This window comes from Mycobacterium sp. E802 (assembly GCF_001666875.1).
Classification (GTDB): Bacteria; Actinomycetota; Actinomycetes; order Mycobacteriales; family Mycobacteriaceae; genus Mycobacterium.
In genome coordinates, this window is record NZ_LZJD01000177.1 from 1 (window position 1) to 94,225 (window position 94,225).

Consider the following 94,225-nt stretch of genomic DNA (forward strand, 5'->3'; position numbering starts at 1 on the left):
CAATTCACCCGCGGCGCATCGGCCTCCAAAACAACCTGGACCGTGCCCCAGTCCAGAGCGCGCCAGCAACGGCGGCCCTCGCCCCGGTCATACCAGGGTGCCTTACGCGCGCAGCGCCCACAGCGTCGCGAGACACCGCTGCGCGGCCGTACCGCCACCACCACCCGCGTGATGTCGACAGCGTCAACCGCCTCGGACTCCTCGAACTCGACGCCCTCAATCACGGTGCGCTGGTCGACACCCAGCAGCGCACGAAATAACCTCACATTGCGCACGTCGTTGCTCCTCGGCTGGTTCCTGACCTTCGACAAGCCAGAAACCTAGAGCCGCAACGACGTGCGCCCACCTCAAATCAACAAACCACCCACGGAAACGTCACAAGAGCCCCAAAAATCTGACATTGCCGTGCAAGATAGGCGGCTGCTCAGACACCACCTCGTAACGCCAAGACAGCGACTCCGCGACTCGTTGAGTCCAGTCGCACAACAACTGAATCTTGGGGACCCCAAGCCGTTCGCCGCGTACCACATCGACGAGCACCGGCCCTGTGTCCGTTTTCAGCAGGTAGTCCGGGACGTGCGATCGACTACGCCCGTTCACAATGGCCGTTAACAGGAACGGCTGGGCCTTAATCTGCTGCACGGCGCGATCGAAGTCGGCCATTCGCGCCGCACTGAGCTCCAAGCGCGACTCGTAGATCACGTGATCGTTGTCCGTGACCGACCAGTACTTGCCCGAATAGTGCCTTTGCCCCTTGTACCAACGGAACGTCCGCCACGGCACCGCCTCAAACAGCGAAGCTACAGACACTCGTCGGGCGACCTGAGACACCGCTTGCCCGGCCGCGGGCCGGAACTCTACGACCGCGGAACCAACATCAACCTCAACATTGGCTGGCATCTCACAACCTGGCGCACACAGCACGGTGGTTCATTGCGCTGCTCCAGCATCCCACCGATGCAAGCCAGAAGCCAGGGGTTTTTGCAGTCCGACCGCCGCTTACGACATCGTGTGGCTTCCTGAATTGCAAAACGACGTCGACTTTTGCACCCGACACCGCAACTGACACCTCTTGCCCCATAACGCTACCCCGCGTAGCGTAACGACGCGTGACCCGGAGCTTCCACGTCGGCCAACCGTTCACCACGTCCGATGCCGAGATCGCGGCGGCATTGGAGCAGGTCAGCATCCCCACGCTGTTGCTCTCGCTCGTGCACATCACCGGTGATCCGCGCTTCATCCGCGAGTTCAAACAGGCCGGGCTGTTCCTCAACGAGGTCCAGGGCTTCATGAGCGAGGAGGACAAGGCCCGGGTCCGTGAAGTGGCGTTGCCGGTGATCGCCGACTACCGCGATCGTGGCTGTCCGGTCCCGGATCCCCTACCCACGGAACTGGTCCGCGAGATGCTGGACTGGGCGGCCTGTGAGCCGGTCGACGACGACAACGTGCCGCTGATGCTCGAAGAACTCGACCTCGAGGGCGTCGACCCGCGCCGGCCCAACATGCTCGACGACGCAGAAAATTTTCACGTCATCGTGATCGGCTGCGGAGAATCCGGCGTGTTGGCCGGGGTCCGGCTCAAGCAGGCCGGCATCGACTTCACGATCGTGGAAAAAAATGCCGGCCCGGGTGGGACCTGGTGGGAGAACAGCTATCCCGGCGCCCGTGTCGATGTGGCCAACCACTTCTATTGCTACAGCTTCGAACCCAGCAACCACTGGGACCACTTCTTCGCCGAGCAGCCCGAGCTACGTCAGTACTTCCAAGATGTGGTGGACCGCCACGAACTGGAACCGAACATTCGCTGGAACACCGAAGTCGTTTCGGCCACCTGGAACACCGACCACTGGGATGTCACGGTGCAATCGGCGACCGGAACCGAGACGCTGCACGCCAACGCCGTCATCACCGCCGTCGGCCAGCTCAACCGTCCGCAGATCCCGGACTTTCCCGGCGCGGAAACCTTTGCCGGACCGGCCTTTCACTCGGCGTCCTGGGACCACGAGGTTGACGTCACCGGCAAGCGGGTGGCCCTGATCGGGGCGGGCGCCAGCGGCTTCCAGATCGCCCCGGCCATCGCCGGCAAGGTCGCGCACCTTACGGTTTTTCAGCGCACCGCGCAGTGGATGTTTCCCAACCCGATGTATCACGAGCCCGTTGCCGACGGGGTGCGCTGGGCAATGGAACACCTTCCCTACTACGGCCGCTGGTACCGCTTCCTGCTGTTGTGGCCCGGAGCCGACAAGGGATTGGACGCAGCTCGGGTCGACCCCGCCTACGAGGACCAGAACAACGCGGTCAGCGAGATCAACGCCATCGCCCGCATCATGTTCACGGACTGGATCACCACCCAGGTCGGTGACGATGCCGAGCTGCTGGCCAAGGTGCTGCCCGATTACCCGGCCACCGGAAAGCGCACGTTGCAGGACAACGGCAGCTGGCTCGCCACCCTCAAACGCGACAACGTCGATCTGGTCCGCACCCCGATCGAACGCATCATCCCCACCGGCGTCGTCACCGCCGATGGACAGAGCTATGACGTCGATATCATCGTGTACGCCACGGGTTTTCGTGCCACCGAGGTGCTGTTTCCGATGACGATCACCGGGCGCGACGGGGTCGACCTGCATGACGTGTGGGGGCAGCGTCCGTACGCCTACCGCGGGATCACCGTGCCGGGCTTCCCGAACTTCTTCATGACCTACGGGCCCGGGACCCACCTGGCGCACGGCGGCAGCCTGATCCTCAACTCGGAACTGCAGATGCGCTACATCAACCAGTGCCTGGAACATCTCATCACCACGCGCGCCAAGTCCATGGAACCGCTACCCGAGCCGACGAAGGAATGGCACCAGCGCTCCCAAGAGCAGATCCGCCAAACCGTGTGGGCACACCCGTCGATCACACACTCCTATTTCAAGAACGCCGACGGTGAGATCCACACCGTCAGCCCGTGGCGGCTGAGCGAATACCGCTCTGCCATCAACGAACCCATCTGGTCCGACTTCACCGTAGAGGAGGCCTGATGCGCGCCGTGGTTGTCGATCACGCCGGCACGATCCACGTCGAGACCCGACCGGACCCGGTGCTGCCCGGCCCGGACGGCGTCATCGTCAAAGTGGAATCGACCGCCATCTGCGGTTCGGACCTGCACTTCCTCGAAGGCCACTACCCCATCGTCGAGCCGGTGTCACTGGGACACGAAGCCGTCGGCACCATCGTCGAAACCGGCTCGCAGGTAACCGGATTCACCACCGGTGACCGGGTTCTGGTGTCCTCGGTCGCCGGTTGCGGAAAATGCACGGGGTGTGCCACCCATGACCCGATCCGCTGCGTGCACGGGCCGCAGATCTTCGGCTCCGGTGCGCTCGGCGGCGCCCAGGCCGAACTGCTCGCCGTGCCCGCCGCTGACTTCCAACTCTTGGCCGTCCCCGACGGCATCACCACCGAGCAAGCCCTGCTGCTGACCGACAACCTGGCCACCGGTTGGGCGGCCGCCAGACGCGCCGACATCCCCGTCGGCGGTTCGGTGGCAATCGTCGGGCTGGGCGCGGTCGGCATGTGTGCGCTGCGGAGCGCGCTGACACTCGGGGCCGCACAGGTTTTCGCGGTAGACCCGGTGGAGACCAGGCGGGCCCGTGCGGAGAAGTGGGGTGCCGTGGGGATCGCCCCGCCCGCGGTGCAGGCGATCCGTGCGGCCACCGGAGGCGCCGGTGTCGATGCGGTGATCGACGCGGTCGGCTCCGACGCCTCCCTCAACGACTCGATCGAGGCGGTGCGTGCCGGCGGTACGGTCTCGATCGTCGGCGTGCACGATCTGCAGCCTTACCCGCTGCCGGCGCTGGCCTGTCTGATCCGCAGCCTGACCGTCCGGCTCACCACCGCGCCGGTGCAGCAGACCTGGCCGGAACTCGTCCCCCTGCTGCAGGCCGGCCGGATGGACGTCGCCGGCATCTTCACCGACACCCTGCCGCTCGACGACGCGGCCGAGGGCTACGCGGCCGCCATGTCCCGGTCCGGAGACCACCTCAAGATCCGACTCACGACGTAGCCCGCGTCACACTTTCGTTGATTTGGGAATGAATTCCGCATTGTGGGCACTTTCACGGGCACGTGTGCCCACCGAACCCGTTAACTGACTGCCCTCAGACCGCCTTCCCGGGTGACGCGTATCCGACGGACAGCGACGGGCGGCGCTGATGCGTCAAGGACCACTCGCCGGCCGCTACCCCGCCGCGGCCGCCATGGTCAGCCTGGCGCTGATCCCCTATCTGGCGCTCTCGGCCGCGGTGGAGCCGCTGGTGCCGGTCATCTCCTCCGAACTGCACATGACGGCCCAGGCGATGAGCCTGGGCTTCGGCTTGGGCAACGCGGCCTATGCGGTGGGCACGGTGCTGGCCGTCCAGTTCGCCCAGCACCTGCCTCAGCGCCGGATGCTGTTGGCGTATGCGGTCGTGCTGGTCCTCGGGTCGGTGTTGGCCGCATCGGCGCAGAACGGGGTCATGTTCGTCAGCGGTCACGTGCTGCAGGGGCTATCCACCAGCATGCTGCTGATCGCGGCGGCACCGTCGCTGACCATCGGCTTCCCGCGCGACAAGCTGCGCTACACCGCCGTGATCATGAACATGTGCGTGTTCGGAGCCGTCGCTCTGGGTCCGTTCATCGGTGGCCTGCAGGCCGAGGCGCAGGCGTGGCGGCCGTTGTTCTGGATCATCGCCGGCATCGCGGTGACGGCCCTGATCATGGCGGCCCTGACCTTCGAGGACGCCCCGCCGGCCGATCTCGACGCCCCGCGTGACCTCAAGGCCATCGGCCTGGCCTCGGTCGGCTGCGCTGCCGCCTTCATCGGTGCCGCACAACTCACCAGTCACGACATCACCGACCCGGCGGCCTGGGCACCGATGCTCGGCGGCCTGGCGCTGATCGTGATGCTGATGGTCTACCAGTTCCGGGCCCGCCGACCGCTGCTGACCATCCGCACCATGCTCACCAGTTCCATCCCGGTCGCCGGCGTGGGCGTCGCGCTGTTTGCGGCTGCCGCGTCGGTCGCGGCCACCGCGCTGACGGCCCAGGTCTTCATGCAGACCGACAGCCCGGTGCAGGTCGGGCTGCTGTATCTGCCCGAGCTCGCCGGCGCCGTCGTGATGGCCTTCGTGTTCGGATTCGTCATCACCCGCCGCGCGATGCACTACCTGCCACTGGTCGGCATGGGACTGCTGGCCGCCGGAATCCTGGTGTTCCTGCTCGCCCTGCCCGGCAACCGGCCGCTGGCTCTGCTCGGGGCGGCGCTGACCGGACTCGCGCTCGGAGCCACCGTGGCCCCGGCCCTGTTCGTCGCCGGGTTCTCACTACAGTCCAACAGCCTGCAGCGGGTCTTCGCGATCATCGAGTTGCTGCGTGCGGTGGCCGCCTTCATGGTGGCGCCGATCTTCGCGTATTTCGCCGCCAACGCTGCCGGTGGACTCACCGCGGGCGCCGTCGACGCACTGTGGATCGGATTCGGGTTGGCGGTCGGCGGCGCTGTTTTCGGCGTGGTCGTCTACGCGCTCAGCGGGGCGCGGCCGCAGCAACCTGACCTCGACACGTTCCTCGACGGCGAATCCCCGGCCTGGTATTCACCGCCACTGCTGGCCCGGCTCCGGCCCAATCTGCCTGCACCGGCCGTCCCCGAGCACGCACGCCCCTTAGTGACGCCGCCGCCCCGCGAAACCTCGGCGGGAGGTCCGGTGCTGCTTGCCTATGACGGTTCGGCCCGCGCCGGGTGCGCGATCGAGCAGGCCGCCGCCGAACTACCGGCCGGACGCGACGCACTCGTGGTCTGCGTGTGGCAGCCCGTCGACGTCGGGTTCACCCCAAGTGAGCCAACGCATTTCGACGCCGATCAGGCCACCGAGGTCCGTCGCGCCGCCGAGCAGACAGCCGCCCACGGCGCCTCGATCGCCGCTCGGGCCGGATTCTCGGCGCGCAGCGTGGCCGTCGAGGCCGCCCCCATCTGGAAGGGCATCGTCGCGACCGCCCGTGACCACAACGCGAGCCTCATCGTGGTCGGACCGCACCGGCGCAGCGGCTTGTTGGGCCATTTCGAAGGCAGTGTGGCCGGCGCCGTCGTCGCGCATGCCACCACACCGGTGCTGGTGGTCCCTGAGACGGCGGCCACGGTCTGTCCGTGAATTGAATCGGCACCTTCGGGCGTTCTCTCTAACGCATCCGCTTGGACGCGACACCCAGATGAGGGAGACCGCAGTGACCACCACCCAGACCGACAACGTCATATACACCGCTCAAACCCACACCACCGGTGGCCGACAGGGTGAGGCCTACAGCTCCGATGGCAACCTCGACATTCAGCTGACCCCGCCGGGCGGCAACGGCTCCGGCACCAATCCCGAGCAGTTGTTCGCGGCCGGCTGGTCGGCATGCTTCCTGAGCGCCATGGGCCTGACGGCAGGAAAGCACAACGTGAAGCTGCCCGCCGAGACTGCCGTGGACGCCGAGGTAGATCTGCTCAATGCCGACGGCGCGTTCTCACTGCGGGCGCGGCTGAACGTCACCATCCCCGGAATCGATCGCGAGACAGCCCAGGCGATCGCCGATGACGCACACCAGGTCTGCCCGTACTCGAAGGCGACCCGCGGCAACATCGACGTCACGATCAGCGTCGCCTGATATCCGGCCAACGGTATCCGAGTTCGATTCTCGCGGAGCACAATCGACACTCGGGTCGGCCACGGTCTTGTTCGGCGGTTTCACCACGGGGTAGCGGTTACCCTGGCTAAGTGCCGACAACTTGGTCACGGCGAGGATTTCTCACGGTCACCGCCACGATGGCGCTCGTCGCCGCCTGCAGCACGCAAAAGCCGGGCGAAGTCGCCAAAGACGGTTCGACGACCGTCCGTCACCTCTTCGGCGAGACCACCATCCCCGGCCCGCCGCAACGGGTGGTCAGTGCCGGGTTCACCGAACAGGACGACCTGCTGGCCCTCGGCGTCGTCCCGATCGCCACCACCGAGTGGTTCGGCGGCGAACCGTTCGCCGTGTGGCCCTGGGCGCAACCGAGACTCGGCGGCGCCCAACCCGCCGTGCTCGATCTGACCGACGGCATCCAGGTCGACAAGATCGCCAACCTCAAACCGGACCTCATCGTGGCCACCAACGCCGGCCTGGATGCCGACACCTACGCCAAGCTGTCCGAGATCGCGCCGACGATCGCGCAGTCCGGGCCGGACGCCTTCTTCGAACCGTGGCGTGATCAGGCCACCCTCATCGGGCAGGCGGTGTTCCAGAACGACGCGATGAGCGGGCTGATCGCCGGTGTGGACGACAAGTTCAAGGCCGTCGCTACCAACAACCCGCAGTTCACCGGAAAGAAAGCCCTGTTGTTGGGCGGCACGCTGTTCCGCGACAGCGTGCAGTCCCGAACCGGGTGGCGCACCGAATTTCTCACCCAGATGGGCTTTACCGTCCCCGAGACGCCCGACCTGATTGCGCGTGACGACATCGCCGCGGTGCTCGACGCCGCCGATGTGTTGATCTGGACCACCGAGAGCGACCAGGAGCGCGACGCCCTGTTAGCCGATCCGGTGATCGCCGGGCTCAAGGCAAGCACCCGCAATCGGCATGTCTTCACCCCCAAAGAACTGGCCGGGGCCATCGCGTTCGCCTCGCCGCTGTCCTACCCGTTGGTGGCCGACCAGCTACCGACCCTGCTGAACCAGACACTGGCCTGACAAAATGGCCCGGTGACCGACACCGGAGAACACGAGCACCGCGGCACCGCCATCGTCGGCTCGGCCTACTATCCGGTGCTCGTCGCCGTGTTCACGGCGCTGGTGATCATCTCCAACGTCACCGCCACCAAGGGCGTGGCCTTCGGCCCGATCATCGGCAACTGGTCGATCATCACCGACGGCGGCTTCATCGTCTTCCCGCTGACCTACGTGATCGGCGACGTGCTGTCCGAGGTGTACGGGTTCAAGGCCGCCCGCCGCGCCATCTTCCTCGGGTTCTCGATGAACGCGCTGGCCGCCTTGGCCTTCTGGGTGACCATCTATCTGCCTGCGGCGGACTTCTACACCAACCAGGAGCACTTCGAGAACGTCGTGCACGCCTACACCCAACTGATCGTGGCGGGGCTGGCCGGGTTCATCGTCGGGCAGACCATCAACGCCTGGGTGGTGGTCGCCATCAAAGAGCGGACCAAGGAGAAACACCTGTGGGCCCGCCTGGTCGGTTCCACATTCGCCGGGCAGCTCGGCGACACCCTGGTGTTCTGTGCCATCGCGGCCAGCGCGATCGGCATCAACACCTTCGGGGACTTCGTCACCTACGCCGCACTGGGCTGGATCTACAAGACCGCAATCGAGGTGATCATGCTGCCGATCACCTACCGCGTCATCGCCGTCATCAAGCGCCGAGAGCCGACATATCAGGCCGCCGTGTGAGGCTTCGGTAAGGCACCTCTGGCAAGGTTCACAGAGCCGGAGCATTCTTAGCTACCCGCGGGTAGCTTCAGGTCATGAGTGTGACATCAGAGGTGATGGACGCGGCGGGACCCAGCCTGGACCCAGGCACCGCCCGCGATTATGGCGATCAGGCTCTGCTGCTCGAGTTCAACAGCACTGCCGATGTTCTGGCCTGGACCGCGACGCTGTCGGCGGCCCAACTTCTCGGTGTGGTCGATATCGTGCCCGCCTCGCGCACGATCTTGATCAAACTGGCCGATCCGCGCTACCAGGCGCCCACCCGCCAACGGCTGAGCAAGCTGCGGCTGCAACCGGGCGCGGCTCCCGTCCGCCCGGCCGGCGGACGGGCGGACGTCACCATCGACGTGGTGTACGACGGTGACGACCTGCACGAGGTGGCGGCGATGACCGGGCTGACCCCGGCACAGGTCATCGCCGCCCACACCGGCAGTCCGTGGCAGGTCGGATTCATGGGCTTCGCACCGGGATTCGGCTACCTCGTCGGCGGTGACGAACGACTGCAGGTGCCGCGTCGCGCCGAGCCGCGCACCAGCGTGCCCGCCGGCGCGGTGGCGCTGGCCGGTGAGTTCAGCGGTATCTACCCGCGCCAGTCCCCCGGCGGCTGGCAATTGATCGGACGCACCGATGCGGTGCTGTTCGACGTTCATCGCGACCAACCCGCGCTGCTCACCCCGGGCACGTGGGTGCAGTTCCGGGCCATCGGCTAGCCGTCGAGGAGGACACCATGACCACATTGGAAGTGCTGCGGACCGGCCCACTGGCCCTCGTCGAAGACCTCGGCCGCCCCGGCCAGGCCCACCTCGGCGTCACCCGCTCGGGCGCCGCCGACCGCCGGGCGCACACCCTGGCCAACCGCCTGGTGGCCAATCCGGGTGAGCACGCCACCATCGAGGTGATGTTCGGCGGGTTCTCGGCCCGCGTGCGCGGCGGGGACGTGACGGTCGCCGTCACCGGCGCCGACACCGATCCGGCCGTCAACGGAATACCGTTCGGCACCAACAGCATTCACCACGTGCGTGAGGGCGAGGTGATCTCGCTCGGCGCCCCGCACTCCGGGCTGCGCAGCTACCTCGCGGTGCGCGGTGGCATCGCCGTCGAACCCGTTCTCGGCTCACGCAGCTATGACGTGATGTCGGCGATCGGACCGGCGCCGCTACGACCGGGCGACGTGCTGCCGGTCGGCGAGCACACCGCCGAACTTCCCGAGACCGATCAGGCCCCGGTCGCCGCCATCTCCGACGACGTGATCGAGCTGAACGTGGTGCCCGGCCCACGCGACGACTGGTTCGTCGACCCCGACGTCCTGATCCGCACCAACTGGCAGGTGACCACCCGCAGCGACCGGGTCGGGATGCGGCTGGTCGGTATGCCGCTGGACTACCGGTGGCCCGACCGTCAGCTCCCCAGCGAGGGCGCCACCCGCGGTGCAATCCAGATCCCGCCCAACGGTTTTCCGGTGATCCTCGGACCCGACCACCCCGTCACCGGCGGTTACCCGGTGATCGGCGTGGTGACCGACGACGACATCGACAAACTGGGTCAGATCCGTCCGGGGCAGACCGTGCGGTTGCACTGGTCGCACCCGCGCCGGCCGTTCGAGGGTTAGGTAGAGACACCGCCGCGTGGCGCTGGTAGAACTTGGGGTGTGCCCCTCCAGGATGTCAGTGCACCGCGCATCAGCGGCGGGATCCTGCACACCGCGCGGCTGGTCCACACCTCGGATCTCGATCACGAGACGCGCGAGGGCGCGCGCCGCATGGTCATCGAGGCCTTCGACGGCATGTTCACCGATGACGACTGGGAGCACGCCCTCGGCGGCATGCATGCCTTCATCTGTCACCACGGCGCTCTGATCGCGCATGCTGCCGTGGTGCAGCGGCGCCTGATCTACCGCGACACCGCGTTGCGCTGTGGGTACGTGGAAGCTGTGGCGGTGCGCGAGGATTGGCGCGGCCAGGGCCTGGCCACGGCCGTGATGGACGCCGTCGAGCAGGTCCTGCGCGGTGCCTATCAGATCGGCGCGCTGAGCTCGGGCGACTCGGCTCGGCACATGTATCTCTCCCGCGGCTGGCTACCCTGGCAGGGCCCGACCTCGGTGCTGCGGCCCACCGGCGTCACCCGCACCCCCGACGAAGACGATTCGGTGTTCGTGCTGCCGGTCGGTCTGCCCGCCGGCCTGGAGTTGGACACCTCCGCTGAGATCATCTGCGACTGGCGCGACGGCGACGTCTGGTAACCACCAGCGGGCACAGGCTCACATCGCCGTCCCGGCGTAGGTGAGCGGAATTTCACCACCGGGTCATTGCGGGCAGCGCCGGCGCAACAAACGCTTTCTAGCTTTGCGCCATGCCCACACTGCTGAAGTCGAATCGCATCACCAACTGGGATCCCGAGGACACCGAAGCCTGGGAGGCCGGTAACAAATTCATCGCTCGCCGCAATCTGATCTGGTCGGTGATCGCCGAACACGTCGGGTTCTCGATCTGGTCCATCTGGTCGGTGATGGTGCTGTTCATGCCCGAGGCCGTCTACGGCTTCACCGCCGGGGACAAGTTCCTGCTCGGCGCCACCGCCACCCTCGTCGGCGGCTGCCTACGCATCCCCTACACCCTGGCCACCGCCACCTTCGGCGGCCGCAACTGGACCGTCTTCTCCGCCTTCGTCCTGCTCATCCCCACTGTGGGAACGATGGTGCTGCTGGCCAATCCGGGCCTACCGCTGTGGCCCTATCTACTGTGCGCCGCGCTGGCCGGCTTCGGCGGCGGCAACTTCGCCTCCTCGATGACCAACATCAACGCCTTCTACCCCCAACGCCTCAAAGGCTGGGCACTCGGCCTCAACGCCGGCGGCGGCAACATCGGCGTCCCCGTCATCCAACTCGTCGGACTGCTCGTCATCGCCACCGCAGGCAACCGCTCCCCCTACTGGGTCTGCGCCATCTACCTCGTCGCACTGGCCATCGCCGGCATCGGCGCCGCCCTGTACATGGACAACCTCGAACAACACAAGATCGACCTGTCGGCGATGAAAGCGATTCTGACAGAACGGGATACCTGGGTCATCGCCCTGCTCTACATCGGCACCTTCGGCTCCTTCATCGGCTTCTCCTTCGCCTTCGGCCAGGTCCTGCAGATCAACTTCGCCGCCGGCGGTCAAAGCGCCGCACAAGCCTCGCTACACGCCGCCCAGATCGCCTTCATCGGTCCCCTGCTGGGCTCGGTGTCCCGCGTCTACGGCGGCAAGCTCGCCGACCGGATCGGCGGCGGCCGGGTCACCCTGACGACGTTCAGCGGCATGATCCTGGCCGCCGGGTCGCTCGTCGCGATCAGCGTGGTCGACGATCACTCCGCCGGCGCGGCCAACGGCCTGATGATGGTCGGCTACGTCATCGGATTCATCGCCCTGTTCCTGCTGAGCGGTCTGGGCAACGGCTCGGTGTACAAGATGATCCCGTCGATCTTCGAAGCCCGCAGCCACTCGCTCGATCTCAGCGAGGAGGACCGGCAGCGGTGGTCACTGTCGATGTCGGGCGCGCTGATCGGATTCGCCGGAGCCATCGGCGCACTCGGCGGTGTCGGCATCAACCTGGCCCTGCGCCAGTCCTACCTGTCCAGCGGGTCGGCGACCACGGCGTTCGTGATCTTCCTGACGTTCTACCTGCTGGCCTCGGCGGTCACCTGGCTGCGGTATGTGCGGCGGCCGATTGCGACGCAGGTCACCACGGTCCCCGCAGACCGACACGCCTCAGCAATGGCAGGTTAACACCTTGGAAACACCGCCTGCTTACACAGGACACATGAGTGATCCCGACTGGGCGCCGCTCACCGGTTTCCGGGTGGCGGTGACCTCCGCCCGCCGTGCCGACGAGCTCAGTGCGCTGTTGCGCCGGCGCGGCGCGACGGTGACCAGTGCCGCCGCGATCACCATGGTGCCCTTGCCCGACGACGACGAACTCCGCGCGCACACCGCGGCGCTGATCGAGGTGCCGCCCGACATCGTGGTGGCCACCACCGGCATCGGATTCCGCGGCTGGATGGCCGCCGCCGACGGCTGGGGGCTGGACGGCAACCTGGCCGACGCCCTGGCCACAGCGCGCATCGTGTCCCGCGGCCCCAAGGCCACCGGGGCGCTGCGGGCCGCAGGCCTGCCCGAGGAATGGTCACCGGAATCCGAATCCTCCCGAGAAGTCTTGCGCTACCTGATCGAGCAGGGGGTGGCGGGTCAACGCGTGGCCGTGCAGCTGCACGGGGCCACCGACGAGTGGGATCCGTTTCCCGAGTTTCTCGACGAGTTGCGGGCCGCCGGTGCCGAGGTGGTGCCGATCCGGGTCTACCGTTGGCACCCCGCACCCCGGGACGGCGAATTCGATCAGATGGTCACCGGGATTGCCGAGAAACGCTATGACGCAGTCAGTTTCACCTCGGCAATGGCAGTCGCCTCGGTGTTGATGCGGGCCACCGAGATGGGGCTGGCCGACCGGGTGGTGGCTGCGCTGCGCACCGATGTCCACGCGATGTGCGTCGGCCCCGTCACCGCTCGGCCCCTGGTCCGGCTCGGGATACCGTCCTCGGCACCGGAGCGGATGCGGTTGGGGGCCTTGGCCCGTCACATCACTGATGAACTGCCCCTGCTGCAGGCGCGGACGGTGCGCGTCGCCGGCCACACACTGGAGATCCGGGGCACCTGCGTGGTGGTGGACGGTGTGGTGAAATCGCTGTCCCCGGCCGCCATGGCGACCATCCGGGCCCTGGCCCACCGCCCGGGTGCGGTGGTCTCGCGGTTCGATCTGCTCAGCGCCCTGCCCGGCACCGGCACCGACACCCACGCCGTGGAGACCGCGGTGCTGCGGCTTCGAACCGCCTTGGGCGACAAGAACATCGTGTCCACCGTCGTCAAGCGGGGTTACCGACTGGCCGTGGACGAGCCCGAGATGGCCCGGGCGCGATGAGCCTCGTCCTGGTGGCGCACGGCACCCGCAAGCCGGGTGGCGTCGCGATGATCGGGGATCTGGCCGGGCAGGTGTCCGGCCTGCTGGGCCGGCCCGTGCACGTCTCGTTCGTCGACGTGGTGGGGCCGACCCCGAGCGAGGTGCTCGCCGAGCTGCCGACCGACGGCCCGGCCGTGGTGGTGCCGGCCTTCCTGGCCGCGGGCTATCACGTACGGGTCGACGTGCCCGCCCACGTGGCGGCCAGTGCACATCCGGCCGTCACCGTCACCGAACCACTGGGCCCGTGCCCGGGTACCGTGCGGGTTCTTGCCGACCGGCTCCGTGAGTCGGGTTGGCGTCCAGGTGATTCGGTGATCCTCGCGGCGGCAGGCACGTCAGACCGAAGTGCCCAGACAGATCTGCGGCGCACCGCCGCGCTGCTGTCAGCGGTGACCGGCGACCGCGTAGAACTGGCCTTCGCCGCCACCGGGGCGCCGAGCGTGGCCGAAGCTGTCGCCGCGCAGCGCCGCCGCGGCGATCGCCGCATAGCTGTGGCGTCCTACCTGCTGGCCGAGGGGCTTTTCCAGGACCGGCTGCGTGAATCCGGCGCTGACCTCGTCAGCGAACCACTCGGTACCCATCCGGGGCTGGTCCGGCTGATAGCGAACCGGTTCCGCCGTGCGGGCGTGCTGAGCCTGCCTGCCGCGGCGTGACCGGACCGACCGCGACACGAGCGGCGCGGCGAACACCGTCACCAACAGCACGGCACCGGCACCGGCGACCGAGAAGACCGCGGACCGTCGCACGTCGACCAACGCCGAACATTGCTCGACGTAATCGCTCGCCACGAATCCCGGACCAGCCAGCGTGTGTTGGTCCAGGTTGAGTCGATCCTGCTGGGCGGCGACGTCATAATTGGGGCTCGCACCGCTACCACACGGGATCGATTGACCGGTGCGATCCACGGCATCCAAACTCAGCGGCATGAACGCCGCGGCGAGTGCGCCCAGCATCGCTGCCGCCCCCACCAGATTCAACACCGAACGCGCGAACATCCCTTGTCAGCCCCTCTTGCGACGCTTCCCTGCCAGGGAGTGTAAACACACACAGCGAACTAATCTAGTTAGCCAAGATGATGCTGCCCACACTCTGACGAGTGGGTACCCATCGAGCAAAACTGGCAAACTTTCCCAGGAAAGTACCTCTGTCCAGCTGGTTCACCCAGTTAGCCTTCGCGGTCGGCGTTTGCCGACGGCAGACCGTGTCAGATGGGGGTCGAATACTCAGCTATCGTTATGCCGACCATCGGACTGTTGAGGGAAGTGCAGGTAAAAGTGCAGGTGGCAAGAACGCTGGACGCTGAGCGCCGAGACGGCGCACAGGGCCGTGCGACCCGCTGACCGGGTCCCGGCCGAACGTCTGCGTCAGCACCTGCTCACTGCCCTGGAACGCGCGTCACGGCCGATGACCACTGCCCAGCTACGGGACGACATCCATGAGCACCTTCGTGCACCGGTGGTGATCGAGGCGGTGTACCGCAACCTCACGGTGCTCGAACGCCGCGGCGACGTCCAACGCCACAAGCTCTCCGGACGCGACGCCCACTGGAGCCGGACCGTCGACGAGATCGATCAGGCCGCGATCTGAACAAACCCGCCCGGAGTGACCCGGGTGCGGTATACCGGGATCGCCACCGCGTCGTCGTCGAGGCAGCTGCCGTCGTCGAGTGCGAACGCCTGCTTCTTGATCGGTGACTGCACGGTGGCCCGTCCGCCACGATCGCCCACGATGCCGCGCGACAGCACCGCGGCACCGCTGAACGGATCGATGTTGCCCACTGCGTGCAACGATCCGTCGTCGAGGCGGAACAACGCCACCTGCGAGCCGTCGGGCAACAGGACCGCCACGCCGCGGCAGGGAATCAGGACGTCATATCGGCAGGCCGTGGTCCACGCCCACAGCATCGGCGCGTACCCGTCTTGGCGGTCGTCGAGCAATGTCATTTCGCCTCCTGAACAATCGACGGCATACCCAAGCTGGTGCTCCCCGCGTGCGCGGGGCTGGCCGGCACCTTCCGCCCGGCCCGCTCGGTGAAGGTGATGGTGGGATCGTCGACGTCGGGTGCGTTGACGAAGGACACGAAGCGCGAGAGCTTCTCCGGGTCGTCCAGCACGCCCTTCCACTCACAGGCGTAGCCCGAGACGTGACGCTCCATGGCCGCCTCGAATTCGGCGGCCAGGCCCAGCGAGTCGTGGCACACCACGTCGCGCAGGTGGTCGAGCCCGCCATCGAGAGCTTCCAGCCACGGGGCCGTGCGCTGCAACCGATCCGCGGTGCGGATGTAGAACATGAGGAATCGGTCGATGTAGCGGATCAAGGTCTCGTCGTCGAGGTCCCCGGCGAGCAACTGGGCGTGCCGCGGTGACATCCCGCCGTTGCCACAGACATAGAGGTTCCAGCCCTGTTCGGTGGCGATGATGCCGACGTCCTTGCTCTGTGCCTCTGCGCATTCGCGCGCACATCCCGAGACGGCCATCTTGATCTTGTGCGGTGCGCGCAGGCCCCGGTAGCGCTTTTCGATCTCGACGGCCATGTTCACCGAATCCTGTTGGCCGTAGCGGCACCACGTGCTACCGACACAACTCTTGACGGTGCGCAGCGATTTGCCGTAGGCGTGACCGGACTCCATGCCGCCCTCGACCAGGCGGGCCCAGATCTGCGGCAGTTGTTCCACCCTGGCGCCGAACATGTCGATCCGCTGACCGCCGGTGATCTTGGTGTAAAGATCGAAATCCCTGGCGATCTCGCCGATCAGGATCAACTGCTCGGGGGTGATCTCACCACCGGGTGACCGCGGCACCACCGAGTAGCTGCCGTTCTTCTGGATGTTGGCCAGAAAGTGGTCGTTGGAATCCTGCAGCGAGGCCTGTTCCCCGTCGAGGACGTGCTCGGAACTGGTGGAGGCCAGGATCGATGCCACGGTGGGTTTGCAGATGTCGCAACCCTTTCCGGTGCCGAACTTCTCGATCAGACCGGAGAAGGTACGGATCTCGGTGGCGCTGATGATCTCGAACAGCTCGGCCCGCGACTGGCTGAAGTGCTCACACAACGCCTTGGACTGCTCGACCCCCTCGGCCTCGAGCAGCTGCTTGATCAGCGGGACACAGGATCCGCAGGACGTACCGGCCAGGGTGCACTTCTTCAGGCTCGGTACATCGGTGCATCCCCCGCAGATGGCCTCCTTCAGAGCACCTTTGGTGACGTTGTTGCACGAACAGATCTGCGCGATATCGGGCAGTGCCCCGACCCCCAGGCCCGAGGCCTTGCCGTCCTGGGCGGGTGCGATCAACGACAGCGGATCACCGGGCAGTTCGCTGGCCACCATCGGCCGCAGCACGCCGTAGGCCGACGCATCGCCGACGAGGATGCCGCCGAGCAGCGTCTTGGCGTCATCGGAGAGGACGAGCTTGGCGTAGGTCTGCTTGACCGGATCGTTGACCACGACGTCGAGGCAGTTGGGCGTACGCCCTTGGGCGTCACCGAAACTGGCGACGTCGACCCCGAGCAGTTTGAGCTTGGTCGACATGTCCGCACCGGGAAACTCGGCTTCACCGCCGAGCAGCCGATCGGCCACCACCTCGGCGGTGGTGTAGCCGGGAGCCACCAGGCCGTAGCACCGACCCTCGATCGCCGCGACCTCACCGATGGCGTAGATGTCGGGATCACTTGTCACACAGGACAAATCCGTCATCACACCGCCACGTTGGGCGATGTCGAGACCCGCCTGACGGGCCAGTTCGTCGCGGGGACGCACGCCGGCCGCGAAGACCACCAGGCCGGCATCCAGCGTGCTGCCGTCATTGAGCGAGAGCCGCACCGAGTCATCGGTCTGGGATTTGCGCAGCGGCTTGTTCTTCTGCGTGGGGTGGATGCTCTCGGTGCCGACCCCGGTGTGCACCTCGATGCCCAGGCCGCGGATCATCCGGTTCAGCAGGGCGCCGCCGGCCGGGTCGAGCTGGGCCGCCATCAGATGCGGTGACATCTCCAGGACATGGGTGGTCAACCCGAAGGCGCGCAACGCGTTGGCGGCCTCCAAACCCAGCAGGCCGCCACCGATCACTACGCCGACCGGCGTCTTCGAATCGCGCGCGGCCAAGGCGCCGGCCCGGATCGCGTCGAGGTCGTCGAGCGTGCGGTAGACGTGGCAGTGCGGCAGGTCGTGGCCCGGCACCGGCGGCACGAACGCGTACGAGCCGGTGGCCAGGACCAACGCGTCGTAGTCGAAGGTCTCCCCGGTGACGGTGCGTACGGTCTTGGCCTCGCGGTCGATCTCGGCGACCGCGCATCCCAGACGCAGGTCCACCCGGTCGTCACCGGCGTAGTCGTTGCCGGGCAGGGCCAGTTGGGCCCGATCCCAGTGCTCGGTGTAGCCGGTCAGCCCGACCCGGTCATAGGCGGCGTCGGCTTCCTCGGACAGGACGGTGACCCGCCAGGTGCCTGCGGCGTCACGCGACCGCAGCGCCTCGACGAAGCGGTGGCCCACCATGCCGTGTCCGACGACCACGACGTTCTGTGTTGAGGACATACGGCGAGGTTAGGAACCTGACGTTGCCGAAATGTCGCGCCGTGTGAAGCGCCCGTCACGGTGTGCTCACGATGCCGGCGACGCACATGTGAGCTGAGCCCATGTGAGCTTGCGATGGCCCTTTCTAGCCCAGTTGCGCGTCCAGTGCCCGGCCGAGCACCCGGGCTCCCTCGCCGAAACGCTGCGGATCGGGACCGCTGTAGTTCAGCCGCAGGTACGGTCCCGACGGCTCGGCGGGAAACCATTCGTCACCCGGAGCCACCAGCACCGACTCGGCCTCGCAGGCCCGCGCCAAGTGTTGCAGGTTGACCGCATCGGGCAGCCGCAGCCACAGATGGAGCCCGCCGCGGGGCACCCGCTCCACCTGGGCGGACGGCGCATGCTCGGCCAGGGCGGCGACGAGCAGATCTCGGCGCGCTCGCAGTTGCTGCCGCAGGTCCTTCAGGTGGGTGCGCCAGGCCGGCTGCGAAACCACCTCGAGCGCGGCCGCTTGCAACACCGCACTTACGTACATCGACTCCGCGCCCCGGTCGGCCAGAAGGCGGTCGCGCGCCGGACCTCTGGCCACCAGTGCGCCCACCCGAATCGACGGCGACACACTCTTGGTCAGCGACCTCAGATAGATGACGTGGCCGGCCTCGTCGGAGGCCGCCACCGGCCGCGCGGTGCCCTCTATGGCGAAATCACGGGCCCAGTCGTCTTCGATCAGGAAGGCGCCGTGGCTGCGCACCACCTCGAGAACCTGCTCGGCGAGATCGGGACCCCATCGGGCGCCAGTCGGATTGGCGAAATTGGGTTGCGCATAGAACACCCGCGCCCCGGTCTCGGCGAAGGCGCGCGAAAGCTCCTCGGGTTCAGGGCCATTCGGTCCACTGGGCACCGGCACGAGCCGCACCCCGCACTGGGCCGCGGCCAAGATGGCTCCCCAATAGCTGGGCGACTCGATCAACATCGGCTGTCCGAACCCCACCAGGGCCCGGAAGATCGAACTCAGCCCGCTCTGACTGCCCGGTAGCACGATCACCTCGCGAGCGGTCGGCACACTCGCGTCGGCACCGAACGTCTCGGCCAGCTCCTGGGCGAACCACGCCTGCAGGCCGGGCCGCCCCGGCGACGGCGCCGGACTCAACGCCGCGTCGGTGCGGGCGACCCGCGCCAACGCTGTGCGCACCAGACGTCGTGGGAGCAGATCGGCGGCCGGATAGCCCGAGTGCAGGGCGATCACGTCGGGCGCCACACTGCGCAGCGGAGTGGACAACGCCGGAATCCGCGCCTGCGGCGACCTCAACGCCGCGGTCTGCCAGCCATAGTCGGGCAGCCGGGCGGTCCGCACCGAGCGCACGAAAGTGCCCACGCCGGTACGGCTTTCGACGAGTCCGAGGCCACGCAGGGTCCGCATGGCCTTGGCGACGGTGACCGGGCTGGCACCGTATTCGGCCACCAGGGCCCGGTTGGACGGCAGCCGGGCACCCGCCGGAGCGTTGGCGATCCACCGACGCAGACCGGAAACGATCCGCTCGGTGCTATCGTTATCCATGTTGAGACAGAGTAGCGCTACTCAGAATCACGCGACAGCGCTATCCCACTCGGGTTTGTGGTGGGGATTGCTGGGAGTGACGGCTTTCTCGTTCACCATCGTGTTCACCAAGGTCGCCACCGGCGGGCTGTCACCACTGTTCATCGGCGCCGGCCGCGCGGTCGTCGCCGCGGCGATCGCGGCCGCCGCCCTGGCGCTCACCCGCCAGTCGTTGCCGGCAAGGCGGCAATGGCTGCGGCTGGTTGTGGTGGCCGCCGGCGTGGTGGCCGGGTTTCCGCTGTTGACCTCGTACGCACTCACCGTGGTTCCGGCCAGCCACGGCGCCATCGTGGTCGCCCTGCTGCCTGCCGCCACCGCGGGGTGCGCGGTGTTGCGCGGCCACGAACGCCCACCGGTCGCCTTCTGGCAGATGGCCGCGGCCGGGGCACTGGCCGCCATCGCGTTCGCGATGGTGCACGGCTCGGGTTTCGGCCATCTGAGCTGGCCAGACCTGCTGCTGTTCGGCGCGGTGTTGGCGGCGGCCATCGGTTACGCCGAGGGCGGGCTGCTGGCACGGGAACTCGGCGCGTGGCAGACGGTGTCGTGGGCCCTGGTGGTCGCGGCGCCGGTGATGGTGGCATTGACGGCGCTGTCCGTGGTCCAACAACCGCCGCAGGCGACGCCGGTGCAGTGGGCGTCGTTCGGCTACCTGGCCGCGGTGAGCATGTATCTGGGGTTTTTCGCGTGGTACCGCGGGCTCGCGATCGGGCCGATGACCCAGGTGAGCCAGGTGCAGTTGATCCAACCGGTGCTCACCATCGCCTGGGCCGCGCTGTTGCTGCACGAGCGGTTGACGTGGTCGACCGTCCTGGGCGGCGCCGTGGTGATCGGATGCGCCGCCCTGGCCGTCCGCATCCGGCTGCGATGATTCGCCAACAGCGAACAGAGCGCGGGAACATGAGCGTGGCCGACTCAAGTTATGTGAGTAGCAGACCGGCGCGGTGCCGGTCCACGATCACAAGGAGACGGTCTCACATGAGCACTGCGACGAGGACTCCCGCCGTCTGGGCACGGCCCGGCTGGCAGAGCGACGGCTGGATTCGTGACTTCTTCGGACCCACCGTCATCACCGACACCCTGGCCCCGCGCATCCGCACCGACTGGGTCAAGGACTTCAGTCCGGCCGCCGAGGTCAGCAAGGACGGCGACGACGCTGTCGTGCGTCTTGAGCTGCCCGGGCTCAGCACCGACGCCGTGGCCAACGACGTCAACGTGGAGGTGGATCGCGGGCGGCTGGTGATCCACGGCGAACGCCGCGACGAGCGCGCGGAGAACGCCGGGGAGCGCACTGTCAGCGAGGTCCGCTACGGCTCGTTCCGCCGGACGTTCAAGTTGCCGAGCCACGTCACCGGCGATGCCGTCACGGCCTCTTACGACGCCGGAGTGCTGACGGTACGGGTCGCCGGCGTATACGCCGGCGCCGAGCCCCAGCGAATCGCCATCGAAAGCAAGTAGCACCGACATCGAAAGCCCGTGGAATCCCTTGGATTCCACGGGCTTTCCGGTGAATCAGATCTTTACCAGGAAATCCGAGCTGTAGACGTCGCTGCGGATGCGCCCCGGCGCCGGCGGCCCTTCGACGACCACCCACGCCTCGGTTGCACCGTCCATCGCCGGCCCGGAGACCGTGGTGGTCGCGGTGCCGCTGGCATCGGTGCGCAACAGACCGCCGGACACCCCGGGATCCCCGACACTGCAGGTGGCCACCGCCGAACGGGGCATCTGGATCAGCCGGACCCGGTAGTCGGTGCCCGGCCGAGCCGACTGAATGGTCACCTGCGCACTCACCTGCGAGCCATCCGAGCCGATGTGGGCGAATCCGTTGCCGCTGCCCGACCCCATCCCGTCGAGAAACAAGCCCTCGGCGAAATCACAGTTGCGGATGTGGTTCGACAGCGGCACCATCGTCGTCGCCGACGCCGGCGACGCTCCGATCCCACTCAGCACCACCACACCGATCCCAACCATGGCCATCGTGTGTCTTGCGCGCCACCTCATCGCCTGCATCCCGCCTGCTCGACGTAACCAGTGGGCCATTATTGGCACACGACGCGCGCCCAGGAGCAGCAGTTCGGCGAAATTCTCCGGCCAAGGCGGCGGATGTCAGCGCCAGCGCCTCAGTATCTCCTTGGCCCGCGCGCTCAGCGCCGCCTGCAGGAACGGTCCGAAGGTGATGCGGCCCACGCCGAGGGCGCTCAGCGCGGCGAGGTCGGCGGAATCGGGCGGAACCGTCACGCTGACCGGCAGCGGCACCGCAGACACGAAGCGCCCCAGTCCATCCGGGTCGGCCAAGCCGGCCGGGAACAGCGAATCGGCACCCGCCGCCGCGGACTCGGTCAGGCGGGCGATCGCCCGATCGACACGATCGCTCTCGTCGCCGTCCTTGCGCAGGAACAGGTCGGTACGCGCATTGATCACCACGTGCACGCCGGCGGCGTCGGCGGCCGCACGGAGCCGGCCCACCAACTCGGCGTGCTCGGCCGGGCTGCGCAACCGCTTGCCCTCCTTATGCACGGTGTCCTCGAGGTTGAACCCGACGGCCCCCACCTCGAGCAGACCCTCGATCAGCCGCTCCGGGGCTTCCCCGTAACCGGATTCGATGTCCACCGAGACCGGGACGTCGACCGCGGCGGTGATCTGACGCACCCGGGTCAGCAGATCGTCGAAGGACATCACCTCGCCGTCGGCCTTGCCGATCGAATCGGCCAGCGGGTGACTTCCCACGGTCAGCGCGGCGAACCCCTCGCCGACCGCCAGCCGGGCCGACCAGGCGTCCCAGACTGTGGGCAGCACAACGGGGTTGCCTGGCTGATGCAGCGCCAGCAGCGCCGCGGCCCGGTCTTGCAACGTGGTCTCACTCATCGGTTCCTCCAGGTGCTCGAACATGTCCTGACCGGCCGCGAAGCCGTCGGGCCCAACAGTACGGCCCCGGTTCGACCGTCACTTGGACGACGGGCAGCACGCCCTTTCGGACGTGATGTGCATCACGTCCGGATCGTGATGTGGCTAGCATTGGGTGTCGTACTGTGAGCCCTGACACCTTCAGCCCGAGGAGGTCACTTGTCCACCACCACCGAGTTCGCCGAACTTCACAATCTGATCGGCGATATGCGTCGCTGCGTCACCGCGCTGGCATCGAAATACGGGGATTCCCCGGCCATGCGCCGCGTGGTCAACGATGCCGAACGGATCCTCAATGACATCGAGCGGTTGGACATCGACGCCGAAGAGTTGGAGATGCGTCACGGCGTGACCCGCCAACAACCGGCCCGCGAGAAGATCGGCATCCCCGACACCCAATACGGAAGCGAGTTCTGGCAGGACGTCGCCGACGAGGGTCTCGGCGGATACCGCTGAGCTCACGGGGCGTTTGCCGCCCGCAACAACTGAACTGAAGAAAGGGAACCGTGAGCGCACCCACCGCTGACCGTCGCGCGACCGGGGTCTTCGCGCCCACCCGAGCACAGATCCCGCAACGCACCCTACGGACCGACCGGTGGTGGCAGGCACCACTATTGACCAACCTGGGGCTCGCGGCCTTCGTCATCTATGCGACGGTCCGGGCGTTCTGGGGCAGCGCGTACTGGGTGGCCGACTATCACTATCTGACGCCCTTCTATTCACCGTGCATCAGCACGGCGTGCGCGCCCGGCTCCAGCCATCTCGGGCAATGGGTCGGCGACCTGCCCTGGTTCATCCCGATGGCGTTCATCTCACTGCCGTTCCTGTTGGCCTTCCGGCTGACGTGTTACTACTACCGCAAGGCGTACTACCGGTCGGTGTGGCAGTCACCGACCGCCTGCGCAGTCGCCGAACCCCACGCGAAATACACCGGGGAGACCCGACTTCCGCTGATCCTGCAGAACGTCCACCGGTACTTCTTCTACGTCGCGGTACTGATCTCACTGCTCAACACCTACGACGCGATCGTCGCGTTCCACTCACCGTCCGGTTTCGGATTCGGCCTCGGCAACATCATTCTGGTCGGCAACGTCATCCTGCTGTGGATCTACACGGTGTCCTGCCACTCGTGCCGCCACGTCACCGGCGGCCGGCTCAAGCACTTCTCCAAACACCCTGTGCGCTATTGGATCTGGACACAGGTGAGCAAACTCAACACCCGCCATATGCAGTTTGCCTGGATCACGCTGGGCACCTTGGTTCTCACCGACTTCTACATCATGTTGGTGGCCAGCGGCACCATCTCCGATCTCAGGTTCATTGGCTGACTCGGCCAGCCGACTTTCTTTGGCCGACAAGTACGTACACGCAAGAAGGCGAGTGGGGATTTTCATGGGCGAGTTGGAACGGCACACTTACGACGTCGTCGTGATCGGTGCCGGCGGAGCCGGACTACGCGCGGTGATCGAGGCCCGCGAACGTGGCCTGCGGGTGGCCGTGGTGACGAAATCGTTGTTCGGCAAGGCGCACACCGTGATGGCCGAGGGTGGTTGCGCCGCGGCCATGCGCAACGTCAACACCAAGGACTCCTGGCAGGTGCACTTCGGTGACACCATGCGCGGCGGCAAGTTCCTCAACAACTGGCGGATGGCCGAACTGCACGCGCAGGAAGCACCGGACCGGGTGTGGGAACTGGAGAGCTATGGCGCGTTGTTCGACCGGACCAAGGACGGCCGGATCAGCCAGCGCAACTTCGGTGGACACACCTACCCGCGGCTGGCGCACGTCGGCGACCGCACCGGCCTGGAGATCATCCGCACCCTGCAGCAGAAGATCGTCTCGCTGCAGCAGGAGGACAAGGCCGAGCTCGGCGACTACGAGGCCCGGATCAAGGTCTTCCACGAGTGCTCGATCACCGAGCTGATCAAGGACGGTGACCGGATCGCGGGCGCCTTCGGGTACTACCGCGAGACCGGCAACTTCGTGCTGTTCGAGGCTCCCGCGATCGTGCTGGCCACCGGCGGTATCGGCAAGTCGTTCAAGGTGTCGTCGAACTCCTGGGAGTACACCGGTGACGGCCACGCCCTGGCACTGCGCGCCGGGTCCGGTCTGATCAACATGGAGTTCATCCAGTTCCACCCGACCGGCATGGTCTGGCCGCTGTCGGTGAAGGGCATCCTGGTCACCGAAGGTGTCCGCGGTGACGGTGGGGTGCTGAAGAACTCCGAGGGCAAGCGGTTCATGTTCGACTACATCCCCTCGGTGTTCAAGGGCCAGTACGCCGAGACCGAGGAAGAAGCCGACCAGTGGCTCAAGGACAACGACTCGGCACGCCGCACCCCTGACCTGCTCCCCCGCGACGAGGTGGCCCGCGCCATCAACTCCGAGGTCAAGGCGGGCCGCGGTTCGCCGCACGGCGGTGTCTACCTCGACATCGCCTCGCGCATGCCCACCGAGGAGATCAAGCGCCGTCTGCCCTCGATGTACCACCAGTTCATGGAACTGGCCGAAGTCGACATCACCAAGGACGAGATGGAAGTCGGCCCGACCTGTCACTACGTGATGGGTGGTATCGAGGTGGATCCGGACACCGGAGGCGCCGCCACCCTCGGGCTGTTCGCAGCAGGCGAGTGCTCGGGCGGCATGCACGGCTCGAATCGCCTTGGTGGCAACTCACTTTCGGATCTGCTGGTGTTCGGCCGGCGCGCCGGACTCGGTGCAGCCGACTATGTGCAGGCGCTGCCGGAGCGGCCCAAGGTGTCGGAGGCCGCGCTCATCGAGGCCACCGAACTCGCGCTGGCGCCGTTCGAAACTCACACGAACCCGGAGAATCCGTACACGCTGCACGCCGAACTGCAGCAGTGCATGAACGACCTGGTCGGCATCATCCGCAAGGCCGAAGAGATCGAGGAAGCGCTGACCAAGCTCGCCGAGCTGCGCACCCGCGTGCACAACGTCAGCGTCGAGGGCGGCCGCGTCTTCAACCCAGGCTGGCACCTGGCCATCGACATGCGCAACATGCTGCTGGTCAGCGAGTGCGTCGCCAAGGCCGCGCTGGCCCGCACCGAAAGCCGTGGCGGACACACCCGCGATGACCATCCGGAGATGGACGCGAACTGGCGCAACACTCTGCTGGTGTGCCGCGCGTCCGGCGACGACCAGGTGGTGCCGGACGTGACCGTGACGCCCGAGTCGCAGCTGCCCATGCGGGCGGACCTGCTGGCGACGTTCGAACTGTCCGAACTCGAAAAGTATTACACCGAGCAAGAACTGGCCGAACACCCCGATAGGAAGGGCTGAGCATGAGTGCGTATGACGCGAACCTGCGGGTGTGGCGCGGCGACGAAACCGGCGGCGAGCTTCACGACTACACCGTCGAGGTGAACGACGGTGAGGTGGTGCTCGACATCATCCACCGGTTGCAGGCCACCCAAACCCCGGACCTGGCGGTGCGGTGGAACTGCAAGGCAGGTAAGTGCGGATCCTGCTCGGCGGAGATCAACGGCCGCCCACGCCTGATGTGTATGACCCGGATGTCGACGTTCGACCCGTCCGAAACCGTCACCGTGACGCCACTGCGGACATTCCCGGTGATGCGCGACCTGGTGACTGACGTGTCGTTCAACTACGAAAAGGCGCGTCAGATCCCGTCGTTCACGCCACCTAAGGATCTGCAGCCCGGCGAGTACCGGATGCAACAGGAGGACGTGGGCCGCAGCCAGGAGTTCCGCAAGTGCATCGAGTGCTTCCTGTGCCAGAACGTCTGCCACGTGGTGCGTGACCACGAGGAGAACAAGCAGGCGTTCGCCGGCCCGCGGTTCCTCATGCGGATCGCCGAGCTGGACATGCATCCGCTCGACGTCGCCGACCGCCAGGAGATGGCCCAGGACGAGTTCGGGCTGGGCTACTGCAACATCACCAAATGTTGCACCGAGGTGTGCCCGGAGAACATCAAGATCACCGACAACGCGCTGATCCCGATGAAGGAGCGTGTGGCCGACCGCAAGTACGACCCGATTGTGTGGTTGGGCAACAAGCTTTTCCGGCACAAGTAGTCACCCCGAGCGTGCGTTCAGATCGCGATCCGGCACGAATTCGCGATCTGAACGCACCGTCGGGACAAAAATTTTGGTGTACCCGCGCCAGCCCGACCGTTGTTAGGCTCAATCGACATCACGCGCGCTTCGACGGGGGATACGCATGCAGTTGTCCGGGCCTCAGCTGTCCCACGAGGATCTCCAACGCGTCGGTGGGACGGTCCAGTACCTGCAAAACGCCCTGTCGGCGAAGATCGTCGGCCAGAAGACACTGCAGCAGTCCCTGCTGATCGGGCTCATCGCCTCCGGCCATGTCCTGCTGGAAAGCGTTCCCGGACTGGCCAAGACGACAGCGGCAAAGACCCTCGCCGAGAGCCTGTCCGCCCGGTTCCAACGCATTCAGTGCACGCCGGACCTGCTGCCCAGCGATATCACCGGCGGCCAGATCTGGGACCAGAAGAACGGAGAGTTCAAGGTCTCGTTCGGCCCGGTGCACGCCAACATCGTGCTGCTCGACGAGATCAACCGGTCCTCGGCGAAAACCCAGAGCGCGATGCTGGAAGCCATGGAGGAGCGGCAGACCACGATCGGCGGAACCGTCTACCCGCTGCCGAACCCGTTCCTGGTGCTCGCGACGCAGAACCCGATCGACCAAGAAGGCACGTACCAGCTGTCCGAAGCACAGATGGACCGCTTCATGCTGAAAGACATCCTCACCTACCCCTCCCCCGACGAGGAAGAGGAAGTCATCGCCCGGATCGCCGGCGGGGTCTTCGACAACCATCCGCAAGCCGGCAACGGCCAACTCGATACGCAGCGCGTGCTGTGGCTTCAGACCATGTTCAAGCGGGTGTTCATCGACCGGTCGATCGTCAAGTACGCCAGCTACATCGTGAACGCCACCCGCCACCCCAAGAATTACCTCGAACCGCAACTCGCCGACCTCATCCAGTTCGGCGCCAGCCCCCGGGCCACCATCGCCCTGTGCCGGGCGGCCTGCGCCCACGCACTACTGGAAGGCCGGCCCTACGCCGTGCCCGACGACGTCAAGGCGGTCGCAAAACGTGTTCTGCGACACCGCATCATCTTGAAATTCCAGGCCTCGGCTCAGGGCATCACCCCCGAGTATCTGATCGACGGCATCCTGCACCGCGTGCCGACGCCGTAACGAGCCACGATGGGGGACATTCTCAACCGGGTCCGCGCCCACCTCAACTTCGACCCTCGGGCCGTGGGGATGCGGCTGCGGTCACACCGGGTCCTGGAGGGCGGCCACACCTCGCTGCAGTTCGGCCGCTCCGACGATTTCGTCGACCTGCGCGAGTACGCCATCGGTGACGATGTCCGCGACATCGACTGGAAGGCCTCGGCCCGCAACACGCACCTGGTCGTCCGTCGCTACGTCGCGGAAAAAGCCCAGGAGTTCCTGCTGATCGCCGATACCGGCGCGAACCTGCTGGCCCACGCGCCCAGCGGGGAAAGCAAACGCGACCTGGCCATCCTCTCGCTCGGCGCGGTCGGTCTGGTGGCCTCTGCGCAGGCCGACAAGATCAGCCTGGTCTACGGCGACGACCGGGGCTCGTCGATCGAGCCCGGCAAGACCGGCGAGGACCATCTCGAACAGATGCTGACCCTGCTCAGCCACCTGCGCATCGAGGTGGGCAACCCGTCCAACATCGTGCGGCAGCTCGAGTTCGTCGCCGGGACCCTCGACAAGCGCTACGCCATCTACATCGTCTGCGATCAACCCGCTGTCACACCGGATCTCGTTGCGGCGGCGATGACGGTGCGGGGCCGCAACGAGATCCACTGGATCCTGATCGAGGACCTCGACATCCTCGGCCAGCCGCATGCTGCCGACGAAGTGCTCGACGTCGCCACCGGCCGGGCCTTGCTGACGCCGTCGGTCCTCGGCGCCAAAGTGCTGGACTCCTATCGCCGGGCGGAGGCGGCCCGGATGGCCGAATGGCAGTCCTTCATCGCGCAACTCGACAGCCCGTGTGTGCGGATCTCCTCCAGCGCCGACATCGGGCCGGCCCTGTCCGCACTGTCGGAGGGGCGGTCCTGATGCACGATGCGGTCGAGTTCCTGTTTCCACCGATGCCGTACTCGGTGTGGTGGGTGATCGGCGCCGCGCTGTTGGTGTTGCTCATCATCGGTTGGATCGTCGGGGTGATCGTGTGGACGCTGCCCATCGAGGTGCTCCGGAGAATTCCCGTCATCCGCGACATCAGCTACCGGGTGCTGCGCTTCAAATTCTCCCGGTCGCTGACCAGGATCGAACAGCTGCACCATGAGGGCCGGCTGTCCACGCGTGACGCCTTCCACGAGATCAGCCGGATCTTCCGCAATTTCATCAACTTTCGCACCGGTTTCCAAGCCCGGCGGATGACGGCGACGGATGTCGCGCACAGCCCGCTGGCCGGTCCCGCCCTCAACGTGCTGGCGATGACCTACACCGGCCAGTTCGACGAGGCCGATCCGCGGTCGGTACCCGGCGTCGTCGACGCGGCCCGGACGGCGGTGCTGACATGGGCGTGAAATGGCCCCTCCTGCTGCTGCCGATCGCCATCGCCATCGGGGTGGCGGTGTGGTACGCCATGCGGCGCACCCGCTTCGGCTGGCAGGGCGAATTGCCTTATCTGGCACGGTCATACCGGATCACGACCCTGCCCGAGTATCAACGTGCGCTGCGGCTGCACGAGCGTCTTTCCGTCGCGGCGCTGGTATTCGCGATCGTCGCAGTGTTCATGCTGATCGGTGCCACCCTGCGCCCGACCAAAACCTACGAACCGCAGCTGGCCGGGTCGGACACCCCGAATGTCGACATCATGTTGTGCTTCGGTCCGCTCTACAACATCGGCTTGACCGACAGCTCTGCCATATCCCAGCTGATGAACATCGTGAGCGAGAAAGTGGACGGCTTCGGCAATCAGCGCATCGGGATGACCAAGGAGTTCTATCGCAACTTCCCGGTCACCTCCGACCTGCCATGGGTGTCACAACGCCTCTCCGATATCGCCAAAGTCGCCGAGGCCGCGTCGGCCAAAGACAATCCCGCGGCGGCATTTTCGTCAGACAGCGAGCTGTACAACCGCTACGCCGACGCCAGGTCGTCGATCAACGACACGATCGCGATGTGCGCGATGGGTCTTCCCGCGGTCGGCTCGGACAACGGTCGCGGCCGGGTGATCCTCTACGTGGGCGGCACCAAGAGCTACTCCGACACCCCGCCCACGTACTCCGACGGCATGCTGGCCGAGATCGTCAAGGACACAAAGATCCAGGTGAACACGATCGTGCCCGGCACCCATCCCGGCGACTTCGTGACCAAGCTGGTCAAGCAATCCGGTGGCCGCCAATACCTGTACACCGAGGTGGGCGGCATCGTCGGCGACGACGCGACACCGCGGAAGATCGACAACCAGAAAGAGGAGCTGTCGAGCGCGATCGACAAGATCCTGTCGAACCCACCGCCGTCGGCACTCGATGAGCAGCGCGAGGAACAGAAGCATCCGTTCCGATGGGACGTGCCCGACCTGCTGCTGCAGATCGCGTTGATCGCGGCTGTCGGACTTGCCGCCGCACGGCTGGGGATGCGGCTGTGAAACTCAGTGTCGCCCCGGTGTTCCCGATCTGGCTCATCGTGCTGCTCGTGCTGGTGGCCGTCGGCCTGCGGGTGACGGCCGCCATCGTCACGGCCCGGCGCCGGGGCAGGATGCCCGTCGGCCGCGAATGGCTACGGCTCACGATGGCCGTGGTGGCCATCCTGAGCCTCGGCCTGGCCGCCACCCGCCTCGGCGACGAGTCCGACGCCGAACGCCCGCCTCGGCTGACCGCCACCGCCGAGGAATCCAACATCAACGTGTTCCTGGTGATCGACCGCTCGGCCGGCATGAATGCGAACGGCTTCGGCCGTTCGGCAGGAACCGCCTACGGCGACAGCGAAACCCGACTGGAGGGCGCGATGAGAGACGCCCAGGTGGTGCTGACCAAGTATCCCGACGCCCGCTTCGCGGTCATCTCCTACGCCGACACCGCGCGCGTCGACTGGCCGATCTCCCGCGACGAGTGGAGCCTGGCGCCGTTCCTGCAGAACGTCGAACCCTACGGCGAACGATCGACCGACGGCGTGGTGGAAACCGATGTGGCGGTAGCCAATTCGCTGCTCAAAGACCAACTCAATGCAGCCTCGCGCCGGTATCCGGGATCGGCGAACCTGGTCTTCATCTTCGGTGCGGGCAGTGACACCGACGACCCGGCATTCGACATCCCGTTGGCTCAGGTATCTGGCGGGGCGGTGTTCGGCTACGGGACCAACGACACCAAACCCCGCGTCTACGCCGGCAAGAACTATGACACCGTCGACGTGCCGCTCAACGAAGAAGCGTTGACCGCCGCGGCCGACAGTCTGGGACTTCCGTTCGAGAAACGTGAGAGCGGGCTGATCGACGCCGACGAGCTGCCCTCGGCCGTCCCGCAGGCCGTCCCGGCCGACCCGATCGTTCCCAAAGTCCCGCACCCGGACCGGATCGAGTTCTACTGGTTCTTCGCCGCGATCGCCGCAGCGCTGTTCGGCGTCGAACTGTACGGGCTGGCCGGCCACTGGCTGCGGCGCCGAAGGGGGACTCTACGGAAATGACGCAGACGCTCCCACCCACCGAGTCGAGCGCGGCACAGGCCACCGAACACAAGCCGGCCGCCGCCCGACCGAGCCGCCTGCAGTTGCGGCGCACGCTTCTGCTCTGGTCGACTCCCGTGCTGGTACTGCTGCTCCTGCTGGCGGTCAAGATCGCCAGCCTCGGCATCCTCGGCAACAAGCTGCCCGGTCAGTTCGCCGCCCGCGACGACGCGGCCATGCAGAACACGCTCGAGTGGATCGATGTCGGCAACATCGGCCGAGGCTTCCGGGAGAAGCACGCCCAAGGTGACCTGCTGATGCTGCGCGGCGACGTTCCCGGCGCCTTCGAGCAGTTCAAGGCCGCACACGAACAGGAACCGAAGGCGTGCCCGCCGCGTGGCAACTTCGCCCTGATCTCCGAGAAGTTGAGCGACAACGAACTCAAACAGGGCCATTTCACCAAGGCGCGGGAGATCCTCAGCCCCGCGGTGGACGCGGCCATCGGCGACACCGGTTGCTTCACGACGTTCCCCTCCGCGAGCCCCGACGTCCGCGCGTTCGTCGGCGAAACACCCGAGCGGCTGACCAACAAGCTGGCGGCGCTCAAAGGCGGAGCGCTGACGAAGACACCCGACGGCTACGACTACAAACGTGCGCCCGGCGGCGGAATCGACTTCACCGAATCGAAGACCGGCCCCTGCCCCTATCCCGATGACGAAGCCCGCATGAAGGACTGCATCACGATGAAGGACCGGGAGGTGGCACAGAAGACGGAAGCCGCGCGCCAGGCTCAGCAGCAACAAGAGCAGGCGCAGCAGCCCCCGCCGGATCCCAACCAGCCCGCGCCCGCCGATGCCCCGCCGCCGGCGCCGGCGCCAGGTCAAGGCCCAGGTCCGGGTCAGGCACCGGGCCCCGACGGACCCGTGGAATATCCCGATCACGTGGAGCTTCGTCCGGCCGACGGTCCGGGGTTCTGCGATCCGGACGGAACTCCGCTCGGCCATTTGACCGCCGCCATGTGCAGTACCGCAGGACCGCAGCCGTGACCGGGCCCAACGGGATGCCCGACCAGTGGTCATACTCGGCACCGCCAGGTGCGGCCCGCGCGCGGAAGCTGTCCCGCCGGACGATCGTCGTGGGCAGCGTGGGCGTCGCCGTCGTGGTGCTGTTGGCCGTCGCACTGGTGGCGTGGCTGGCCTGGCCGCGTACAGCGCCGATCGACCAAGCCGACGCACCGGACACGGACAGACCCCTGCTCAGCGACAAGCCGCCGACGATGATCCTCAACGCGATCGATTTCGATTCGCTGTATCCGCCGGGCTACACCGAATTCGACTACACGAAGATGGACCGCGGCACGGATTCGTCCTACGACCCCGACCGCAAGTACACGTTCTCGTCCGATCCCGCGGGCTGCACGTCCGACGACGACCCGATGTACAACGCCAAGTACGACTTCGGAAGTGACGACAAAGATCCGGAACGCTACAAGGACTCCCGGATCTCGCGCTTGATGTACCCCGTCGACGATCCGGGCGGAAACAAGGAAGACAGTCAGTCCTTCTCGCTGACGGTGTTCGTGTCGAAAGATCCGACCAGCCTCGACTTCAGCCGCCAGTGGTACGAGCGCTGCAAGGGCGCCAAGGTGACCACCGTCGTCAGCAAGAACGGTCAGGTCATCGAGACCAAGACGCGGACCCTGGACCATCTGGTGACGGCCGCGCCGGAATCGGCCGCCGACGACTCCTTCGCCCTGACGACGACCGAGACCGAGGAGTGCGATTACTACGGTCTGGTCCGGGGAATGATTGTGAATGTCACGTGCCCGCCAGCTCAGAAGGACGCCGGTGCGCAGTTGTTCCGCAAAGTGATCATCGGGCTGCAGGAGGTTTGAGCCGATCCTCGAATCGGCGGGTAGGCTCGCCGGAAAGCAGCCAATCAGCCGAAATCAGCATTGAAAGGCAGCTCCATGAGCATGGGACAGATCCACAGCGTCAACGAGATCCGCACCGCGATCCGGGAACTGTCGGCCCGGGCGGAGCTGGCCCGGAAAGAGGGCCGCCCCGCCGATGCCGGAGAGATCGAACAGCGCATCGCCAAGTACCGCGACGAGCTCGCCGCGCGGCCCTGACCCGAACCGGAAGCTCAGGCGCCGAGCTTGCGGAACGTGCTGCGGTGGAAGACGATCGGCGCCACCTCGGCGTTGACCGTGATGTCACTGACCCGCAGCACCACGATGGTGTGGTCGCCGGCGGGCACCAACTGCTCGATGGCACTCTCCAGCCACACGCTCGTGCCGTGGATGAACACCGCGCCGGACTCACGTGACTCGGTCTGAAGCCCGGCGAAGCGGTCCCCGGTCTTGGCGGCCAGGGCGCGTGCCGCGGCGTCATGGGACTCCCCGAGCACACTGATCCCCAGCGACGGAAGATCCTTCAGCTTGGGCCAGGTGGTCGACGAGTTCTGCACGCAGAACGACACCAGCGGCGGGTCCAGCGACACCGGTACGAAGGTGCTGGCGGCCAAGCCGACCAGGGTGCCCTCTACCTCGGCAGCGATCGCGATGACACCGGACGGGAAGTGGCCGAACGCTTCACGCAGCGACGTCGGGCTCAATTCTGTTGCACTCATAACACCTCCATCTTCACATGTGCCGACCCACACCGCCCAGGTCCGGGTGCGGCCAGCGGGACAACGTTGGCGGAGTAAGTTGGCGCCCATCATGTGGATCACGCTCCTGGTGATGGCCGCGGCAGTCAGCCTGGAGCCGTTTCGGATCGGTATGACGATCGTGATGCTCAACCGGCCGCGTCCGCTGCTGCAGTTGCTGGCCTTCCTGATCGGCGGATTCGCGATGGGCACCGCGGTCGGAGTGGTGGTGCTGTTCATCCTGCGGCCGGCACTGGGCTCGTCCCATTTCACGCTGCCCAGGGTTCAGCTCGCGGTGGGAGCGGCGGCGTTGCTGGCCGCGGCGGTCCTGGCCGCCGGCCGGCCCGCGAGGATGTTCACTCCGAAACCCGATCGGGAACCCGGGCAGCTCGTGACCCGCGCCAGGCAATTGTTGGGCGGTCATTCGCTGTGGACGGCGAGCGCCGCGGGCCTCGGCATCGCCCTACCGTCGGTCGACTATCTCGCCGCGCTCGCGCTCATCGTCGCCTCGGGTGCCGCGGCCGCCACCCAGGTCGGTGCGCTGCTGCTGTTCAACGTGGTGGCATTCGGGCTCGTCGAGATCCCGCTGATTTCCTACCTGCTGGCTCCCGAGCGGACCCGCGCCGCGCTGTCAGCCCTGCACGAATGGCTTCAGACGCAACGCCACCGCAAGGTGGCCGCGGTGGTCGCCACGGTCGGTTGTGTGCTGCTGGTCGCCGGCCTCATCGGCATGTAAACAAGCTCAGGCATCCAACCGGGCGAACTCGTCCTGCCGATACTGCTCCACGCAGGCCGCCCGTCGGATCTTGCCGCTCGTCGTCGTCGGTATCGACCCGGGCGGCACCAACACCAGGTCGCCGACGTTCAAGCCGTGCGCGTTCGATATCGCCGAGGTGACCTCACTCTTGAGCCCGGTGAGCCAATGCACCGCCTCCTCCCCGCGCTTCTTGAGCTCGATGACGGTGACGAGTTTCTCCGTGCTGTTCACCGGGACGGAGATGGCCGCCACCCGGCCGCCGGTGATCTGCTGGACGGTTGCCTCGATGTCCTCGGGATAGTGGTTGCGACCGCGGATGATCAGCAGGTCCTTGATGCGCCCGACGATGAACAGGTGGCCTTCGGAGACGAAACCCAGATCTCCGGTTTTCAGCCAGGGGCCCTCGACCGTGCCCGGGGTCGGGTCGACGAGAGTGGCGCCGAAGCACTGTTGCTCCTCGGCAGGCCGGCTCCAGTAACCGGACGCGACATTGTCGCCGTGCACCCAGATCTCGCCCACCACATCCGGCGGGCACTCGCGGTGGGTGTCGACGTCGACGATCCGCACGATCGGCGATTGCGGCAGCTCGTATTTGACGAGCGACGTGCCGGCCGACCGCGTCGACCGGCGGATGCGTCCCACCGACAGTTCGTCGGTGTCGAACGCCACCGCCCCCGAGGATTCGTTCCACGTGCCCGTCGCCACGAACACGGTAGCCTCGGCCATCCCGTACGACGGACGCAGCATCTCGTCACGAAAGTTGAAGTGCGCGAATCGATCTGAGAACCGTTCCAACGTGCCCGGCTCGACCCGCTCGGCGCCGTTGATGATGCCCAGTACCCCGCCGAGGTCCAGACCCGTCAGGTCGGCGTCCTTCGTCTTGCGGGCGGCGAGATCGAAGGCGAAGTTGGGGGCGGCCGAGAAGGTATTCGGGCTCGACGCCAACGCCCGCACCCATCGGGCCGGCTGCTCCAAGAAGGCGACCGGGCTCATCAGATCAGCGGGGAATCCGCTGAGGATCGGTGCGCAGACGCCCAGTACCAACCCCATGTCGTGATAGAAGGGCAACCACGACACGACCGTGGCCTCGGCGACAGACCGGCTGAGCACGTCGGTGAAGAAACCGCGCATCAACTGCTCGAAGTTCGCCTGCAGATTGCGATGCGAGATCATCACGCCGGTCGGCAGTCGGGTCGAGCCCGAGCTGTACTGCAGATACGCCGTCGTGGGGTACTCGACCGTGTCGGTTTCGATGTCGTCATCCGCACCCGCCGGAGCATCCAGATCCAGCAAGTCGACCTCGAGGATCTTGGGCGCCGTGTCCAACCGGGATTGATCGACGTAGTCACCGACGTCCTCGGCGACCGCGGAGGTGGTCAACACCACCGCGGGCCGGGTGTCGGTGAACACCGCGCTCACCCGGTCGTGGCTGGAGCCGCGATGCGGCAGCGGAAGCGGCACCGCGATGAGCCCGGCCTGCATCGAGCCGAGGAAGGCCAGGATGTATTCCAGGCCCTGTGGGGCCAGGATCACCGCGCGGTCCCCGACGGCGGCGCTGCGCCGGATCGTGCGGGCCACACTCATCGTTCGGCGGGACAGCTGCGACCACGTCACCGTCTCCGCGACCCCGGCCGGGTCGTCGGCGTACTCGGTGAAGGTGAAGGCAATGTCGTTGGGGCGCAAGCTGGCACGTCCGTGCAGCATCGAGAGGATGGTGGACTGGGGCAGGGGCGTCGGCGTCATATCACGTCCGTACTACTCGTGGAATCCGTCGGTGTCGGTGTCAGTGCCCGCCGAGCAACGACAGGGCACCGTTGGCAATCTCGGAAATGGGGTCGGTTTGTCCACCGAACGTGGCCTCGTTGGCCGGTGCGGTGACTTCTGCGGGGTCGAAGCCGTTCACCGGATCCACCGTGACGGGTGCGGTGGCCGGATCGTCGTTACGGGAATAGCCCGCGTCGACCCGGGGCTTGAGGATCGCGTCCAGCTTGTTGAGCGTGTCCTGGTCGTAGCCGAGGTATTTGAAGGGCAACACCAGTGGCAGGTGTTCTTCGGGGACGAGGTACGTCGTCGTCGTCGCACCCTTGGAGTTCACCGTCGTCCGAATGTTCTGCGGGGGAACGTTGCTCGGATTGGTGAAGGCGATCGCGGTGTGCCCGGTGGCCAGTCCGGCGATCGCGTTGATGACGCTCATCCAGTTGTCCGGCCGGTCCGGCCAGTCGGCGATGCTGTCGTAGGCCGAGATGAACTGATCGGTGTGGTACTGGCTTTCCACGGGGGCCGGTATCCGGTAATCCATGAACGGCACCACGCTGCCGACGGGAAAGTTCTGGGTCAGGAAGCTCTCGCCGAACGGATGCCTGGCGATCGGGTCACCGAACGTCGCGAAGGTCAGCTGATCCGGCGGCGGAGCGGTCGGGTCGTTGACGAGGCGGGCCTTCACGGCATTGAGCACGAGCGCGCCCTCGGACAATCCCATCGCGGTTCCGTGGCCACCGCTACGGATGGCCGCGTCGAGGTTTCCCTCGCCTTCGTCGACCGATTCACCGATGCTGGGCCCGTCGAGACCGATGCCGGGATAGATCTGCTCACCGATCGCACCGATCCCGGGGAAGAAGCGTTCCAGGGTGTGGCCCTGAACCTGGCCTGCCGGGTAGTCGACCTTCACCCGCTTCATGCCGGGGAACCAGTGCTCACCGGTCATCCGGATGTATTCGTCATACGGAATCCCCAGGACGTGGGCGCCGCCCAGGGCATAGGCGGTGCCCGGGTCGGCCGGCGCGGGAGCCGGTGGGCCACCGGGGGCCCGGGTATCGTCGGCGCTGGCCGACCCGACACCGAAACATCCTGTGACACCGGCAGTTACCAGAACCGTGATTCCAGCGATCAGCTTCTTCATCTCTGCCCCTGCCCGCATCGCTTCGTTTCGTAGTTTCCCATACATCGCCTCGGTGCGCTTCCCGCCGCCATCACGCGCCGGCCGCCGATCTACGCAGCGGCTTCGAGACCCCCGCGCGTGACGGCCACCAGTTCGCCCGCCCGATCAGCGTGGCGACGGCCGGCACCGTGATGGTGCGGACCACGAAGGTGTCCAGCAGAATCCCCACCCCGATGATGAACCCGCCTTGGATCACCATGCCGATGGTGGAGAACAGCAGACCGGCCATCGAGGCCGCGAAGATCAGCCCGGCCGCGGTGATCACCCCACCGGTCGAACTGAGGGTGCGAATCACGCCGAACCGCATGCTGTGTGACGACTCGTCCCGCATTCGTGACACGAGCAGCATGTTGTAGTCGGCACCCACCGCGACCAGCACCACGAACGCCAATGGGGGCACGCTCCAGTGCAATTGCTGACCGAACAGGGATTGGAACACCAGAACCCCGATACCGAGTGCGGCGAAGTACGAGATCACCACCGAACCGACCAGGTAGAGCGGTGCGACGAGGGAGCGCAGCAGCACCATCAGGATCAGCAGCACCACGATGAGGGTCGCGATGATGATGAACCGGATGTCCTGCTGGTAGTAGTCGCGGGTGTCCCGCAGGGCGGCTGGGAATCCGCCCATCGAGATCGAGGCGTCGGCGAGCGTCGTGTTGGGTTGGGCGCCGCGGGCGATGTCCTGGATCTCGTTGACCTGGTCCATCGCCTCGGAACTGAACGGGTTGAGCTTGGTCTGCACCAGATACCGCACCGAGCGGCCGTCCGGCGAGACGTAAGCCGCGGAGGCCTTCTTGAACTCGTCGAGGCCCAGTACCTCGGGCGGGATGTTGAACCCCGCCTGCGCCGGGTCCGCAGCCTCGTTGCGCATGGACAGCAGGAATGACGAGGCCTGGTCCAACCCGGCCGAGATCACCTTGATCTGCTTGACGAGTTCGTCGACGCCGCCGGCCACCTCGCGGCTCCCCCCGGCCAGGCGGTTGGCCCCTTGCTGCAGATCCCGCAGACCTGCCTGCGGGCCGCCGGGCTTGTTCAGCCCCATGGTGCCGACGGCCTTGCTGACACTGGCCAGGGCTTTGTTCAGCTTGGTGACCGTGGCGTTGAGGGTCTGCTTGTCACCGACACCTTGGAGTTGATGCGCCAGGTCGTTGATCTGGTCGAGGCTGCCGTCGTTGTTGGCATCCATCAGCCGCTGGAACTGGATGCGGGTCTCACTGCACGACGGGTTGCTGTCGCAGACCGTGTTGTTCTGCAGCGCCGCCAACACCGGGCCGATCCAGGCGAACATGTTCTTGACCGCGGAGAAGTTGTAGCCCATCGAATTGGACAGCGCGTTGATGCTGTCGACGAGCTTGGCCGCGACCTCGACATCGTGGACCAGCTTGTCGCCGCCGTATTCGGTTCGCACCGAGGAGAAGGTGTCGACCAGGCTCTGCAGACTGGGCGCGATCTGGTTGATCTGGGTGCGTACGTCGGCCAGGCTGCCGGCCAGCGTGTTGGCGCCGGCCGCCAACCGGTTCAGGTCACCGCTGCGCTGGTCGATCTGATCGGACCCGTCGGCCAGCCGGGTCCCGACGATGCCGGCCTGGAACGTGGCCCGGAATTCCCGGGGCACCTCGCCCAGGGGGCGGGTGATGCCGCTGACCAGGCCGACGTCGGGCAGCTGCGCGACGCGCGAGGCGAGCTGTTCCAGGTCCGCCAGAGCACGCGGGGTCCGGAGATCGTGCGGCGATTGGATCAGGATGTATTCGGGGATGGACTGTGCGATCGGGAAGTGGCGTTCCACCGCGGCATAACCGATCGAACTCGGCGCATCTGCCGCCACAACCTTGCGGTCGTCGTAGTTGTACTGCGCGAAGATCGCGGCACCGGCCAACAGCCCCAACACCAGCAGGCTGGCGACCAGGTGCGGCACCGGCCGGCGCACGATGCGGATACCCGAACGGCGCCAGAACCGGGAGGTCAGCTCCCGCCGCGGCTTGACCCAGCCGCGCGGCCCGACGAGCACCAGGATGGCCGGCAGCAGCGTCAGCCCAGCCAGGTAGGCGACGCCGATCCCGATCGCCGCCGATGTGCCGACGGTGCGGAACACACCCATCTTGGTGAAGCTCAACAGCAGAAACGTCAGCCCGACCGTCGCCGCCGAAGCGGTGATCACCTTCCCGATCGAGGCCATCGCCGCCCGGACGGCCTCGTCGAAATCCTTCCCCAACCGCAGATAGTCGTGATAGCGGCTGATCAGGAACACCGCGTAATCCGTCCCCGCGCCGGCCATGATCGCGCTGAGGAACACAACCGATTGATTCGACACTCCGGCCCCGGTGAGGTGGGAGAAGCCCGCCACCAGGGACTGTGCGATGAGCAGTGAGGATCCGATGGTCACCAACGGCAGCAGCATCGTGACGGCGCTGCGATAGACCAGTAGCAGTACTGCAAGGACCAGGACGGCGATCGCGATCTCGATCGGCAGCCGATCGTGTTCACCCGCGACGGTGAGGTCCGCGGCGGTGGCCGCGGGACCGGTCAGGTGCACGGCGAGTGGACTGCCTGCGGTACTGCGTTCGACGACCTCGGAAACCCGGTTGAACGATTCGATCGCCCGCGGGGTGCCCAACTCCCCCTTGAGGCCGACCGGCAACACCCAGGTGGTCTTGTCCTTGCTCGTCAGGAACGGACGCAACTGCGGGGTGGCGACGAAATCCTGCACGCTCACCACGTCGGCCTGGTCGTCGCGCAACGCGTCGACCAGCTTGCGGTACACCGCCTCGTCGTCCGGCTTGAGGCCGTCCTCGTTGATCAGCGCCACCAACAGCAGGTCGTCGTTGCCCGGTTCGTGGAACGCCTCGGTCATCTTCGCCGCGGTGACACTCGACGGTGCGTCAGCGGGCAGGATGGTCAGCGGATGCTTCTCGGCCATCGCACCCAACGACGGGAATGACAGCGGCAGGGCAACCAGCAATGTGGCCCAGACCCCGATGACCACCCACGGCCATCGCACCACCAGGTCAGCTAGCCGTCGCATGTCACCCTCACCTTCGCCCCGAAGGTGAGGCCGAGCAGAAAATCCTTGACCATGAACAACGCTCCGCTAGGCGACGCGGCCCCACTGACCGGTGTCGGCGACGCGCGAAGCCACCGACTTCATCGCCGCCATGTAGCGGGTGACCGACTTCTTGGCGACAGGGTTGTCGGGATGCATGATCGCCATGACCGTGCCCTCGCCGTAGCGGAAAATGTAGATGGTCAGTTGGTAGGAAAAGCGCCCGTCGGGATAGATGCCGATGTTGTTGGCCAGCCCCATGTCGGCCGCGGCGAGGATCGCGTTGAGCGGCGCCGCGCCGCCGTGCAAAAAGTTCGACACCGGGAAGTTGGGACGCGGCCAGTTCAACCAGGGCGCCAACTCCAGCACCCGGTAATACGGCACTCGCGCCAAATCCAGACCCGAATCGAATGACGCCTGTGCGGCCCAGGCGGCGTCACTGAACGACGTCGCCGCCACCGGAACCGTGATCGGAATCAGGCCGGTGAACCAGCCTTGCGTCATGAAATTGTCGCTCGCGGTTCGGGAATCTCTCGGCGTGAGCCCGTAATACGTGAGTGCGCCGGTAAATTCGTGTTCCACCAGTCCGAGGCAGGCGAACAGGCCACCGACAAAGCGTGCCCCGGCTGCTGTGCAGGCCGCCTCGAAGCGTTCGGTCTGCGCAGGATTCATCAGCACTTCGGAGGTCATGTCACTGCTGGTGGCCTCCAGCGGATTGCCCAGTGGCAGTGGGAATTCCGGGAACCCGTCTCGGTTGTTCTCAGCGAACTCGATCCAGGCGCGGACGCCCGGCGAGTCCACGGTCAACTCCGCGGTGTAGTCACGCTCGCGAATACAGAAATCGTCGAAACTTCCGGCATCGGGCAATGTGAGTGCTTGGCCGGTTCCGCTCAGCGACGAATACATGCCGTTTGCTTCCAGCATTGTGGTGCCGATCAATGTGGCATCGCCATGCACGTGATCCATCGCGGCGAAGAAAGTGAAGTGCTCCTCGTTCTGGATTACCCCGAACGTGAAACAGCCCCACTCCAGCGGATTCGGAATATCGATGACGTGGGCACGTATTTCGTCGACGGTCATGACGCCCTGATCGACCGGGATGAATTCGATGTCAGCCGGGTCTTCGAGCGCATGCCGGATGAATTCGCCGTCATCCACCTGCTTGAACCAACTGCGGAAGGTGTCGTGCCGGCGGAGGTAGGCGTTGACGGCCTGATCCATCGCTGCTATGTCACACTTCCCAGCCACTTCACAGCTGGCGATGATCTGCCGAGAAAAGTTCAGCCCCAATACTTTGCGTTCGCAATAGTTTCGAAGGTGTTGACTTTGCATGTAACTGACCGGCACTGAACTGACCGGTGCCCGGCTTGCCTTTTCCTGGGCTTCCACAGTCGGATGCCAAGAAGTCACCGAACCGCCACTCAACGTCCATTCATCAAGTGCGCCAACGGTTATCTGCCCAATGCGCAAAGCGCCGTCCTCCCAGATAGGCGACCGCCATCCCCCGAAGTCCGGTCAAATCTTCGACCGGAACACCCTCGCATGTCACCGATGCACATGCAATAGTGTCCGACGGGGGTTGGCGTGCGGCGTGTGGCCGCAGGGGTCAAAACATGCGGCTGCGGGCCGCGACATGACCGACGATACAAGGAGTACACCGGCATGGAATCGGCCGATCTTCCAATCGAACTCGCGCCACGCTTCGCGATCGTCGGCTATGCGGCCCGGTTCCCCGGAGCCCAAGATGCCGACCAATTCTGGGATCTTCTGCGCGAGGGCCGTGAAGCGATAACCGAGGTTCCGGAAGATCGCTGGGACGTCGATGAATTCTTCGATCCCGAGCCCGGAGCACCGGGCAAGGTGGTGACCCGCCGAGCCGGATTCGTCGACGATGTGACGGGCTTCGACGCGCCGTTCTTCGGCATGTCGACCCGCGAGGTCCGGCTGATGGATCCGCAGCACCGGCTTTTGCTCGAGACCGCTTGGCGCGCAGTGGAACACTCGGGTACCGCGCCGACTTCTCTTGCGAAATCCAATACCGGCGTGTTCGTCGGGCTGGCCACTCACGACTACCTGGGCATGGCATCCGACGAGCTGACCTATCCCGAGATCGAGGCCTACATGGCCATCGGGACGTCGAACGCCGCGGCCGCCGGCCGGATCAGCTATCGGCTCGGCCTGCAGGGGCCGGCCGTCGCCGTCGACACCGCGTGCAGCTCGTCACTGGTGGCCATCCATCAGGCCTGCCAGGCGTTGCAGCTGGGTGAATGCGACCTGGCCCTGGCCGGCGGCGCGAACGTCCTGCTCACCCCGGCGACGATGATCACGTTCTCCAACGCTCACATGTTGGCCCCCGACGGCCGATGCAAGACGTTCGACGCCGCCGCAGACGGCTATGTGCGCGGCGAGGGCTGCGGCGTCATCGTCATCAAACGCCTCGAGGACGCCGTCCGTGACGGCGACCGGATCCGCGCGGTGATCCGCGGCAGCGCAATCAACCAGGACGGCGCATCAGGCGGCCTGACCGTGCCAAACGGGGTGGCCCAGCAACAAGTTATCGCCGATGCGCTCCGGCGCGCCGGCGTGTCGCCGAGCGAGGTCGGATACCTCGAAGCGCACGGCACCGGGACGTCGTTGGGCGATCCGATCGAGGCCCAGGCCGCGGGCGCGGTGCTCGGTGCGGGGCGCGAAGCCGACCGGCCGCTGCTGATCGGGTCGGCCAAGACCAACATCGGGCATCTGGAGGCGGCCGCCGGCATCGCCGGCGTCATCAAGGTCATCCTGGCGCTGGAAAACGAGACGCTGCCCAAACACCTCAACTTCGAAAACCCCTCGCCGCACATCCCGTGGGATCGGCTGGCGGTGGAGGTGGTGAAGGAAACCATTCCCTGGGAACGCAACGGCCGGGCCCGGATCGCCGGGGTCAGTTCGTTCGGCTTCGCCGGGACCAATGCGCACGTGATCCTCGAAGAGGCTCCCGAGCAATCCGTCGCCCCGACACCGAGCGAGCAGTCGAGCGCAAAGTTCAGCATCCTGCCGCTCTCGGCGCACACCCCGGACGCACTGGTCCAGCTCGCCGATCAGTACCGCAGCTGGCTGTCCGCGCACCCGGAGGCCGGTCTGGCCGACGTGTGCCACACCGCGGGCGCCGGACGGGCACATCTGGAGCACCGGGCCGCCCTGGTGGTGAACTCACGCGAGTCTGCCCTCGAACTGCTCGGGGCACTCGCCGACGACCGCCCGGCCCCCGGCCTGGTGCGCGGCGAATCGTACGACAAGCCCAAGACGGCCTGGTTGTTCACCGGACAAGGCAGCCAGTACCCCGGCATGGCCAAGGAATTGTTCGACACCGAGCCGGTGTTCGCCGAGACCGTGCGGCAATGTGCCGCCGCCGTCGATGGTATTCTCGAAAAGCCGTTGCTGGATGTCATTTTCGATGTCGACGGGCCGGACAGCGATGAGACGCTGCGACAGACGTCTTACGCGCAGCCGGCGTTGTTCGCCGTGGAAATGGGACTGGCCCGGCTCTGGCAGTCCTGGGGCTTCGAGCCGGACGTGGTGCTCGGACACAGTGTCGGTCAGTACTCGGCGGCCTGCGTCGCGGGCGTGTTCAGCATCGAGGACGGCGCCCGGCTGATGGCCGAACGCGGCCGGCTGTTCGGCAGCCTGCCCGCCGGTGGCCGGATGGTCGCGGTGTTCGCCGACGCGGAACGGGTCGAAGGCCTGACCGACGAGTTCCCGAGCCTGTCGGTGGCCGCGTACAACGGTGCAAACACCGTATTGTCCGGGCCCGCAACGGATCTGGAGCAGGCAGTGGCCCGCTTGGCCACCGACAACGTGCGGTGTGACTGGTTGGAGACCAGCCACGCGTTCCACTCGGCGCTGCTCGAGCCGATCCTCGACGAGTTCGAAGCCGCCGCGAGCCGGGTCGATTGCACTGCCCCGCAACGCATTCTGATCGACAACCGCACCGGCGCCGCGCTGGGCCGCAGCGTCAAGCTCGACGGTGCCTACTGGCGCCGGCACGCGCGGCAACCGGTGGAGTTCGCCAAGAGCGTGCAGACACTGGCCGACCTGAACTGCAAGCTGCTGCTGGAGATCGGCCCGCGCCCGGTGCTCACCGCGGCCGCCCTGAGCGCCTGGCCCGACCCGGCCACCGCGCCGCGGGTGATCACCTCGCTGCGCCGCAACACCACCGATCACCGCCAGATCACCGAAGCCCTCGCCGACGCGTACGTCCTGGGGCACCTGCCCGATTTCGACGCGCTGCGCCCCGCCCACGCCCGCAAGCTCGACCTGCCGACCTATCCCTTCGAGCACCGCCAGTACTGGTACCGCGACGACCGGGAACGCCCCAACCAGCTCCAGCATCTCGGCGGTCCGCGGACCGAGGCCGTACGCCTGCTCGAGGATGGCCGGCTCGACGAGTTGGCCACCCTGATCGGCGGGGACAGCGGCGACCGCCAGGTCGTGGATGTGCTGACCAAGCTTGCCGCCCAACACAACCGCCAACGCACCACACAATCCATCGCCGACGACCGGTACGAGTTCCGCTGGCAGAAGTCCCCCGCCGCACTGTCCGGCCCGGCCGCCGGCGCGGCCACCTGGATCCTGATCGGCGAGGAGTCCGCGGCAGTGCAACCGCTGGCCGAGGCATTGAGCGCGCGTGGTCACCAGCACCGGTTCGTGGGGTTGCCGGACTCTGAGGCCGACGAGGCAGACCTGGCCGAAGTGTTGCGTGCGGCGGCAGCCGACGATGCGCCGCTGCACGTTCTGCACGTGGCGGCGGTCGACTCCGAGAGCGCACCGTCGATGCAGTCGTTGTTGCGGATGCAGCACCGGATCCTGGGCGGGACGCTGCGGCTGTTCCGTGCCGCGGCGGCCGCCGAACTGCGCAGCCCCATCTGGGTGGCGACCCGCGGCGCACAACGCGTCACCGACACCGACACCGTGGCGCCGGACCAGAGCTGCCTGTGGGGTTTCGGGCGGGCCGCGGCCCTGGAGCTTCCACAGCTGTGGGGCGGGTTGGCCGATTTGCACGACGGCAGCGCCGACGAGTGGTCGCGACTCATCGACCGGGTGACCACGCCGCAGGATGCGGCCGCCCGCGAGGACCAGATCGCGCTGCGTGATGACGCGGTCTACGTTCCGCGGCTGGTCCGGCGTGAGCAGCTACCCAGCGGTACACCGCTGCCGTTGCGCGACGACGCGAGCTACCTCGTGACCGGAGGCCTCGGCGCCATCGGGCTGGAGGTCGCCGCATACCTGGCCGCCCACGGCGCCAAACAGCTGGTGCTGACCAGCCGGCGCCCGGCCGGTGAGACCGCTCAGCAGCGCATCGACACGCTGAGCGAGCAGTACGGCTGCACCGTCCGGGTCATCACCGCCGACGTCGCCGACGCACACGACGTCGCACGGTTGCTCGCCACCGTGCGGGCCGAACTGCCGCCGCTGGCCGGCATCGTCCACGCCGCCGGCGAGAACAGCACCACCGCGATCAGCGACCTGTCCGACGCCGAAGTCGACCGCGTCTTTTCCGGAAAGGTCTGGGGTGCCTGGCATCTGAGTGAGGCCGCCGCGGACCTGAAGCTCGACTTCTTCGTCAACACCTCCTCGATCGCCTCGGTGTGGGGCGGATTCGGGCAGACCGCTTACAGCGCAGCCAACGCCTTCCTGGACGGCCTGGCCTGGCGGCTGCGGGACCACGGCGTCGCTGCGACCAGCGTCAACTTCGGCCCCTGGTCGGCGGGCATGGCCGACGCGGAATCCCGGGCACGACTGGAACAGCGCGGAATCCGCACGCTGTCGCCGGCCGACGCGCTGGCCGGCCTGGCCGATGTGGTGGCGTCGGCGGGGCAGGGCTCGACCCAGGGACTGGCCCAGGGCGTCATCGCCCGGGTCGACTGGGCGCGTTTCCTACCGCTCTACCAGCAGGCCGGGCGGCGGGCGTTCCTCGCGGAGCTGGAACGCGAAGTGCCCACCCAGTCGTCCGCAGCCGGGGTCGCCACCGCGTCCGGCAAGACTCAGCTGGTCGAACGGCTGGCAAGTGCGCCGGTGCAGCAGCGCAAGAAGCTGCTGACCGATTACCTGCGCGACGCCGTGGCCGAGGTGACCCGCGTGGACGCTGCCGAGATCCGTGAGGACGCCGGGTTCTTCGACCTCGGCATGGATTCACTGATGGCCGTCGAACTTCGGCGCCGCCTGGAAACCGGTCTGGGCCACGAGATTCCGGTCACCCTGGTGATGGATCACCCACGGTTGTCCGATGCGGCCGACTGGCTGCTCGGCGACGTGCTCGGACTCAGTGAGCAGGCGCCTGCCGCGGCGGCACCGGCATCGGTGGCCTCGCGCACCGACGATCCGATCGCGATCATCGCGGTGTCGTGCCGCTTCCCCGGAGCGCCCAACCCCGAAGCGTTCTGGGACGTGCTGTCCGGTGGTGTCGACGCGATCCGGGAAGTCCCGGAAGACCGGTTCGACATCGACGAGTTCTACGATCCCGACCCGGACGCCCCGGGCAAGACCTACACCCGCTTCGGCGGATTCCTGGATGGCATCGACGGATTCGATCCCGAGTTCTTCGGTATCTCACCCCGCGAAGCGGTGTGGATCGAACCGCAGCAGCGGCTGATGCTCGAAACGGTGTGGGAGGGCCTGGAGCGAGCCGGGTACTCACCGGCCAGCTTGCGCGGCAGCCGGACCGGCATTTTCACCGGGGTGGCCGCCAACGAGTACGCGCACCTGTTGTCGGCCGAACCGATCGACAAGATCGAACCGCACTTCATCACCGGTAACGCCCTCAACGCCATCTCGGGCCGGGTGGCCTTCGCCCTCGGCTTCGAAGGCCCGGCAGTGGCCGTGGACACCGCCTGCAGCTCAGCGCTGGTGGCCGTGCATCAGGCCGTGCAGGCGTTGCACTCCGGGGACTGCGACATGGCCCTGGCCGGTGGGGTCAACGTGCTGCTGAGCCCGGTGACCGTCATCGCCGCCTCCCGCGCCAGGATGCTGTCCCCGGTCGGGCGCTGCAAGACGTTCGACGCCTCCGCCGACGGTTACGTGCGCAGCGAAGGCTGCGGCATCCTCGTGCTCAAGAGACTCAGTGACGCCCAACGCGACGGCGACCGAATCTGCGCCGTCATCCCGGCCAGCGGGGTGAACCAGGACGGTGCGTCCAGCGGCCTGACCGTGCCCAACGGCGGTGCGCAGCAACGGCTCATCACCTCGGTGCTGGCCCGCGCCGGACTGTCCGGCGGTGACGTCGACTACCTCGAGGCGCACGGCACCGGCACGCCACTGGGTGACCCGATCGAGGTCCAGGCGGCCGCGGCCGCCTACGGCGGCTCCCGCGCCGCCGACCGGCCCCTGCTGATGGGCTCGGTGAAGACCAACATCGGCCACACCGAATCCGCCTCGGGCGCCGCCGGATTGATCAAGGTTGTGCTGTCCTTGCAGAACGAGGTGTTGCCGCAGAGCCTGCACTTCGACAACCCGTCGCCGCACATTCCGTGGGACTCCCTGTCGGTGCGGGTGGTCAACGAGGCGCTGCCGTGGCAGACCAACGGCCGGCCGCGTCGGGCCGGGGTGAGCTCCTTCGGATTCACCGGCACCAACGCCCACGTGCTCATCGAAGAGGCACCGACTGCCACGGTGGAGGCGCCCGCCGCGGGCGACGACCCGGCACCCGTCGACCCCGCCGAGCAGTCCACCGCCAATGTGCTTGCGCTGTCGGCCCGGTCACCGGAAGCACTGGTGTCCCTGGCCCGCCGTTACGAGAACTGGCTGGACGCCCACCCGGACGTCGACATCGCCGATGTGTGCCTGACCGCCGGAACGGGCCGCTCCCACTTCGAGCACCGCGCCGCGCTGGTCGTCGATTCGATCGACGACGCCCGCATGGGTCTGGCCGACCTGGCCGAGAACCGCACGCGACCCGGTGTGCTCCGCGGTGAGCACACGAATCACCCGACGACGGCCTGGCTGTTCACCGGTCAGGGCAGTCAACATCCGGGGATGGCACGTCAATTGTTCGACGCTGAACCGGTATTCGCCGAAACCGTGACCCGCTGCGCCGAAGCAGTCGCCGACATCCTGCCCAAACCGCTGCTGGAGGTCATGTTCGCCACCGGTGGTGAGGCGGCGGAAACGCTGCGGCACACCTCGTATGCGCAACCGGCGCTCTTCGCCGTCGAGATGGGCCTGGCCCGGCTGTGGCAGTCCTGGGGCATCCAACCCGACGTGGTGCTGGGGCACAGCGTCGGGCAGTACGCGGCGGCCTGCGTGGCCGGGGTGTTCAGCCTCGAGGACGGCGCCCGGCTGATGGCCCACCGCGGCCGACTGTTCGGCAGCCTGCCCGAGGGTGGACGCATGGTGGCGGTGTTCACCGACCCCAAGCAGGTCGAGCAGATCTCCGGCGAGTTCCCGCGGGTGTCGGTCGGTGCCTACAACGGGCCCAACACCGTGCTGTCCGGTCCGGGTGAGGATCTGGAGAAGGCGGTCGCCAGGTTCGAGGAGGAGGGCATTCGCTGCACCTGGCTGCAGACCAGCCACGCCTTCCACTCCGAACTACTCGATCCGGTGCTCGATGAATTCGAATCGTTTGCGGCCCAAGTCCAGTACGCGGCACCGACGTTGCCGCTGGTCTGCAACCGCACCGGCGCGGTGCTCACCGCCCAGACCGTGATCGACGCCCAGTACTGGCGACGCCATTCCCGCCAGCCCGTGCAGTTCTCCGAAAGCGTGCGCACCGTGGCGGCGCTGGGCTGCTCGGTGCTGATGGAGATCGGTCCGCAGCCGGTGCTGACCGGGGCCGCGGTGCAGGTGTGGCCCGAACATCTCCCTGCGCCGCGAGCCATCGTCTCGCTGCGCAAGGGCGTAGATGACCGCCGTCAGATCGCCGACGCGCTGGCCGCGGCCTACGTCGGCGGGCACCGGCCCGATTTCGCCGCCGTGCATGGCGGGCCGGGCCGACGGGTCGAACTGCCCACCTATCCGTTCCAGCGTCGCCGCTTCTGGCCAAAGGGCGGGGCGATCGCTGTCGAAGGTGGGGTGGGCTCCGGCGGCTCCGGAATCCTCGGCAGCGGTAAGGATCTCGCATCCGGCGACTCGGTCTACACCAGCCGGTTGTCCGTCAAGTCGCAACCGTGGCTGTCCGATCACGTCATCTACGGCACCGTCGTCGTCCCCGGCGCCACCTACGCGGCTATGGCGCTGGCCGCGGTCGGCACCCCGGCGCGGGCCAAGGATGTGTTCTTCTACGAGCCGATCATCTTGCCGGAGAAGAGCTCCCGAGAGGTGCAGTTGACGCTGCATCCCGTGGAGACCGGCGGTGAATGGACGTTCCAGGTACACAGCCGCCCGTACGGCGAGCGGGATGCGGAATGGTCGTTGAACGCCGAGGGCACCGTCGTGTCCGGTGTGGAAGACGCCGCCGACGAGCCGGCTGCCGACAGCGATCCCGTGGACGAGGCGATCGAACGCCTGGAGCGGATGCGTCCACAGGAACTGTTCGAGACCTTCGCCGACCTGGAGCTGGCCTGGGGACCGACCTGGTCCGGTTCCCTGAAGTCGTTGTGGCTCGGGGAGGGTGAGGCGATCGGCGACATCTTGGTCGGTGCCGAACTCGCCGAACAACTGGGCACCGAGCCGATGCACCCGGTGCTGATGGACCTGTGCACCGGTGTGGCGTTCCCGGCCTTCCCGGCGCTGCTCGCGGCCGAACAGGGTGTGAACGATCTGTTCCTGCCGCTGCGGTACGGGCAGGTGACGCTGAAGGAGAAGATGCCGCGGCGCTTCTACTGCCGCGCCCGGTGGCACGAGAGCGCCCTGGACAGCGAAACCCAGGTGTTCGATCTGGAGTATCTGGATCGGGATGGCCGTCACCTCGGCGGGATTCGCGAGTTCACCGTCAAACGCGCGCCGCGGGAAGCCTTGCTGCGCGGCCTCGGCGGGGACGCCACCCGGCTGCTCTACACGCTCGGCTGGAACGAATTGCCGCCTCCGCCCGCCAGCGAGGACGGGTCCGAAACCGCCGCCGGCACCTGGCTGATCGCCGGGTTCGACGAGCTGGCGGCACAGATTCGGGGCTGCATCCCAGTCAACCGGGCCGCCGATCCGGAACTGTTGGGACAGCTGCTGACTCAGGCTCAGGAGCGTGGCCTGCCGTTCTCCGGTGTGGTGTGGCGGGCCGGTGCGCCAGGGACAACCGAATCCGCTGCCGACGCGTCTGCCCGGCTGGAGAACGAGATCGAGAATCTGCTGTCCGCGGTGCACACCGTGCAGGGCGGACAGAAACTGCCCGGCGGGTTGTGGATCGTCACCGAGCGCGGTGTGGCCACCGAGTCCGGTGAGCCGGTCGATCCGGTGCAGAGTGCGCTGTGGGGCTTCGGACGCACGACGATCAACGAGGAACCGGCGTTGCGCGCCAAGCTCGTCGACGTCGACGGTTCACCCGAGGCCGTGCAGATGCTGGCAGCACTGTTGGCCACGCCGGTCGACGAGCCGGAAATCGCGATGCGCCAAGGGAAGCTGCTGGCGTCGCGGTTGTTGCCGTGGGCGCGCAGCGGGCATCTCACCGTCCCGCGTGGCGGTGACTACGTGCTGGCGCCCACCGAGCGCGGCGCGATCGACAACTTGCGGATCACCGAGAAGGACGTGCCGGCACCCGACGAGGGCTACGTGCAGGTCCGCGTGGAGGCGGCGGGCCTCAACTTCCGCGATGTGCTCAACGTCCTGGGTCTCTACCCGGGTGATCCCGGACCGATCGGTGGTGACTTCGCCGGTATCGTCACGCAATTGGGTGAGGGCGTCACCGGAGTCGACGTGGGGCAACGCGTCTACGGCTCGATGCAGGGGGCGTTCTCCAGTCGGTTCAACGTGCCGGCACAGTTCCTGGCACCGATACCGGACGGAATCAGCGCGGTGCAGGCCGCGACGATTCCCGCCGCGGCGCTCACGGTCCGGCTGGCGTTCGACTGGGCGCAACTCAAGCCCGGGGACAAGGTCCTCATCCACGCCGCCAGCGGTGGTGTGGGCCTGGCCGCCATCCAGATGGCACAGGCCAAGGGCGCCACGGTGTTCGCCACCGCCAGCACCTTCAAGCGGTCGACGCTGCGCAAGCTCGGGGTGGAGCACGTCTACGACTCGCGCACAACCGACTTCGCCGATCAGATTTTGGCCGACACCGACGGTGCGGGTGTGGATGTGGTGCTCAACAGCCTCACCAGCGAAGGGTTCATCGAGGCGACACTGCGGGCCACCGCCCAGAACGGCCGCTTCGCCGAGATCGCCAAGCGCGACATCTGGTCATCGGAGCAGATGACCGAGGCCCGGCCCGACATCGCCTACGAGATCGTCGCGCTGGACACCGTGATGTTCACCGAGCCCGATCGCATCCGCGATCTGCTCATTGAGATCTCGGACGGTCTGGCCCCAGCCGACGACTCCTCGCGCAAGCGCTCGTCGGAAACGGAGTGGACGCCGCTCCCAGCCGAGATCTACCCCCTCACCGAAGCCAGGGCGGCATTCCGCCGCATGCAGCAGGCCCGGCACATCGGCAAGATCGTGGTGCAGATGCCGAATCCATTGCAGCCGAAGCCCGATCGCAGCTATCTGATCACCGGCGGACTCGGTGCGATCGGCCTGCACACGGCGGCATATCTGGCCCAGCTCGGTGCCGGCGACATCGTCCTGACCAGCCGGCGTGCGCCCGACTCGGACTCACAAACGTTGATCGAGGAGATCACCGAGCGCTACAAGACCCGCATTCACGTCTTCACCGCTGACGTCGGGGTCGATGCCGAGGTGGCGAAGCTGCTGGAGCGGATCCGAATCGAGTTGCCCCCGTTGGCCGGCGTGGCGCATCTGGCGGGTGTGCTCGACGACGCGCTGCTCGGTCAGCAGAGCCTGGAGCGGTTCCGGACCACGTTGACGCCCAAGGCTTTTGGTGCCAGCCACCTGGACCGGTTGACGAGGGACGACGATCTGGACTTCTTCATCGTGTCCTCGTCGGTGTCCAGCCTGTTCGGTTCACCGGGACAGTCGAATTACGCGGCAGCCAATGCGTGGCTCGATGGCCTGGTGGCACAGCGTCGGGCGCAGGGTCTGCCGGCCACCGGCGTCAACTTCGGCCCGTGGGCTCAGGGCGGCATGGCCTCGTCGGAGGCCGCGACGGCGAACATCAGTGCGCAAGGCCTGATTCCGCTGGATCCTTCGGCGGCGCTGGCCGCGCTCGCCGAGGTCGTCGCCAACGGAACCGGTCAGGCCATCGTGCTCAAAGCCAACTGGCAACGCGCCGCGAAGGTGCTGGGCAGTTCGCGTCCGCCGATCCTCGACCTCGTGTTGCCGAGTGCCGCGGGAGAGGTTGTCGGTGACAGCGAGGTGCTCAAGCAGCTGCTCGAGATCCCGGTGCCGCAGCGGGCCGGGTTCGTCACCGAGTTCCTGCAGAAGGAGGTGCAGAACTTCCTGCGCCTGGCCCAACCGCCGGCGGCGACCAGCCGGTTCCTGGATCTCGGCACGGACTCACTGATGGCGATCGAGCTTCGCAACCGGCTGCACAGCCAGTTCGGCGGAAAGTTCACGCTCAACGCCACGGCGGTGTTCGACTACCCGACCATCGGCGGCCTCGCCGAATATCTGGTGGGCCAGCTGCCCGATGCGGACGCGGCGGATTCGCCGGAAACGGCGCCCTCCCCGGAGGCCCCCACGGAGGCCCCGGCCGCAGACTAGCCCCGCGAGCAGACGTAAACCCGTACCAAATCCCTTGATTTGTTACGGGTTTACGTCTGCTCGGCAGGTGAGGTGACCCAGCGGGTGGCGGCGACCTCGGCGGGCAGCGGTTGATGGAGTGGCACGTCGAGCCCGTCGTAGATGCCCGGCTTTTGTTCGGCCAGCCAGTTGACGGCCCCGAGCAGCCGGTTGGCCGCGGTGGTGTTGCCGCCGTCGGCACGAGTCCCGCCGGGTACGTCGGCGCGGGTGACGATGGTCAGCTGCGGATCGCCGTCGATGATCACCCGGTGGTCGCCGACACCTTCGTCGGGTTGTGGCCAGTCGGGGGCGCAGGACGGGTGGATGCGGGTGATGTGGTCGATGACGATGCGCTGTCGGCCATTCGACCAGCCGATCACCTTGAGCCAGAAGGCACCTTGAGTGCCTTGCTCGAAGCGGCCCATGACGGTGTCGATCGCTTCGTCGAGCGGTCTGCGCTGCACATCCTCGGTGATCTCGTCGATCTCCAGCCCGAGCCCGCGGCCGATCATCCGAACGTTTCCGCCCCACACCATCGTCGGGATCGAGGGCAACAGCATCAGCGGCACCTCGTCCATCGACCCGCCGAACCCGCAGCGCACCCGCACGGCCTCGGGCTGGTTGTAGGTGGAGTAGTCGAAGATCTCCTGGCAGCGGATCGTGTCGATCCGGGTGCACAAACTGGCGGCGGTCACGGCCAGGGCATCGTTGCCCCAACCCGGGTCCACGCCGCTGACCAGCAGCGTCGCGGATCCCTCGACCGCGGCGGCGGTCAGCCGCTCGACCCATTCGGCCGGCGCCGAGACCGGGTCGTAGAGGGAGTAGAGCGACGGCGTCACGACGTGCGCACCCGACCGCAGGCACCGTTCGATGTCGGCGATGGCCTCGTCGGGGCGAATGTCACCCGAGGCCATGTAGGCAACGGCGTCGCACTGGGCAAGCGCCGTGTCGACATCGGTGGTGGCAATGACGCCGGTCGGGGCGTCGAGCCCGGCGAACGCCGCGGCGTCACGACCAGCTTTGTCCTCGGACGACGTGATGACCGCGCTCAGTTGCAGGCCCGGGAACGCCGTAGCCGATCTGATCGCCGTCGCGCCCATGTTTCCCGTGCCCCACACCGCGATTCGACGCATCCGGTCACCCTAGTGGCCAGATTCGTGAGGATCGTCACAATGAACCAAAACCACAGGTCAGCGGCGCTGTGACGAGGGGCTACAAACCTCGATCAACCGCTGGGTTGGTTAGCTGCCAGAAATTGCTCAGAGTTTCTTTGCGTTGAAGTTACTGAACGGTATAGTTAGCCGCAGTTACTGGTGGGTAACTTATCCGAAGTACCCAACCTCAGGTGGCATTCTCACGAGGAGGAAAAGTGAGCCACTACAAGAGCAATGTCCGCGACCAGGTATTCAACCTGTTCGACGTCTTCGGCATCGACAAGGTGTTCGGCACCGGCAAGTTCGCCGATCTCGACCAGGACTCGGCGCGTGAGATGCTCGCGGAGATCGCCCGTCTGGCCGAGGGACCGATCGCCGAGTCGTTCGCCGATGGCGATCGCAACCCGCCGGTGTTCGATCCCAAGACCCACAGCGTGAAGCTGCCCGAGTCGTTCAAGAAGTCGATGCGCGCGCTGCTCGAAGGTGGCTGGGACAAGGTCGGCCTGTCCGAGGAACTCGGCGGTATGCCGGTACCGCGCGCCTTGCAGTGGGCCGTGATCGAGCACGTCCTCGGCGCCAACCCCGCGGCGTACATGTACGCGATGGGCGCGGGCATGTGCGAGATCTTCTACAACAACGGCACCGACGAGCAGAAGAAGTGGGCCGTGCTCGCCGCTGAGCGCGGCTGGGGCGCCACCATGGTCCTCACCGAGCCCGACGCGGGCTCCGACGTCGGCGCCGGCCGCACCAAGGCCGTCCAGCAGGAGGACGGCTCGTGGCACATCGACGGCGTGAAGCGCTTCATCACCTCCGCCGACTCCGACGACATGTTCGAGAACATCATGCACCTGGTGCTGGCCCGCCCCGAGGGCGCCGGTCCGGGCACCAAGGGTCTGTCGCTGTTCTTCGTGCCGAAGTACCACTTCGACTTCGAGACCGGCGAATTGGGCGAGCGCAACGGCGTCTTCGTCACCAACGTCGAGCACAAGATGGGCCTGAAGGTCTCGACCACCTGTGAGCTCACCTTCGGTCAGCACGGCACGCCCGCCAAGGGCTGGCTCGTCGGCGAGGTTCACAACGGCATCGCGCAGATGTTCGACGTGATCGAGCAGGCCCGAATGATGGTGGGCACCAAGGCCATCGCCACCCTGTCGACCGGTTACCTCAACGCGCTGGAGTACGCCAAGGAGCGGGTGCAGGGCGCCGATCTGACCCAGATGATGGACAAGACCGCTCCGCGCGTCACCATCACCCATCACCCCGACGTGCGTCGCAGCCTGATGACCCAGAAGGCCTACGCCGAGGGCATGCGCGCCGTCTACCTGTACACCGCGACCTTCCAGGACGAGGACGTCGCCAAGGCTGTCCACGGCATCGAGCCCGAGTTGGCGCACAAGGTCAACGACCTGCTGCTGCCGATCGTCAAGGGCTGCGGGTCCGAGCGGGCTTTCGTCCTGCTGGGCCAGGAGTCGCTGCAGACCTTCGGTGGCTCCGGCTTCCTGCAGGACTACCCGCTCGAGCAGTACGTCCGCGACTCGAAGATCGACTCGCTCTACGAGGGCACCACCGCCATCCAGGCGCAGGACTTCTTCTTCCGCAAGATCGTCCGCGACAAGGGCCAGGCGCTGGCCTTCGTCTCCGGTGAGATCGAGCAGTTCATCAAGAACGAGACCGGCAACGGCCGCTTGAAGACCGAGCGCGCCCTGCTGGCCACCGCGCTGGAGGACGTGCAGGGCATGGCCGCCTCTCTGACCGGCTACCTGATGGCCGCGCAGGAGGACCAGGCCAGCATCTACAAGGTGGGCCTGGGTTCGGTGCGCTTCCTGATGTCGGTCGGCGACCTGCTGCTTGGCTGGCTGCTGGCTCGCCAGGCCGCGGTGGCGATCGAGAAGCTCGACGCCGGCGCCACCGGTGACGAGCGCAGCTACCTCGAAGGCAAGATCGCGGCCGCGTCGTTCTTCGCCAAGAACATGCTGCCGCTGCTGAGCAGCACCCGTCAGGTCATCGAGACCCTCGACAACGAGGTGATGGAACTCGACGAGGCTGCGTTCTAGACCTCACGAGTAGCGCGAAAGCCCCCTTTTCCCTGCGGAATTGGGGGTTTTCGCGCGCTCGGGCGGCAACCGTGACGCGACCAGGCACACTGATCACATGACCGAAGCCCGCGGCATCCTGCTGGTCGTCTCGCTGATGGCGACGACGGCGCTGACCCTCGCTCTTGGGATCACCGATCCGGCCGCCCCGATGTCGTACCCGACCAAGTTCCTGGTGTGGAATCTGGTCCTGGCCTGGATCCCGATGATCTGCGCGGTGGCCTTCGATCTGGTGGAGCGCCGGCTGTGGTTGCTGCCCCTCGGCCTCGTCTGGCTGGCGTTCCTGCCGAATGCGCCCTACCTGGTCACCGATCTGGTGCATCTCGGTGAGGGTTACGAATTGTGGCGCCACGTGCTGCAATACGGGTTCGCCGCGTGGACGGGCGTGCTGCTGGGCGTGGTGTCGCTACTGCTCGTGCATCGGCGACTGGACGACGAGTTCGGTGCGTTCTGGGGCTGGCTGGCCGCGGTGGCATCGGTGGCCCTGTGCGCGGTCGGCGTGGTGATCGGCCGGTTCCAGCGGTGGAACTCCTGGGACCTGGTCACCCGCCCCGACGCGGTGGTCGCGGCGACGTTCGAATGGATGCGCTCCCCGCTGTCCTACGTCCAGTCGACGGGCGTGGCAGTGGCCGTTGCGGCGTTTTTCGGGCTGGCCTATCTGACGGTGTGGGCGCTTCACGGGGTGAGATCGCAGAGCTGACCGACCGGGCCGCCGGCAGGGTCCAGAATTGCGGTGTGCCACGTTTCGGTGAGGTGCTCCGGCACCGGATGCTGTTGAGCTACCTGGCGATCCTGCTGGTGCTCTATCTGCTGGCCGCCGTGACATCGTTGGGCCGGGATGACGCGCGCGGCGAATGGATCGCGGTGGTGTTGTGCGGGCTCGGGCTGGTCGTCGCTGGGCGCGGGCCGATTGTCGGGCCGCGCTACCTCGTGGTGCTGGGCTGCGCGGCGGCCGCACCCGTCGCCGCGTTGCTGACGCATCGTCTGGCGGTGGCGCAGGTGTGGTCGCTGATTCCCCTGATGTTCCTGGCGGTGTTGGTGCGCAGCTGGCACCGGCCTTCCACCGCGCGGGTGATCGCGGCACTACTGGCGGCGGCGTCCGTGGCCGCCCTGCTGATTGCGCCCGCCGTGGTGCCGGCGCTGTGGCTGCTGCTCTTCACGGTGTCCATCGTGGGCGCAGCCGAGGTGCTCGGGCTGCTGCATGCGGCACTCCTGGATGCCGCCCTGCGGGATCCTTTGACCTCCGTGTGGAACCGAACCGGAATGGAACGGGAAGTCGAGAACTTGGCGTCGCGGGCCCGGCGGCGCGGAGAGACGCTGGCGGTGATCCTGCTCGACATCGACGACTTCAAATCGGTCAACGATCGCGACGGCCACGCAGCGGGAGATCACGTGTTGATCCAACTGGCCCGCTCCTGGAGCTCCCCCTTGCCCGATTCCGCTGTGCTGGGCCGGCTCGGCGGCGACGAATTCGTGGCGGTGGTCGCGGGTTTGGACGCCGAGCAGGCCGCCACGATGGCCGACGACCTCGGCAACCTCGGGCCGGTATACGTCAGCACCGGCCTTGCCGTGGGTCCGCCGGGGGACATCCGGGTGTTCGCGCGACTTTTAGAGCGCGCGGACAGAAGCCTGTATCAGCGCAAACGGCAGCGTAAGGGCACCTGGCAGACCGATCCCGACTCGGCTTGTGAGCGATAACGGTACGTTTCGGAATCGTTATCGAGGTTTATCCCATTTGCCACATGGGTAACTTCAGTAACAGCGGAGCGGACCCGCGACCGCACAAGAAGAAAGAGTCGAATGGACCATCACCATGAACACCGTCCTATATTTCAGCGTCAATGGCGCCATCTATGAAACCCGGGCCTACACCACCGCCGACATCGACCAGCTCGTCCACGACCACGGACTGCAATCGCTGACCTCAGCCGACCGGCAGTTCGACTTCTGGTTCAGCCCGTCAAGCCACGGGTGCCAACGTCTCGCCAACCGACGTGCCACTGAACTCTTGCTGGCCACAACGACTTTCAGCGCCAAGACCGTACCGCTGCTGCGCGGCTGCGTCGTCGTCGCCACCCACGACACCGATGGGGAACTCGACGGATTGAGCTGGCAGCAGCTGGATCTGCTGGTCCGGCGTAACCGCACGCTGACCAAGCGTGACGAGCGGGTGCTCAACCGGCGCATCAACCGCGACGACCGTCGCCGGCAGGACGGGCAGGCACCCGCCGCACCTTGCGCGGGGCCGCACAACGCGACCAACAGCCGCGTCCGGGCGACCAGCCGGCGCGCTTGGGTCGACTGAGCACGTCAACCGACTCCAGGACGCGCTGTCACGACCTCACACCGGCGACTCGCCGGCCAGTGCCCGATAACCCTTGGCCCCGGCCCGGTCGACGGCAGCGCGCGTCAGGCCGAACACCAGCCCCTGCAGGGCCGCCGCGGACAGAGCCTTGGCGGTCGACCGATTGAGGTCCTTCGGGTCGGGCGGCTTCCGGTTGGGTTCGTCGATGCGCTTCCAGATCTGGGTGAACAGCGCGCTGGCCAGCAACCCTCCGGCCACGCTCGTCATCATCGAAAGCGGCATGTACAGCACCTTCGAGCCTCTGCTCACGGATCCTCCTCGTATCGGCGACGGCCCGGAGAACGAGAGCTAGCCGGGCCTGCAAATCAGATACCCCGAAGTGGGCGGTTGTAACGGCGCAGTCATCGGCAGAAGGTTTCGCCGGGTCCCGCGTCGGGCACAGCTGTGAGGGAAGTAGTACGCCTGGGGAAAGGTCCCACCGATGACTACCGCACCAAAACCCATCAGCGACGCATCCACCGCGGAGCTCCTCGGTCAACTGCAGCAGCAGACCACCCGACTGATTCGCGACGAACTCCGACTGGCCCAGCGGGAGTTCCAGGACTCCGCACGCCACGCCGGGATCGGCGCGGGTCTGATCAGTGCCGCCGGACTGCTGGCCGTGCTCGGCCTGGCGACCGTCATCGCCGCGGCGGTAGCGGCGCTCTCGTTGGTCCTGCCGGTCTGGGCCGCCGCGGTGATCGTGGCGGCCGTGCTGTTCCTCGGCGCCGGAGTGGCCGCGATGGTCAGCCGCAACCAGGTCCAGCAGGTGCCGCCGCGGGCAGCTGAGTCAGTGGACAGCGTCAAACAGGATCTCGATGAGCTCAAGGAGGCACGACATGGCCGGCGCTGACCGCCTTCCGCCCGAGCCCGGGCCCGACGCGGGCATCGACGAACTGCAGTCCGACATCGACAAGACGCGCAGCGAGCTGGGTGACACCGTGGCCGCGCTGTCCGACAAACTCGACGTCAAGGGCCGCGCCCAGCACAAGGCGGCCGAAACCAAGCATGCCGTCGTCGATCGGGCCCACGCCGCCACCGACGCCGCCAAGGCCAAACCCGCGGTGCCCACGGCCGCGGTGGTTGCTGTGCTCGCCGCGATCGGCCTGCTGTGGTGGTGGCGCCGCCGCTGACGCCGACGAGTTCTACAGCCGGGTCAGACTCGGCATCAAGACGTCGTCCACCAGCGCGCGCACCGTCTCCTCGGTGGGCGGACGGCCCGGGATCAGGGATCGGAACACCAGATAGCCCGGCATCACATCCCAGAGCTCGTCGTGGATGGCGGCGGCATCGATCTCGCCGCGCTCGACCGCCTCGGTCAGAACGTCGGTCATCAGCTTTTTGCGCTCGAGGACGAACTGCTGCTGTAGTGCCGCACTCAATTCCGGGCTGTGCGCGATCTCGCTCATGATCGCGCTCATCGTGCTGCCGTGCTGACGCGCCTGAGCGCACACCGACGCCCCGATACTCAGAAGATCCGTGCGCAATGAACCGGTCCGAGGCGCCACCAGCTGGACCCGGGTGCCCTCGATGAACGCCGCCAGCACCAGTTCCGTCTTCGACGGCCACCGCCGGTAGATGGTCGCCTTGCTCGACTTCGCCTCGGTCGCCACAGCTTCCACGGTCAACCGGTCGTAGCCGTGCTGCTGCAGGAGCCGCAGCGTCACCGACAGCAATTCGACTTCCCGCTCGGTCCACTGCGAGGCCGGAAGTTCGTGCGCTGTCGACGTGGAAATCACCGAGAACCTTTCACCCGTGGGTATTGCCCTATCAAAAACTGTACCGTACGGTACCGTTCAGGCGCTTGGAACGGCCGAGTCCCCCGCCTCAAGGCGCGGGGTGCGCTGGTTCTCGAAAGGCTCTGAGATGCAGGGGATCTCGGTAGGCAGACTGATCAGGCGACGCTGGATGGTGATCGTTGCCGTGCTCGTGGTGGCGGTCGTCGCCTTCACCGTCAGCCGCCTCCACGGCATATTCGGCTCGGACAACGAGGTGTCCCGGCCCAGTGCCGACACCTTGGAGAACACCGGTTACAACCCCAAGCGCGTGCTGTTCGAAGTGTTCGGATCCCCCGGATCGGTTGCCACCGTCAACTACCTCGACATCGACGCACAACCCCAGCGGGCCGAGGACGTGACGCTGCCGTGGTCACAGATGCTGGTGACGGATGATCCGACGCTGTTCGCCGATCTGCGCGCGCAGGGCGACGGCGAGTACATCGGGTGCCGCATCACCGTCAATGGTGTGGTCAAGGACGAAAGGTCCACCGACAACGTGAACGGTTACATCGCCTGCTTGGACAAATCCGCATGAGCGGCCACGGATCCGACGGTGCAGTCGGGTCGCGCACCGCCCGCACCATTCGCGCGCTCGCCGTGCCCATCCTGCTGCTGTGGGTCCTCGTCGCTGCGTTGACGAATATCCTTGTGCCCCAACTGGAAGTCGTCGGCGCGGCCCGCTCGGTGGGGCTCAACGCGCCCGACGCACCGTCAACCCAGGCGATGCGCCACATCGGCCAGGTCTTCGACGAGTTCGACTCCGACAGCGCGGCCATGATCGTGCTCGAAGGCGACCAACCGTTGGGCGACGAGGCGCACCGCTTCTACGACACCCTGGTGAAGCGACTGGCCGCGGACACCGAGCACGTCGAACACATCCAGGATTTCTGGGGCGACCCGCTCACCGCAGGCGGTTCGCAGAGCAAGGACGGCAAGGCCGCGCTGGTGCAGGTCTATCTCGCCGGCAACCAGGGCGAGGCGTTGTCCAACCAATCCGTCGACGCCATCCGCGACATCGTCGCCAGTGTCCCCCCTCCGCCCGGGGTCAAGGCCTACGTCACCGGCGCCGCGCCACTCATCACCGACAACTTCGAAGTCGGCAGCAAGGGCACCGAAAAGGTCACTGGCATAACCTTTCTGGTGATCGCGGTGATGTTGCTGGTCGTCTACCGCTCGGTGACCACGATGCTGATCATGCTCGTCACGGTGCTCATCGAGCTGGCGGCCGCACGCGGCGTCGTGGCCGCGCTGGCCCATTCCGGGATCATCGGGCTGTCCACCTATTCGACGAACCTGCTCACCCTGTTGGCGATCGCCGCCGGCACCGACTACGGCATCTTCATCGTCGGCCGGTACCACGAAGCGCGTAACCGCGGCATGGACTCCGAAACCGCCTATCACGACATGTTCGCCGGCACGGTGCACGTCATCGTCGGCTCCGGGCTGACCATCGCCGGGGCGGTGGCGTGCCTGCATTTCACCCGGCTGCCCTACTTCCAGACCCTCGGTGTGCCCGCGGCCATCGGGGTGCTCGTCACGCTGGCCGCCGCCTTGACCCTGGGCCCCGCCATGCTCACCATCTTCAGCCGTTTCGGTCTGTTGGAGCCGAAACGTAAAGCGCGGAACCAAGGTTGGCGTCGGATCGGCACCGCCATCGTGCGCTGGCCCGGGCCCATCCTGGTGGTGTCGTGCCTGATCGCACTGATCGGCCTGCTCGCCTTGCCGGGATACAAGACCAGTTACGACGGCCGGCCCTACCTACCGGAATCGGCCCCGGCGAACATCGGCTACGCGGCCGCCGCGCGCCACTTCTCCGAGGCCCGGCTCAACCCCGAGTTGCTGATGATCGAGACCGATCATGACATGCGCAACCCGGCGGACATGCTGGTCCTCGAACGGGTCGCGAAGGCCGTTCTGCACACCCGCGGCATCTCCCTGGTGCAATCGATCACCCGACCGCTGGGAACCCCGATCAAACACAGTTCGATCCCGTTCCAGATCAGCGCCCAAAGCGCCAGCCAGATCATGAATCTCGGCTATCAGCAGGACCGTGCCGCCGATCTGCTCAAGCAGGCCAACGAGCTGTCCAACACCATCAACATCCTCAAACGGCAGGTCACGCTGCAGCAGGCCAGTGCCGATGCCACCCATGAGCAGACCCAGGCGTTCCACGACACCGTCGCGATCGTGAACGATCTGCGCGACAAGATCGCCAACTTCGACGACCAGTTCCGGCCGCTGCGAAACTACTTCTATTGGGAGCCACACTGTTTCGACATCCCGATGTGCGCGGCACTGCGATCGGTGTTCGACGCGCTCGACGGCATCGACAAACTCAGCGACCAGTTCGGACAGATCACGGCCAGCCTGGACAAGCTCGACGCGCTGCAACCGCAACTGCTCGCGTTGCTGCCGCCGCAGATCGCGATCCAGGAACGCAACCGTGACCTCACACTGTCGAACTACGCCACCACCGCCGGCACTAACGCGCAGTCCGAGGAGGCCCTGCAGAATGCGACCGCGATGGGGCAGGCGTTCGATGCCGCCAAGAACGACGACTCGTTCTATCTACCGCCAGAAGCCTTCGACAATCCGGACTTCAAGCGTGGCCTGAAACTGTTCCTCTCTCCCGACGGCAAGGCCGCCCGCATGATCATCACGCACGAGGGCACACCCGCCACCCCCGAGGGCATCTCGCACATCGACGCGATCAAGGACTCCGCGTTCGATGCCATCAAGGCCACTCCCCTGTCGGACGCCAAGATCTACGTGGCCGGAACCGCGTCTGCCTACAAGGACATTCAGGACGGCGCCCGCTACGACCTGATCATCGCGGCGCTGGCGGCGTTGGCGCTGATCCTGCTCATCATGATGTTCATCACCCGCAGCCTGGTGGCCGCGTTCGTCATCGTGGGCACGGTGGCACTGTCGCTGGGTGCGTCGTTCGGTCTGTCAGTTCTGGTGTGGCAGTATATCTTCGGCATTCCGCTGTACTGGATCGTGCTGGCGCTGGCGATCATCCTGCTGCTGGCGGTCGGCGCCGACTACAACTTGCTGTTGATCTCGCGGTTCCAAGAGGAGATCGGAGCCGGACTGAAAACCGGCGTCATCCGGGCCATGGCCGGCACCGGCAAGGTGGTGACCGCGGCCGGCCTGGTGTTCGCGTTCACGATGTCCTCGTTCATCTTCAGCGATCTGATCGTGCTCGGTCAGATCGGCACCACCATCGGTCTCGGTCTGCTTTTCGACACGTTGATCGTGCGGTCGTTCATGACCCCGTCCATCGCCGCGCTGCTTGGCCGGTGGTTCTGGTGGCCCCAGATCGTGCGGCCGCGTCCGGCCAGCCGGATGCTGCGGCCCTACGGGACCCGGACCTCCGTGCGGAAGCTGCTCGATCCGGAGCCTGCCGAGCAGACGTAAACCCTTACCAAATCACGGGATTTGGTAAGGGTTTGTGTCTGCTCGCGGTCAGGAATCGAGGGTGCGCAGCAGGGCCCGGGTGCGAGCCCTGGTCTCGGCGGACGCGTCGAACACCACCCCGACGTACTCGTCGACACCGATCTCGCCGAGTGACCGAATGCGTTCCGCCACGGTGCTTTCGTCGCCGATGATGGCCGCATCCTCCGGGCCGGCGTAACCCTCCCGATCGAGCATGGCCCGGTAGGACGGCAGGTGCCCGTACATCGCGAACTGTTTGGCGGCCTGGGCGCGGGCACCGTCGACGTCGTCGGTGACACTGACCGGAAGCGCTGCGACGACCCGGACCGGCCGGTCTCCGGCAGCCTCGCGCAGGGTCGGGGCGACGTGCTCGGCCAGCGTGGTCGGCCCCGTCATCCAGGTGACGGTGCCTGCGGTGCGCTTGCCGGCGAGTTTGAGCAGCTGCGGCCCCAGCGCGGCGATGTACACGTCCGGCGCGGACGCCCCCGGGATCTGCAGCGCACCGCGCGTGGTGACGGTTTCACCGGGTGCGTCGGCGGGCTCGCCATTCAGCAGGGGTTGCAGCCCGTCCAGGTACTCACGGAGCCGTCGGACCGGCTTGTCCCACGGAATGCCCCACATGCCCTCGGTGACCGCGGCATGTGTCATGCCCAGGCCGAGGAGAAACCGGCCGCCGCTGATCAGGCTGAGGGTGAGCGCGCGCTGTGCCAGCAGCATCGGGTGCTGGTTCTGGATCGGGATCACCCCGCTGCCTACCTCGATCCCGTCGACTTCCCGGAACGCCACCGCCAGCACGGTCAGCAGATCGGGTTCATAGGGCATCTGGGTCATCCAGACGCGTCGGAAACCCTCGTCACGCAATCGCGCCAGGTTTTCCACGGTGGCGTCGACAGGAGAGCGGCCACCGGTTTCACTCAGAGAGGCGATGAGGCTGATCTGCATGCCACCACGCTAGGCGGCACTGGCCGTCATGGGGCAAAAAAGGGCGGGTTCGGGAGGACACTTGGGGGCGTCTCATTCGACTCACGCAGTCGGTCTTTCACCCCTGTACCGACTCTTTGGATCAGTCACTCCCGAACCCGTCGTAGGGTCGATCGTACGCCTCGGGCACCCCTCGAACCAGAGGGAAGTACGGCCAAATTCAGCGAATTTTTTGGAACTAGGTGCCCCGTGTTGCCGTCGGGTCGGGGGGTCAGACGGCAACACGGAGCTACCCATGTATCGACCCCTATGCCGCTGCCGTTACACATCTCCAAAACAAACTTTTCGGATGTTTTTTCCCGCGGCGGTCAGGCGTAGCTACACCTCCAGATCGATGGTCGGGCTCCGCAAGCTACGCCTCCAAAACAGCCGCGACGCCCTGCCCACCCGCCGCACAGATCGAGATCAGCCCACGCACCGGCTGACCGGTTTGCTTCTTCTTCTCGGCCAACTGCTTGGCCAACTGCGCCACGATCCGGCCACCGGTGGCCGCGAACGGGTGACCGGCCGCCAGGGAGGAGCCGTTGACGTTGAGCTTGGACCGGTCGATGGAGCCCAGCGCCTTGTCCAGACCGAGCCGTTCCTTGCAGTACTCGTCGGACTCCCAGGCGCTCAGGGTGGCCAGCACCACCGAGGCGAACGCCTCGTGGATCTCGTAGAAGTCGAAGTCCTGCAGGGTCAGGCCGTTGCGTGCCAGCAGCCGGGGCACCGCGTAGGTCGGCGCCATCAGCAGACCATCGGGTCCGTTGACGTAGTCCACGGCGGCGGTCTCGGAGTCGACGAAGTAGGCCAGCGGCTCGTGGCCATGCGCCGAGGCCCAGTCCTCACTGGCCAGCAGGGCCACCGAGGCGCCGTCGGTCAGCGGGGTCGAGTTGCCCGCGGTCATGGTCGCGTCGCCGGCCTTGACGCCGAAGACCGGCTTGAGCTTGGCCAGCTTCTCCGGCGTGGAATCTGCCCGCAGGTTGTTGTCGCGGTAGAGCCCGAGGAACGGCGTGACGAGATCGTCGAAGAAACCGCTGTCGTAGGCGGCGGCCATGTTGCGGTGGCTGGCTGCGGCCAGTTCGTCCTGGTCGACGCGCTTGATGCCCATCTTCTTGGCGGTGACCGCGGCGTGCTCGCCCATCGACATACCGGTGCGGGGCTCGCTGTTGACCGGGATCTCGACCCCGAGGGAGGCCGGCAGCTTGCCGACGAGCTTGAGCCGGTCAAGGTTGGACTTGGCCCGGCGCAGGCCCAACAGCACCTGACGCAGGTCGTTGCCGAATGCGATCGGGGCGTCGGAGGCGGTGTCGACGCCACCGGCCGCGGCCGACTCGTACTGGCCCAGCGCGATGGCGTTGGCGGCCGAGGTGGCCGCCTGCAGACCGGTGCCGCAGGCCTGCTGGATGTCGTAGGCCGGGGTGTACGGCGACAACGAGCTACCCAGCACGCATTCACGCATCAGGTTGAAGTCGCGGCTGTGCTTGAGCACCGCACCACCGATCACCGCGCCGAGACGTTCACCGGCCAGATCGAAACGCTCGATCAGCCCGTCCAGGGCGGCGGTGAACATGTCCTGGTTGGAGGCGTTGGCATAGGCGCCGTCGGACCGTGCGAATGGAATTCGGTTGCCACCCAAAACGGCAACGCGTCGCCGGGTCGTGTTGTTGGCCATTTGTTTGCCCTCCACTGTCGGGTTGTCCGGGGCCATATTACCCACTGTTCTTACTCTGGAGTAAGTTCGGTATGGACAACGCAGTACTGCGAAGCGAAAGGCAGCTGAAGTGGCTTCCGACCTGTTTTCCCAAGTGGTCAACTCCGGGCCGGGCTCGTTCCTGGCCAAGCAGCTGGGCGTACCGCAGCCCGAGACCCTGCGCCGCTATCGCGCCGGTGATCCGCCCCTGGCCGGGTCGCTGCTGATCGGCGGGGAGGGTCGGGTGGCCGAGCCGCTGCGCCTCGCCCTGGCCGAGGACTACGACGTCGTCTCCAACAACATCGGCGGCCGTTGGGCCGATTCGTTCGGCGGCGTGGTGCTCGACGCCACCGGCATCACCGACGCCGCCGGCCTGAAGGAGCTCTACAAGTTCTTCACCCCGGTGCTGCGCAACCTCGGTTCGTGCGCGCGGGTGGTCGTCATCGGGACGACGCCGGAGCAGGCCGGCAGCGTGCACGCCCAGATCGCCCAGCGCGCGCTGGAGGGCTTCACCCGCTCGCTGGGCAAGGAACTCCGTCGCGGCGCCACCGTCTCGCTGGTCTATCTGGCCGCCGACGCCAAGCCCGCCGCCACCGGGCTGGAGTCCACCATGCGGTTCATCCTCTCGGCCAAGTCGGCCTACGTCGACGGGCAGGTGTACCGGGTCGGTGCGGCCGACTCCACGCCGCCGGCCGACTGGGACAAGCCCCTGGCCGGCAAGGTCGCCGTGGTGACCGGCGCGGCCCGCGGTATCGGTGCGACGATCGCCGAGGTGTTCGCCCGCGACGGCGCGATCGTGGTCGCGGTCGACGTCCCTCAGGCCGCCGATGATCTGCACAAGGTCGCGCACAAGGTCGGCGGGACCGCGCTGACGCTGGATGTCACCGCAGATGATGCCGTCGACACGATTGCCGCACATGTCACCGAGCACCACGGCGGCAAGGTCGACATCCTGGTCAACAATGCCGGCATCACCCGCGACAAGCTGCTGGCCAACATGGACGAAGGCCGGTGGGACGCCGTGATCGCGGTGAACCTGCTTGCCCCGCAACGGCTCACCGAGGGTCTGGTGGAGGCCGGGGTCCTGGGTGAGGGTGGCCGGGTGATCGGACTGTCCTCGATGGCGGGCATCGCCGGCAACCGCGGACAGACCAATTACGCCGCCACCAAGGCCGGCATGATCGGGCTCACCGAGGCACTCGCCCCCGTGCTGGCCGAGAAAGACATCACGATCAATGCCGTGGCGCCGGGCTTCATCGAGACCAAGATGACCGAGGCCATCCCGCTGGCCACCCGTGAGGTGGGTCGCCGGCTGAACTCGCTGTTCCAAGGCGGGCAGCCGGTCGACGTGGCCGAGTTGATCGCCTACTTCGCCAGCCCGGCATCGAACGCGGTGACGGCCAACACGATCCGGGTCTGCGGCCAGGCCATGTTGGGAGCCTGAACCGGTGAACAACATGCTGCGCGCCGTGGTCGGGGCCCTGCCGTTCATCCCCCGCACCGAGACACTGCCGGCGCACACCGTCACGGTCGATCAGCTGCCGATCGACCCGGCGAACGTCGCCGCCTATGCGCAGGTGACCGGGTTGCGGTTCGGCGACACCCTGCCGCTGACCTACCCGTTCGCGCTGACCTTTCCGACCGTGATGTCCCTGGTGACCGGATTCGATTTCCCGTTCGCCGCAATGGGTTCGGTGCACATCGAAAACCACATCACGCAGTACCGACCGATCAAGGTGACCGATACCGTCAGCGCGGCGGTACATGCAGAGAACCTGCGGGAACACCGCAAGGGCCTGCTGGTGGACATCGTCACCGAGCTCAAGGTCGGCAACGAGCTGGCCTGGCACCAGGTGACGACATTTTTGCACCAGCAGAAGACCAGCCTGTCCGGTGAACCGAAGCCAGAACCCCAGAAGCAGCCAAAGCTGCCGCCGCCCAACGCCGTTCTGAGTATCACGCCCGGACAGATCCGGCAGTACGCATCGATCGGCGGGGACCACAACCCGATCCACACCAACGGCGTGGCCGCCAAGCTGTTCGGCTTCCCCACGGTGATCGCCCACGGAATGTTCAGTGCGGCAGCCGTTCTGGCGAACATCGAGGGGCAGCTCCCCGATGCCGTGAAGTACTCGGTGCGGTTCGCCAAGCCGGTGGTGCTGCCGGCCAAGGCCGGGCTCTACGTCGAGCGCGACGCCGACGGCTGGGAGCTGACCCTGCGCAACCTGAAGAAGGGCTACCCGCACCTGACCGCGACGGTCGCCGGGCTCTGAGCCTGGACTTTCCCCCGCGAGCAGACGCAAACCTGCGCTTTCTGGCGTGAATATGTGCGGGTTTGCGTCTGTTCGCGACGACGACGGGACGTCACGCGCTGGGGACGGCGTCCCCGGAAGTGCGCCGCAGATCGACGAATTCGGAGATCGACGCTGACGTGACCGACGCGACCGGCCGGGCATTGGGCGCCGACGCATCTGACTTGGACACCATCACCACGTTGTCGATGTAGGGCTGGATGGTCGTGCTGTTCTGCACGGTCGACACGATCACCAGCTGGAACCCGAACTTACGGAACGCCGAGAGCGCCTGCTGGGCGAACTGGGGATCCGACTTGGAGAACGCCTCGTCCAACATGAGCTGGGCGAACAGCGGCCGGGTGTCGTTGCTGTCCGGGCTGGCCAGGTTGAAGCTCAGTGCCCCGGCCAGACAGAACGCCATGAGCTTTTCCTGCTCACCACCGGAGTTGTCACCGGAGTTGCTGTAGGTGCGAATCACCTCACCGGTCTCGGCGTCGCGCTCCTCGCAGTACAGCACGAACCGGTTCCGCACATCCAGCGCGTCGCGGGTCCACTGCCGGTCCTCGGGTGTACTTCCGGCCAACAACTTTCGCAGTTGCAGGATGTCGGTGTACTGATCGAACATCGCGGTCTCGTCGCCGAAGCTGACCAGCGACACCCGAGACGAGATCCGTTGGGCCTTCTCGTTGAGCTCGTCGACCGCGGCCAGGTGGCGGGTACCGGCGTGCAACGTCAGCCGGGTGCCGCGGTTGAACTCCACCGCTCCGAGACCGGTGTTGACGCGAGCGATCTGCTCGGTGATGCGCCGGGCCTCGTTGTCGGCGATCATGTGCAGGTTCAGGATCGCGCCGGGCGCCTGCTCGGTGATCAGCCGCTGCATGCGCTCATAGGCGTCGGGCAGTTCCCGCTCGTCGATGCGTCGGCACAACGCGACGTAGTCGTGGACCCGCTCGTCGAACACGTCACTGTCGTTGGGGATCGCATCCGGGAAGGAGCTGTCGTAGGCCGCCATGATGCCGGCCAGCTCATCGTGCGAGCGGTTGCGGTCGGCCCGCAGCCGGTCGCGCTCGCGACCGATGACCCGGGCCAATTCAGCTCGGTACGGCTCGGATTCGAGCAGTTCCAGCGGCAACGCCATATCGGCGGCGTAACCGTCGATGGTGTCGCGGGTGTGTTGCGGAAGCTCGCTGGAGCCGAGCCGTTCGGTCAGCGCCTCGCTCAGTTCCAGAAGCGCGGTCCGCCTGCGGTCCAGGGCGGTCTCGCGCTCGTTGAGCGAGCCAATCTGCTGGATGACCTTTTCGACCCGTTCCCAGCACTCGTCGGCCCGAAGTTGCAGCCGCTCGGCGTCGGGGTTGTCCGAGACGAGCAGGTCGTGTTCGTCTTGCAGCCGCTCGAGCATCTCGTCGACCGAGTCGGTGTCGATGTCGCTCCACTGCATGTACTGGTCACACAGCGCACGGCAGGCCCGCTCGCGGGACTGCAGTTGGCCACGGTGCTCGTCGAGCCGCTCACGTGCGGTGCGTGCAGTCTGGTAGACGTCCTGGGCCGCCGCCAGATCATCTTGCAGCGCTTCGATTTTCGCTGCGGTACCGCCGAGGAAGATGTAGTCCGACGGCCGCAGGCGCGAGCGGTCGTCCTTGATCGACAGCCGGCCACTGTCCTTCCGCAACCCCTGGTCGGTGACCGCCCGGGCCTGCTGGGTGAACTCCTCGGGCCCGTCGACGCACACGTAGTCCCCGACGGCGGCGATCACATTGAGGGCCTCCACCGCGCTGTCATGGGTGGGATCGGCCAGTTGCAACTTGGTAGCCAGGGTGCCCGGCGCGGGGGTGCGCAGCTGGGCACCATGCTGGACGTGCTGCAACTGGATGCGGCCACGCATGTCGTTCTCGTTGACGAACCGCAGGGCGCGTTCCATGTAGGCGTCGGGGACCAGCAAGCGCAATCCCGCCCCGCGCAACACTTTTTCGACGGCCAGCCGCCAGCGGGTCTCCTCGGGCTTGAGCTCCATCAGCTCGGCGACGTAGACCAGATCCCGCTCGGAGATGTCGAGGGCACGGGCGATACGGGCCCGCATCTCGTACTCGGTCTTGGGCAGCGGCGAGCCCAGCCGCTGCACCCGCTCGAGCTCGGCTTCCACGCTCTCGCGGGTTTCCCGCGCCCGCACCTCCTTGGCCGAGGCCTCGACGTAGGGCTGGTTGCCGGTGAACAGCTCCCGGTGCAACCGGTCGGCCTCGTCCATCAAGGTCTCGCGCAGCGACCAGAATTCCTCGCCGTTGTCCGGCGGCGTCAGCCCCAGCGAGGTGACCTTGTCCTCGTAGGCGCTGCGCCGCCGCGACACCTCTTCGCTGATCCGCTCGGCCTCGGTGAGCCGCTGCTGCAACGGCACCAGATCCACCGTCATGGTGTTGATCTGCGCCATCAGCGAGTTGTGTTCGTTCTTCAGTTGCCGTTGCTGCGAACCGAATTCGTCGCGCTGGGCACCGAGTTGGGTGATCTGATCGTCGAGGTTGTCGATCTCCGGCCCGGCCTGCGCCAGGCGGAGGTGGTCGACGTAGTCGCGGATCATCGCATTGTCGATGGTGTCGATCACCCCGAACTTCGCCGCCTCGTCGGCGTACCGCGCCTGCACCGCAGCGATGTTGCCCAGGGTGTTGCGCTTGCGCCGGGCCACGTCGAGCAGGCCGCGGGCCTCGACCAGCGGATTGATCTGCTCAAGCGCCTCTTCCACGCCGCTGAGGCTGACCGGCTCGTCGAGCATGAACTCCCGGACGAATTGCTCCAGCCCGCCAACGCTTTTCAGTGATTTCGCCTTACCCAGCAGCTGCTGGGCGGCTTCCGAGGCCCGGATGCCGATGCTGGAGTACAACTGCGCGAGGTACTGGCTCTCGCTGCGGCCGCCGGTCCAGCCGTCGTCGCGGAACACCGCGGCGTCATAGCCGTTGGCCGCCCACCGGTTGCACAGACCGAAGATGTCGCGGTCGGCGTCGATCAGGTAGTAACGGCTTCCCGGATCGGAGGTCTTCTCGGCGGCCAGCCATTTGAGCACGAGCCCGGTGACCGAGCGTCCGGTGCGATCACTGTAGGTGACGGCCACTGCCGACCACGCCGGGCCCGTGCCGCGCAGGTACATGATCTGGCGGTTGGTGCCCTCGCGCCGCTCACCCCACGCTCCCCGGACATACTTGTCGACGGTGCGTTTGCCGGTGCCCGAGCCGGCGGCGGTGGTGTCACCGGAGGCGTTGAAGTTGCGCCGGTGCGACGGCAGAAATGCCAGCGAAATCGCGTCCAGCAGTGACGATTTGCCGCTTCCCGAGGAGCCGGTGATCAGGGTGCCCTGGGGACTGAACGGGATCGAGTGGTACCCGTCGAACACACCCCAGTTGATGACCTGCAGGCGCGACAGATAGAACTGGTTGGTCGGTTCAGCCATGTGCGTCCACTTCATCCTCGAGCCGTTCAGATGTGCTGGTGCCGTTCGCCGCCCGCTTGAGCTGCTCGAACTGCTGTTGCAGTTCGGTGATCATCGATGCCGTCATGATCGCGTTGACCACGGGGCTGATGGTGAAGCTGTCTTCGTCTTCCCGGTTGCGGGCCAGCATCTCGATGTCGGTGAGCCGCTCGATCGCATTGTCGATCCGTTTGTCGAAAGACGCGGTGTCCCGGTCGGTGTCGTTGTTGACCCCGGCGAACAGCTCGTGAATCTCGTCGCGGCTGATCAGGACGTTCTCGTCGCGCGCCGCGGCCCGCATCAGCTTGGCCAGATGCAGGGCCAGGATCGAGTCGTAAGTGTTCAGCGTCTCACGGCGCAGCAGCCGGCGCCGCCACTGTGATTCGTAGTCCGCCTGTTCGACGTAGGCGATGTCGTGATCGTCCGAGATGCACAGGCGCATATCGAGTTCCGAGAGCCGCACTGTGAGTTCGGCACGGTATCGCGTCACCCAGGACCACAGTTCGGAGTGATTGTCCTTGCTGACGTAGCGACGCGACAGCAGGTGCTGCAGCGCCCAGCAGGCCCGGTCGGGTAACTCGCTGACATCCCCGTCGAAGCGGGGCGCGCGGTGCGGTTCGGCGGAACGCTCGACCGCGTCGATGCTCGGCAGGGCATCGAAATCGATCGCCGCATCCGAGACGGGCGAGGTGTCGGGGGTGTCCGGGGTGTCGGTCATAGCATGCTCTCGCTGGCAGTTGGTATCGGCTCGGTGAAGACCAGCCGGGGAATCTCGATTTCGCGGTCCACGCCTTCCAGCGACCGGAACCGCACCCGGACGGTCTCGGCGCCGTCGGAGGTGTGCTGCTTGAGCGCCCAGGACCACAGCACGATCACGTGCCCCAGGTAAGCCGAGTCCAGCAGTTCGATCGCGTCGGGCAACGAAACGGGGCCAGCGGCCACCGCGCCGTTGACCAACTCGGCCAACTCGGCGGCATCCACCTGGGAGGCCAGCGCGGAGAACGCCGAGAGGTTCACCTCCCCCTCGGACGGCTCGGCCGGCGACGGCGGGATGGCGTCACGGATCTTGAAGGCCACGGCGCCGATGGAGTTGAAGTCGGTCCGGACCAGCGGAACCTCGACACCGAGGCGGCTGTCGGCCAGGGAGACGCTGAGCAGGTCATGTGCGCTGGCCAGGGCGTCGTTGAGCTGGCGGGTGACGCCGCGGCTGTGTTCCAAGGTGCCCGACGCCACGAACCGCTTGATCCGGCGGGCACAGCGCTGGCGGGTGCGGCCCACCTCGGCCGTCTGGGCCGACACCAGGCTGAAGAACCCGGTCATCACTTCACGCAGGCTCGGATCCAGGTGCGGCAGTTCCCGGGTGACCGCCTCGATGTCGGCCACCAACGCGGCCCGTTGGTCGGGATCTTGGATCATCCGGGTGAACGCGGTGTACGACGCGCTCTCCCGAGAGGCGAACAACGACTCGTAGTCGTCGAACAGTTGGCGCTGGCGTTCCCGGTACCCCAGATCGGTGTCGGCGGAGGCGTCCAGCAATCTGGTGGTGATGCGGTTGAGCATGCTGCCGTACTGCCCGATGTCGGAGACGATCTGCTCCATCTGCAACGCGATGGCACGGGCCTCGTCCTCGACGTCGACCAGGTCGGGTTCGGGCCGCTGCCCCTGCTCCAGGGCTTCCAATTCGTCACGCAGCTTGGCGATTTCGGCTTCGATGTCGGCTCGGATGCGCTCTGGGTCGTTGCTGACCTGCCCGGCGACCCGGCGCAGCCCGGCCGCGATGCCGGTGATCGAGCCGCCGGTGGCGATCGTGTCCTCGCGGCGCATGCGGCGGGCGAAATCGAGCACGGCCCGTGCCTCGTACGTCAGGTAGCAGACGTTGCGTTCACTGCCCCCGGACTGCTCGGTGACGCGGTGCAACCAGCCCTGGCTGGCCCAGTACTTGATCAAGGCCAGGCCCGACTGTTCGGTTTCGGAGCCGAGATCGGCCAGGTCGCGTTCCAACCGCACCACCAGCTCGGTCTCGGTGAGCTTGGTCCCGCGATCCAGGTGGCGTTCCATCAGCGTGAGGTAGGTGGCCAGGTTGTTGGTCACCAGCAGCCGCGCCGAGCGCGAATCGGCCAGCTCACAGTTGAGCTGATAGAGCTGTTCCAGCGCACCGCCGGCACCAGCTCGATCGCCGGAGTCAGGCATGGCCGGCCCTTCGTTTCGCAATGGACATCGGCCCCACTTTATGCGGCTGAGCTGACGGGCCCGACGCCCGTTCGGTTTGCTGATCGCCACCGTTGTGGCCGAATAGTGACCAACGCCTCAGCAGCGGTGCCCTACATTCATTCGATGCCTCCTGCGAAGGTTCCGCCCGCCCGGTTGGTGCGCGCCGTCGAACGCATCCGCCATCATCTGCGTCGCCTGCATCAACGTGCGGTACCGCCGCCGGCGGCGGTGCTCGAGATGATCCTGGGTGCCTGGGTTGCCCAGGGCATCACCGTCGCCGCACAGCTGGGGGTGGCTGACGCGCTGGCCGACGGGCCGCTGCGCCCCGCAGAGTTGGCCGCCCGGGTCCAGGCCGACCCGGACGCCCTGGACCGGTTGATGCGGGCCCTGGTGGGCGAGGGCATCTTCCGTCGCACCCGAGACGGTCGTTATGCGCTCAACGCGCTGGGCGACACCTTGCGCAAAGACGCCCCGGTCTCGATCGCTGGGATGGCGAAATTCGTCGGCTCACCGCAGCACCGCGAGCACTGGAGCCATCTGGCCGACGCGGTCCGCACCGGTGAGGCCGTCGTCCCCAAGCTGCGCGGCATGGAGACGTTCGACTACATCGGCTCCGACCCCGAACTCGGGGCGATCTTCAACGACGCCATGACCAGCATCTCCGAATTGGCGATCGCGCCGGTGGTGGCGGCCTACGACTTCTCCCGCTTTTCCACGATCGCCGATGTCGGCGGTGGCCACGGCCGCCTGCTGGCGGCTGTCCTCGAAGCCACCCCGGCCGCCCGCGGAGTGCTCTATGACCTGCCTCAGGTGGTCGAGGGGGCGCCGGAGCTGCTGGACCGGTACGGGGTGACCGACCGGGTCCGCATCGTCGCGGGCTCGTTCTTCGACAGCGTCCCCGATGGCGCCGACGCCTACCTGATGAAGAACATCATCCACGACTGGCCTGACGCCTTGGCGTTGACGCTCCTGCGCAACGTGCGTGCGGCCGCGGCGCCGGGCACCACCCTGCTGCTGGTCGAAGGCGTGATACCCGACCATGACCGGGAGTACCTCGGCAAGTGGACCGACATGGAGATGCTGATCGGCATCGCGGCGCGGGAGCGCAACGAGGATGAATACCGAAAGCTCTACCAGCAAGCCGGATTCCGGTTGACCCGCGTGGTGCCGACGGCCTCGCCGTTCAGCGTGGTGGAGGGGACGGCGGTCTAATCCTCTTCCGCGCATGGTGAGGTGGCATGCACATCGAGTCCGTACACGCCGCCCGCCGTCGTTTCGGCCTTGACCGAGACCACGTAACCGCGGCCATCCTGGTAGACCTTGTAGTTCTCCGGCTCGGGATCCGGCCGGGTCCACGGGACCGGTTGGAATCCCTGATCGCGCAGGGCATCGATGCGGGTGAGCGCCGCCTCGACCGCTGCCGGCGCCGGGTCGACGGTCCACTCGGAGACCTGCACCTTCCACGGCGGACCGACCGACATCAACGCGTCATCGGTGCGGCAGCCGATCTTCCGGGCGTACGCCGGATCGGGACTGACCGGCTTGTCGACGATCGCCGAGACATAACCGGCTGCCACCCGGGCGGCCTCGGTCACGGTCAAGGTGGTGGGCTGCATCGTCGCCTCCCCTTCGATACCGGGATTGTCTTTACGGAAGAGCCCGCAGGAGCTGGTGGCGAGCACCAGCATGGTCACGAAAACTGTTGTGGCGAGCTTCATTTGACCTGCACTCGAGGTCCGCGGCCGGGATTGTCCGTCACCACCGGATTATCCCACGGATGTTGCCGTCGATCGTAGGATCCGTTGTCATCCCACGGCAGGTTGGGGATCTTCGGCCCACCGGCCGCACGCCCCTGGTCGGCGGCCTCGGCCCCGAAGTTCCCGTCGTCGCCGACATCGATGTCGACGTAGTTGGTCTGGATCCCGCGCTCGACGTAAGCCGTGGCCTCGCCGCCGTTGATCACCGCCACCATGTTCCGGAACGCATCGGAATCATAGTCGTCCCAATACTTTCCGTGCGCATCCGTACCCACGATCACCTGGTTGGGGTGGGCCCCTTCCGGCCCGTAGTACCCGGTGTCGAGCCGGGTGACGCCGGGAATGTTGTCGGGATCGGTCGCCGAGGGCAGCCCACCCAACGGGTTGCCGATGCGTCCGTCGACGTTGTGCGGGATACCCGGGATCTGATCCACCCCCGGGATGTTCGACAGGGACACATCGCGGGGCAACGACTGCACCACGGCAATCGGATCACCCGGCGCGGTCATCGAATAACGCTGCACGTCGGGGTTCGGATTGGTGTACTCGCCGGTGAGGATCCCGGTGCCGGCCGACGACGCATGCAGAATCCGGTCGGCGCGCAGACCCATCTGCTCGGCAGTGCCGACGATGGCACCACCATAGGAATGGCCGATATAGGTGACCGGCGTGCCCGGTGCGCGCTCGCCCACCGCGCGGTCGATCTCGTGTCCGAACGACACCAGTTTCGGGGCCATCGACGCGGCATAGGACGGGTCGGCAGCCTTGTCCAGGCCCTGGGGGAAATCGTCGCCGAGGAACAGGAAGACCGGCGACCCGGACTGCTTGGCCAGTTCCATGGCCGACGCGTGGTTCGAACCACTGCCGTTGAGGTTGGTGTTGGTACCGGGAACGACGACGCCCACGCCCTTGATGCCGGGCTTGATGTCACCGATCATCTCGATCATCCGTCCGTTGCCCTCGGTGGAGAAGGCCACGAACTTGCGCGGCACCAGATTGCCGCTGCCGTTGGGATCCTTGATCGGGGTCAGCATCGCCTCAAGTTGCTTGACGCGGGCCTCGTCAGGATGTTCCTTGGCCTTCTCCTCGGCGAGCGCGTTGCGGATGTTGATGTTGTTGGCTTCGATCCTGGTATCGAACGGCACCCCGTCGGTGTTGCCCATCACCTGCGGGTCGGCCAGCACCATCTCGTGCAGGGTTTCCGGACTCAGCCCCGCCAGGAACGCGGCCCGCTCGTCGGGCGTCATCCCGGCCAGCCGGTCCACCAATGCCTTGGGGCTGTTCGGATCGGGTGCCTGCTTGGGGTCCGGCGCGCTGAGCGAGGCCGCGGCATCGCGAACCTGTTGTCCCACTTTGGTGTCGGTGGTCTCGAACTGCGCCAGCATCGTCTTGAGTTGCGCCGACGCCCGGGCGGCCATCGCCTGCAGCAGCATCCGGTTCACCGGACTCAACCGCGAGAAGAAGTCCAGCGCGCTGCCGGGACGGATCGAGACCGTGCCGTCGTCGGCGACCTGCCAGCCCTGTCCTCGAAGCTGTTCGACGCTGCCGAGAATGGCGTTGCGTTGCTGCACCAACTCGGCGCCACCTGACTGCAGGGCGGTCTGCAACGCGGTCAGGCTGTCATGGAGGCGTTGCATGCGTTCCAATGACGCTGTCGCGCTTGCGATGGCGGCGTCCGCCGAGGTACCTGTCCAGCCCGACCGCAGGGTGTCGATCATCGCTCGCTGCTGATCCATCTGGGCCGACAGCACCGATGCGCGGTTGCCGATGTCGGCGCCGCTCTGCACGAGTGCCTCAGGGTTGGACGCTTCCACCTGAGAGATCGACGCGGGCATGTCAGCCGGTCGGCTTGATCGAGTTCAGTCGACGCGCGGACTCGTCGTCGGTGCGCTGGTAGGCGTCTGCCGCGGAGGTCAGCTTGCCGGCGTGCGCACTGACCTCGCTGCCGACCGTCTTTGCCGCACCGTCGACGATCGGGGCGACCTGGCCGCATGCGGCACCGCTCTGCAGGCCCGGCATCGCCGCGGCCGCTGCGCTCAACGGCTGACCGACATCCAGGCCGGAAACGGCCGCACCCACGGCGGACTCGGTTCCGGCAGCGGCCCGCAACTGTCCGGGAGCAACCTTGAGCTCAGAACCCATGCTCCAAGCGTATGGCCCGCACCGGGGTCACCCGGACAGCAATTTCCGTGCGGGCTGCCGCGACCAAAAGCTCAGCCGGCGCTCACCGACTGTGTGCCCGCGTCCGACGGCGTGCCTTTCAGACCGCGCCAGAACAGGTTGATCATCAGCTCGGCGGACTCGTCGACGTCGGCATCTCCGGTGCTCACCCGGCTGGCGATCGCCTCGCCGGCGCCCACCAGCGCCACGGCCATCATCTCGAAATCACTGTCCGGCGACGGATTGCGGGTGCCGGTGCTCAACAGCCGGGCGACCAGGTCGATGATCCGCTCACGGCCTTCCCGGACCGTGTGCGCGAACGCCTGCGAGCTGGTGGCCTGGGTGTAGAGCACCATCCACGAGGCCCGGTTGCTGTCGATGTAGGTCAGAAACGCCAGCACCGCCGTCCGAAGCAGATCCTTCGGGCTCTGGCTGAAGTCGATCTGACCGCGCACGGTGTCCACGAACCGGGCCAGCTCACGGTTCAGGCAGGCCCCGAACAACTCTTCTTTGGAGCCGTAGTAGAGGTACAGCATCGGCTTGGAGATCTCGGCCTCGGCGGCGATGGCGTCCATCGACGTCTCGTGGTAGCCGTTGACCGAGAAAATCTGTACCGCAGCATCGAGCATCTGCTGTTCGCGTACGGCCCTCGGCAGCCGCTTCGTTCCACCTGCCATCCGAACAGGATAAGCGTCGCCGGAGCCCGCGGACTCTCAGCAGCGGACGCCACCCTTGGCCGCGGCATTGCGCTGCAACGCGGCGTCCACGGTGGCCTGGCTCAGTTGACCGTCGGCGAGTGCTTTCTCCAGGCCATCGAGCACCGCGGGCACCTCATCCGTGGTGATCCACAGCGCGTTGTCCGCGCCGGCCTGCAGGGCCCGCAGCACCGCGTCGGCCACGCCGTAACGCTGGTTGATCGCCGCCATGCTCGACAGGTCGTCGGTGTAGACCAGGCCGTTGAACCCCGGACCGCCGTAGCCACCCGAGCGCAGCAGCTGATAGGCCGCCGGGCTGAGGCTGGCCGGGTCGGTGCCGGTCAGACCGGGCACCTCGACGTGGCCGACCATCACCGCGACCGGCGCCTCGGTGGTCAGGGTGCGGTACGGGATCAGGTCGTTGTTCTGCAGATCGGCCAGCGGCGGCGTGGTCACCGAGCCGGTATGCGAATCACCCGAGCCGTGACCGTGGCCGGGGAAGTGCTTGAGCACCGGGAGCACCCCGGCCTCGCGCAGACCGCGGGCGTAGGCACCGGCATATTCGGTGACCTTGGCCGGGTCGGCGGAGAAGGACCGGTCGCCGATGACGGTGTCGTCCGGGGCGTCGGAGACGTCGACGACGGGCGCGAAGTCGACCGTGATGCCCAGCCCGCGCATCTTCTTGCCACGCTCCAGCGCGATGCCGTACACCTCGTCGACGGTGTGGGTCTGGGCCAGCACCCGGGCCGACGGCTGCTCACCGATCAACGAGGACAACCGCGACACCCGGCCACCTTCCTCGTCCACAGTGATCGCGACCGGCAGTGGACCGGCCCCGGCGATGTCGGCCACCGTGCCATCGGACAGCATCGACAGGTCGGTCCAGCTGCCGATCATGATGCCGCCGACGTGCTGGTCGGCGACCACCGCACGGGCGTCGTTCCCGTCGGTGACCCCGACGGTCAGCAATTGGGCGAGTTTGTCGCGGGGCGACAGGTCTGCGAGATCACATACCGGGGCCGCGGGCAGCGGCGCGTTGGTGGACATCGGCTTGTGCTCGGGGGAAGACGGTGCCGACGACGGGTTGCTCGGCGAGCAGGCCAGCAGCAGTCCGGACAACGCGACGAAGGTTGCGACGAGACGCGGTGAAGCCATGGGCCCCGACCTTAGCCGGTGAACAAGCCGTTATCGATTCTCTGCGTGTCGGTCCCGCTGCTCCTCACCCGGAACGGTGGCGTTGTCGTGCTAGGTTGGCCGGGTGAATCGGTTCGTCGTACCCTCCGCGGCCAGCATTGTCGTCGGCCTGCTGTTGGGGGCGGCCGCCGTTTTCGGTGTGACGCTGATGGTGCAGCAGGACACGAAGCCTCCGCTGCAAGCGGGCGACCCGGCGTCATCGGTGCTCAACCGGGTCGAGTACGGCGACCGGTCTTAGCTTGGATGTGCCGCTGCCGCGGCGAGGCTCGGATGTGCCCCTGCCGCGGCGCTGGCTGTGGGTGGTCGCCGCTGCGACACTGCTCCTGACTTTCGCCCAGTCACCCGGAGAGATCTCACCCGACACCAAGCTCGACCTGACCGCGAATCCGCTGCGGTTTTTGGCCCGGGCGTTCAACCTGTGGAACAGCGATCTGCCGTTCGGGCAGGCGCAGAACCAGGCCTACGGCTACCTCTTCCCACACGGCGCCTTCTTCCTGGCCGGTGATCTGCTCGGCATTCCCGGTTGGGTGACGCAGCGGTTGTGGTGGGCGCTGCTGCTCACTCTCGGCTTCTGGGGTGTAATTCGGGTCGCCGAGGCCCTGGGCATCGGCAGTAGGAGTTCCCGGGTTCTCGGCGCGCTGGCCTTCACCCTGTCACCGCGCGTGCTGACCACCTTGGGCGCGATCTCCTCGGAGACGCTGCCGATGATGCTGGCGCCGTGGGTGTTGTTGCCGGTCATCCTGGCGCTGCGGGGCGACCGGAACCTGCGGCTGATGGCCGCCCGGTCGGCAGGCGCCGTTGCGCTGATGGGTGCGGTCAACGCGGTGGCCACCTTGACGGGATGCCTGGCCGCGATCATCTGGTGGGCCTGTCACCGGCCGAACCGGTTGTGGTGGCGGTTCACCGCGTGGTGGGCGTTGTGCGGGGCGCTGGCCGTCACCTGGTGGGTGGTGGCCCTGGTGCTGTTGGGCCGGATCAGCCCGCCGTTCTTGGACTTCATCGAATCCTCGGGCGTCACCACCCAGTGGATGTCGCTGACCGAGATGCTGCGCGGCACCCACAGCTGGACCCCGTTCGTGGCGCCCACCGCCACCGCCGCCGCCTCGATGGTGACGAGTACGGTCGCGGTGCTGGCTACCACGCTGGTGGCCGCGGCGGGCCTGGCCGGGCTCGCACTGCGCTCGATGCCCGCCCGCGGTCGGCTGATCACCATGCTGCTGACCGGTGTGGTGCTGCTCGCGCTCGGCTATTCCGGGGGACTCGGCTCGCCGGTGGCGACGGCGGTCCAGGACTTCCTGGACGGGACCGGAACACCGCTGCGTAACCTGGCCAAGCTCGACCCGGTACTGCGGCTGCCGCTGGCCCTGGGCATCGCACATCTGCTGGGCCGAATCCCGTTGCCCGGCAGCGCACCCCGGCTCGTCTGGCTCAGAGCGTTCTCCCGACCCGAACGTGACAAGCGGATCGCGGTGGCCATCGTGGTGCTGTCGGCACTCGCCGCGGGCACCTCGATCGCCTGGACCGGCCGGATCGCACCGGCCGGAACCTTCACCGCGATCCCGCAGTACTGGCACGATGCGGCCGACTGGCTCGATGAACACAACACCGACCGGGGCCGCGTCCTGGTCGCCCCCGGCGCTCCGTTCGCCACCCAGACGTGGGGCAACAGCCACGACGAACCCCTGCAGGTGCTCGGCTCGAGCCCGTGGGGTGTACGCGACTCCATCCCGTTGACACCGCCGGAGACGATCCGCGCCCTGGATTCGGTGCAGCGGTTGTTCGCCGCCGGCCGACCGTCCGACGGACTGGCCGATACCCTTGCCCGCCAAGGCATTTCCTACGTGGTGGTGCGAAACGACCTGGATCCGGACGTGTCCCGATCGGCACGTCCGGTCCTGGTGCACCGGGCACTGGAAGGATCACGCGGGATCGTCAAAATGGCCGAGTTCGGTGCGCCAGTGGGGCCGGGAACCCTGGAGGGTTTCGTCGCCGACAGCGGTCTGCGTCCGCGCTACCCTGCCGTCGAGATCTACCGCGTCGACACCGGTCAGACCAACCCGAGCGCGCCCTATCTGGTCGATGCCGACGCCATGACCCGGGTGGCCGGTGCTCCCGAGGCCCTGCTCCGCTTGGACGAGCGACGTCGCCTGACCGGCCGGCCCCCACTGGGGCCGATGCTGTTGGCCGGAGACGCCGAACGCGCTGGCCTACCGGTGCAGCTGGACAAGACCGGCGGCGTCATCGTCACCGACACCCCGACCGCCCGCGAGATCGACTACGGCCGCGTCGACGACCATGCCTCGGCGATCCACACGCCCGACGATGCCCGCCACACCCACAACCGGGTGCCGGACTACCCGGCCGACGGTGCCGCCGTGGTGTACGGCAAGTGGAACGGCGGACGGGTCTCGGTGTCGAGTTCGGCGGCCGATTCCACCGCGCTCCCCAACGTCGCACCGGCCACCGGCCCCGCCGCGGCCGTCGACAGCGACAGCTCGACCGCGTGGGTGTCCAATGCGCTGCAGGCCGCCGTGGGTCAGTGGCTGCAGGTCGATTTCGACCATCCGGTCACCAACGCCACGTTGACCATCACTCCCAGTGCCACCGCGGTCGGCGCCCAGGTGCGCCGGATCGAGGTGGCCACCGCAACGGGTACCAGCAGCCTGCGGTTCGACACCGCCGGACAACCGCTGACGGTGCCGCTGCCCGTCGGTGAGACACCGTGGGTACGGGTCACCGCGGTCGCCACCGACGACGGGTCGGCAGGCGTGCAGTTCGGTATCACCGACCTGGCGGTCACCCAGTACGACGCGTCGGGCTTCGCTCACCCCATCACGTTGCGGCACACCGTCGAGGTTCCGCCACCACCGGCGGATGCGGTTGTGGCGCAATGGGATCTGGGCACCGAACTGCTGGGCCGCCCCGGATGCGCCGACAGTCCGGCCGGCGTGCGCTGCGCGGCGTCGTTGGCGCTGGCGTCCGAGGAACCGGTCAACCTGAGCCGCACCCTGTCGGTGCCGAGTGCCACGGAGGTGCAGCCGACCGTATGGGTCCGGTCCCGCCAGGGGCCGAAACTGGCCGATCTGATCGCCCAGCCCGGCAAGACCCGCGCCTTCGGCGACGCCGACCCGATCGATGTGCTCGGCTCGTCGTATGCCGCCACCGATGGCGATCCGAGGACGTCGTGGACCGCGCCACAACGCGTGGTCCAGTTCAAGGCACCCCCGACGCTGACCCTGAAGCTGCCCGCACCGGCCGAGGTGGGTGCGCTGCGGATCGACCCCGGCACCACGCAGCCGCCCGCACATCCGACCCTGGTGGCGATCGACCTCGGTGACGGTCCGCAGATGCACAAGCTGCCCGCCGAGGGCGAAGCCGCCACCGTGACGCTCAAGCCGCGGACGACGGACACGATCACGGTGTCCCTGCTGGGGTGGAACGACATCATCGACCGGACCTCACTGGGATTCGATCAGCTCAAGCCGCCCGGGCTGGCCGAACTGACCGCCATCGACGTCGCCGGCAAGCCGATCGCCGCCGCCGACGCGGCCGCCAATCGCCAACGGGCAGTGTCACTTCCGTGCGGACAGGGCCCGATCATCGGTGTGGCCGGACAGTTCATCCAGACCTCGGTGCGCACCACGGTGGGCGCCCTGCTCGACGGCGACCCGATCCCGGCCCATCCCTGCCGGACCGACCCGGTGACGCTGCCCGCCGGGCAACAGGAGCTGTTGGTCAGCCCGGGCGCCGCCTTCGTCGTCGACGGGATCGTGCTCAACACGCCGGCCGCTGTCGAATTGTCCACCGCCACAACCACTCCCGTGGACACTCCGGTGTGGTCACCGGATCGGCGCGAGGTGCAGGTGCCGGCGTCGGCCACCGCCCGCGTCCTGGTGGTCCCCGAGAGCGTGAACCCCGGTTGGACGGCGCGAGGCGCCGATGGCACCGAGCTCACGCCGGTGAAGGTCAACGGCTGGCAGCAGGGTTGGGTGATCCCGGCCGGGGACGCCGGACCCGTGACGCTGACCTTCCCGTCGAACACGCCCTACCGCATCGGCTTGATCGCCGGGCTCGCGTTGCTGCCCGTGCTGGCACTGCTGGCGTTGTGGCCGGCCCGGCGCCGCGATCCCGAACTCGACCCGGCCCGGCCGTGGCCGGTTCCCCCAGTGCTCGCCGGCGCAGCGGTACTCGCGGTCGGAACGGCGATCTCCGGTCTGGCGGGGTTGGGGGTGGCCGCCGCCGTTCTCGGCCTGCGGCATCTGCTGCGTGATCGCGAAGACCTGCGCGAGAAGATCACGGTGTCGGCGGCCGCGGGCGGGCTCATCCTCGCCGGCGCCGCGCTGAGCCAGTACCCGTGGCGCTCGGTCGACGGCTACGTCGGGCACTCCGGCTGGCTGCAGCTTCTTGCGCTGGTGTCGGTGCTCGTCGTCGCGGCGTCGACGGTGACGGATCAGGCGGTCGCCAGGGCCCGCTTGTCCTCGTCGGCGAAGGTGTCCTCCAACTGCAGCGGCGAATAGTCAAGGTCGATCTCGGAAACGGGCCGACCACGCGCACTGCTGATGGTGCCGAACCGGCGCATGCCCTTGTCGCTGGAGTACTGCATGAACTCGTCCTCGACCAGACCGAACGGAACGTCCGGGGCGTACAGCGCGAAGCCCTCTTCGGTGAGACGTAGGGCCAGCGGGATCAGCTCGGTCATCCGGGATTCGAAGACTTCCCAGTTGGCGTCGTCGGCGGCGACGTGCCTGCGGCAGGTGAAGGTGCCCCAGGCCATGTGGCGGCGCTCGTCGTCACCGATCCGGCGCACCAACTCCTGCATCCCGGGAAGGATGCCGCGCCCCACGCAGATCCGGTGCCAGGCGAAGTAGCCGGTCAGCGCCAGCATCCCCTCCACGACGTGGTTGTAGACCACCGAAGCCCGCACCTGGGCGGCCGGCGAGGGGTCGACCGTCAGCTTCTCGAGCGACTCCGGCAACTCGTCACAGAAGATCTGCCGGTAGGCGGGCAACTCGTCGAAGTAGCCGTGCAGGTCCTGGGTCACCCCGACGGCGTCCAGCCACATCCGGAACACCTGGGTGTGCTTGGCCTCCTCGAAAGCGAACTGGGTCAGATACATTTCGTCGCCGAGACGGCCCTCGGCCCGCATGGCGCTCATGAACGGCTGGATGTCGTTGGTGACGGCTTCCTCACCGGCGATGAACTGCGCGCACAGTCGGGTGGCGTACTCGCGTTCCCGCTCGGTCAGCGCCTCCCAGTCCTCCCGGTCGCGGGAGAAGTCGATATCGGCCGGGTTCCAGAACTTGGCGTTTCCCCCGGCAAAGAGCTTCAGCGGCAAGCTGTCCCAGTTGAGACCACCGGCCGCGAGCGAGCCGAACCGTGTTCTAGTCATGGGCAGACCTCCTCGGATGCGCCCGCCATCTTAATGTGGCATAGATCACAGTCAAGGGGACGCTCGGCGGCCCGTCAATAGGTCTTCAGGGGTATTCAGGGGTGTTCAGCGGGTCTTCACCGCGATCAGATGATGCGACACCGGCGGGCCCTCGACCCACTGTTCCACCGACTGCTCGATGAGCAGATCGTTCCCGGTCAGCCGGGTGCGGTGTTGACGCAGATGCTCGTCCCACGACCGCACCACGAACGCCTCGACGAAGACGGCTTCAGCCTCGACATTGCGGAACAGCTGCCATTGCGTGGCGCCGGTGCGTTGCCGCGACCGGCCGAGCACGCCCATCGCCGCGAAGAACTCGCTCTCGTGCTGGGGTGCCACCCGGTAGGAGGTGAGCACCAGGACCGGACCGTCCGGGGGTGCCGGCTCGAACACCAGGGCCGGTTCGGGCCAGTGCGCCGAAGGCGTGAGATCGAGATCGCCGGTGCGTGCGTGCAACGGCCACCACCAGGCTGACAGCGCGCATAAGACCAGCAGGGCGGCACTGATCAACAGCGCCGTCACGGTGCTGGTGGCGCCGGCGACCAGGCCCCACACCAGCGAGCCGATGGCCTGCCCGCCCATGAAGGTCAACTGGTACACCGACAGGCCGCGGGCCCGTACCCAGGCGGGCAGGCTCAGCTGCATCGAGGCGTTGAGCGTGGACAGTGCCAATAGCCAGCACGTACCGCCGACGACGAGCGCCGCCAGTACCACGGCGAAGTTGTGCACGAGCGCGAGAACCGCTGTGGCACCGCCAAATCCGAGTGCGGCCACGATCAGCAAGGTGTTGAGGCCGAACCTCGACTGCAGCCGCCCCAGGACCAGTGCACCGAGCACCGCGCCGACACCCAACGCGCCCAGCAGCAGCCCGTACCCGGACGATGTCAGGCCGAGTTGACGCTCGGCGATGACCGCGAGCAGACCCCACAGCGCGCTTCCCGGCGCGATGAACAACACCGCCCGCAGCAGGATCCGGCGGATGATCGGCGAGCGGCGGATGAACCGTCCCCCGGCGCTCAGCGCGGCCAGCGGTCGCTCGGCGGGCAACAGCTGTTCAACGGCCGGGCGGCGCCAGAGCAGCAGAACCACGACGATGCCGAAAAACGAAATGGCGTTGAGCGCAAACACCAGTGTCGGCCCGGACAGCGACACCAGTGCACCGGCGATCGCCGGACCGATCGCCCGGGCACCGTTCATACTCATGCTGCCGAGCGCCGCGACCGCGGGGATCTGTTCTCGCGGAACCAGATCCGGTTGGATCGCCTGCCAGGCCGGGGCGGTCAACGCCTGCCCGCAGCCGATCAGGAACAGCAGGGTCAGCAGCACCGTCGGGGTCGCCAGACCCGCGCCGGTCAAGGTGGCAAGGGCGGCGACACCGGCCGCCATCGCTCCCTGAGTAGCCAGTAGCAGCCGGCGCCGGTCGACCAGGTCGGCGAGCACACCAGAGGGCAGCGCCAGCAACATCACCGGCAGGGTGGTGGCGGTCTGCACCAACGGCACCAGCACCGGGGCCCGCGGATCGTCGACGAGCATCCACTGCGCACCCACCGTCTGCATCCAGGTACCCAGGTTGGAGACGAACTGCGCGATCCACAGCGCGCGGTAGATCGGCGAGGCCAACGGCGCCCAGGTCGACGTTGTGGTGACGGCCATCTGACAGATCGTGCCAGTGCGGCTGCGGCATAGTGGGGACATGGCTGAAGTCCGCAACATTCCCGAAGCACACCACTACGAGATCACCGTCGATGGTGAGCATGCCGGCCTTGCCGCCTATGTCGACTCCGGCGATCAACGCATCTTCCACCACACCGAGGTCGACGACAAGTTCGGCGGCCAGGGCCTCGGCGGTGAGCTGGTGTCCGGCGCACTGACCGACACCCGCAATGCCGGCAAGCGCGTCGTCGCGGTGTGCCCGTTCGTCGTCAAGTACGTGCAGAAGCACCACGACTTCGACGACGTTCTTGACCCGGCCACCCCGGAGGTGCAGGCGGCGGTCGAAGCGGCCACCTGAGCCGGACGGAAACCAAATCTCGGTACGCAGTGGCGAATTCGGCCTAGCATCTCCGACTGTGCCGACTGTGAACACCGCGCGTGGTGCCATCGACGTTGCCGACCTCGGGACCACGCTCATGCACGAGCACGTCTTCATCATGTCGGCCGAGATGACCCAGAACTATCCGGAGTCCTGGGGTGACGACGCCAGCCGGGAAGGCGATGCCATCGCGCGGCTCACCGAACTCAAATCCCGTGGCATCGACACCATCGTCGACCTCACGGTGATCGGACTGGGCCGCTACATTCCGCGCATCGCCCGGATCGCCGAGGCCACCGACCTCAACATCGTCGTCGCCACCGGCTTCTACACCTACAACGATCTGCCCCTGACCTTCCACTTCAACGCGCCCGCGGCGGGCGGGGTCGACCCGATGACCGAGATGTTCGTCCGCGACATCGAAGGGGGCATTGCCGATACCGGTATCAAGGCGGCAATCCTCAAGTGCGCCACCGACGAACCCGGTGTCACCCCCGGTGTGGAACGGGTCTTGCGGGCCGTCGCCCAGGCCCACCGGCATACCGGCGCGCCGATCTCCACCCATACCCACGCCGCCACCCGCCGCGGCCTGGAGCAACAGCGCATCTTCGCCGAGGAGGGCGTCGACCTGTCCCGGGTGGTGATCGGCCATTGCGGCGACACCACCGACATCGGCTACCTCGAGGAGCTGATCGCCAACGGCTCCTACATCGGCATGGACCGGTTCGGGGTGGATGTCTTCCTACCGTTCGAGGAGCGGGTCGCCACCGTCGCGGCGATGTGCCGGCGCGGTCATGCCGACAAGATGGTGCTCTCCCACGACACCTGGTGCTACTTCGATGCGCTGCCCGACGAGAAGACCAAAGCGGCCCTGCCCAACAGCCATTACCTGCACATCCACGACGACGTGCTGCCCGCACTGCGTGACCGTGGGGTCAGCGAGGAACAGATCGACACGATGTTGGTGGACAACCCGCGCCGGATCTTCGCGCGCCAGGGTGGGTACTGACCTGCTCAGCGCGCCGCCGGTGCGGGTTCGGGCTCGCCGGTGATCGAGCTGTCCAGCGGTGGGACGGGGCGCTCGTGGCGATACTCCCAGCGCCGCAATGCCTCTCGACACGGCGACTCCACCAGCGCGTAGCTCACCGCGGCCAACGCGAAGCCGAACACGAGCGTCAACACCAGCACGATCAGCATCTGCCCGTTGAACAAGAACTCGCCGATCATCGGGAACACCATCGCCAGAGCCGCCAGGTGCCAGACGAACAGTCCGTAAGACCAACGGCCCAGCGTGACCATCACCCGATTGCCCAGAATCCGGTGCCGGGTGTCGGGATGATCGAGCACCAGCGGCGCCAGCAGCGCACCTGCGACGATCGCGCCCATCGCGGTCTTGAGCGTCACCTGTTCGACCGAACCGGGTCGCAGGCCCTCCAACCCCGCCAGCGGGGACGCCGCGATCGCGAACGCCACCGCGGCGATGACGGCCATGAGCACCCGCCGTCGAGCCAGGCGGTGCACCCAACCGAACGGGCTCACCGTCAGCTCGGCCAAGACCATGCCGGCGGCGAACCACGAGAAGAACGCCGGCGGCCAGTTCCACGGGTTGAGGCCCGTCGTCCCGTCGAACGGGATGCGCACCCACAGCAGGCTCAGCGCCGCCACCGCGATGATCACGCCGATGCGCGCCCGCACCGGGAGCCGTCGCGCCAGCAGGGCCAGCACCGGCAGGGCCAGATAGAAGCTGACCTCGACCGACAGGCTCCACATCTGGGTCAGTCCCGCCGTCAGCGTCAGCGGCACGTAGATCTGCGTCAACGTGAGGTTGGCCAGCCACACCGTCAGATCGGCCTTGGCCTCGGGAAGCAGCAGGATGATCACCACGACGGCCACCACGTAGCCGGGCATGATGCGCACGACGCGGGAGCGCAGGTAGTGACCGGTGCGGGGACGCGGCCGCAATCCCCGGGCAGCGGCGGCGTGGCCACGCCACAGCAGAAAGCCCGACAGCGCGAAGAACACCGCCACGGCGAGGTCGAACCGGCCGAAGAACCGGCCGCTCACCCCGGTGGTGTGCCCGGTCTGGAAGGCGACGTGGGTGAGCACCACGCCCATGGCCGCGCAGGCGCGCATGCCTTCGACAGCCGGCAGGAAGCTGCGTGTCCCGCCGACCGGTTCCGTACCGGTGTCCCGGTCCGATCCTCCGGTGGCCACGGCGACCAGTGTGCCGCGCCCCGACAACCCCGCCAAACTGCGGGTCAATGCACCGGTGGGGTGCCGCCGGAGTAAGTAATGGCCTTAAATAGTGCTGTTAGGGTCGAACGGGTTTGCCTCACGACGAGTTGGCCCACACTGAAGGAGGCCCGGTTTGAACCGCGCAGTGGCGCTGCGTATCGCGGCATGCGGACTGATGGGGCTCGGTGCAGCCCTGCTCATCGCCGCACTGTTGCTCACCACCTATACCAAGGGCAAGATCGCGAAGATCCCGCTCAACCTGGATACCAGCCTGGTCAGCGACGGAACCGCGACCGCGTTCGATCCGGAATCATTGACCGCCGAGAAGTTCTCCGTGGACCGCAACGTGCCGGTCGCCCTGCAACAGCAGGTCAGCGTGGAGTCGCCGTCGAACGCCGAAGTGGTGACGCTGCAGGTGGGCAGTTCGCTGCGGCGCACCGATCGCCAGAAGGACTCCGGCCTGCTGTTGGCGATGGTCGACACCGTCACGATGAACCGCAGCACCGCACTGGCGGTGTCCAGCGACAACAACCCGGGCGGCGCGCTGCAGAAGCCGCGGGCGATCGAGGACGAGAAGCCGCCGACGAACATCGCGTTGCCGCACGAGGGCCTGAGCTACCGATTCCCGTTCGACACGGAGAAGAAGACCTACCCGTTCTTCGATCCGATCGCGCAGAAGCCGTTCGATGCGAACTACGACGGTGAAGAAGACATCAACGGCTTGACCACCTACCGGTTCATCCAGAACGTCGGCTACGACGCCGACGGCAAGCTGGCCGAGCCGGTCAAGTACTCCTCGCTCTACGAGGACGACGCGGACAGTTCGGTCACCGCGAGCGCTGCCATGTGGGGTGTCCCTGGCGAGCCGGACGAGCGGATCACGATGGACCGCTTCTACGCCGCACAGCGCACCTTCTGGGTCGATCCGGTGTCCGGCACCATCGTCAAGGCCGAGGACCACGGATACCAGTACTACGCACGCGATGCGCTCAAGCCAGAGGTGACCTACGTCGACTACAAGGTGACGTACAACGAGGAGACCGTGGAATCCCAGGTTGCCGCCGCTCAAGACGAGCGCGACCGGGTGGCGTTGTGGACCCGGATCCTGCCGATCACATTCACCGCGCTGGGCCTGCTGGCCCTTGTCGGCGGTGCCGTGGTGGGTTCGTTCGCGGTGCGCGCCGAGTCCACGCTGATCGATCCGGGGCTCGACACCGCCGATCACGGCTTCTTCGACACCCAGGGCTTCCAGGTCCCCGGCGCCGAGGCCAAGACCGAGAAGCTGCCTGCGCAACGCCCATCAGATCTACCGCCGGACCGATAGATCTGCGTCTGCGCTCCGCACTGCTGCCGGCCTACTCGCTGGCACTGTCGTTACTGGTAACCGGGCCCCTGCTGGGACCCGGTTACCTGCTTTTGCGCGACGCCGTCTCCACCCCGCGGTCATATCTGACCGATGCGGCGCTGGGACTGACCGAGGCCGCACCCCGGGCCCTACCCCAGGACTTCCTCGTCGCGGTCACCTCGACCGTGCTGGACGGTGGCGTGGTCGTGAAGGTCCTTCTGGTGGCCGGCCTGTGGCTGGCCGGCTGGGGTGCGGCGCGACTGGCCTCCACCGTGCTGGACGCCGGTTCGGCAGGCCAGTTCATCGCTGCGACGCTGGCGATCTGGAATCCGTATGTGGCCGAACGATTGCTGCAGGGCCACTGGAGTCTGTTGGTCGGCTACGGCGCGATGCCGTGGGTGGCGGTATCGGTGGTCAAGCTCCGCGCCGGTGCGGGCTGGGGGCCCGTCTGGGGCGTGGTGTTCTGGATCGCGTTGGCCGGGTTGACGCCGACGGGTCTGATGTTGGCCGCCACGGTCGCGCTGGTGTGTGTCGCGGCGCCGGGGGCCGGTTGGCCACGGCTGCGGGCAGCTGGTCTCGGATTGGGTGCGGCGGTACTGGCCGCGACGCCGTGGTTGGTGGCAGCGGTGGTGGGCGGAGCCGTGTCGTCGCCGGACTCGGCGGCCGGGGTGCAGGCGTTCGCCGCCCGGGCCGAACCCGGTCTGGCCACCGTGGGCAGCCTGGCCGGCCTGGGCGGGATCTGGAACGGTGAAGCGGTACCCGGATCGCGCACAACGGTTTTCGCGATCGTGGCGACGGTTGCCTTGCTCGGTATCGTGGCGCTCGGTCTGCCTGTGGTGATTCGTAACCGGTCGGCTGTGCCACTGCTGATCTTGGCGGCCGCCGCAGTGCTGATCCCGGCCGCGATGGCCACCGGGCCCGGACTGGCGTTCGTCGAGGCGGTGGTGCGGGCCGTTCCCGGTCTCGGTGTGGTGCGGGACGGGCAGAAGTGGGTGGCCCTGGCCATGCCGGGTTACGTGCTGCCTGCTGCTGCCGCCCCGGTGACGTTGAGTCGATTGCGGGTACCGGCTGCCGCCGCGGCCGCGGTGTGCTGCGCGGTGTTGATCGCGGTGTTGCCGGATCTGGCGTGGGGCGTGGGCAATCAGATGCGCGCCGTGCACTATCCCGCGAGTTGGGCCGCCGCGGCAGCCCAGATCAACGCCGATCCCCGGCCCGTGGTCGCGTTGCCTCCGGACAGCATGCGCGAATTCCCTTGGGCCGGAAGCGCTCCGGTGCTCGACCCACTGCCCCGCTGGGTTCGTGCCGAGGTGTTCCAGACTGGTGATCTGTCCATCGGCGGCCAGACCGTGCCCGGGGAGGGGGCACGAGCGCGGGCCGTGCAGGACCTGGTGCTGTCCGGCGCCACCGACCAGCAGTTGGCCGAGGCCGGGGTGGGCTGGGTGGTGCGTGAATCCGGCGGCGAGGTGAGCGTGCACCGGGTGGGCGGTTCGTCTCCGTCGTCCCCGCACCGCGCGTTGATGATCGTCGCGCACCTGGTGTGGTTGTCCGCCCTGGTGGCGGGCGCTGTAGGGATGGCCGCCAGTGCCCGGCGGGTTGGTTCGCGGGCATCGTTGGACCCTTAGCCGCCCGTAGCTTATGCCGACCCACTCAGCCTGCCTGTGAATTATTGGCCGTACCAGGCTCTGGCGCAGCGCATCTGGGAACCGCGAGACAACCTGTCCAGCCACGATGCCGGTTACGTCGCATTGGCCGAAGCCATCGATGCACCTTTGGTGACCCTCGATGTCCGACTGGCCCAGGCGCCCGGCCTCGCGTGCGCGATCGAATTCCCTGGGTAACCGGCCGGGTTGGCCTTTTTGCGTCGCGTAACGCAAGTGGGTGGCGAGGTGCCCGCCTATGCGCGACAACTCAGCGACAATCGGCGCGTGAGCATCATGGGCACCGTTCGTCACACAGCTATTCACTACTCACGTCACTGAAGCACCAAAAGTCCCATCCGCCACGGATTTTGGGTTGCTCAACTATCAGCGACAGAGTCGCTCGCATGCGGGCACTGGACAGCTGATGTTCATGAGGCCAATGGTGCGCGAGGGTCAAAATCGCCGAGCGACAATGGGATTGGTGAGACGTCACGATACCGATGTGGCGATTGTCGCTCGATTGTCGCTACTAGTGGTCCGTCTGCGATTTGATCTGGTTAAGAGTGGCTCTGCCGCGTTGGACTTTGGCGATGATGTCCTCGGCGGTGGCTTTCCAGATGAAGGGCTTGGGGTCAGCGTTCCAGTGCGCGGCCCATGCGGTGATGGCTTCGGTGAGTTCAGCGACGCTGGTGAAAACACCACGACGCAGTCGTTTGTCGGTGAGTTCTTTGAACCAGCGTTCCACCAGGTTTACCCACGAACTCGAGGTCGGGGTGTAATGCAGGTGCCACCGACGACGATCCTTGTGCGCCAACCACTTCGCGATCTCAGGGGTGGAGTGCGCCGACAAGTTGTCCAGCACGACATGTACACCGAGACCACGCGGAACGCTGGCATCGATCTGTTTGAAGAACCGCAACACGTCAGCGCCGGTATGCCCCTTGCGCAGGTCGGTCAATACCTCACCGGTAGCAACATTCATCGCCGCGAACAGATCGATGGTGCCGTTGCGTTTGTAGTCGTGTGTCATCGTTCCCGCGCGTCCGGGTTTCATCGGCAACGATG

Annotated in this window: 76 protein-coding genes and 1 pseudogene; 47 read left to right on the plus strand and 30 right to left on the minus strand. The window is 66.9% G+C overall.

The annotated features are described in order from the left end of the window. On the minus strand, positions 1 to 275 hold a 275-nt coding region (locus A5699_RS25435; RefSeq protein WP_197508392.1), incomplete at its 3' end, for a transposase family protein. Positions 276 to 375: 100 nt separating this feature from the next. After that, complete coding sequence (locus A5699_RS25440) at positions 376 to 900, minus strand: TnsA-like heteromeric transposase endonuclease subunit (RefSeq protein WP_067775740.1); 525 nt, start codon at positions 898 to 900, stop codon at positions 376 to 378. A gap of 209 nt (positions 901 to 1,109) precedes the next feature. Between A5699_RS25440 and A5699_RS25445 the strand changes: the two genes are divergently transcribed. From A5699_RS25445 to A5699_RS25505, 13 genes are all read left to right on the plus strand, one after another. After that, positions 1,110 to 3,026: an NAD(P)/FAD-dependent oxidoreductase gene (locus tag A5699_RS25445; RefSeq protein ID WP_067775743.1), complete on the plus strand. Its 1,917-nt coding sequence runs from the start codon at positions 1,110 to 1,112 to the stop codon at positions 3,024 to 3,026. After that, positions 3,026 to 4,051: an alcohol dehydrogenase catalytic domain-containing protein gene (locus tag A5699_RS25450; RefSeq protein ID WP_067775746.1), complete on the plus strand. Its 1,026-nt coding sequence runs from the start codon at positions 3,026 to 3,028 to the stop codon at positions 4,049 to 4,051. The genes A5699_RS25445 and A5699_RS25450 overlap by 1 nt, the downstream gene beginning before the upstream one ends. A 148-nt stretch (positions 4,052 to 4,199) precedes the next feature. Then, a complete protein-coding gene (locus A5699_RS25455) occupies positions 4,200 to 6,170 on the plus strand; it encodes an MFS transporter (protein ID WP_067775748.1) in 1,971 nt (656 codons plus the stop codon). A gap of 58 nt (positions 6,171 to 6,228) precedes the next feature. Continuing rightward, positions 6,229 to 6,666, plus strand: a complete 438-nt coding sequence (locus A5699_RS25460) for an organic hydroperoxide resistance protein (RefSeq protein ID WP_067775751.1) — start codon at positions 6,229 to 6,231, stop codon at positions 6,664 to 6,666. A 110-nt stretch (positions 6,667 to 6,776) separates the two neighbouring features. After that, positions 6,777 to 7,727 carry an ABC transporter substrate-binding protein gene (locus tag A5699_RS25465; protein WP_067775754.1) on the plus strand — a complete coding sequence of 317 codons (951 nt, stop codon included), beginning with the start codon at positions 6,777 to 6,779 and terminating at the stop codon, positions 7,725 to 7,727. Positions 7,728 to 7,739: 12 nt separating this feature from the next. Then, positions 7,740 to 8,441, plus strand: coding sequence for a queuosine precursor transporter (locus A5699_RS25470; RefSeq protein ID WP_067775757.1), 702 nt, complete (start codon positions 7,740 to 7,742; stop codon positions 8,439 to 8,441). 74 nt (positions 8,442 to 8,515) lie between these two features. Further along, a complete protein-coding gene (locus tag A5699_RS25475; RefSeq protein ID WP_231965828.1) occupies positions 8,516 to 9,190 on the plus strand; it encodes an allophanate hydrolase subunit 1 in 675 nt (224 codons plus the stop codon). A gap of 17 nt (positions 9,191 to 9,207) precedes the next feature. After that, positions 9,208 to 10,089: a 5-oxoprolinase/urea amidolyase family protein gene (locus A5699_RS25480; protein ID WP_067775760.1), complete on the plus strand. Its 882-nt coding sequence runs from the start codon at positions 9,208 to 9,210 to the stop codon at positions 10,087 to 10,089. A gap of 39 nt (positions 10,090 to 10,128) precedes the next feature. After that, positions 10,129 to 10,719 (plus strand): aminoglycoside N-acetyltransferase AAC(2')-Ib, encoded by a 591-nt coding sequence (gene aac(2')-Ib, locus A5699_RS25485; RefSeq protein ID WP_067775763.1) that lies wholly within the window; start codon positions 10,129 to 10,131, stop codon positions 10,717 to 10,719. Between the two features lie 110 nt (positions 10,720 to 10,829). Then, complete coding sequence (locus tag A5699_RS25490) at positions 10,830 to 12,245, plus strand: NarK/NasA family nitrate transporter (protein ID WP_067775766.1); 1,416 nt, start codon at positions 10,830 to 10,832, stop codon at positions 12,243 to 12,245. 34 nt (positions 12,246 to 12,279) lie between these two features. After that, entirely contained in the window at positions 12,280 to 13,431 is a 1,152-nt protein-coding gene (locus A5699_RS25495; RefSeq protein WP_067775768.1) for a uroporphyrinogen-III synthase, read from the plus strand. Next, on the plus strand, positions 13,428 to 14,123 hold the full coding sequence (locus tag A5699_RS25500) for a sirohydrochlorin chelatase (RefSeq protein ID WP_067775771.1): 696 nt from the start codon (positions 13,428 to 13,430) through the stop codon (positions 14,121 to 14,123). The genes A5699_RS25495 and A5699_RS25500 overlap by 4 nt, the downstream gene beginning before the upstream one ends. A gap of 673 nt (positions 14,124 to 14,796) precedes the next feature. Further along, positions 14,797 to 15,057 carry a Fur family transcriptional regulator gene (locus A5699_RS25505; protein ID WP_067775774.1) on the plus strand — a complete coding sequence of 87 codons (261 nt, stop codon included), beginning with the start codon at positions 14,797 to 14,799 and terminating at the stop codon, positions 15,055 to 15,057. Here the strand turns inward: A5699_RS25505 and nirD are convergent. The 3 genes from nirD to A5699_RS25520 all read right to left on the minus strand — a co-directional run bounded on the left by nirD (position 15,042) and on the right by A5699_RS25520 (position 19,532). After that, positions 15,042 to 15,413 (minus strand): nitrite reductase small subunit NirD, encoded by a 372-nt coding sequence (nirD, locus tag A5699_RS25510; protein WP_067775777.1) that lies wholly within the window; start codon positions 15,411 to 15,413, stop codon positions 15,042 to 15,044. The two genes, A5699_RS25505 and nirD, sit on opposite strands and share 16 nt — an antisense overlap. Further along, complete coding sequence (gene nirB / locus A5699_RS25515) at positions 15,410 to 17,995, minus strand: nitrite reductase large subunit NirB (protein ID WP_067775780.1); 2,586 nt, start codon at positions 17,993 to 17,995, stop codon at positions 15,410 to 15,412. Before nirB ends, nirD begins: the two co-directional genes overlap by 4 nt. 124 nt (positions 17,996 to 18,119) lie before the next feature. Then, entirely contained in the window at positions 18,120 to 19,532 is a 1,413-nt protein-coding gene (locus A5699_RS25520; RefSeq protein WP_082957879.1) for a PLP-dependent aminotransferase family protein, read from the minus strand. Here A5699_RS25520 and A5699_RS25525 point away from each other — a divergent pair. Both A5699_RS25525 and A5699_RS25530 read left to right on the plus strand, forming a co-directional pair. After that, positions 19,531 to 20,439, plus strand: coding sequence for a DMT family transporter (locus tag A5699_RS25525; protein WP_067775783.1), 909 nt, complete (start codon positions 19,531 to 19,533; stop codon positions 20,437 to 20,439). The genes A5699_RS25520 and A5699_RS25525 overlap by 2 nt on opposite strands. A 107-nt stretch (positions 20,440 to 20,546) precedes the next feature. Then, positions 20,547 to 21,026, plus strand: a complete 480-nt coding sequence (locus A5699_RS25530) for an Hsp20/alpha crystallin family protein (protein WP_067775786.1) — start codon at positions 20,547 to 20,549, stop codon at positions 21,024 to 21,026. 54 nt (positions 21,027 to 21,080) lie between these two features. On the opposite strand, the gene A5699_RS25535 is transcribed toward A5699_RS25530, so the two are convergent. Further along, entirely contained in the window at positions 21,081 to 21,545 is a 465-nt protein-coding gene (locus A5699_RS25535) for a hypothetical protein (protein ID WP_082957880.1), read from the minus strand. Positions 21,546 to 21,674: 129 nt separating this feature from the next. Beyond that, positions 21,675 to 22,433, minus strand: coding sequence for an isocitrate lyase/phosphoenolpyruvate mutase family protein (locus tag A5699_RS25540; protein WP_067775921.1), 759 nt, complete (start codon positions 22,431 to 22,433; stop codon positions 21,675 to 21,677). 198 nt (positions 22,434 to 22,631) lie between these two features. Between A5699_RS25540 and A5699_RS25545 the strand changes: the two genes are divergently transcribed. From A5699_RS25545 to A5699_RS29390, 12 genes are all read left to right on the plus strand, one after another. After that, the gene (locus A5699_RS25545) at positions 22,632 to 22,928 is read left to right on the plus strand and encodes a hypothetical protein (RefSeq protein ID WP_067775791.1); all 297 of its coding nucleotides are present in this window, start codon (positions 22,632 to 22,634) and stop codon (positions 22,926 to 22,928) included. 50 nt (positions 22,929 to 22,978) lie between these two features. Next, on the plus strand, positions 22,979 to 23,800 hold the full coding sequence (locus A5699_RS25550; protein ID WP_067775794.1) for a hypothetical protein: 822 nt from the start codon (positions 22,979 to 22,981) through the stop codon (positions 23,798 to 23,800). A gap of 64 nt (positions 23,801 to 23,864) precedes the next feature. Further along, positions 23,865 to 25,772, plus strand: a complete 1,908-nt coding sequence (locus A5699_RS25555; RefSeq protein WP_067775924.1) for a fumarate reductase/succinate dehydrogenase flavoprotein subunit — start codon at positions 23,865 to 23,867, stop codon at positions 25,770 to 25,772. A gap of 2 nt (positions 25,773 to 25,774) precedes the next feature. After that, positions 25,775 to 26,527 (plus strand): succinate dehydrogenase/fumarate reductase iron-sulfur subunit, encoded by a 753-nt coding sequence (locus A5699_RS25560; protein ID WP_067775797.1) that lies wholly within the window; start codon positions 25,775 to 25,777, stop codon positions 26,525 to 26,527. 145 nt (positions 26,528 to 26,672) lie between these two features. Then, positions 26,673 to 27,677 (plus strand): MoxR family ATPase, encoded by a 1,005-nt coding sequence (locus A5699_RS25565; protein WP_067775800.1) that lies wholly within the window; start codon positions 26,673 to 26,675, stop codon positions 27,675 to 27,677. Between the two features lie 9 nt (positions 27,678 to 27,686). Beyond that, positions 27,687 to 28,577 (plus strand): DUF58 domain-containing protein, encoded by an 891-nt coding sequence (locus tag A5699_RS25570; protein ID WP_067775803.1) that lies wholly within the window; start codon positions 27,687 to 27,689, stop codon positions 28,575 to 28,577. Beyond that, positions 28,577 to 29,050 (plus strand): hypothetical protein, encoded by a 474-nt coding sequence (locus A5699_RS25575; RefSeq protein ID WP_067775806.1) that lies wholly within the window; start codon positions 28,577 to 28,579, stop codon positions 29,048 to 29,050. Before A5699_RS25570 ends, A5699_RS25575 begins: the two co-directional genes overlap by 1 nt. Beyond that, complete coding sequence (locus A5699_RS25580) at positions 29,041 to 30,117, plus strand: hypothetical protein (protein ID WP_067775809.1); 1,077 nt, start codon at positions 29,041 to 29,043, stop codon at positions 30,115 to 30,117. The genes A5699_RS25575 and A5699_RS25580 overlap by 10 nt, the downstream gene beginning before the upstream one ends. After that, positions 30,114 to 31,151, plus strand: coding sequence for a VWA domain-containing protein (locus A5699_RS25585; protein WP_067775811.1), 1,038 nt, complete (start codon positions 30,114 to 30,116; stop codon positions 31,149 to 31,151). The genes A5699_RS25580 and A5699_RS25585 overlap by 4 nt, the downstream gene beginning before the upstream one ends. After that, positions 31,148 to 32,176, plus strand: a complete 1,029-nt coding sequence (locus A5699_RS25590; protein ID WP_067775814.1) for a hypothetical protein — start codon at positions 31,148 to 31,150, stop codon at positions 32,174 to 32,176. Before A5699_RS25585 ends, A5699_RS25590 begins: the two co-directional genes overlap by 4 nt. Continuing rightward, positions 32,173 to 33,024, plus strand: a complete 852-nt coding sequence (locus tag A5699_RS25595) for a hypothetical protein (protein WP_067775817.1) — start codon at positions 32,173 to 32,175, stop codon at positions 33,022 to 33,024. Before A5699_RS25590 ends, A5699_RS25595 begins: the two co-directional genes overlap by 4 nt. 75 nt (positions 33,025 to 33,099) lie before the next feature. Then, complete coding sequence (locus A5699_RS29390) at positions 33,100 to 33,261, plus strand: hypothetical protein (RefSeq protein ID WP_142253790.1); 162 nt, start codon at positions 33,100 to 33,102, stop codon at positions 33,259 to 33,261. Between the two features lie 14 nt (positions 33,262 to 33,275). Here A5699_RS29390 and A5699_RS25600 read toward each other — a convergent pair whose 3' ends face one another. Then, positions 33,276 to 33,761, minus strand: a complete 486-nt coding sequence (locus A5699_RS25600; RefSeq protein ID WP_067775820.1) for a flavin reductase family protein — start codon at positions 33,759 to 33,761, stop codon at positions 33,276 to 33,278. A 91-nt stretch (positions 33,762 to 33,852) separates the two neighbouring features. On the opposite strand from A5699_RS25600, the gene A5699_RS25605 reads away from it, so the two are divergent. Continuing rightward, positions 33,853 to 34,515 carry a GAP family protein gene (locus A5699_RS25605; RefSeq protein ID WP_067775823.1) on the plus strand — a complete coding sequence of 221 codons (663 nt, stop codon included), beginning with the start codon at positions 33,853 to 33,855 and terminating at the stop codon, positions 34,513 to 34,515. 6 nt (positions 34,516 to 34,521) lie between these two features. Here A5699_RS25605 and A5699_RS25610 read toward each other — a convergent pair whose 3' ends face one another. The 4 genes from A5699_RS25610 to A5699_RS25625 form a co-directional block, all read right to left on the minus strand. Next, positions 34,522 to 36,264 carry an AMP-binding protein gene (locus tag A5699_RS25610; RefSeq protein ID WP_197508395.1) on the minus strand — a complete coding sequence of 581 codons (1,743 nt, stop codon included), beginning with the start codon at positions 36,262 to 36,264 and terminating at the stop codon, positions 34,522 to 34,524. A gap of 55 nt (positions 36,265 to 36,319) precedes the next feature. Then, positions 36,320 to 37,435: an acyltransferase PE gene (gene pe / locus A5699_RS25615; RefSeq protein ID WP_067775829.1), complete on the minus strand. Its 1,116-nt coding sequence runs from the start codon at positions 37,433 to 37,435 to the stop codon at positions 36,320 to 36,322. A gap of 70 nt (positions 37,436 to 37,505) precedes the next feature. Then, positions 37,506 to 40,499 (minus strand): RND family transporter, encoded by a 2,994-nt coding sequence (locus tag A5699_RS25620; protein WP_067775832.1) that lies wholly within the window; start codon positions 40,497 to 40,499, stop codon positions 37,506 to 37,508. Positions 40,500 to 40,565: 66 nt separating this feature from the next. Continuing rightward, positions 40,566 to 41,987 carry a condensation domain-containing protein gene (locus A5699_RS25625; RefSeq protein WP_082957881.1) on the minus strand — a complete coding sequence of 474 codons (1,422 nt, stop codon included), beginning with the start codon at positions 41,985 to 41,987 and terminating at the stop codon, positions 40,566 to 40,568. A gap of 192 nt (positions 41,988 to 42,179) precedes the next feature. On the opposite strand from A5699_RS25625, the gene A5699_RS25630 reads away from it, so the two are divergent. Then, entirely contained in the window at positions 42,180 to 53,240 is an 11,061-nt protein-coding gene (locus A5699_RS25630) for a type I polyketide synthase (protein WP_067775835.1), read from the plus strand. A gap of 50 nt (positions 53,241 to 53,290) precedes the next feature. Here the strand turns inward: A5699_RS25630 and A5699_RS25635 are convergent, their stop codons facing one another. After that, positions 53,291 to 54,391, minus strand: coding sequence for a dihydrodipicolinate reductase (locus A5699_RS25635; RefSeq protein ID WP_067775838.1), 1,101 nt, complete (start codon positions 54,389 to 54,391; stop codon positions 53,291 to 53,293). Between the two features lie 236 nt (positions 54,392 to 54,627). Between A5699_RS25635 and A5699_RS25640 the strand changes: the two genes are divergently transcribed. The 4 genes from A5699_RS25640 (at position 54,628) to A5699_RS25655 (ending at position 58,810) form a co-directional block, all read left to right on the plus strand. After that, complete coding sequence (locus A5699_RS25640; RefSeq protein ID WP_067775842.1) at positions 54,628 to 56,466, plus strand: acyl-CoA dehydrogenase; 1,839 nt, start codon at positions 54,628 to 54,630, stop codon at positions 56,464 to 56,466. 97 nt (positions 56,467 to 56,563) lie between these two features. Beyond that, a complete protein-coding gene (locus A5699_RS25645; RefSeq protein WP_067775845.1) occupies positions 56,564 to 57,205 on the plus strand; it encodes a DUF1361 domain-containing protein in 642 nt (213 codons plus the stop codon). A gap of 35 nt (positions 57,206 to 57,240) precedes the next feature. Next, positions 57,241 to 58,203, plus strand: a complete 963-nt coding sequence (locus A5699_RS25650; RefSeq protein ID WP_231965829.1) for a GGDEF domain-containing protein — start codon at positions 57,241 to 57,243, stop codon at positions 58,201 to 58,203. Positions 58,204 to 58,318: 115 nt separating this feature from the next. After that, positions 58,319 to 58,810 carry a hypothetical protein gene (locus tag A5699_RS25655; protein ID WP_067775848.1) on the plus strand — a complete coding sequence of 164 codons (492 nt, stop codon included), beginning with the start codon at positions 58,319 to 58,321 and terminating at the stop codon, positions 58,808 to 58,810. A gap of 36 nt (positions 58,811 to 58,846) precedes the next feature. On the opposite strand, the gene A5699_RS25660 is transcribed toward A5699_RS25655, so the two are convergent. Continuing rightward, positions 58,847 to 59,119: a DUF4235 domain-containing protein gene (locus A5699_RS25660; protein WP_175616177.1), complete on the minus strand. Its 273-nt coding sequence runs from the start codon at positions 59,117 to 59,119 to the stop codon at positions 58,847 to 58,849. A gap of 172 nt (positions 59,120 to 59,291) precedes the next feature. Here A5699_RS25660 and A5699_RS25665 point away from each other — a divergent pair, with 172 nt between their 5' ends. Both A5699_RS25665 and A5699_RS25670 read left to right on the plus strand, forming a co-directional pair. After that, positions 59,292 to 59,702 (plus strand): phage holin family protein, encoded by a 411-nt coding sequence (locus A5699_RS25665; protein WP_067775854.1) that lies wholly within the window; start codon positions 59,292 to 59,294, stop codon positions 59,700 to 59,702. Beyond that, the gene (locus tag A5699_RS25670; RefSeq protein ID WP_067775856.1) at positions 59,689 to 59,982 is read left to right on the plus strand and encodes a DUF3618 domain-containing protein; all 294 of its coding nucleotides are present in this window, start codon (positions 59,689 to 59,691) and stop codon (positions 59,980 to 59,982) included. Before A5699_RS25665 ends, A5699_RS25670 begins: the two co-directional genes overlap by 14 nt. Before the next feature lie 12 nt (positions 59,983 to 59,994). Here the strand turns inward: A5699_RS25670 and A5699_RS25675 are convergent, their stop codons facing one another. After that, entirely contained in the window at positions 59,995 to 60,588 is a 594-nt protein-coding gene (locus tag A5699_RS25675; protein WP_067775858.1) for a TetR/AcrR family transcriptional regulator, read from the minus strand. Between the two features lie 127 nt (positions 60,589 to 60,715). Between A5699_RS25675 and A5699_RS25680 the strand changes: the two genes are divergently transcribed. Beyond that, complete coding sequence (locus A5699_RS25680) at positions 60,716 to 61,162, plus strand: MmpS family transport accessory protein (RefSeq protein ID WP_067775861.1); 447 nt, start codon at positions 60,716 to 60,718, stop codon at positions 61,160 to 61,162. Beyond that, entirely contained in the window at positions 61,159 to 64,047 is a 2,889-nt protein-coding gene (locus tag A5699_RS25685; RefSeq protein ID WP_067775864.1) for an RND family transporter, read from the plus strand. Before A5699_RS25680 ends, A5699_RS25685 begins: the two co-directional genes overlap by 4 nt. Positions 64,048 to 64,095: 48 nt before the next feature. Here A5699_RS25685 and A5699_RS25690 read toward each other — a convergent pair whose 3' ends face one another. Both A5699_RS25690 and A5699_RS25695 read right to left on the minus strand, forming a co-directional pair. Continuing rightward, positions 64,096 to 65,007 (minus strand): TIGR03564 family F420-dependent LLM class oxidoreductase, encoded by a 912-nt coding sequence (locus A5699_RS25690; protein WP_067775866.1) that lies wholly within the window; start codon positions 65,005 to 65,007, stop codon positions 64,096 to 64,098. A 391-nt stretch (positions 65,008 to 65,398) separates the two neighbouring features. Further along, entirely contained in the window at positions 65,399 to 66,700 is a 1,302-nt protein-coding gene (locus A5699_RS25695) for an acetyl-CoA C-acetyltransferase (protein WP_067775932.1), read from the minus strand. 109 nt (positions 66,701 to 66,809) lie between these two features. Here A5699_RS25695 and A5699_RS25700 point away from each other — a divergent pair, with 109 nt between their 5' ends. Together A5699_RS25700 and A5699_RS25705 are read left to right on the plus strand one after the other, a co-directional pair. After that, positions 66,810 to 68,162 carry a 3-oxoacyl-ACP reductase gene (locus A5699_RS25700; RefSeq protein ID WP_067775868.1) on the plus strand — a complete coding sequence of 451 codons (1,353 nt, stop codon included), beginning with the start codon at positions 66,810 to 66,812 and terminating at the stop codon, positions 68,160 to 68,162. Positions 68,163 to 68,175: 13 nt separating this feature from the next. Next, the gene (locus tag A5699_RS25705; RefSeq protein WP_067775935.1) at positions 68,176 to 68,991 is read left to right on the plus strand and encodes a MaoC/PaaZ C-terminal domain-containing protein; all 816 of its coding nucleotides are present in this window, start codon (positions 68,176 to 68,178) and stop codon (positions 68,989 to 68,991) included. 91 nt (positions 68,992 to 69,082) lie between these two features. Here A5699_RS25705 and A5699_RS25710 read toward each other — a convergent pair whose 3' ends face one another. From A5699_RS25710 to A5699_RS25720, 3 genes are read right to left on the minus strand one after another with little or no spacing between them, the layout of a single operon-like run. Then, entirely contained in the window at positions 69,083 to 72,445 is a 3,363-nt protein-coding gene (locus tag A5699_RS25710) for an ATP-binding protein (RefSeq protein WP_067775871.1), read from the minus strand. Next, on the minus strand, positions 72,438 to 73,181 hold the full coding sequence (locus tag A5699_RS25715; RefSeq protein ID WP_067775874.1) for a DUF4194 domain-containing protein: 744 nt from the start codon (positions 73,179 to 73,181) through the stop codon (positions 72,438 to 72,440). The genes A5699_RS25710 and A5699_RS25715 overlap by 8 nt, the downstream gene beginning before the upstream one ends. Further along, positions 73,178 to 74,653 (minus strand): DUF3375 domain-containing protein, encoded by a 1,476-nt coding sequence (locus tag A5699_RS25720; RefSeq protein WP_067775877.1) that lies wholly within the window; start codon positions 74,651 to 74,653, stop codon positions 73,178 to 73,180. Before A5699_RS25720 ends, A5699_RS25715 begins: the two co-directional genes overlap by 4 nt. A 144-nt stretch (positions 74,654 to 74,797) precedes the next feature. Here A5699_RS25720 and A5699_RS25725 point away from each other — a divergent pair, with 144 nt between their 5' ends. Continuing rightward, positions 74,798 to 75,886, plus strand: a complete 1,089-nt coding sequence (locus A5699_RS25725) for a methyltransferase (RefSeq protein WP_067775938.1) — start codon at positions 74,798 to 74,800, stop codon at positions 75,884 to 75,886. On the opposite strand, the gene A5699_RS25730 is transcribed toward A5699_RS25725, so the two are convergent. The 5 genes from A5699_RS25730 to A5699_RS25750 all read right to left on the minus strand — a co-directional run bounded on the left by A5699_RS25730 (position 75,883) and on the right by A5699_RS25750 (position 80,441). Beyond that, positions 75,883 to 76,392 carry a hypothetical protein gene (locus A5699_RS25730; RefSeq protein ID WP_067775880.1) on the minus strand — a complete coding sequence of 170 codons (510 nt, stop codon included), beginning with the start codon at positions 76,390 to 76,392 and terminating at the stop codon, positions 75,883 to 75,885. The genes A5699_RS25725 and A5699_RS25730 overlap by 4 nt on opposite strands. Further along, a complete protein-coding gene (locus tag A5699_RS25735; protein ID WP_067775883.1) occupies positions 76,389 to 78,266 on the minus strand; it encodes an alpha/beta hydrolase in 1,878 nt (625 codons plus the stop codon). Before A5699_RS25735 ends, A5699_RS25730 begins: the two co-directional genes overlap by 4 nt. 1 nt (position 78,267) lies before the next feature. Beyond that, on the minus strand, positions 78,268 to 78,573 hold the full coding sequence (locus A5699_RS25740) for a type VII secretion target (protein ID WP_067775886.1): 306 nt from the start codon (positions 78,571 to 78,573) through the stop codon (positions 78,268 to 78,270). 71 nt (positions 78,574 to 78,644) lie between these two features. Beyond that, positions 78,645 to 79,268: a TetR/AcrR family transcriptional regulator gene (locus A5699_RS25745; protein ID WP_067775889.1), complete on the minus strand. Its 624-nt coding sequence runs from the start codon at positions 79,266 to 79,268 to the stop codon at positions 78,645 to 78,647. Between the two features lie 36 nt (positions 79,269 to 79,304). Next, positions 79,305 to 80,441, minus strand: a complete 1,137-nt coding sequence (locus tag A5699_RS25750) for a glycoside hydrolase family 3 N-terminal domain-containing protein (RefSeq protein ID WP_067775892.1) — start codon at positions 80,439 to 80,441, stop codon at positions 79,305 to 79,307. Positions 80,442 to 80,544: 103 nt separating this feature from the next. Between A5699_RS25750 and A5699_RS25755 the strand changes: the two genes are divergently transcribed. Continuing rightward, positions 80,545 to 80,718, plus strand: coding sequence for a DUF2613 domain-containing protein (locus tag A5699_RS25755; RefSeq protein WP_003891682.1), 174 nt, complete (start codon positions 80,545 to 80,547; stop codon positions 80,716 to 80,718). A 61-nt stretch (positions 80,719 to 80,779) separates the two neighbouring features. Next, positions 80,780 to 82,768: pseudogene (locus A5699_RS30355) on the plus strand (DUF3367 domain-containing protein); the annotation flags it as partial. 703 nt (positions 82,769 to 83,471) lie between these two features. On the opposite strand, the gene A5699_RS30360 reads toward A5699_RS30355, so the two are convergent. The 3 genes from A5699_RS30360 to A5699_RS25770 all read right to left on the minus strand — a co-directional run bounded on the left by A5699_RS30360 (position 83,472) and on the right by A5699_RS25770 (position 87,561). Beyond that, the gene (locus A5699_RS30360; protein ID WP_369806774.1) at positions 83,472 to 83,678 is read right to left on the minus strand and encodes a hypothetical protein; all 207 of its coding nucleotides are present in this window, start codon (positions 83,676 to 83,678) and stop codon (positions 83,472 to 83,474) included. A 1,252-nt stretch (positions 83,679 to 84,930) separates the two neighbouring features. Then, positions 84,931 to 85,869: a R2-like ligand-binding oxidase gene (locus A5699_RS25765; protein ID WP_067775895.1), complete on the minus strand. Its 939-nt coding sequence runs from the start codon at positions 85,867 to 85,869 to the stop codon at positions 84,931 to 84,933. Between the two features lie 105 nt (positions 85,870 to 85,974). Continuing rightward, on the minus strand, positions 85,975 to 87,561 hold the full coding sequence (locus A5699_RS25770) for an MFS transporter (RefSeq protein WP_067775899.1): 1,587 nt from the start codon (positions 87,559 to 87,561) through the stop codon (positions 85,975 to 85,977). 40 nt (positions 87,562 to 87,601) lie between these two features. Here A5699_RS25770 and A5699_RS25775 point away from each other — a divergent pair, with 40 nt between their 5' ends. Together A5699_RS25775 and A5699_RS25780 are read left to right on the plus strand one after the other, a co-directional pair. Further along, positions 87,602 to 87,919, plus strand: coding sequence for a GNAT family N-acetyltransferase (locus tag A5699_RS25775; RefSeq protein ID WP_067775902.1), 318 nt, complete (start codon positions 87,602 to 87,604; stop codon positions 87,917 to 87,919). A 58-nt stretch (positions 87,920 to 87,977) separates the two neighbouring features. Continuing rightward, entirely contained in the window at positions 87,978 to 88,949 is a 972-nt protein-coding gene (locus tag A5699_RS25780; protein ID WP_067775905.1) for a phosphotriesterase, read from the plus strand. Positions 88,950 to 88,954: 5 nt separating this feature from the next. Here the strand turns inward: A5699_RS25780 and A5699_RS25785 are convergent, their stop codons facing one another. Continuing rightward, entirely contained in the window at positions 88,955 to 90,073 is a 1,119-nt protein-coding gene (locus A5699_RS25785) for an acyltransferase (protein ID WP_231965831.1), read from the minus strand. A gap of 235 nt (positions 90,074 to 90,308) precedes the next feature. Between A5699_RS25785 and A5699_RS25790 the strand changes: the two genes are divergently transcribed. The 3 genes from A5699_RS25790 to A5699_RS25800 are packed head-to-tail and all read left to right on the plus strand — an operon-like array spanning position 90,309 to position 93,358. Then, complete coding sequence (locus A5699_RS25790) at positions 90,309 to 91,499, plus strand: DUF3068 domain-containing protein (protein ID WP_067775911.1); 1,191 nt, start codon at positions 90,309 to 90,311, stop codon at positions 91,497 to 91,499. Between the two features lie 20 nt (positions 91,500 to 91,519). Further along, the gene (locus tag A5699_RS25795) at positions 91,520 to 93,142 is read left to right on the plus strand and encodes a hypothetical protein (protein ID WP_197508397.1); all 1,623 of its coding nucleotides are present in this window, start codon (positions 91,520 to 91,522) and stop codon (positions 93,140 to 93,142) included. Positions 93,143 to 93,178: 36 nt separating this feature from the next. Next, positions 93,179 to 93,358 carry a hypothetical protein gene (locus tag A5699_RS25800; RefSeq protein ID WP_197508393.1) on the plus strand — a complete coding sequence of 60 codons (180 nt, stop codon included), beginning with the start codon at positions 93,179 to 93,181 and terminating at the stop codon, positions 93,356 to 93,358. Positions 93,359 to 93,689: 331 nt separating this feature from the next. Here the strand turns inward: A5699_RS25800 and A5699_RS25805 are convergent. Then, a partial coding sequence (locus A5699_RS25805; RefSeq protein WP_157561452.1) for an IS630 family transposase occupies positions 93,690 to 94,225 on the minus strand: 536 nt, incomplete at its 5' end.

Bases quoted from the DNA above. Each gene is read 5' to 3' on its own strand.
- A5699_RS25440 (WP_067775740.1), bottom strand. From the start codon at position 900: ATGCCAGCCAATGTTGAGGTTGATGTTGGTTCCGCGGTCGTAGAGTTC.
- A5699_RS25450 (WP_067775746.1), top strand. From the start codon at position 3,026: ATGCGCGCCGTGGTTGTCGATCACGCCGGCACGATCCACGTCGAGACC.
- A5699_RS25455 (WP_067775748.1), top strand. From the start codon at position 4,200: ATGCGTCAAGGACCACTCGCCGGCCGCTACCCCGCCGCGGCCGCCATG.
- A5699_RS25460 (WP_067775751.1), top strand. From the start codon at position 6,229: ATGAGGGAGACCGCAGTGACCACCACCCAGACCGACAACGTCATATAC.
- A5699_RS25475 (WP_231965828.1), top strand. From the start codon at position 8,516: ATGAGTGTGACATCAGAGGTGATGGACGCGGCGGGACCCAGCCTGGAC.
- A5699_RS25480 (WP_067775760.1), top strand. From the start codon at position 9,208: ATGACCACATTGGAAGTGCTGCGGACCGGCCCACTGGCCCTCGTCGAA.
- A5699_RS25490 (WP_067775766.1), top strand. From the start codon at position 10,830: ATGCCCACACTGCTGAAGTCGAATCGCATCACCAACTGGGATCCCGAG.
- A5699_RS25495 (WP_067775768.1), top strand. From the start codon at position 12,280: ATGAGTGATCCCGACTGGGCGCCGCTCACCGGTTTCCGGGTGGCGGTG.
- A5699_RS25500 (WP_067775771.1), top strand. From the start codon at position 13,428: ATGAGCCTCGTCCTGGTGGCGCACGGCACCCGCAAGCCGGGTGGCGTC.
- nirD (WP_067775777.1), bottom strand. From the start codon at position 15,413: ATGACATTGCTCGACGACCGCCAAGACGGGTACGCGCCGATGCTGTGG.
- nirB (WP_067775780.1), bottom strand. From the start codon at position 17,995: ATGTCCTCAACACAGAACGTCGTGGTCGTCGGACACGGCATGGTGGGC.
- A5699_RS25525 (WP_067775783.1), top strand. From the start codon at position 19,531: ATGTTGAGACAGAGTAGCGCTACTCAGAATCACGCGACAGCGCTATCC.
- A5699_RS25520 (WP_082957879.1), bottom strand. From the start codon at position 19,532: ATGGATAACGATAGCACCGAGCGGATCGTTTCCGGTCTGCGTCGGTGG.
- A5699_RS25530 (WP_067775786.1), top strand. From the start codon at position 20,547: ATGAGCACTGCGACGAGGACTCCCGCCGTCTGGGCACGGCCCGGCTGG.
- A5699_RS25535 (WP_082957880.1), bottom strand. From the start codon at position 21,545: ATGGCCATGGTTGGGATCGGTGTGGTGGTGCTGAGTGGGATCGGAGCG.
- A5699_RS25540 (WP_067775921.1), bottom strand. From the start codon at position 22,433: ATGAGTGAGACCACGTTGCAAGACCGGGCCGCGGCGCTGCTGGCGCTG.
- A5699_RS25555 (WP_067775924.1), top strand. From the start codon at position 23,865: ATGGGCGAGTTGGAACGGCACACTTACGACGTCGTCGTGATCGGTGCC.
- A5699_RS25560 (WP_067775797.1), top strand. From the start codon at position 25,775: ATGAGTGCGTATGACGCGAACCTGCGGGTGTGGCGCGGCGACGAAACC.
- A5699_RS25565 (WP_067775800.1), top strand. From the start codon at position 26,673: ATGCAGTTGTCCGGGCCTCAGCTGTCCCACGAGGATCTCCAACGCGTC.
- A5699_RS25570 (WP_067775803.1), top strand. From the start codon at position 27,687: ATGGGGGACATTCTCAACCGGGTCCGCGCCCACCTCAACTTCGACCCT.
- A5699_RS25575 (WP_067775806.1), top strand. From the start codon at position 28,577: ATGCACGATGCGGTCGAGTTCCTGTTTCCACCGATGCCGTACTCGGTG.
- A5699_RS25580 (WP_067775809.1), top strand. From the start codon at position 29,041: ATGGGCGTGAAATGGCCCCTCCTGCTGCTGCCGATCGCCATCGCCATC.
- A5699_RS25590 (WP_067775814.1), top strand. From the start codon at position 31,148: ATGACGCAGACGCTCCCACCCACCGAGTCGAGCGCGGCACAGGCCACC.
- A5699_RS29390 (WP_142253790.1), top strand. From the start codon at position 33,100: ATGAGCATGGGACAGATCCACAGCGTCAACGAGATCCGCACCGCGATC.
- A5699_RS25600 (WP_067775820.1), bottom strand. From the start codon at position 33,761: ATGAGTGCAACAGAATTGAGCCCGACGTCGCTGCGTGAAGCGTTCGGC.
- A5699_RS25605 (WP_067775823.1), top strand. From the start codon at position 33,853: ATGTGGATCACGCTCCTGGTGATGGCCGCGGCAGTCAGCCTGGAGCCG.
- pe (WP_067775829.1), bottom strand. From the start codon at position 37,435: ATGAAGAAGCTGATCGCTGGAATCACGGTTCTGGTAACTGCCGGTGTC.
- A5699_RS25620 (WP_067775832.1), bottom strand. From the start codon at position 40,499: ATGCGACGGCTAGCTGACCTGGTGGTGCGATGGCCGTGGGTGGTCATC.
- A5699_RS25630 (WP_067775835.1), top strand. From the start codon at position 42,180: ATGGAATCGGCCGATCTTCCAATCGAACTCGCGCCACGCTTCGCGATC.
- A5699_RS25635 (WP_067775838.1), bottom strand. From the start codon at position 54,391: ATGCGTCGAATCGCGGTGTGGGGCACGGGAAACATGGGCGCGACGGCG.
- A5699_RS25645 (WP_067775845.1), top strand. From the start codon at position 56,564: ATGACCGAAGCCCGCGGCATCCTGCTGGTCGTCTCGCTGATGGCGACG.
- A5699_RS25655 (WP_067775848.1), top strand. From the start codon at position 58,319: ATGAACACCGTCCTATATTTCAGCGTCAATGGCGCCATCTATGAAACC.
- A5699_RS25665 (WP_067775854.1), top strand. From the start codon at position 59,292: ATGACTACCGCACCAAAACCCATCAGCGACGCATCCACCGCGGAGCTC.
- A5699_RS25670 (WP_067775856.1), top strand. From the start codon at position 59,689: ATGGCCGGCGCTGACCGCCTTCCGCCCGAGCCCGGGCCCGACGCGGGC.
- A5699_RS25680 (WP_067775861.1), top strand. From the start codon at position 60,716: ATGCAGGGGATCTCGGTAGGCAGACTGATCAGGCGACGCTGGATGGTG.
- A5699_RS25685 (WP_067775864.1), top strand. From the start codon at position 61,159: ATGAGCGGCCACGGATCCGACGGTGCAGTCGGGTCGCGCACCGCCCGC.
- A5699_RS25690 (WP_067775866.1), bottom strand. From the start codon at position 65,007: ATGCAGATCAGCCTCATCGCCTCTCTGAGTGAAACCGGTGGCCGCTCT.
- A5699_RS25695 (WP_067775932.1), bottom strand. From the start codon at position 66,700: ATGGCCAACAACACGACCCGGCGACGCGTTGCCGTTTTGGGTGGCAAC.
- A5699_RS25705 (WP_067775935.1), top strand. From the start codon at position 68,176: ATGCTGCGCGCCGTGGTCGGGGCCCTGCCGTTCATCCCCCGCACCGAG.
- A5699_RS25710 (WP_067775871.1), bottom strand. From the start codon at position 72,445: ATGGCTGAACCGACCAACCAGTTCTATCTGTCGCGCCTGCAGGTCATC.
- A5699_RS25715 (WP_067775874.1), bottom strand. From the start codon at position 73,181: ATGACCGACACCCCGGACACCCCCGACACCTCGCCCGTCTCGGATGCG.
- A5699_RS25720 (WP_067775877.1), bottom strand. From the start codon at position 74,653: ATGCCTGACTCCGGCGATCGAGCTGGTGCCGGCGGTGCGCTGGAACAG.
- A5699_RS25725 (WP_067775938.1), top strand. From the start codon at position 74,798: ATGCCTCCTGCGAAGGTTCCGCCCGCCCGGTTGGTGCGCGCCGTCGAA.
- A5699_RS25730 (WP_067775880.1), bottom strand. From the start codon at position 76,392: ATGAAGCTCGCCACAACAGTTTTCGTGACCATGCTGGTGCTCGCCACC.
- A5699_RS25735 (WP_067775883.1), bottom strand. From the start codon at position 78,266: ATGCCCGCGTCGATCTCTCAGGTGGAAGCGTCCAACCCTGAGGCACTC.
- A5699_RS25740 (WP_067775886.1), bottom strand. From the start codon at position 78,573: ATGGGTTCTGAGCTCAAGGTTGCTCCCGGACAGTTGCGGGCCGCTGCC.
- A5699_RS25745 (WP_067775889.1), bottom strand. From the start codon at position 79,268: ATGGCAGGTGGAACGAAGCGGCTGCCGAGGGCCGTACGCGAACAGCAG.
- A5699_RS25750 (WP_067775892.1), bottom strand. From the start codon at position 80,441: ATGGCTTCACCGCGTCTCGTCGCAACCTTCGTCGCGTTGTCCGGACTG.
- A5699_RS25765 (WP_067775895.1), bottom strand. From the start codon at position 85,869: ATGACTAGAACACGGTTCGGCTCGCTCGCGGCCGGTGGTCTCAACTGG.
- A5699_RS25770 (WP_067775899.1), bottom strand. From the start codon at position 87,561: ATGGCCGTCACCACAACGTCGACCTGGGCGCCGTTGGCCTCGCCGATC.
- A5699_RS25775 (WP_067775902.1), top strand. From the start codon at position 87,602: ATGGCTGAAGTCCGCAACATTCCCGAAGCACACCACTACGAGATCACC.
- A5699_RS25785 (WP_231965831.1), bottom strand. From the start codon at position 90,073: ATGCGCGCCTGCGCGGCCATGGGCGTGGTGCTCACCCACGTCGCCTTC.